Origin of the sequence: Bradyrhizobium sp. AT1 (genome assembly GCF_001590795.1) — a bacterium.
Taxonomy (GTDB): domain Bacteria; phylum Pseudomonadota; class Alphaproteobacteria; order Rhizobiales; family Xanthobacteraceae; genus Bradyrhizobium.
This window is the reverse complement of record NZ_JXDL01000001.1, coordinates 4,468,237-4,579,493: the sequence shown is the minus strand read 5'-3', so window position 1 is coordinate 4,579,493 and position 111,257 is coordinate 4,468,237. Positions and strand designations below refer to the sequence as shown.

General features: G+C 63.9%; 100 protein-coding genes, 1 tRNA gene and 2 pseudogenes. 51 read left to right on the top strand and 52 right to left on the bottom strand.

Annotated features, from left to right (window positions below; all coding sequences use genetic code 11):
* Window positions 1-30: 30 nt before the first annotated feature.
* From SE92_RS21300 to rpmB, 7 genes are all read right to left on the bottom strand, one after another.
* On the bottom strand, window positions 31-1,359 hold the full coding sequence (locus SE92_RS21300; protein ID WP_063198100.1) for a T6SS phospholipase effector Tle1-like catalytic domain-containing protein: 1,329 nt from the start codon (window positions 1,357-1,359) through the stop codon (window positions 31-33).
* Window positions 1,360-1,461: 102 nt separating this feature from the next.
* On the bottom strand, window positions 1,462-2,649 hold the full coding sequence (locus SE92_RS21295; RefSeq protein WP_198172732.1) for a DUF3644 domain-containing protein: 1,188 nt from the start codon (window positions 2,647-2,649) through the stop codon (window positions 1,462-1,464).
* Window positions 2,650-2,676: 27 nt separating this feature from the next.
* The gene (locus tag SE92_RS21290) at window positions 2,677-3,528 is read right to left on the bottom strand and encodes a hypothetical protein (RefSeq protein ID WP_063198098.1); all 852 of its coding nucleotides are present in this window, start codon (window positions 3,526-3,528) and stop codon (window positions 2,677-2,679) included.
* Window positions 3,525-4,181, bottom strand: coding sequence for an OmpA family protein (locus tag SE92_RS21285; protein WP_198172730.1), 657 nt, complete (start codon window positions 4,179-4,181; stop codon window positions 3,525-3,527). Before SE92_RS21285 ends, SE92_RS21290 begins: the two co-directional genes overlap by 4 nt.
* A gap of 86 nt (window positions 4,182-4,267) precedes the next feature.
* Window positions 4,268-5,737, bottom strand: coding sequence for an MlaD family protein (locus SE92_RS21280; protein ID WP_063198095.1), 1,470 nt, complete (start codon window positions 5,735-5,737; stop codon window positions 4,268-4,270).
* A gap of 64 nt (window positions 5,738-5,801) precedes the next feature.
* A complete protein-coding gene (locus SE92_RS35110; protein ID WP_283806785.1) occupies window positions 5,802-6,731 on the bottom strand; it encodes a lysozyme inhibitor LprI family protein in 930 nt (309 codons plus the stop codon).
* A gap of 226 nt (window positions 6,732-6,957) precedes the next feature.
* Window positions 6,958-7,269: a 50S ribosomal protein L28 gene (gene rpmB, locus SE92_RS21270; protein WP_063198091.1), complete on the bottom strand. Its 312-nt coding sequence runs from the start codon at window positions 7,267-7,269 to the stop codon at window positions 6,958-6,960.
* A 572-nt stretch (window positions 7,270-7,841) separates the two neighbouring features.
* Here rpmB and SE92_RS21265 point away from each other — a divergent pair.
* From SE92_RS21265 to SE92_RS21245, 5 genes and pseudogenes are all read left to right on the top strand, one after another.
* A complete protein-coding gene (locus SE92_RS21265; RefSeq protein ID WP_063203681.1) occupies window positions 7,842-8,651 on the top strand; it encodes a DUF3108 domain-containing protein in 810 nt (269 codons plus the stop codon).
* A gap of 600 nt (window positions 8,652-9,251) precedes the next feature.
* A complete protein-coding gene (locus SE92_RS21260) occupies window positions 9,252-12,656 on the top strand; it encodes a helicase-related protein (protein WP_063198089.1) in 3,405 nt (1,134 codons plus the stop codon).
* 10 nt (window positions 12,657-12,666) lie between these two features.
* A pseudogene (locus tag SE92_RS21255) lies at window positions 12,667-12,930 on the top strand (RNA-binding S4 domain-containing protein); the annotation flags it as partial.
* A gap of 132 nt (window positions 12,931-13,062) precedes the next feature.
* The gene (gene fdxA, locus SE92_RS21250) at window positions 13,063-13,401 is read left to right on the top strand and encodes a ferredoxin FdxA (protein WP_063198086.1); all 339 of its coding nucleotides are present in this window, start codon (window positions 13,063-13,065) and stop codon (window positions 13,399-13,401) included.
* A gap of 344 nt (window positions 13,402-13,745) precedes the next feature.
* Window positions 13,746-14,567 carry a CarD family transcriptional regulator gene (locus SE92_RS21245; RefSeq protein ID WP_084251865.1) on the top strand — a complete coding sequence of 274 codons (822 nt, stop codon included), beginning with the start codon at window positions 13,746-13,748 and terminating at the stop codon, window positions 14,565-14,567.
* Window positions 14,568-14,780: 213 nt separating this feature from the next.
* On the opposite strand, the gene SE92_RS21240 is transcribed toward SE92_RS21245, so the two are convergent.
* The 7 genes from SE92_RS21240 to cyoA are packed head-to-tail and all read right to left on the bottom strand — an operon-like array spanning window position 14,781 to window position 21,703.
* Window positions 14,781-15,314 (bottom strand): response regulator transcription factor, encoded by a 534-nt coding sequence (locus SE92_RS21240; protein WP_063198078.1) that lies wholly within the window; start codon window positions 15,312-15,314, stop codon window positions 14,781-14,783.
* The gene (locus tag SE92_RS21235) at window positions 15,304-16,707 is read right to left on the bottom strand and encodes an ATP-binding protein (RefSeq protein ID WP_063198076.1); all 1,404 of its coding nucleotides are present in this window, start codon (window positions 16,705-16,707) and stop codon (window positions 15,304-15,306) included. Before SE92_RS21235 ends, SE92_RS21240 begins: the two co-directional genes overlap by 11 nt.
* Window positions 16,679-17,530: an SURF1 family protein gene (locus SE92_RS21230; RefSeq protein WP_063198075.1), complete on the bottom strand. Its 852-nt coding sequence runs from the start codon at window positions 17,528-17,530 to the stop codon at window positions 16,679-16,681. The genes SE92_RS21235 and SE92_RS21230 overlap by 29 nt, the downstream gene beginning before the upstream one ends.
* Complete coding sequence (gene cyoD / locus SE92_RS21225) at window positions 17,527-17,907, bottom strand: cytochrome o ubiquinol oxidase subunit IV (RefSeq protein WP_063198073.1); 381 nt, start codon at window positions 17,905-17,907, stop codon at window positions 17,527-17,529. The genes SE92_RS21230 and cyoD overlap by 4 nt, the downstream gene beginning before the upstream one ends.
* A complete protein-coding gene (gene cyoC, locus SE92_RS21220; RefSeq protein WP_063198071.1) occupies window positions 17,904-18,533 on the bottom strand; it encodes a cytochrome o ubiquinol oxidase subunit III in 630 nt (209 codons plus the stop codon). Before cyoC ends, cyoD begins: the two co-directional genes overlap by 4 nt.
* On the bottom strand, window positions 18,534-20,531 hold the full coding sequence (gene cyoB / locus SE92_RS21215; RefSeq protein ID WP_063198070.1) for a cytochrome o ubiquinol oxidase subunit I: 1,998 nt from the start codon (window positions 20,529-20,531) through the stop codon (window positions 18,534-18,536).
* Window positions 20,532-20,542: 11 nt separating this feature from the next.
* Complete coding sequence (gene cyoA, locus SE92_RS21210) at window positions 20,543-21,703, bottom strand: ubiquinol oxidase subunit II (protein WP_063198068.1); 1,161 nt, start codon at window positions 21,701-21,703, stop codon at window positions 20,543-20,545.
* A gap of 181 nt (window positions 21,704-21,884) precedes the next feature.
* Between cyoA and SE92_RS21205 the strand changes: the two genes are divergently transcribed.
* On the top strand, window positions 21,885-23,213 hold the full coding sequence (locus tag SE92_RS21205) for an MFS transporter (RefSeq protein ID WP_063203679.1): 1,329 nt from the start codon (window positions 21,885-21,887) through the stop codon (window positions 23,211-23,213).
* Between the two features lie 120 nt (window positions 23,214-23,333).
* Here the strand turns inward: SE92_RS21205 and SE92_RS21200 are convergent, their stop codons facing one another.
* Entirely contained in the window at window positions 23,334-24,824 is a 1,491-nt protein-coding gene (locus tag SE92_RS21200) for a M48 family metalloprotease (protein ID WP_063198066.1), read from the bottom strand.
* Between the two features lie 36 nt (window positions 24,825-24,860).
* Window positions 24,861-25,631: a thermonuclease family protein gene (locus SE92_RS21195; RefSeq protein WP_084251864.1), complete on the bottom strand. Its 771-nt coding sequence runs from the start codon at window positions 25,629-25,631 to the stop codon at window positions 24,861-24,863.
* A 330-nt stretch (window positions 25,632-25,961) separates the two neighbouring features.
* On the opposite strand from SE92_RS21195, the gene SE92_RS21190 reads away from it, so the two are divergent.
* The 3 genes and pseudogenes from SE92_RS21190 to SE92_RS21180 all read left to right on the top strand — a co-directional run bounded on the left by SE92_RS21190 (window position 25,962) and on the right by SE92_RS21180 (window position 28,884).
* Window positions 25,962-27,170 (top strand): ABC transporter substrate-binding protein, encoded by a 1,209-nt coding sequence (locus SE92_RS21190; protein ID WP_063198065.1) that lies wholly within the window; start codon window positions 25,962-25,964, stop codon window positions 27,168-27,170.
* Window positions 27,171-27,342: 172 nt separating this feature from the next.
* Window positions 27,343-28,132 (top strand): annotated as a pseudogene (locus SE92_RS21185) (enoyl-CoA hydratase).
* Window positions 28,133-28,134: 2 nt separating this feature from the next.
* Window positions 28,135-28,884: a VOC family protein gene (locus tag SE92_RS21180; RefSeq protein WP_063203677.1), complete on the top strand. Its 750-nt coding sequence runs from the start codon at window positions 28,135-28,137 to the stop codon at window positions 28,882-28,884.
* Window positions 28,885-29,074: 190 nt separating this feature from the next.
* Here the strand turns inward: SE92_RS21180 and SE92_RS21175 are convergent, their stop codons facing one another.
* Genes SE92_RS21175 through SE92_RS21165 form a run of 3 tightly spaced genes read right to left on the bottom strand, consistent with a single transcriptional unit; the run spans window position 29,075 to window position 32,144 of the window.
* The gene (locus SE92_RS21175) at window positions 29,075-29,887 is read right to left on the bottom strand and encodes an enoyl-CoA hydratase/isomerase family protein (RefSeq protein WP_063198063.1); all 813 of its coding nucleotides are present in this window, start codon (window positions 29,885-29,887) and stop codon (window positions 29,075-29,077) included.
* 15 nt (window positions 29,888-29,902) lie between these two features.
* On the bottom strand, window positions 29,903-31,063 hold the full coding sequence (locus tag SE92_RS21170; RefSeq protein ID WP_063198062.1) for an acyl-CoA dehydrogenase family protein: 1,161 nt from the start codon (window positions 31,061-31,063) through the stop codon (window positions 29,903-29,905).
* A 16-nt stretch (window positions 31,064-31,079) separates the two neighbouring features.
* Window positions 31,080-32,144, bottom strand: a complete 1,065-nt coding sequence (locus SE92_RS21165) for an acyl-CoA dehydrogenase family protein (protein ID WP_063198060.1) — start codon at window positions 32,142-32,144, stop codon at window positions 31,080-31,082.
* A gap of 238 nt (window positions 32,145-32,382) precedes the next feature.
* Here SE92_RS21165 and SE92_RS21160 point away from each other — a divergent pair, with 238 nt between their 5' ends.
* Window positions 32,383-33,168 carry an SDR family NAD(P)-dependent oxidoreductase gene (locus SE92_RS21160; protein ID WP_063198058.1) on the top strand — a complete coding sequence of 262 codons (786 nt, stop codon included), beginning with the start codon at window positions 32,383-32,385 and terminating at the stop codon, window positions 33,166-33,168.
* A 151-nt stretch (window positions 33,169-33,319) separates the two neighbouring features.
* Here SE92_RS21160 and SE92_RS21155 read toward each other — a convergent pair whose 3' ends face one another.
* Both SE92_RS21155 and SE92_RS21150 read right to left on the bottom strand, forming a co-directional pair.
* A complete protein-coding gene (locus SE92_RS21155; protein WP_080670147.1) occupies window positions 33,320-33,592 on the bottom strand; it encodes a GlsB/YeaQ/YmgE family stress response membrane protein in 273 nt (90 codons plus the stop codon).
* 42 nt (window positions 33,593-33,634) lie between these two features.
* Window positions 33,635-34,207, bottom strand: a complete 573-nt coding sequence (locus tag SE92_RS21150) for a YidB family protein (RefSeq protein ID WP_063203676.1) — start codon at window positions 34,205-34,207, stop codon at window positions 33,635-33,637.
* Window positions 34,208-34,368: 161 nt separating this feature from the next.
* Here SE92_RS21150 and SE92_RS21145 point away from each other — a divergent pair, with 161 nt between their 5' ends.
* Both SE92_RS21145 and SE92_RS21140 read left to right on the top strand, forming a co-directional pair.
* Complete coding sequence (locus SE92_RS21145) at window positions 34,369-35,370, top strand: 2-dehydropantoate 2-reductase (RefSeq protein WP_063198057.1); 1,002 nt, start codon at window positions 34,369-34,371, stop codon at window positions 35,368-35,370.
* A gap of 24 nt (window positions 35,371-35,394) precedes the next feature.
* Window positions 35,395-35,598, top strand: coding sequence for a hypothetical protein (locus SE92_RS21140; RefSeq protein ID WP_063198056.1), 204 nt, complete (start codon window positions 35,395-35,397; stop codon window positions 35,596-35,598).
* 88 nt (window positions 35,599-35,686) lie between these two features.
* Here the strand turns inward: SE92_RS21140 and SE92_RS21135 are convergent, their stop codons facing one another.
* Window positions 35,687-36,307: a hypothetical protein gene (locus tag SE92_RS21135; RefSeq protein WP_063198055.1), complete on the bottom strand. Its 621-nt coding sequence runs from the start codon at window positions 36,305-36,307 to the stop codon at window positions 35,687-35,689.
* Window positions 36,308-36,726: 419 nt separating this feature from the next.
* On the opposite strand from SE92_RS21135, the gene SE92_RS21125 reads away from it, so the two are divergent.
* The 6 genes from SE92_RS21125 to SE92_RS21100 all read left to right on the top strand — a co-directional run bounded on the left by SE92_RS21125 (window position 36,727) and on the right by SE92_RS21100 (window position 43,591).
* On the top strand, window positions 36,727-37,365 hold the full coding sequence (locus SE92_RS21125; RefSeq protein WP_063198053.1) for an RraA family protein: 639 nt from the start codon (window positions 36,727-36,729) through the stop codon (window positions 37,363-37,365).
* Between the two features lie 136 nt (window positions 37,366-37,501).
* Complete coding sequence (locus tag SE92_RS36010; RefSeq protein WP_157095592.1) at window positions 37,502-38,386, top strand: hypothetical protein; 885 nt, start codon at window positions 37,502-37,504, stop codon at window positions 38,384-38,386.
* A gap of 19 nt (window positions 38,387-38,405) precedes the next feature.
* Complete coding sequence (locus SE92_RS21115; RefSeq protein ID WP_025032611.1) at window positions 38,406-38,777, top strand: dimethylsulfonioproprionate lyase family protein; 372 nt, start codon at window positions 38,406-38,408, stop codon at window positions 38,775-38,777.
* A gap of 46 nt (window positions 38,778-38,823) precedes the next feature.
* Window positions 38,824-39,780 carry a tripartite tricarboxylate transporter substrate-binding protein gene (locus tag SE92_RS21110; protein WP_063198050.1) on the top strand — a complete coding sequence of 319 codons (957 nt, stop codon included), beginning with the start codon at window positions 38,824-38,826 and terminating at the stop codon, window positions 39,778-39,780.
* Window positions 39,781-39,960: 180 nt separating this feature from the next.
* Window positions 39,961-43,251 carry a caspase family protein gene (locus SE92_RS21105; protein WP_063198048.1) on the top strand — a complete coding sequence of 1,097 codons (3,291 nt, stop codon included), beginning with the start codon at window positions 39,961-39,963 and terminating at the stop codon, window positions 43,249-43,251.
* Window positions 43,252-43,514: 263 nt separating this feature from the next.
* Window positions 43,515-43,591: transfer RNA gene (locus SE92_RS21100), tRNA-Arg, on the top strand.
* 102 nt (window positions 43,592-43,693) lie between these two features.
* On the opposite strand, the gene SE92_RS21095 is transcribed toward SE92_RS21100, so the two are convergent.
* Entirely contained in the window at window positions 43,694-45,085 is a 1,392-nt protein-coding gene (locus SE92_RS21095) for an NAD-dependent succinate-semialdehyde dehydrogenase (RefSeq protein WP_063198046.1), read from the bottom strand.
* Between the two features lie 191 nt (window positions 45,086-45,276).
* Here SE92_RS21095 and SE92_RS21090 point away from each other — a divergent pair, with 191 nt between their 5' ends.
* From SE92_RS21090 to SE92_RS21070, 5 genes are all read left to right on the top strand, one after another.
* The gene (locus SE92_RS21090; protein WP_063198044.1) at window positions 45,277-46,416 is read left to right on the top strand and encodes an amidohydrolase/deacetylase family metallohydrolase; all 1,140 of its coding nucleotides are present in this window, start codon (window positions 45,277-45,279) and stop codon (window positions 46,414-46,416) included.
* A 272-nt stretch (window positions 46,417-46,688) separates the two neighbouring features.
* A complete protein-coding gene (locus tag SE92_RS21085) occupies window positions 46,689-47,906 on the top strand; it encodes an ABC transporter substrate-binding protein (RefSeq protein WP_063198043.1) in 1,218 nt (405 codons plus the stop codon).
* Between the two features lie 109 nt (window positions 47,907-48,015).
* Window positions 48,016-48,630, top strand: a complete 615-nt coding sequence (locus SE92_RS21080) for a helix-turn-helix domain-containing protein (RefSeq protein ID WP_084251863.1) — start codon at window positions 48,016-48,018, stop codon at window positions 48,628-48,630.
* 132 nt (window positions 48,631-48,762) lie between these two features.
* Complete coding sequence (locus SE92_RS21075; RefSeq protein ID WP_084251973.1) at window positions 48,763-49,863, top strand: Ldh family oxidoreductase; 1,101 nt, start codon at window positions 48,763-48,765, stop codon at window positions 49,861-49,863.
* A gap of 10 nt (window positions 49,864-49,873) precedes the next feature.
* Window positions 49,874-50,530 (top strand): pyridoxamine 5'-phosphate oxidase family protein, encoded by a 657-nt coding sequence (locus tag SE92_RS21070; RefSeq protein WP_063198039.1) that lies wholly within the window; start codon window positions 49,874-49,876, stop codon window positions 50,528-50,530.
* Between the two features lie 20 nt (window positions 50,531-50,550).
* Here the strand turns inward: SE92_RS21070 and SE92_RS21065 are convergent, their stop codons facing one another.
* From SE92_RS21065 to SE92_RS21045, 5 genes are read right to left on the bottom strand one after another with little or no spacing between them, the layout of a single operon-like run.
* Window positions 50,551-51,696, bottom strand: a complete 1,146-nt coding sequence (locus SE92_RS21065; protein WP_063203675.1) for an acyl-CoA dehydrogenase family protein — start codon at window positions 51,694-51,696, stop codon at window positions 50,551-50,553.
* A gap of 13 nt (window positions 51,697-51,709) precedes the next feature.
* On the bottom strand, window positions 51,710-52,537 hold the full coding sequence (locus SE92_RS21060) for an SDR family NAD(P)-dependent oxidoreductase (protein ID WP_063198038.1): 828 nt from the start codon (window positions 52,535-52,537) through the stop codon (window positions 51,710-51,712).
* Window positions 52,538-52,557: 20 nt separating this feature from the next.
* On the bottom strand, window positions 52,558-52,968 hold the full coding sequence (locus tag SE92_RS21055; protein WP_063198036.1) for a MaoC family dehydratase: 411 nt from the start codon (window positions 52,966-52,968) through the stop codon (window positions 52,558-52,560).
* On the bottom strand, window positions 52,965-53,420 hold the full coding sequence (locus tag SE92_RS21050) for a MaoC family dehydratase N-terminal domain-containing protein (RefSeq protein WP_063198034.1): 456 nt from the start codon (window positions 53,418-53,420) through the stop codon (window positions 52,965-52,967). The genes SE92_RS21055 and SE92_RS21050 overlap by 4 nt, the downstream gene beginning before the upstream one ends.
* Window positions 53,421-53,425: 5 nt before the next feature.
* On the bottom strand, window positions 53,426-54,607 hold the full coding sequence (locus SE92_RS21045) for a lipid-transfer protein (protein WP_063198032.1): 1,182 nt from the start codon (window positions 54,605-54,607) through the stop codon (window positions 53,426-53,428).
* 88 nt (window positions 54,608-54,695) lie between these two features.
* Here SE92_RS21045 and SE92_RS21040 point away from each other — a divergent pair, with 88 nt between their 5' ends.
* The 3 genes from SE92_RS21040 to SE92_RS21030 all read left to right on the top strand — a co-directional run bounded on the left by SE92_RS21040 (window position 54,696) and on the right by SE92_RS21030 (window position 57,772).
* Window positions 54,696-55,433: a TetR/AcrR family transcriptional regulator gene (locus SE92_RS21040; protein WP_063198031.1), complete on the top strand. Its 738-nt coding sequence runs from the start codon at window positions 54,696-54,698 to the stop codon at window positions 55,431-55,433.
* Window positions 55,430-56,986 carry an acyl-CoA synthetase gene (locus SE92_RS21035; protein WP_063198029.1) on the top strand — a complete coding sequence of 519 codons (1,557 nt, stop codon included), beginning with the start codon at window positions 55,430-55,432 and terminating at the stop codon, window positions 56,984-56,986. The genes SE92_RS21040 and SE92_RS21035 overlap by 4 nt, the downstream gene beginning before the upstream one ends.
* Window positions 56,987-57,097: 111 nt before the next feature.
* Complete coding sequence (locus SE92_RS21030; RefSeq protein ID WP_063198027.1) at window positions 57,098-57,772, top strand: alpha/beta hydrolase family protein; 675 nt, start codon at window positions 57,098-57,100, stop codon at window positions 57,770-57,772.
* Window positions 57,773-57,775: 3 nt separating this feature from the next.
* On the opposite strand, the gene SE92_RS21025 is transcribed toward SE92_RS21030, so the two are convergent.
* Window positions 57,776-58,750 carry a ketopantoate reductase family protein gene (locus SE92_RS21025; RefSeq protein ID WP_063198025.1) on the bottom strand — a complete coding sequence of 325 codons (975 nt, stop codon included), beginning with the start codon at window positions 58,748-58,750 and terminating at the stop codon, window positions 57,776-57,778.
* Between the two features lie 154 nt (window positions 58,751-58,904).
* Between SE92_RS21025 and SE92_RS21020 the strand changes: the two genes are divergently transcribed.
* Entirely contained in the window at window positions 58,905-59,708 is an 804-nt protein-coding gene (locus SE92_RS21020; RefSeq protein ID WP_063203674.1) for an enoyl-CoA hydratase-related protein, read from the top strand.
* Between the two features lie 3 nt (window positions 59,709-59,711).
* Here SE92_RS21020 and SE92_RS21015 read toward each other — a convergent pair whose 3' ends face one another.
* The gene (locus SE92_RS21015) at window positions 59,712-59,984 is read right to left on the bottom strand and encodes a hypothetical protein (protein WP_084251862.1); all 273 of its coding nucleotides are present in this window, start codon (window positions 59,982-59,984) and stop codon (window positions 59,712-59,714) included.
* Between the two features lie 135 nt (window positions 59,985-60,119).
* Window positions 60,120-61,004, bottom strand: coding sequence for a LysR family transcriptional regulator (locus tag SE92_RS21010; protein ID WP_063198023.1), 885 nt, complete (start codon window positions 61,002-61,004; stop codon window positions 60,120-60,122).
* Window positions 61,005-61,115: 111 nt separating this feature from the next.
* On the opposite strand from SE92_RS21010, the gene SE92_RS21005 reads away from it, so the two are divergent.
* From SE92_RS21005 to SE92_RS20990, 4 genes are read left to right on the top strand one after another with little or no spacing between them, the layout of a single operon-like run.
* Window positions 61,116-62,483: an FAD-dependent oxidoreductase gene (locus SE92_RS21005; RefSeq protein WP_063198017.1), complete on the top strand. Its 1,368-nt coding sequence runs from the start codon at window positions 61,116-61,118 to the stop codon at window positions 62,481-62,483.
* 47 nt (window positions 62,484-62,530) lie between these two features.
* A complete protein-coding gene (locus SE92_RS21000) occupies window positions 62,531-63,535 on the top strand; it encodes an ABC transporter substrate-binding protein (RefSeq protein WP_063198015.1) in 1,005 nt (334 codons plus the stop codon).
* A 16-nt stretch (window positions 63,536-63,551) separates the two neighbouring features.
* A complete protein-coding gene (locus SE92_RS20995; protein WP_063198014.1) occupies window positions 63,552-64,325 on the top strand; it encodes an ABC transporter ATP-binding protein in 774 nt (257 codons plus the stop codon).
* Window positions 64,318-65,139 (top strand): ABC transporter permease, encoded by an 822-nt coding sequence (locus SE92_RS20990; protein ID WP_063198012.1) that lies wholly within the window; start codon window positions 64,318-64,320, stop codon window positions 65,137-65,139. The genes SE92_RS20995 and SE92_RS20990 overlap by 8 nt, the downstream gene beginning before the upstream one ends.
* 90 nt (window positions 65,140-65,229) lie before the next feature.
* On the opposite strand, the gene gtdA is transcribed toward SE92_RS20990, so the two are convergent.
* Complete coding sequence (gene gtdA / locus SE92_RS20985; protein ID WP_063198010.1) at window positions 65,230-66,270, bottom strand: gentisate 1,2-dioxygenase; 1,041 nt, start codon at window positions 66,268-66,270, stop codon at window positions 65,230-65,232.
* A gap of 113 nt (window positions 66,271-66,383) precedes the next feature.
* On the opposite strand from gtdA, the gene maiA reads away from it, so the two are divergent.
* Together maiA and SE92_RS20975 are read left to right on the top strand one after the other, a co-directional pair.
* Window positions 66,384-67,016, top strand: coding sequence for a maleylacetoacetate isomerase (maiA, locus tag SE92_RS20980; RefSeq protein WP_063198009.1), 633 nt, complete (start codon window positions 66,384-66,386; stop codon window positions 67,014-67,016).
* Window positions 67,006-67,518, top strand: coding sequence for a MarR family winged helix-turn-helix transcriptional regulator (locus SE92_RS20975; RefSeq protein WP_063198007.1), 513 nt, complete (start codon window positions 67,006-67,008; stop codon window positions 67,516-67,518). The genes maiA and SE92_RS20975 overlap by 11 nt, the downstream gene beginning before the upstream one ends.
* Before the next feature lie 210 nt (window positions 67,519-67,728).
* Here SE92_RS20975 and SE92_RS20970 read toward each other — a convergent pair whose 3' ends face one another.
* The 5 genes from SE92_RS20970 to SE92_RS20950 form a co-directional block, all read right to left on the bottom strand.
* Window positions 67,729-69,342 carry a benzoate-CoA ligase family protein gene (locus SE92_RS20970; protein ID WP_063198005.1) on the bottom strand — a complete coding sequence of 538 codons (1,614 nt, stop codon included), beginning with the start codon at window positions 69,340-69,342 and terminating at the stop codon, window positions 67,729-67,731.
* Window positions 69,339-70,478, bottom strand: a complete 1,140-nt coding sequence (locus SE92_RS20965) for an FAD-dependent monooxygenase (protein ID WP_063198003.1) — start codon at window positions 70,476-70,478, stop codon at window positions 69,339-69,341. The genes SE92_RS20970 and SE92_RS20965 overlap by 4 nt, the downstream gene beginning before the upstream one ends.
* Window positions 70,479-70,670: 192 nt before the next feature.
* Entirely contained in the window at window positions 70,671-70,886 is a 216-nt protein-coding gene (locus SE92_RS20960) for a hypothetical protein (protein ID WP_063198002.1), read from the bottom strand.
* Window positions 70,887-70,991: 105 nt separating this feature from the next.
* Complete coding sequence (locus SE92_RS20955; protein ID WP_063198000.1) at window positions 70,992-71,825, bottom strand: cysteine rich repeat-containing protein; 834 nt, start codon at window positions 71,823-71,825, stop codon at window positions 70,992-70,994.
* A 156-nt stretch (window positions 71,826-71,981) separates the two neighbouring features.
* Complete coding sequence (locus tag SE92_RS20950; RefSeq protein ID WP_063197999.1) at window positions 71,982-72,983, bottom strand: NADP-dependent oxidoreductase; 1,002 nt, start codon at window positions 72,981-72,983, stop codon at window positions 71,982-71,984.
* Between the two features lie 212 nt (window positions 72,984-73,195).
* Here SE92_RS20950 and SE92_RS20945 point away from each other — a divergent pair, with 212 nt between their 5' ends.
* Both SE92_RS20945 and SE92_RS20940 read left to right on the top strand, forming a co-directional pair.
* On the top strand, window positions 73,196-74,494 hold the full coding sequence (locus SE92_RS20945; protein ID WP_063197997.1) for a dicarboxylate/amino acid:cation symporter: 1,299 nt from the start codon (window positions 73,196-73,198) through the stop codon (window positions 74,492-74,494).
* Between the two features lie 9 nt (window positions 74,495-74,503).
* Complete coding sequence (locus tag SE92_RS20940) at window positions 74,504-75,430, top strand: amino acid ABC transporter substrate-binding protein (RefSeq protein WP_063197996.1); 927 nt, start codon at window positions 74,504-74,506, stop codon at window positions 75,428-75,430.
* A gap of 194 nt (window positions 75,431-75,624) precedes the next feature.
* Here SE92_RS20940 and SE92_RS20935 read toward each other — a convergent pair whose 3' ends face one another.
* Entirely contained in the window at window positions 75,625-76,425 is an 801-nt protein-coding gene (locus SE92_RS20935) for an ATP-grasp domain-containing protein (RefSeq protein ID WP_063197994.1), read from the bottom strand.
* A 373-nt stretch (window positions 76,426-76,798) separates the two neighbouring features.
* Between SE92_RS20935 and SE92_RS20930 the strand changes: the two genes are divergently transcribed.
* The 3 genes from SE92_RS20930 to SE92_RS20920 all read left to right on the top strand — a co-directional run bounded on the left by SE92_RS20930 (window position 76,799) and on the right by SE92_RS20920 (window position 80,007).
* On the top strand, window positions 76,799-77,572 hold the full coding sequence (locus SE92_RS20930; RefSeq protein WP_063197993.1) for a ferredoxin--NADP reductase: 774 nt from the start codon (window positions 76,799-76,801) through the stop codon (window positions 77,570-77,572).
* Between the two features lie 386 nt (window positions 77,573-77,958).
* Window positions 77,959-79,662, top strand: coding sequence for an FMN-binding glutamate synthase family protein (locus SE92_RS20925; RefSeq protein ID WP_198172728.1), 1,704 nt, complete (start codon window positions 77,959-77,961; stop codon window positions 79,660-79,662).
* A 105-nt stretch (window positions 79,663-79,767) separates the two neighbouring features.
* Window positions 79,768-80,007, top strand: coding sequence for a PilZ domain-containing protein (locus SE92_RS20920; RefSeq protein ID WP_063197991.1), 240 nt, complete (start codon window positions 79,768-79,770; stop codon window positions 80,005-80,007).
* Between the two features lie 105 nt (window positions 80,008-80,112).
* Here the strand turns inward: SE92_RS20920 and SE92_RS20915 are convergent, their stop codons facing one another.
* Entirely contained in the window at window positions 80,113-81,408 is a 1,296-nt protein-coding gene (locus tag SE92_RS20915; RefSeq protein WP_063197990.1) for a hemolysin family protein, read from the bottom strand.
* 242 nt (window positions 81,409-81,650) lie between these two features.
* Here SE92_RS20915 and SE92_RS20910 point away from each other — a divergent pair, with 242 nt between their 5' ends.
* The gene (locus tag SE92_RS20910) at window positions 81,651-83,726 is read left to right on the top strand and encodes a methyl-accepting chemotaxis protein (protein ID WP_063197988.1); all 2,076 of its coding nucleotides are present in this window, start codon (window positions 81,651-81,653) and stop codon (window positions 83,724-83,726) included.
* A gap of 87 nt (window positions 83,727-83,813) precedes the next feature.
* Here SE92_RS20910 and SE92_RS20905 read toward each other — a convergent pair whose 3' ends face one another.
* The 3 genes from SE92_RS20905 to SE92_RS20895 all read right to left on the bottom strand — a co-directional run bounded on the left by SE92_RS20905 (window position 83,814) and on the right by SE92_RS20895 (window position 87,395).
* Window positions 83,814-85,778, bottom strand: a complete 1,965-nt coding sequence (locus SE92_RS20905) for a carbohydrate porin (protein WP_084251861.1) — start codon at window positions 85,776-85,778, stop codon at window positions 83,814-83,816.
* 406 nt (window positions 85,779-86,184) lie between these two features.
* Complete coding sequence (locus SE92_RS20900) at window positions 86,185-86,448, bottom strand: hypothetical protein (protein ID WP_063197985.1); 264 nt, start codon at window positions 86,446-86,448, stop codon at window positions 86,185-86,187.
* Between the two features lie 140 nt (window positions 86,449-86,588).
* A complete protein-coding gene (locus tag SE92_RS20895; RefSeq protein WP_063197983.1) occupies window positions 86,589-87,395 on the bottom strand; it encodes a creatininase family protein in 807 nt (268 codons plus the stop codon).
* A gap of 152 nt (window positions 87,396-87,547) precedes the next feature.
* Here SE92_RS20895 and SE92_RS20890 point away from each other — a divergent pair, with 152 nt between their 5' ends.
* From SE92_RS20890 to SE92_RS20870, 5 genes are all read left to right on the top strand, one after another.
* On the top strand, window positions 87,548-88,570 hold the full coding sequence (locus SE92_RS20890; RefSeq protein ID WP_063197981.1) for an ABC transporter substrate-binding protein: 1,023 nt from the start codon (window positions 87,548-87,550) through the stop codon (window positions 88,568-88,570).
* A 104-nt stretch (window positions 88,571-88,674) separates the two neighbouring features.
* Window positions 88,675-89,490, top strand: coding sequence for an ABC transporter ATP-binding protein (locus SE92_RS20885; protein WP_063197979.1), 816 nt, complete (start codon window positions 88,675-88,677; stop codon window positions 89,488-89,490).
* A complete protein-coding gene (locus SE92_RS20880) occupies window positions 89,487-90,305 on the top strand; it encodes an ABC transporter permease (protein ID WP_063197978.1) in 819 nt (272 codons plus the stop codon). Before SE92_RS20885 ends, SE92_RS20880 begins: the two co-directional genes overlap by 4 nt.
* Complete coding sequence (locus SE92_RS20875; protein WP_063197976.1) at window positions 90,305-91,294, top strand: 2-hydroxyacid dehydrogenase; 990 nt, start codon at window positions 90,305-90,307, stop codon at window positions 91,292-91,294. The genes SE92_RS20880 and SE92_RS20875 overlap by 1 nt, the downstream gene beginning before the upstream one ends.
* Window positions 91,294-92,016: an AprI/Inh family metalloprotease inhibitor gene (locus tag SE92_RS20870; protein ID WP_063197974.1), complete on the top strand. Its 723-nt coding sequence runs from the start codon at window positions 91,294-91,296 to the stop codon at window positions 92,014-92,016. Before SE92_RS20875 ends, SE92_RS20870 begins: the two co-directional genes overlap by 1 nt.
* 207 nt (window positions 92,017-92,223) lie before the next feature.
* On the opposite strand, the gene SE92_RS20865 is transcribed toward SE92_RS20870, so the two are convergent.
* Complete coding sequence (locus tag SE92_RS20865; protein ID WP_063197972.1) at window positions 92,224-93,618, bottom strand: peptidoglycan-binding protein; 1,395 nt, start codon at window positions 93,616-93,618, stop codon at window positions 92,224-92,226.
* 273 nt (window positions 93,619-93,891) lie between these two features.
* Between SE92_RS20865 and SE92_RS20860 the strand changes: the two genes are divergently transcribed.
* From SE92_RS20860 to SE92_RS20845, 4 genes are all read left to right on the top strand, one after another.
* A complete protein-coding gene (locus SE92_RS20860) occupies window positions 93,892-94,266 on the top strand; it encodes a hypothetical protein (RefSeq protein WP_063197971.1) in 375 nt (124 codons plus the stop codon).
* A gap of 70 nt (window positions 94,267-94,336) precedes the next feature.
* Window positions 94,337-94,657 (top strand): YMGG-like glycine zipper-containing protein, encoded by a 321-nt coding sequence (locus tag SE92_RS20855; RefSeq protein ID WP_063197969.1) that lies wholly within the window; start codon window positions 94,337-94,339, stop codon window positions 94,655-94,657.
* A 440-nt stretch (window positions 94,658-95,097) separates the two neighbouring features.
* Window positions 95,098-96,273 carry a toll/interleukin-1 receptor domain-containing protein gene (locus SE92_RS20850; protein ID WP_063197968.1) on the top strand — a complete coding sequence of 392 codons (1,176 nt, stop codon included), beginning with the start codon at window positions 95,098-95,100 and terminating at the stop codon, window positions 96,271-96,273.
* A 41-nt stretch (window positions 96,274-96,314) separates the two neighbouring features.
* Complete coding sequence (locus SE92_RS20845) at window positions 96,315-97,451, top strand: pentapeptide repeat-containing protein (RefSeq protein WP_198172726.1); 1,137 nt, start codon at window positions 96,315-96,317, stop codon at window positions 97,449-97,451.
* On the opposite strand, the gene radC is transcribed toward SE92_RS20845, so the two are convergent.
* Both radC and SE92_RS20835 read right to left on the bottom strand, forming a co-directional pair.
* A complete protein-coding gene (gene radC / locus SE92_RS20840; RefSeq protein WP_063197963.1) occupies window positions 97,448-98,161 on the bottom strand; it encodes a RadC family protein in 714 nt (237 codons plus the stop codon). The genes SE92_RS20845 and radC overlap by 4 nt on opposite strands.
* 40 nt (window positions 98,162-98,201) lie before the next feature.
* Window positions 98,202-99,143 carry a DMT family transporter gene (locus tag SE92_RS20835; protein ID WP_063203671.1) on the bottom strand — a complete coding sequence of 314 codons (942 nt, stop codon included), beginning with the start codon at window positions 99,141-99,143 and terminating at the stop codon, window positions 98,202-98,204.
* Between the two features lie 128 nt (window positions 99,144-99,271).
* On the opposite strand from SE92_RS20835, the gene SE92_RS20830 reads away from it, so the two are divergent.
* Entirely contained in the window at window positions 99,272-99,874 is a 603-nt protein-coding gene (locus tag SE92_RS20830) for a bifunctional transcriptional activator/DNA repair enzyme AdaA (protein ID WP_063197961.1), read from the top strand.
* Window positions 99,875-99,896: 22 nt separating this feature from the next.
* Here SE92_RS20830 and map read toward each other — a convergent pair whose 3' ends face one another.
* Both map and SE92_RS20820 read right to left on the bottom strand, forming a co-directional pair.
* The gene (map, locus tag SE92_RS20825; protein ID WP_063197960.1) at window positions 99,897-100,715 is read right to left on the bottom strand and encodes a type I methionyl aminopeptidase; all 819 of its coding nucleotides are present in this window, start codon (window positions 100,713-100,715) and stop codon (window positions 99,897-99,899) included.
* 120 nt (window positions 100,716-100,835) lie between these two features.
* Window positions 100,836-102,152 (bottom strand): mechanosensitive ion channel family protein, encoded by a 1,317-nt coding sequence (locus tag SE92_RS20820; RefSeq protein WP_063197958.1) that lies wholly within the window; start codon window positions 102,150-102,152, stop codon window positions 100,836-100,838.
* Between the two features lie 207 nt (window positions 102,153-102,359).
* Between SE92_RS20820 and SE92_RS20815 the strand changes: the two genes are divergently transcribed.
* Window positions 102,360-104,153 (top strand): potassium/proton antiporter, encoded by a 1,794-nt coding sequence (locus tag SE92_RS20815; protein WP_063197956.1) that lies wholly within the window; start codon window positions 102,360-102,362, stop codon window positions 104,151-104,153.
* Window positions 104,154-104,275: 122 nt separating this feature from the next.
* Here SE92_RS20815 and modC read toward each other — a convergent pair whose 3' ends face one another.
* From modC to mepA, 5 genes are all read right to left on the bottom strand, one after another.
* Window positions 104,276-104,938, bottom strand: coding sequence for a molybdenum ABC transporter ATP-binding protein (gene modC, locus SE92_RS20810; protein ID WP_063197955.1), 663 nt, complete (start codon window positions 104,936-104,938; stop codon window positions 104,276-104,278).
* A 2-nt stretch (window positions 104,939-104,940) separates the two neighbouring features.
* Window positions 104,941-105,636, bottom strand: a complete 696-nt coding sequence (gene modB / locus SE92_RS20805; RefSeq protein ID WP_063197953.1) for a molybdate ABC transporter permease subunit — start codon at window positions 105,634-105,636, stop codon at window positions 104,941-104,943.
* A gap of 20 nt (window positions 105,637-105,656) precedes the next feature.
* Window positions 105,657-106,442 carry a molybdate ABC transporter substrate-binding protein gene (modA, locus tag SE92_RS20800; protein ID WP_063197951.1) on the bottom strand — a complete coding sequence of 262 codons (786 nt, stop codon included), beginning with the start codon at window positions 106,440-106,442 and terminating at the stop codon, window positions 105,657-105,659.
* Window positions 106,443-106,636: 194 nt separating this feature from the next.
* Entirely contained in the window at window positions 106,637-107,140 is a 504-nt protein-coding gene (locus tag SE92_RS20795) for a hypothetical protein (protein WP_063197950.1), read from the bottom strand.
* Between the two features lie 378 nt (window positions 107,141-107,518).
* Window positions 107,519-108,463 (bottom strand): penicillin-insensitive murein endopeptidase, encoded by a 945-nt coding sequence (mepA, locus tag SE92_RS20790; RefSeq protein ID WP_063197948.1) that lies wholly within the window; start codon window positions 108,461-108,463, stop codon window positions 107,519-107,521.
* A gap of 480 nt (window positions 108,464-108,943) precedes the next feature.
* Between mepA and SE92_RS20785 the strand changes: the two genes are divergently transcribed.
* On the top strand, window positions 108,944-111,106 hold the full coding sequence (locus SE92_RS20785) for a sensor domain-containing protein (protein ID WP_063197946.1): 2,163 nt from the start codon (window positions 108,944-108,946) through the stop codon (window positions 111,104-111,106).
* The last annotated feature ends 151 nt before the right edge of the window (window positions 111,107-111,257 follow it).

Below are 111,257 nucleotides of genomic sequence, written 5' to 3'. Positions count from 1 at the left end.
CCCTCCAGGGGAGGGTAAGAAAGTCCCCGATCACCCCGTCACGCTCTCCGCCGCCTCCACCCCCGGCGGCACCGGCATCGGCACCGTCACATACTCCTTCGGCATGTTCACTGGCCGGTACTCCGGCTCCACTTCCATCCGCTTCAGCACGCTCTCGTGCACATGCGCGCCTTCGGGAATCAGGCGCGGCTCGCAATCGGGGATGTAGAAGCCGAGAAACACCTTCCGCTCCGGCCATTCCTTGTACTTCGCGCTTTTGGGGATGTACTCCAGCAGCCGCCAGCCCGCCGTCATCGAATTGTGCAGCACGCCGGTCTTGCCAGTGTAGGCCGGGGCGACATATTGAAACGGCGAGTTCTTGCGCTGGATGCCCCAGGCGAGCTGCTTGATGGTCGCCGGGTTGAAGTTCAGCCCCGCCTTCTCCGCCTCCTCGATCATCCAGATCAGCGGATATTTCGAATCCCCGCTCTCGGCTTCCGGATAGCCGCCGCCGACGTCGCTGTGCACGCCGGCAAACCACACCTGCAGGATGTCCTGCGGCACCTTCTTCTCGTCGGGCACGTAGCGGTTGCTCCAGAACTCCTGCGGCTCGCGGTATTGCTTCAGGCGGAACATGCAGCGCTCTTCGTCGATCGCGATCGCCTGCCGGAAGGTCTTGACGCTGGGGTTGCGCAGCGTGAAGGCGAGCTCCTCCAGGCTGAACAGGAAGAAGAAGTTGTCGCGCCGCGGCACGATCACGCTCGCCACCGTGTCCCACACGCCGATGAAGTGGATGGTCGGCCAGCGCGTCGAGGTGATGCGCGCGAACTGCGCGGCGAGGTCGAACGCGTCCTTCGGCAGCGGCCCGCTCTCGTCGGTCGCGATATCCTTGAGATCCTCGATGTCGTTGCCGCGCCCGGTGCCGGAATATTGCTTGTAGGCGACGAGGCCCGAGCCGGCGAGGTTGGCCTGCTCCGGCGAGATCAGGCCGATCTTGTGGATCAGCCCCGCCAGCACGCGCACCGTGTAGGCGCCGCGCGAAAAGCCGAACAGGTAGATCTTGTCGCCGGGGGCGTAATGCTCGACCAGGAAGCAATAGGCCGAGAGCACGTTGTCATCGAGCCCGTAGCCGGTGGCGAGCCCCAGCACCAGGTTGACGTTGGCCTTGAGCCGATGCCACGTCGTCGGCTCCGTCACCGTGCCGACCCCGGGGTCGTAAAACACCATCTGCCGCGGATGCGTCTTGTCGGTCTTGCGCAGGCAGCGATACAGCTTCAGGACGTTGGAGATGTTCTCGCTGATCTCGTTGCCGGTGCCGTCACAGCAGATGACGAGGTTTTTCGGCTCGGGCTTGCGGTCGGGGGTGGCGGCGTGGTCCATGGGATGCGCCTCGGGGTGATGCTACCGGGGCGAGTATAGCGGAAAGATGCGACGCAGAACAGGACGGGCCGCTCTGGCCTCCAGCAAGGCTATCATCGTCAGCTACTGGGCGAGATCACCGGTTGCAATTGGGATACCTTTGCTTTCACCTTGTTCCCCGACCAACAGTTCAATCCATTTGTCGTTGTAAGTATAATCCTTGTGCGCAGGATGATAGATGCAGTAATCACGGTTGGTCTTGTCGGGGGCGCTGGCGCCGCTTGATGGACGTACTTTGTGCCTTTGCCATGCGTTCGAATGATCACTCATCGTGAACGGTTTTCGTGTTGCCTTTCTAACGATCTTCACTACGTCTCCCGGCTTGTAGCGATACAAGTCGTCTGCGATCTTGAATTTCTGAAGAACATTCTGAATGCTTTTGCCTTCGGCGGAGTCGGGGCTAAGAAAATGAATGTGTGCTTTTCCTTTAGAGGCACTATCGAATGTATAAACAACCCTGAATTGGTACTCCAAGTCATCTAAGTCGCCCTCCGACATGTCCTTTCTTAAAAGCGCGTCAAGAGCAGTGATGTTGGGAGGTACGTCATATGCTGTCAGCTGCCCAAGTTGCTCTATTTCAGGCTTGCTAAATTGGAGAGCCGCCGACAAATCTTGTTGAAGGCTGACTCTTGGCCCAAACCAACTTGCGAGCATTCTGTCGAAATTCAAGCAGCAGGCCTGAAATAGCCCTAGCCACTTTGCGTCACTTCTGCCGAGCATTTTGTGTTCGACATCATCGCGGATCGTCTTCAGCGACATCAGATTCTTCTTCACCCCTTTCGACAAGGGGCAGTCCGCGCGGGACAACATAAAACTAAGAGCAAAAGTTGTGCCGTCCGAATTCATTGGCGAGATGCCGGCGCGCTGATAATGCTCATGCAGCAAATAGGTCCAAGCGATGTTTGCCAAAACTGCAAAAACCTCTGTTTTGAACTTGAAGATACCGCTGTTGAAGATTGTTACGGCAAGCGCCATCGCTTCCCGAGCGCGAATTAGTCGTTCATCCCTGTAGAGATTCAACCCTGTAACTGGATCGAAGCTGCGCTTCCGTCTTTTAAAGAATGCCGTCTCTTCAGCAGACGCAGGAATGATGCTGGCGTCCTTCTTGATCCCGGCGATGCGCCCGAAGTTAATGGTCGCTTCTCGTTCATAATTGATTAGGGTGTGAATATCTTGATTTCGCATTCCCTCGGCGAGCATAGATTTGATTACTCGCTTTTCTTCATCAGTAAGAGCGGTTGGCTTCTTCATGGCTATGCAGAGAACTTTTCAGGCCAGTTAGGGGAATTTTTTACAAAAGATGGCGTAGTCAGGATTGTCTCTGAGGTGAGAGTGCTGAAATTCGCTAGCGTGACAACGAATGCAAAGTAGCTTGATGTTCGTTGGGTGATTGTCGGACTTATCCGCATTCAAATGGTGTGCATGAAGAAACCTCCTATTCGGGGGCGCGGATAGGTCGATCTTGCATCGGACTTGCTCGCAACGATATCCTCGCCGCTCCTTCAACGCCTTCGATATTCTATAGAAATTGGGGCTGTAAACGTTAGTGGGTCCGCTGATATCGTCGAATTTAGGATTGGCCCAGACACAACTCTTTCCAAATTCAGCGAAGAAGTCCTTGATGGAAAACGATTGTACCAGTGCTTGACGGCGCGTTCGCTCCATCTTCATCGCAAAAGATCTGTAGTTCAGTTCGTCGAGGCACTGTTGGCAAACATTCAAATGTTCCTCGCTCTTAATTGCGGTCTCGCCACGTATCCTCTGAATGCTAAACCTGCCGTCCTCTCGGGTCGCTACTACATAGCGTGTTCTAAATCTGCCCGCCTCCATCATCATGCTAAGCGTGCTGCACATTGCCAGGTGAAACTTTGGCATTGACAGCCTTCCGCCGTAGTCGGCGACATCGCGAATATAGACTATGACTCTCCTTCCTTTGTAGACGTGCGTGCCGTCGTTCAGGAGTTGCACCTCATCGAGCGGGATATCGATCCCTTCGCCAGCCAGTCGCTCAATCTCTTCGGTGGTCAGCGCATCTGAGGGCGGAGGCGGCGTGTAGTCGCGCGGGCTAGCTCTCATTGCGTGGCGCAAGGCGTTCAATTCACTGTTCTCATCGAAATTCGGAAGCTTCATCGGCCGAGCGCTCCGAGTATCCTGGACAATTGGTCCTCGGCGGCGGTTCTGACGCGAAACTCAACCCGCTGAGACCCCATCAGATCCTCTCCCCCATCTGGAGTGACAAGGCGCCTTGCCGAAGACAAGCCATTGGCCGTTACTCGGGCAAGAATCCAACGCAACGTCTCGTCATCGCGAATGGCTTGGATGCCGAAGACATGCATCAGGACGGAGCGAGCGCGTTCCTGTGATAGTCGCATATTCTCGTAGTAAGCAGGTTCGGGTGCGAGGTTCTTCCATAGCGAAGACGTATGGCCTTCAATGCGAACCTCTTCGATCGCATCCGCATATTTTGGTGATCTGAGAATTTTGATGTATCGGGGGAAAAAGCTGTTGAGGGTCGACTTAAATCCGTCCTTAACGATCGCCGCGCCCGTATCGAACTGAACGCTTGGTTCCTCGAACCGGATCGATAGATCTGGCTTAATCGACGCGCGCCATTTGGGTAAGTCATCCCTAAACTCTTCGGATAACTCTTTGTAGAGCTGCCCGCGAAGATCAGTATAGCGGGTAGCAATTTCTCGAATTCGGCTTTGCGCTTCTACGATTCTGGCCTCGTTCTTTTTTACTTGGAGCATGAAGACTATCGCGACAAGAAGAAAGATCATCATTAGACCCGTCATCAGGTCACTAAGAGGAACCCAGTGGTCCTCTTGTGGGCGAGCGCGCGAGCTTCTGGTTTCCAACTTCATGGCCTTTAACCTCGGCTCATCTGAAGAACTGTGCGCAGGCGATCCGTGAGCGGGGTGTAATCGTCAACAAACTGCTTGGAGAGCGCGGTCAGTTGTCGGCCTAGGGACGAGATTGACTTTGATAGCTCGGTTTCGAGTGCAGCGTCGAGCTTAGCGAACTGCTCGGTTGTTCTGTCGGATAGCGACCTGACATGATCGTTGATTTGAGTATTGGCGGCTTGCGTGGTTTCAAGCAACAAGTTGCGAATGTCGGCAATTGCTAACTGGAAGGCCGCTGCGGCGTCTCGCAGAGCTGCCGTCATCGAATCTTGGTTTTGCTTTACGCCAGAGGTGAGCTGCTCGTTGAGTTGGGAAATCTTCACCTCGACTGCATTTGTCACCGATCGAACGTGATCGCTCATATGCGAGCCGGCCGTCTGGGTTGTCTCAAGTAAAACTTTGCGGATGTCCGCTATCGACGACTCCAGCGTCGTGGTGGCATTACGCAAAGTGGCGGTCATTGCCTCTTGGTTTTGTTTGACGCCTTGCGTCATTTGTTCCGTTAACTGAATTATTTTGGTCTCGATCTGAGGCAAGCCCGCGGAGGCTGCTCCAAGAAGTTGTCCGAGTTGCGCGAGAGATTCGGTGATTTGGCCTCGTTGAGCCTCAAGCCCATTAAGCAAGCCATCAAGTGCCTTTGCGACGTTTGAAAAGTCTTCGGCGTTAGTGACAAGTGCCTCGTACCGAGTTGAGGCTGTGTTCATATTCTCCGCGGCGAGCGATTGTTGATGGATCATCTCGCCTATTTGTGCTCGGTATTGTTTTTGCCATTCGAGCATCGCTCCTACGGCTTCGTTGAGCTGTTTGAAATTGTCTCCGAATTGTTCTGTAATCTTTGAGTTGAAGTCGCGGATCACTTCCTGCAGCGCAATGATCAGGGCTTTCGAATTGCTTTCGGCAAGCCGCTGCATAAAGGCGGCCTGCGATTTTCCGAGAGCATCCAGTCGATCGTTCGTGTCTTGTCGACTAAGCTTCAGTTGAGAAATGACTGTTGCTTCTTCGTCGCCCACCAGCGAGCGCTGCAGACTAATGAGTTGCCCGTAGAGGTCGTCCACGGTGGCGCCTTCGACCCTCTCATCAGTGCTCGAGCGTTTTACGCCGAAGGTTGCAAACCGCAATTTCAGAGTAAGCGCCGCCCCGACCCCGACTACGGAGGCAATAAATGCGGTCTTCAGTCCATCGAGCAGCGTTGGAATGCTTGCATCGATTTTCTGCGGGTCAAAAGCGTAGAGACCTTCTGCAATACCGAGAAACGTAAAGAAGATTCCCGCTGTTGTAAAAATTGAGGGCCCTTCATGAACGGTGTGCTCGTTGTAGCGAAATCCGTGTGCGATGATGAGGCACACTAACAACATAGTGACGGCCCATTGGGTAATGGGCGGCAAGGCCAGAAATAGTTGCCACACGCTATTCAATAGTGCGACGAATCGATCCATCGGTGTCCCCCTCATGTATAAATATGGCGGCTGGATCGGTTGTCCGCTCAATGCGGTTGCAAGCCTAAATCTTCCAGCCGATTACAATGCCGTCCTCAAGATAGATGCGATTTTGAAATCGGTTCTTTCCAGTTTGGCCGTACTTCCACGTTTCCTTAGTGCGCGTGCGGATGATCTCTCGTCCGATGTCCGCAGGACGGCCTCGGGATTCGGTTAGTTGTTCTGCTGTCATCCCCTGCCAGACTTCCCGCGCCATGATCTGAGCGGCTTCCTGAGGGCCGTATTTTTTTGTCAGGTATCGGCGTCGCCAGATGTTGCGGACCAGCTTTAGGGCGACGAACGAGCAGACCAGAACAGCGAGTCCGGTGATCAATGGGAACCCGTCGTCGTCGGAGACGGCGGTCGACGTTTTCGAGCCGCGCGTACCGGAATTAATTGGGTTAGCTATTGGAGGTTCTAAACGTGTCTGAGTTGGTGGTGATGAAACAGGATTGGTGACTTGAGGCGTGGGACTTTGATCGGTGCTTGAGTTGGCGATCTTGTTTAGGAAAGTGACGCGGAGCTTCGTCGCGTCGAGTATGCATGACCAAGTCATGTTGCCAGCAACGGAGGAGCATGCTGTCTCGCGTTGCGTCAGCCAGCTTCGCTGGTTTTCGAATAGCGCTTGGCGATCCTTGTAAGTCCTTAGCGCTTGTTGATAAGTGCGTCCCATCAACGCATCCCACTGAGCTAAGGTGACATCAGTGCATATGGCGCGCTCCATCGATGATTTGGCCGCCCGACAATCGAAGCTTGGGCTGGGTTGAAGCGCTGGAGCCTGCTGTGGTGTGATGGTTGACTGCGCTTCCGGTAGGATGCCAGTCTCCAAGCAGTCGACGCGTGCGTTGACGTCTGTAATCGCTAGGCAGTGCCTTGCGATGGCGTTTCGACTTTGTGAAGTAGCCGCAGTGCAGAGCGCGGTGAGGAGTATGGCTCCTCCGATCGCTGAGCGCACAATTGCGTGGTCTCGCAGCCCGCCCGTAGCCAGCCCCCATCTAGCAACTATTGCTTGTAGTTTCCGCTAGCTTATCCAAAAGGATCGAACCTGAACTAGGCTACTTTCGTACCTCTGCCCAAAAACAAAAACGGCCGGATCTTCCGATCCGGCCGCAACGCAAACTCTACTTGGCTAAGCCTACGCCACGCGACGCAACCTAGCCCCCGCCCTAACGGTAAAACTCTTAGCTCGCCTTCTTCGCCGGCGCGGTCGACGGGCCGACCTTCTTCTGGATGGCGCGCTTCAGCTCGAGGGCGCGCGGGGAGAGGACGTCGGCGTTGGCCTTGAGCAGGAAGGCGTCGAGGCCGCCATTGTGGTCGACGCTCTTCACCGCGTTGGTGGAGACGCGCAGGCGCACGTTGCGCTCCAGGGCTTCCGACTGGAACGTCACATTGACGAGGTTCGGCAGGAAGCGGCGCTTGGTCTTGATGTTGGAGTGGCTGACCTTGTGGCCGACGAGGGGGCCCTTGGCCGTCAGTTCGCAGCGGCGAGACATGGTATCAATCCTTGAGTTCGAACCCCCAACGATGTGCGGCCGCCATTCTGGGCGCCACGGGGGCAAATTCTTTTGTCCTTGCAGGGAGCGGGCGGACGGTATAGGGGGGAAGGGGCGGGACGTCAAGGCGACGGGCCATTTTTGGCCCGTCGTCCCGGGGCGCGCGCGAGCGCGAACCCGGGATCTCAGGCGGCAAATCAGGTGTCATCGCCCGGCTTGACCGGGCGATCCAGTACGCCGAGGCAGCGCAGCTGACTAGAGGGGCCGCAGCGTACTGGATGCCCCGGTCAAGCCGGGGCATGACGGCGGAAGGCGGGAAGAGGTTTCGGAGCCCGCGGCACCTTCCCGATCACCAAAACGGCAATGTTTGTCGCGCCTTACCATCACATAAAGGGCGTATTCGCCGCTGAAGACTCCGGTGGAGTTCCCCGGCGGACATGCCGGGACACATTGTTTGCCGCGGTTTTTCGCTTAAGTAACGGCCATCGCGGCCCCGATTGGATTGCTTCGTGCCCACAACGCCCTCTCATGCGCGCAACTTGCGCTCCGCCAGCCCGCGTTTTGCCGGCTGGGTGGCGGCGTTTTGCGGGCTGGCGTTGGCTTGGGGCGCGGTGCCGGCGGCGGCGCAGGGCAAGCTCGAGGCGCAATATGAGGCCTCGCTGTCGGGCATTCCCGTCGGTAAGGGCGGCTGGAACATCGACATCCAGGACGATGTGTTCTCGGCGGCGGCCGCGGGCGGCACCTCGGGGCTTCTGAAGTCGTTCACCGGCGGGTCCGGCACCGGCGCCTCGCAGGGCCGCGTCGTCAATGGCGCGCTGGTCGCGACCGGCTACCAGGCCTCCACCACCACCCAGAAGAAGACCGAAGAAATCCGCATCACGCTCGACAAGGGCAATGTGAAGGATTTTGCGATCCTGCCCGAGCCGCCGGTCGATCCGGACCGTATCGTCGTCACCGACGCGCACCGCCGCGGCGTCTGGGACCCCATGACAGCCTCGCTGCTGCGCGTGCCCGGCACCGGCGATCCCGTCTCGCCGGAGGCCTGCCACAACTCGGCGCCCGTGTTCGACGGCCGCATGCGCTACGAGCTCAAGCTCGATTTCAAGCGCATGGAGACCGTGAAGGCAGAGAAGGGCTACAAGGGCCCGGTCGTGGTCTGCTCGCTGTATTTCGTGCCGGTCGCGGGCTACATCCCCGATCGCCCCGTGATCAAATACCTCGCCGCCCAGCGCAACATCGAGATCGCGTTTGCCCCGATCGCGGGCACCCGCATCCTGGTCCCGTTCTGGCTGAAAGTGCCGACGCCGCTCGGGCCTGCCATGCTGGAAGCCACCAGCTTCATCACCACCGCCCAGCCGCCGCGGGTCGCGAAGACGCAGTAGGACGGCGGCGGCGGTCGCGTTAACCCTCCCCTGGAGGGGGAGGGTAAGAAAGCAAGTAATTTCAATCACATCCCTACTGTGCATGGGGTTGTCTTCGCAAAAATGAGTTGGGCAGGGCGCCGCTCCGGGAATCCATTTGACTCCTCGGCGATTCTGATTCGACTCCGTGCCGTCCCCAACTTAAGGCTTTCCGCCCTCGAAACGTCACTTGTGCGGCAACCGAAAACTCCATCTAGTCGCACCCAACAAGACTCCCGCGACATGTTGCGTGAACGGAACGGGACTCAATCTGGAGTCAGCGATTCGGCCGCGATTCGTTCTAGAGTCGTTCCGAAGCTTAAAGCGAACGGGAAAAGCGTCGCAAAGTGAGACAGTTGCGGGAGGTTTGGGGAGTGGTTCCCACATCCACGGTGTCATCGCCCGGCTTGACCGGGCGATCCAGTACGCCGAGGCGGTTGTGGTGAAGCGGATGGGCCGCTGCGTACTGGATGCCCCGGTCAAGCCGGGGCATGACAGCGGTTAGCGCATTTGGCGCCGTGCATCCCCCCGCCCCAATCCGGCACTGACATTCGCCCAATTCGCCACTACCTAATCCCCCAGATGCCCTTTTCCTCCTCCCCCTTCGCTTCCGAGCGCGCAGCTTCTGATCGCGTGCCCGGCGCCGGCGTCACCGCGGTGCTCGGGCCGACCAACACCGGCAAGACCCATCTCGCCATCGAACGGATGCTCGCGCATCCCTCGGGCATGATCGGCCTGCCGCTGCGCCTGCTCGCGCGCGAGGTCTACAACAAGATCGCCGCAAGGGTCGGCAGCGAGGCGGTCGCGCTCGTCACCGGCGAGGAGAAGATCAAGCCGAAGAGCCCGCGCTATTGGGTCTCGACGGTCGAAGCGATGCCGCGCGACCTCGATGTCTCCTTCCTCGCCGTCGACGAGGTGCAGATCGCCAGCGATCTCGAACGCGGCCATGTCTTCACCGATCGCATCCTCAATCGCCGCGGCCGCGACGAGACGCTGCTGCTGGGCGCCGCCACGATGCGCCCGATCATCGAGCGGCTGCTGCCGGGCGTCTCCATGATCACGCGGCCGCGCCTGTCGCAGCTCGAATTCGCCGGCGACCGCAAGATCACGCGCCAGCCGCGCCGCACCGCCATCGTCGCGTTCTCGGCGGATGAAGTCTATGCCATCGCCGAGCTGATCCGCCGCCAGCATGGCGGCGCCGCCGTGGTGCTGGGCTCGCTCTCGCCCCGCACGCGCAACGCGCAGGTGGCGATGTTCCAGAACGGCGACGTCGATTATCTCGTCGCCACCGATGCCGTCGGCATGGGCCTCAATCTCGACGTCGACCACGTCGCCTTCGCCTCCGACCGCAAGTTCGACGGCTATCAGTTCCGCCGCCTGACGCCGTCCGAATTCGCGCAGATCGCCGGCCGCGCCGGCCGCGCCACGCGCAACGGCACTTTCGGCACCACGGGCCGCTGCGCGCCGTTCGAGCCCGAACTCGTCAACGCGCTGCAGAACCACACCTTCGATCCCGTGAAGATGCTGCAATGGCGCAACGCCAAGCTGGATTTCGCCTCGCTCGGCGCGCTGCAGGTCTCCCTGAACCTCGGCCCCGGCCACGAGGCGCTGACCCGCGCGCCCATCGCCGAGGACATGCGCGTGCTCGACCATGCCGCCCGCGACGCCGAGGTGCGCGATATCGCGCATGGCAAAGAGGCGGTGGAGCGGCTGTGGGAGGCCTGCCAGGTCCCGGACTACAGGAAATTGTCGCCGGCCGCCCATGCCGAACTGGTGACCACGCTTTACGGCTTCCTGATGCGCAAGGGATGCATTCCCGATGCCTGGTTCGAAGCCCAGATCACCCAGGCCGACCGCATCGACGGCGACATCGACACGCTGTCGGCCCGGATCGCGCAAATCCGCACCTGGACCTTCGTCGCCAACCGTCCGGACTGGCTGAAAGACCCCGAACGCTGGCAGGGAATCGCCCGCGAGGTCGAAAATAAATTATCGGATGCGCTCCATGAACGCTTGACTGAGCGTTTCGTTGATCGCCGGACCAGTGTATTGATGCGCCGCCTGCGGGAGAACACGAGCTTGAATACTGAAATCGGCAAGACCGGCGAAGTCATCGTCGAAGGCCATGTCATCGGCCGCCTCGACGGCTTCACCTTTGCACCGGACGCTGCGGAAGCGGGCTCCGATGCGAAAGCCTTGCAGGCTGCAGCGCAAGCGGTGCTCGCCGGCGAGATCAACACGCGCGCCGAACGATTGGGCAATGCGCCGGACGACCAGTTCGTGCTGACCTCGGAAGGCATCATCCGCTGGACCGGCGATGCCGTGGCGCGACTGTCTGCCGCAGAGGACGCGCTGCATCCGCGTATCCGCATCATCTCCGACGAGCGCCTGACCGGGGCGCCGCGTGATAAGGTGCAGGCCCGGCTCGAGCTCTGGCTCAAGACCCATATCGAAAAGCTGCTCGGGCCGATGTTCGAGCTCTCCAAGGCCGAGGATGTCACCGGCATTGCCCGCGGCATCGCCTATCAGCTGGTCGAGGCGCTCGGCGTGCTGGAACGGCCGAAGATCGCCAACGAGCTGAAGGATCTCGACCAGCCCTCGCGCGCGGTGTTGCGCAAATACGGCGTCCGTTTCGGCGCCTATCACATCTATTTCCCCGGCCTGCTCAAGCCCGCCGCGCGCGCGCTCGCCGCGCTGCTGTGGGCGCTGAAGCAGGACAATGTCGATCTGTCCTCGCTCTCGGGCGCGCAGCATCTGGCCTCGTCGGGGCGCACTTCGTTCCCGGTCGACAAGGCGCTGCCGCGCGATGCCTATCGCGTGCTCGGCTACAAGCAGGCCGGCGAGCGCGCCGTGCGCGTCGATATCCTGGAGCGCCTGGCCGATCTGATCCGCCCGGCGCTGGCCTGGCGCGAGAACGCGTCCGGCGAAAAGCCGGCCGGCGCCTTCGACGGCCGCAGCTTTGTCGTCACGCAGGCCATGACCTCGCTGACGGGATCTGCAGGCGAGGATTTTGCCTCGGTGCTGCGCGCGCTCGGCTATCGCATGGAGAAGCGTCCGCCGCTGCCGCAGAAGCCTGTCGTGACTGAGACGGTCGCGGCCGAGACGCCGCCGGCTGAAGGTAGCGCCGAGACCTCGACCGAGACCGCCGTGGAGGCCGTCGCCGGCCTGCCCGAGGAGACATCCACGGAGGCCGTTGTCGAAGCCGTCACCGTCGAAGACGCGCCCGGCATGGAGCAGCAGGACGAGGCCGCGCAAGCGGAGCCCGCGCTGGAAGCTGCGCCTGAAGCTCCGGTCACGCCCGAAGACGCCCCCGGCATCGCGCCGCCGGCCGAAGAGACCGCTGCCGCCCCGGAAGCTGCAGGCCTTGAAGCTGCTGCCGCCGAGCCGGCCGCGACCGAAGCTGCTGCATCGCCCGACGCTGCGCCTGAGGTTGCAGCCGCGCCCGCCGAGCCCGAGCTGGTCGAGGTCTGGCGTCCCGGCGGCCGTCACGAGGATCGCAAGCCGCGCCACGAGCGCCATCGCCATCAGCGTCACCATAACAACCAGCGTCCGCAGGCCGGCGCTGAGGCCGGCGCCGCGCCCGCCGAAGGCGAAGCTGCGCAAGCGGCCGATGGTGAGAAGCGGGGCGAGCGCCGTCATGGCGGTCATCGTCGCGACGGCGGCAGAGACTTCCGCAAGCCGCGCGAAGGTGGCGAGGGCGGCGCGCCGCGTCCCGAGGGGCGCGACGACAAGCGCCGCTTCGAGGGCAAGGACCGCGACAACAAGGGCCGCGATCGCGACAAGGGCAAGTTCGGCGGCGATCGCGACAAGGGCCGCGACAATCGTGGCCGCGACCGCGACAAGGGGCGTGACCGCCAGGGCGGTCCGTCGCTGCGCCCCTACGCTTCGAGCGCGAACCCGCGCGAGCGCGATCGTCCCGCCGATCCGAACTCGCCCTTCGCGAAACTTGCCGCGTTGAAAGAACAGCTGTCCGGCCGCAAGGAGTGATCCCACGACCGAGCGGCAGCGCCTCGACAAATGGCTGTGGCACGCGCGGGTGGTGAAGGCGCGCACCTCGGCCGCTGAACTCGTCGAAAAGGGCCACGTTCGCGTCAACGGTGAGCGCGAAAAGTCGCCTGGTCACGCGATCAAGCTCGGCGACGTCATCACCGTCGCGCTCGATCGCACCGTCCGCGTGTTGAGAGTGACAGGCTTTAGCGAACGCCGCGGCGATGCTGCTTCGGCCCGCGTGCTCTACGAGGAGCTCGGTGCGCGCAATTAATTGCGCATCGCATTCATTTCTTGGTCGATGAAACGCACACAAGTGTCATGATCGGGCCTTCCCGACCTTGCGGCGCCGGGCCATCCGCGCTACGCAAGCCGCGACTTTTAAAAGAGCTTTTCGGAGCGTTGGATGACTTACGTCGTCACTGAAAACTGCATCAAGTGCAAGTACACCGACTGCGTCGAGGTCTGCCCGGTCGACTGTTTCTACGAGGGTGACAACATGCTCGTCATCCACCCGGACGAGTGCATCGATTGCGGCGTGTGCGAGCCGGAATGCCCCGCCGACGCCATCAAGCCGGACACGGAACCGGGCCTCGAGAAGTGGCTGGAAGTGAACACCCAGTACGCCAAGAGCTGGCCGAACATCACCCAGAAGAAAGAATCACCTGCCGACGCCAAGGAATTCGACGGCATGGAAGGCAAGTTCGAGAAATATTTTTCTCCGAACCCCGGCTCCGGCGACTAAATCGGGCCCAAACTTAACCCTAATAGCGGCGCTGCCGCCGAAAACCAGCCCTGAAGACCCCTAAATCATTGATTTTTGCGGGAAATGTGCTATATTGGGCACATTAAGCCGAACCCCGTCAGCCCCGTTGGCCCCTCTGGGTTCCCGTGAAACCAAATGTCGAACAGGGGCGTGGCAGTTTCCGCGCGCAGGCTGTGTCACAGAAAACGCGTAAAAAGAGTACTTCAGCGAGGGCTTCCCATAAGGAGGCCAAAAAAGTCGCCGCGGCCAGCCGTAGCGCATCCAAGGGTCGGACCGCGACGAAGGCACCGGCTGCAAAGTCCTCGAAGAACAAAAGAAGCGCAATGCCTAACAAGACTGCCAAACCGGCCGCGAAAGCGACCGCTGCAAAGCCTGCTGCCAAGCCTGTGACTGCCAAGGCGCCCGCGTCCAAGGCCCCCGCTGCCAAGCCCGCCGCGCCGAAGGCTCCCGTTGCCGCTGCTCCTGCCAAGGCTCCCGTCGCCGCTGCCAAGCCGGCCGCGAAGCCCGTTGCTGCGCCGAAGGTCGAGGAAAAGAAGGTCGTGACCCAGCGCCAGGGCTTCAAGGCCAACGAATTCGTCGTCTATCCCGCTCACGGCGTCGGCCAGATCCTGGCCATCGAGGAGCAGGAGATCGCAGGTGCCAAGCTCGAGCTGTTCGTCATCAACTTCATCAAGGACAAGATGACGCTGCGCGTGCCGACCGCCAAGGTCGCCAATGTCGGCATGCGCAAGCTGTCCGAGCCCGTGCTGGTGAAGAAGGCGCTGGAGACCCTCAAGGGCCGCGCCCGCGTCAAGCGCACCATGTGGTCGCGCCGCGCCCAGGAATACGAAGCGAAGATCAATTCGGGCGACATCGTCGCGATCGCGGAAGTCGTGCGCGACCTCTATCGCTCGGAATCGCAGCCGGAGCAGTCCTACAGCGAACGCCAGCTCTATGAAGCGGCGCTCGATCGCCTGTCCCGCGAGATCGCGGTGGTGCAGCACTCGACCGAGACCGAAGCGGTCAAGGAGATCGAAGCCCAGCTCGCCAAGAGCCCGCGCCGTAACGCCAAGGCGGAAGCCGAAGGTGAAGCCGATGCGGATGCCGAGGGCGATACTGACGATACCGATGGCGGCGACACCTCCGTCGCCGACGAGGCCGCGTAAGCGCTTTCGTTCTGCGCAAGCAATCAAAAGCCCGGCCGTTCGGCCGGGCTTTTTGTTTGGGGTCGGAGGGGGCAGCCGTGTGACACCGCCGTCATTCCGGGGCGTGCGAAGCGAGAGCCCGGAATCCATTCGTCACCGTCTCTGTCGCCCGATGGATTCCGGGCTCGTGCTTCGCACGCCCCGGAATGACGGCGGTGAGAAGTTGCGGACGGCCTACTTCACCGGCCGCTTCTCGAGCTTCCTTGCCAGCGTGCGCCGGTGCATGCCCAATCGCCGCGCTGCTTCCGAGATGTTGAAATCGGTCTCGATCAGCGTCTGGTGGATGCGCTCCCATTCCAGCGTCTTGATCGAGGTCGGCCGCGCATCGAGCGCGACCTCGGTATTGCCCTCGGCCTTGGTGAAGGCGGCTTCGATATCGTCGGTGTTGGAGGGCTTTGCCAGATAATGGCAAGCGCCGAGCTTGATCGCCTCCACGGCGGTGGAGATGCTGGCAAAGCCTGTGAGCACCACGATCAGCATGTCGGGATCATGCGCGTGCAGCAGCTCGACGCAGGCAAGGCCGGAGGCGCCGCCGAGCTTGAGGTCGACCACGGCATGGCCGAAGGTTCGCTCCTCCAGGGCCTTGCGCACGTCCTCGATCGAGGCGGCCAGCACGACCTCGTAGTCGCGGCGCTCGAACGAGCGCTTTAGCGTGCGGGCGAAGCCGGCATCGTCCTCGACGACGATGAGCGAACGGTCAGGCGTCAAAATTCCCTCCGATCGCCAGCGTTGCGAGCGGCAGCGTCAGGCGCACGGTGGCGCCGCGTTTCCTGTGGTTCTCAGCCGTGACGCTGCCCCCCAGCTTGCGCACGACGTTGACCACCAGGAACAGCCCGAGCCCGCCGCCGGCGCGGCCCTTGCTCGACTGATAGGGCTTGCCGAGCTGCGCCAGCATCTCCGGCGCAAAGCCCGGGCCGCGGTCACTGATCGACAGCACGAGGTTGTCGCCCTCGCGCTCGGCCACGAGCTCGACCCAATCGCGCGAGACCTCATAGGCGTTGTCGAGCACGTTGAAGATGACCTGCTTCAAGGCGACGTCGGAGACGATCGCAACGTCCGCGCCGAACGTATTGACGAAGTAGAGCGTCCGCGCCGAGCGCGCGTCGCGCCATTCGTCGACCAAAGCGGTCACGAAGGCCGTCACCGTCGTCGGCGAGGAGCCTTCGCCCCGCGCTTCGCCGGCCGACACCAGGATGCCCGTGACGATCGACTTGCAGCGCTGCAGCGAGGTTTCCATCTCGGCGAGATCCTCGGCGAGCTCCTGATCGGCGGCGAGATCCGGCATGCGGCGCCAATCGCTGAGGATCACCGAGAGCGAGGCGAGCGGCGTGCCGAGCTCATGCGCCGCGCCGGAGGCAAGCAGGCCCATGCGTATGATGTGGTCCTGCTCGGCGGCATGTTGGCGGAACGCCGCCAGATGCGCGTCGCGCTCGCGCAGGTTTCGATTGATGCGGGTGACGAACACGACCAGCAGCACGGCGTTGAGCACGAAGCCGAGCAGCATGCCCAGCACGGTGAGAGAATAAGTCTCACTCAACGGGTTCGGCGGCAGGTCCAGCGGTCGGTACGCCAGCGTCAGCCAGACAAAACTCGCGCAGGTCAGCGCGACAAGCGACCAGGTCGAGCGCGCATCGAGCAGCACCGCGCCGAGCGTCACCTGGAGCAGGAACAGCGAGGTGAAGGGGTTGGTGGCGCCGCCGGAGAGGTAAAGTTGCGCGGTCAGCGCGGCGACGTCGAGCATCAGGGCGACCAGCAGCTCGTTATTGGTGATCGCGGCGCGATGGCGCACCCAGATCAGGCTGGAGACGTTGAGCAGCACCAGCGCGCCGATCACCGCGCCCATCCGCTCCAGGGGCAGGGGAATGCCGAGCCCAAAATGCACGCCGCCGATGGTCACGATCTGGCCGACTACCGCGGTCCAGCGCAGCTGGATCAGCAGCGCCATGTTCTTGCGATTGGTCTCGTCGTCAGTCGGCGCAGCACCGACCAGCTCGCTGCGCGCATCCGCCTGCGATTGCAGCGTGACGGCCACCCCGTCACGCGCAAATGTCTGGGAATGCGTCTTCCCGTCGTCAGGCCTGTTCGACGATCGTTCCAGCATCTGATCCCGTCCTGCGCGTGGCGGCATCCCGGCCGCCGGCCTTGTCGTGGACGAAGCGCTTGCGGCGGAACAGCCCGCCGCCGAATGTGACGAAGAGCCTGCCGGCCAGCATGAAGGCCAGGGCAAACCACGTCAGCGCGTAGATCAGGTGGTTATTGGGAAAGCGGATCACGGTCAATCCGCCGATCGGCCCGACGCCGGATTGTGATCCCGCATCGGCATCGACGAAGAAGGGCGCGACATCGTGGAGACCTCGGGCCATCGCGATCGCGGCGACATCGCGCGAATACCAGCGGTTGTGCTGAGGCACGTTGTTGCGGAGGAACCCGCCTTTGGGCTCGGTGATGCGGAGCAGGCCGGTGATCTCGACCTGGCCGTCCGGATTGCCGCTTTGGCGGCTCGATGCGTCGCGCCGCTCCGACGGCACGAAGCCGCGGTTGATCAGGACCTGCGTGCCGTCGCCGCGCTGAAGCGGCGTCAGCACCCAATAGCCCGGGCCTTCCTCGGTGACGGCCTGCACCAGCGTCTCGCGGTCATGCAGGAAGCGGCCGGTGACGTGGACATGCCTGTATTCGTCGTTGGTGGCGCTGACCGCGGGCCATGAGGCGGGCGAGGGGATCGGCGCCGCCGGGGCATGGACGCGCTGCTCGACGCGGTCGATCAGCGCCAGCTTCCAGGCCCGGCGCTCGATCTGCCAGACGCCGAGTGCGATCAGGATGACGAAGGCGATCAGCGAGAGGACCGTCAGCCACAGGGAGGGCGCGCGCGCAGCCTTGCCGCGCGACGCGCCTTCCTTGTCCGTCACGGTCCCGATCTCGTTCAATTCATCCCGCTCATCTGGTGCATCGGCATCATGTTGCTGTTGAGGTGGCTCATCACCCACAGCGAACCCGACAGCGCGATCACCACCATGACGATGGTGAAGATCAGCGCCATCATGCTCCAGCCGTTCTCGGACGTCGTGTTCATGTGCAGGAAGTAGATCATGTGCACGACGATCTGCACGACCGCGAAGGCCATGATGACGAGGGCGGTGATCTGCTTGTTCGGCAGCGCGCCGCTCATCACCAGCCAGAACGGGATCGCGGTCAGCACGACCGAGAGCACGAAGCCGAGCATGTAGCTCGAAAACGTGCCGTGGGAATGGCCGCCGTCGTGGTGATGGTCGTCCGCGTGGGCGGCGTGGGTATCGGTGCTCATCGCAGAACTCCCAGGAGATAGACGAAGGTGAAGACGCCGATCCAGACCACGTCGAGGAAGTGCCAGAACATCGACAGGCACATCAGACGGCGGCGGTTGGCCTCGATCAGGCCGAACTTGCCGACCTGCACCATCAAGGTCACCAGCCAGATCAGGCCGCAGGAGACGTGCAGGCCGTGGGTGCCGACCAGGGTGAAGAAGGCGGACAGGAAGGCGCTGCGCTGCGGCGTGGCACCCTCATGGATCATGTGGGCGAACTCGGTGAGCTCGATGCCGATGAAGGCGAGGCCGAACAGGCCGGTGATCGCCAGCCAGATTTGCGTCTGCGCGACCTTGTTCTGCTGCATCGTCAGCATGGCGAAGCCGTAGGTGATCGACGACAGCAGCAGCATCGAGGTGTTCACCGCGACCAGGTTCAGGTCGAACAGGTCTTTCGGCGCCGGTCCGGCGGCGTAATTGCCGCCGAGCACGCCGAAGGTGGCGAACAGGATCGCGAAGATGAGGCAATCGCTCATCAGGTAGATCCAGAAGCCGAGCGAGGTGCTCCAGCCTTCCGGATGCGGATGCTCCTCGGCGACGTAGAAGATCGGCTCGCCGGTTTGTGAGGGATTGACGGCAACAGTCATTTACTTGGCTCCGGCGAGCAGTTTGGTGCGCGCGTCCTCGGTCCGGATGACGTCGTCAGCCGGAATGTCGAAGTCGCGGTGATAGTTGAAGGTGTGACCGATCCCGACGGCGAGCATCGCGATGAAGCTCACGGCAGCCAGCCACCAGATGTACCAAATCAGGCCAAAACCCATCGCGGTGGCGAGGCCGGCGAGGATGATGCCGGTGCCCGTGCTGCTGGGCATGTGGATCGGCCGGAAGCCAGTGAGCGGACGCTGGTAGCCGCGGCGCTTCATGTCCCACCATGCGTCATTGTCGTGAACGACGGGGGTGAAGGCGAAGTTGTAGTCCGGCGGCGGCGAGGAGGTCGCCCATTCCAGCGTGCGCGCATCCCAGGGATCGCCGGTGACGTCCTTGAGCTGCTCGCGCCTGAGGAAGCTGACCGCGAACTGCACCAGCATGCACATGATGCCGAGGAGCACGAGGCCGGCGCCGATCGCGGCGATGACGAACCAGATCTGCAGGGACGGGTCGTCGAATACGCGCAGGCGGCGGGTCACGCCCATCAGGCCGAGCACATAGAGCGGCATGAAGGCGAGGTAGAAGCCGGTGACCCAGAACCAGAACGACAGCTTGCCCCAGAACGGATCGAGCTTGAAGCCGAACGCCTTCGGGAACCAGTAGGAGATGCCGGCGAAGGCGCCGAACACCACGCCGCCGATGATCACGTTGTGGAAATGCGCGATCAGGAACAGGCTGTTGTGCAGGACGAAGTCGGCCGGCGGCACCGCCAGCAGCACGCCGGTCATGCCGCCGATCACGAAGGTCAGCATGAAGGCGATCGTCCACATCATCGGCAGCTCGTAGCGGATGCGGCCGCGATACATCGTGAACAGCCAGTTGAACATCTTCGCGCCCGTCGGGATCGAGATGATCATCGTGGTGATGCCGAAGAACGAGTTGACGCTGGCGCCCGAGCCCATCGTGAAGAAGTGGTGCAGCCACACCAGGTACGACAGAATGGTGATGACCACCGTGGCGTAGACCATCGAGGTGTAGCCGAACAGCCGCTTGCCGGAGAACGTCGAGGTCACCTCGGAGAAGATGCCGAACGCCGGGAGAACCAGGATGTAGACCTCGGGGTGGCCCCAGATCCAGATCAGGTTCACGTACATCATCGGGCTGCCCCCGAAATCGTTCGTGAAGAAGTTGGTGCCGACATAGCGGTCGAGCGACAGCAGCGCGAGCACGACGGTCAGGACCGGGAAGGAGGCGACGATCAGGACGTTGGTGCAGAGCGAGGTCCAGGTGAACACCGGCATCTTCATCATGGTCATGCCGGGGCAGCGCAGCTTGACGATGGTGCAGATCAGGTTGATGCCGGACAAGGTCGTGCCGACGCCGGCGACCTGCAGCGCCCAGATGTAATAGTCGACGCCGACATCGGGACTGTAGCCGATGTTCGACAGCGGCGGATAAGCCAGCCAGCCGGTGCGGGCGAACTCACCGATGAACAGCGAAGCCATCACCAGAACCGCGCCGCCGACCGTCATCCAGAAGCTGAAATTGTTCAGGAACGGGAACGAGACGTCGCGCGCGCCGATCTGCAGCGGCACGACGTAGTTCATCAGGCCCGTGACAAGCGGCATCGCCACGAAGAAGATCATGATCACGCCGTGGGCTGTGAAGACCTGGTCGTAGTGATGGGCGTTGAGATAGCCTTCGGAGCCGCCAAAGGCCAGCATCTGCTGGCCGCGCATCATCAGCGCGTCGGCAAAGCCGCGCAGCAGCATCACGATGCCGAGGATCATGTACATGATGCCGATGCGCTTGTGGTCCACCGTGGTGAACCATTCGCGCCAGAGATAACCCCAGAGGCGGAAATAGGTGAGACCGCCGAGCAGCGCGGCGCCGCCGAGCGCGACCACCACGAAGGTGCCGACGACGATCGGCTCGTGCAGCGGCAGCGATTCGAAGCCGAGCCGGCCGAAGATGAGCTTGAGAAGATCAGGAGACATGTGAACTCTCTTTAGGAGTCTGACTTCGGACGCTGTCCGAGGAAGAAGGACGAGGACTTGAGCGGCGTGAAGCTTGGCCGCTTCAGGCCGGCGCCGGTGAGCGGCGCGGTGTCGACGGGGGCCGTGATCGACGCCGTGGTTCGACCCTGCGGCGCATCCGGCGTGCAGGTGCCGGCGACGAAGCTCGGCTCCGGTCCAAGCGCGGTGCCACGACGGGCGTATTTGTCGTAGGCCAGCGGCAGGGTGTTGTTCAGGGCCTGATGGCCGGCGCCGCCCTTGGCATCGATCGCCATCATCTCGCTCTGGCACATCTTGCCGGTCTCGACGCACATGTTGAGGATCAGGCGGTAGAGATCGGCATCGACGGTGCCCCAGCGGCGCACCGGCTCGTTCTGGCTCGGCTTTTCGAGCTGGAGATACTCGGCGCGGCCGAGCGAGCCGCCGGCGGACTTGGCCTGCGCGACCCAGGCGTCAAAGCCCTTGTCGTCGAGGCCCTGGAAGTTGAAGTGCATGCCGGAGAAGCCGGCGCCGCTGTAATTCGCCGAGAAACCCTTATAGGTGCCGGCGTGATTGACGACGGCGTGGAGCTTGGTCTCCATGCCCGGCATCGCATAGATCTGGCCGGCGAGCGCGGGGATGTAGAACGAGTTCATCACCGAGGACGCGGTGATGCGGAAGTTGATCGGTCGATCGACGGGAGCTGCGAGCTCGTTGACGGTGGCGATGCCGTAGTCGGGATAGATGAAGAGCCATTTCCAGTCGAGCGCGACGACGTCGACCTCGAGCGGGGCCTTGGACTGGTCCACGGCGCGGTCGGCATGGATGCGGCCGAGGGTGCGATAGGGGTCCAGCAGATGCGTGCCCATCCAGGTCAGCGCGCCCAGGCAAACGATGATCAAGAGCGGCGCCGACCAGATCACCAGCTCCAGCGCGGTCGAGTGATCCCATTCCGGCTCGTAGCGGGCCTCGGTATTGGACTGGCGGTAGCGCCAGGCGAACAGCACCGTCAGCGCCATCACGGGGACGACGATCAGGAGCATCAGGACGGTGGAGATGATGACGAGGTCGCGCTGCTGGGCAGCGATGTCGCCGGCTGGCGCCAGCACGACGTAGTCGCAGCCGCTGAGCGCGGCAGCCAGAGGTAGTAGCGCCAGGATCTTGAGACGAGACACGGGCCGAGCCTTTGAGAATGAGTTTCTTTTGCGGGGCCAACGGGTAGCTGCGGCGCAACAATCCGGACATTGGACAATTTGTCCAATGTTGCACTGCAAGATGTTGGGCCAGACAGGGCGGGATCGCCTGGCGCCCCGCCGGGTGGTCGGCTTTGGTTTTCAGGACGTTAAGGGCGCACGCATGGCGACGGCACAGACCCCCGCAATGGCAGACCTCCACTCGGGCGAGCATGGCCATGACCAGGCCAGTCCGGGCGAGATCGCCATCGGCGTCATCATCGGCCGCACCTCGGAATTCTTCGACTTCTTCGTCTTCGCGATCGCCTCGGTGATCGTGTTCCCGCGCCTGGTGTTCCCGTTCGCGAGCGAGCTGACCGGCACGCTCTATTCCTTCATGATCTTCGCGCTGGCCTTCATGGCCCGTCCGATCGGCACCGTCATTTTCATGACGGTCGACCGTGCCTACGGCAAGACGGCCAAGCTGATCTCGGCGCTGTTTTTGCTCGGCACTGCCACAGTCGCGCTGGCGTTCCTGCCCGGCTACAGCGAGATCGGTGTCGCCGCGATCTGGTTGCTGGCATTGGCCCGCATCGCGCAGGGTCTGGCCTGGGGCGGCGCCTGGGACGGCATGGCTTCGCTGCTGGCGCTGAACGCGCCGCCCTCCAAGCGCGGCTGGTACGCGATGGTGCCGCAGCTCGGAGCGCCGCTCGGGCTGATCGTGGCGAGCGCGTTGTTCGCCTATTTCGCCGGCAATCTTTCGGCCGACGATTTCTTCGACTGGGGCTGGCGCTATCCGTTCTTCGTCGCATTCGCCATCAACGTCGTGGCGCTGTTCGCGCGCCTGCGCATGGTAACGACGGAGGAATATTCGTCGCTGTTCGAAACCCGCGAATTGCAGCCGGCGCGCATCTCCGAGACGGTCGCGCGCGAAGGCCAGAACATCATGCTGGGCGCGTTCGCGCCGCTGGCGAGCTTTGCGCTGTTCCACATGGTCACGGTGTTTCCGTTGTCCTGGGTGTTCCTGTTCACGCGCGAAAGCCCGGTGCGCTTCCTGATCATCGAGATCGTCGCCGCCGTGTTCGGCGTCGGCGCGATCGTGGTCTCCGGCATCATCGCCGACCGCGTCGGCCGCAAGTCGCTGCTGATGGGTTCGGCGATCGCGATTGCGATCTATAGCGGCTTTGCCCCCCAGTTGCTCGACGCCGGCGCGTTCGGCGAGACCATCTACATGGTGATCGGCTTCATTCTGCTCGGCCTGTCCTTCGGCCAGTCCTCCGGCGCGATTGCCTCGAACTTCAAGCAGACGTACCGCTACACGGCATCTGCGCTGACCTCGGACATGGCCTGGCTGTTCGGCGCCGGCTTCGCGCCGCTGGTCGCGCTGCTGCTCGCCACTAATCTCGGCGTCATCGCTTCGGGCGCGTATCTGTTGTCCGGCGCGTTCTGGACCTTGCTCGCGCTCTGGCTCAGCGGCCAGCGCGAGAAGGGCGACATGGACGCGGGCGGTTAGGCAAGCCAACACGTCGTCTGTAGCCCGGATGGAGCGTAGCGTAATCCGGGACAGCGTTGCAGCGCGCACGAATCCCGGATTGCGCTGCGCTCCATCCGGGCTACGCAGAAATCTGCAGCCTCAATCCGCCACGATCTTCACGCGATCGCGCACCTTCACCTGCGCGGTGCGGTCGAGACCGTTCAGCACGCGGAAACGCTCGGCGGGATGATCGACGCCGGCCATGCGGTGGGACAGCGACTCCACGGTGTCGCCGGGCTGCACGGTGATAACCTTGATGCGCAGCGGGCGGGCGGCCTGGATCTCCTCCAACGTCAGTCTGCGGAACGAATTGACGGTCTCGCGCGCGTTGCGCTCGCTCTCGGTCGATTTCTGCCTGGTCGCGAAGATGAAGCGATAGACGTCGCTGCCGAAGCGCAGCGCATAGACCTTGAACTGCCACTGGTCGCCCTTGGCGGTGGCGGACGCGGCCGGGAAGCCGTTGATGGTGAGGTCTTCGGTGGACGCCTTCTCGACGCCCTCCATCCAGCCGGAATTCAGGTAGTCGCCGAGCGACTGCTCGGCCGGCACGCGCACCACGTCGAAGCGCATCGCCTGTGCGCCGCCTTCGCGCACGCCGATCACGGCCTGGGCGGTGTTGTCGAGCGTGAAATTGTCCGGCGCCTGGAAGGTGAAGCCGAGCTTGGGATGCAGGAATCTGCGTCCGCGCACGAAACCTTCGCTGGGGTCTTCGCCGTAGACGAGGTTGTCGATCGCCGCGAGATAGCTCTCGCGGTCGCGCTCGGCACCTTCAGGCGCCGTATATTGCCGCGCGATGGTCTGCGCGTTCTGGACGCGCTCCGGGGTCGCCGGGTGCGAGGAGGTGAAATCCTGCGCGCGCGGGTCGAGCGAAGACTTGCCGGCCTTCAGCTCGGCATTGCGCTCCATCGCCGAGAGGAAGCGCGCCGCACCATAGGGGTCGAAATGCGCCTTGGCGGAGATACCGACACCGATGCCGTCGGCCTCGAATTCCTGCTTGCGCGAAAAGCTCGCCATTGTGAGCTTGGTCTTGGCCAGCGCGAGCGCGGTGAGATCAGGATCGTTGCTCATGTCGGTGACGACGCGGGTGACGATCGCGGCCTGGCGCGCCTGGTCCTCGCGCATCGCGGCGTGCTTGGACAGCACATGCGCCATTTCATGGCTGAGCACGGAGGACAATTCCGAGGTGTCGCTGGCGAGCGCAAGCAGGCCGCGCGTGACATAGAGCTGGCCGTTCGGCAGCGCGAAGGCGTTCACCGCGCCGGAATTGAGGATGGTGACCTTGTAGCCCTGGTCGGGCCGATCGGAGGCCGCGACGAGCCGGTCGACGGTCTTGCTGACGAGCGATTCGAGCCGGGGATCGTCATAGGCGCCGCCATAGCTCGCCAGGATGCGCTCGTGCTCCTTCTCGGTGGCGGGGGTCTGGGCGACGGCCGGCTTCGGCTTCGGCATGGCGACGGTCGCAGGAACAGCGGCGGTCTGGAACCGGCCCATGTCGCCGCAGCCCGCCAGCGCCGTGCCCAGCACGAGGCAAAGCGCGGCCGGCGCCGCCCGCAGGCAGCGGCCTTCGTTCCGTACGTGCCGTTCTAGCACCCCATTCACGTCGCTTAACCCGTGCCTGGCCCCTCGTTAGGGCCTTTCCCCTGTCGGCTCGTTTGCGCCCAGCAACTCGACTTGCCCTATGAGCCGCACATCGATCCGCGGCCCCGTATTCCCCTCGACCCAGCCCCGGACTCGAATACGTCTATTTTCCAAGGACTTAAGGGATATGCCGGCGCTTTCAAACGCCGGCAGCGTGCGCTTTGAAATAGTCGCGGTAAAGCCACGTGTCCAGCTTCGTCCGAAGTTGAGGTAGGTCATTGCCCCAGCTTGCCGGACCGACAGGACTTTGCCCTCGACCACCATAAAACGCCCGATCCCCGCCAAAATATCGTCCGGACTTTCCGCGTTTTTTATGGCCGACGGGTCAGCCCAGCTGCCCTTTTTTTGGCGCCGTGCCGCTGCTTCCGACGCCATCAGGGCGGCGGCGCAGTCCTTGTCCGTGATCTCGGCGGAGACCATGGCGTCGCCCTGAGCGAGCAGCATGGCCTGCACGGACGTGTCGCTCTCGCCGATGAAGACCAGCGCGCCTTGCCGGCCGTAGCGGTCGGGCGAGTCGTCGGCGCTGCGGAGCGTGACGTCGCGGCCGGTGAGCAATGATGTCAGCGTCTGCTTCGTCGTCGGGGTCGGTTCTATGCCGGCGAGGCGGATCTCGCGTCGGTCATCGAGACGGACGCTGCGCGCGTCGACGATGGTGGCGATGCGACCTTCGCCTTGGGATTCGAATTGGCACGGTGCCGCGCACGCGGCATCGGCCGCGGCAATGAGGAAGACGACGATGATATGAAACAGTCGCGTCACGTGACCCGGAGAGGTTGCGTTACGCTCTAGCTTTACCTCAAGTGTAGCGCTTCGCGAAGACGCTTTCCTCGCGCTCCGTCATTACGAAGACCGGAGCGACGAAGCAGCCCGGAGTCCATCCGCGGAAGACTCTGGATTGCTTCGCTGCGCTCGCAGTGACGCGGAAACATTTTGCGTCTTCTCGCCATTCCGCTTTGCGGAAAGCGCGCAATGATCATTCATCTTCATCGCACCTCGTGCTTGCTGCGCTGTTGCGCATGCGGCATGATTGCGGCAACACCAATAACGAAGCCGCCATTCAGAGACAGGCGATAACGGGAGGTCTTTTCCATGAAGCACATTATGTCGGGCATCTTTGCCGCTGCGTTTGCATTGAGTGCGAGCGCCGCCGCGCAGGCCCAGGACAAGCCACCGCTCAAGATCGGCGGCATCCTGGACATGTCGAGCCTCTATGCCGACATCACCGGCCCCGGCAGCGAGACTGCGGCCAAGATGGCTGTTGAGGATTTTGGCGGCGAGGTGCTCGGACGCAAGATCCAGGTGCTCGCGGCCGACCATCAAAACAAGGCCGACCTCTCCGCCAACATCGCCCGCGACATGCTCGACAACCAGGGCGTCGAGATGATCTACGACGTCGCGGCCTCCGCGACCGCGCTGGCGGCCGGCGAGATCGCCAAGGCGCGCAACAAGATCATCATGTTCAACGGTCCGGGCTCGATCCGTCTCACCAACGAAGCCTGCGGCCCCTACACCATCCACTACGTGTTCGACACCTATGGCCAGGCCAACGTGACCGGCCTCGCGGCCGTGAAGACCGGCCTCGACACCTGGTTCTTCCTCACCGCCGATTACGCCTTCGGCCAGGATCTGGAAAAGGACACCAGTGCCGTCGTCACCAAGACCGGCGGCAAGGTGCTGGGCAGCGTGCGCCATCCGCTCAATACCTCGGACTTCTCCTCCTTCCTGCTGCAGGCGCAGGCGTCCAAGGCCAAGGTGATCGGGCTCGCCAACGCCGGCGGCGACACCGTCAATGCCATCAAGCAGGCGGCCGAGTTCGGCATTACCAAGGGCGGCCAGAAGGTCTCGCCGCTGCTCGCCTTCGTCACCGACATCGACTCGATCGGGCTGGAGACCGCGCAGGGGCTGTTGCTGGCGGAAGCGTTCTACTGGGATATGAATGACGAGACGCGCGCCTTCTCCAAGCGCTTTCAGGAGCGCGTGAAGCGGCCGCCGACTTCGGCCCAGGCCGGCGTCTACTCCTCCATTACGCATTACCTGAAAGCCGTGAAGGCGGCCGGCACGACCGACGCGGCCGCCGTGATCAAGGTGATGAAGGAAACGCCGATCAACGACTTCTTCGCCAAGAACGGCAAGATCCGCGAGGACGGCCGCATGATCCACGACATGTATCTGTTCGAGGTGAAGAAGCCCTCGGAATCCAAGGGCCGCTGGGACGATTACAAGCTGCTCGCCACCGTGCCCGGCAGCGAAGCCTTCCAGCCGCTCGAGCAGTCGCGCTGCCCGCTGGTGAAGAAGTGACGGCGTGAGTCGTTGTGACGACAAGCGCGCCCAACAATAGGTCGTCATCCCGGGGCTCGCGAAGCGAGAGCCCGGGATCCATCGGGCGCCAGTGACGGTCGAGAAATGGATTCCGGGTTCGCGCCAAGGCGCGCCCCGGAATGACGGAGCAAAACAACAAGGAGACGCCCCCATGAACGACATGGTCCTGCAAGAGCTCGAAGGCGGGCTGCTCACCATCACGATGAACCAGCCCGGAGCGGAAGAACGCGCTCAATCCCGAAATGGTCGCAGGATTGGTCGAAGCGGCGCGCCGCGCCGCCGACGATCCCGAGGTGCGCGCCGTGCTGTTCAAGGGTGCCGGCGGCTCGTTCTGCGTCGGCGGCGACGTCAAATCGATGGCGGCCGGCCGCGCGCCGCTGCCGTTCGAAGTGAAGATGGCGAACCTGCGCCGCGGCATGGAGGTCTCGCGCATCCTGCACCAGATGCCGAAGCCCGTGGTGGCGCAGCTCGACGGTGCGGCGGCTGGTGCGGGCCTGTCGATGGCGCTGTCCTGCGACCTGCGCATCGCATCCGAATCCTGCAAGATCACCACGGCCTTCGCCAAGGTCGGCTTCTCCGGCGATTACGGCGGCACCTATTTCCTCACCCAGCTGCTCGGCAGCGCGCGGGCGCGCGAGCTCTATCTGATGTCGCCGGTGCTGACCGCGAAGGAGGCGCACGCGATCGGCATGGTGACCAAGGTCGTGCCCGACGCCGAGATCGACGCCGCCGCGCACGAGCTCGCGCTGTCGCTGGCTCAGGGGCCGTCGATCGCGCTCGGCTTCATCAAGCGCAACATCAACAATGCCGAGCATCTGGCGCTGGAGGATTGCTTCGACGGCGAGGCGATCCATCACACCCGCTGCGGCGACACCGAGGACCACAAGGAGGCCGCAAAAGCCTTCGTGGAGAAGCGCAAGCCGACGTTCAAGGGCGCATGACCGTGGCGCCTTATATGCGCTTGCGGCAGATCTGCCTGGTCGCGCCGCAGCTCGCGCCTGTGATCTCCGACATCGCGGAGATCATGGGTCTCGCCGTCTGCTACCGGGACGGCAATGTCGCGAAATACGGCCTGGAGAATGCGCTGCTGCCCGTCGACACGATCATGCTGGAGGTGGTCGCACCCTTCCAGGACGGTACCACGGCCGGCCGCTTCATCGAGAAGACCGGCGGTCGCGGCGGCTATATGGCGATCTTCTGCTGCAATGATCCCGACGAGCGCGGCCGCAACGCCAATGCGCTTGGCGTGCGCACCGCCAACGTCATCGACCACGCGCCCTATCACGGCGTGCAGCTCCACCCCCGCGACTGCCGCGCCGCCTTCATCGAGTTCAACCACACCGAAGGCAGCGACGACATTCTGGGCGCGTATCCGCCCGCGGGGCCGGATTGGCAGAAGTTCATCCGGAAGGACGTGACGCACGCGCTTGTCGCGGTGGAGATGCAAAGCCCGGATCCGCACGGCTTGGCGGCGCATTGGGGCAAGATCATCGGAATTGCGGCTGATGGTTCCGAGTTGAAGCTGCCCAACGCGACCTTCCGTTTCGTCAAGGGCGCCAGCGAAATCATGAGCGCGCTGGAGTTTCGGGTGACTGACGTCGCGCGCGTGCTGCATGCGGCGCGAGCGAAGGGGCACGCGGTGGCGGGCAACGAGTTTCTGCTGGGCGGGGTGACGTTTCGGCTTGTGGCTTGAGCGGTTGCCTCACCTACCGCTGTCGTCCCGGACAAGCGAAGCGCAGATCCGGGACCCATAGCCTCAGGGAGTAGTTTGGCGAAGACTCGTAGTGACCAGCTTTACGCGACAACCTCTTCCTGTGGTTATGGGTCCCTGCGTTCGCAGGGACGACAGGGGAGAATGTAGCGGCGCCAGTGCAATGCGCTGACTACCGTCCCTTGAAGTTCGCCGCGCGCCGTTCTTCCGTGGCCTTCACGCCTTCCTTGAAATCTTCCGTGGCGCGCAACCTGGTCTGCTCTTCGAGCTCGTGATTGGTCGCGGCCATGACGCGGTCGGCGAGCCCGTTGCGCATGGTGGCGCGGGTGGAGAGCAGGCCGAGCGGGGAGCATTCTGCGATCTCGCCGGCGAGCTTCATCGCGGCTGCCTTGACCTGGTCCTGCGGCACCAGCTCGTTGGCGAGGCCCCATTTGTACGCCTCTTCGCCGGTGACGCGGCGGCTGGTGTAGAACATCAGCTCGGCGTTGTTCTTGCCGATCAGCTCCGGCAGCGTCGTCGTCAGGCCGAAGCCGGGATGGAAGCCGAGCTTGGTGAAATTCGCGGAGAAGCGCGCTTCGGGGCAGGTGACGCGGAAATCCGCCGACACCGCGAGGCCCAATCCGCCGCCGATCGCGGCGCCCTGCACGGCGGCAACGATCGGCTTCTTGGCGCGGAAGATGCGCACGGCCTGGATGTAGAGATGGTTGATCGGGCCGAGATTGTCGGCGGGATCGCCTTTCTTGTCAGCCTCGCGCGCTTCCTGCGCCTGCCGCGCCGGGTCCTGGAAGTTGGCGCCGGCGCAGAACGCCTTGCCTTGCGCCGAGAGAACGGAGGCGCGGATCTCGATGTCGCGATCGAACTCGTCGAGCGCGTCCGCGATCTGGTTGATCAGCGAGATGTCGAAGAAGTTCAGCGGCGGGCGGCGGATCTCGATGGTGCCGACGTGTCCGACTTTCTCGACGCCGATGTCTTTATAGGTGCTCATGATGTCCTCGAAGGTTTAGCGCAAGCCCAAGCCGCGCGCGATGATGCCGCGCAGCACTTCGGTGGTGCCGCCCTGGATGGTGAGTTTCGGCGCGGTCTTGATCGCGAAGTCGAGCTGCCGCTCCAGGGTCTCGCGGTTGGTCGCGGTCTCCTCGACGAAGGCGGCGAGGTCGCGGACGCGGTGCGGAAGCTGCTGCTCCCAGACCGTACCGATGTCCTTGACGATGGAGGCCTCGACCACGGGCTCCTTGCCGGCCTCGAGCATGCCGGCCACCGAGACCGACATGCGCCGCATGGTGTGCAGCTGCGCGACGAGGCGGCCGATGCCTTCGGCGCTGCGCGTGTCCGGATTGGGGCCGACCGCACGGACCAGCTCGGTCAGCACGTAATAAGTTTCGAGGAAGCGCTCGGGGCCCGAGCGCTCATAGGCAAGCTCGCTCGTTGCCTGCTTCCAGGCGCCGTCGACCTCGCCGAGCACGTGATCATCGGGCACGAAGAAGTCGGTGAAGACGACCTCGTTGAACTCGTACTGGCCGGTGATCTGGCCGATCGGGTTCACCTGGATGCCCGGCTGCTTCATCTTGACCAAAAACTGCGTCAGGCCGTGACGGCGGTTTTCCTTGGTCGGCTGCGAGGTCCGGAAGATCGCGATCATGTAGTCGGCGATGTGTGCCGACGAGGTCCAGATCTTGGTGCCGTTGATGAGATATCCGCCGTCGGTCTTGGTCGCGCGCGTCTTCGCGGCGAACAGGTCGGAGCCGGAGTTCGGCTCGCTCATGCCGATGGCAAAGCAGATCTCGCCGCGGCAGATCCGCGGCAAGATCTCCATCTTGATGTGTTCGGGCGCGTACTTGATCAGCACCGGGCCGCTCTGGCGGTCGGCGACGAAGAAGCGCCGCGTCGGCGCGTTGGCAACGCGCATCTCCTCGGTCACCACGTAACGTTCGAGGAAGGAGCGCTCCTGGCCGCCATATTTCTTGGGCCAGGTCATGCCGAGCCAGCCCTTGGCGCCGACCCGGCGGGAGAATTCCGGCGCGTCGGTGTCTTCGCGATTGGGCTTGTGCGGATCGAAGGTACCGGCGGCGATCTCCTCGGCGAGGAAGGCGCGCACTTCCTTGCGGAGTTGCTCGCACTTCTCGGGCAGGCGGATCGGATCGAAACGAAGCGCAGCGGTCATGTGTTTCTCTCCCTGATCAGCGCGATGCCACGAGCGGCCACAATTCGTCGGCGCCGCGGTCTGCAACCAGCTTGCCGAGCTCGACGGCCCAATGGCTTTCCGAGCCGAAATCGTCGCGCCAGGCCAGCGCCCGCAGCGAATAGCGGTGCAGGATGTGCTCCAAGGTGAAGCCGATCGCGCCGTGCACCTGGTGCGCGATGGCGCCGCCCTTTTCGGCTGCCTCTGCGCAGCGGATCTTGGCCGAGGCGGCTTCGAGATAAACCGCGTCGTCGAACGCGGTGGCGTTGGCGATGGCGTCGGCCGCCGAGGTTGCGGCGGCAAGCGCTGCGGCGGATTCGCCGGCGAGTCGGGCGAGATTGTGCTGCACCGCCTGGAATTTCGAGATCTTCTTCTCGAAGGCGACGCGCTCGTTGGAATAGCGCACGGAGATGTCGAGCATCGATTCCAGGGCGCCCGCGATCTGCAGGCTGCGCGCGACGCCGCCCATCAGCATCAGATTGGTCTGGTCAAAGCCCTTCGGCGCGGGCTTGAGCGTGATCGGCTGGGCCTTATCGAGCGTCACGGTGTCGCTGTGGTCGTAGCCGACATTGAGCCCGGATTCGATCCGGCCCTTGGCCGCGTCGACCAGCGCGATCACGGCGCCGTCCTTGCCGTGCGCCAGCACCGCAAAATGCCTGGCCGCCTTGGCAAACGGCACGCCGCGGGCGCGGCCGGAGAGTGAGCCGTCGGCGTCCACAGCGATGCGATCCTTCGGCGAGGCCGGCAGCACCGTCATCTCGCCCTCGGGCGATGCGATCTTCGCCTGCGCCAGCAGCCAGCCCGCGAGCATGGTCTCGGCCAGCGGAACCGCGACGGCGAAACGGCCGGCAGCGTTCAGCAGCGCAAAACCATCGGCCAGGCTCGCGCCGGAGCCGCCGAGATCGTCGGGCACCCAGGACAATGGCAGGCCGGCTTCGCTAAGCGCCTGCCACAGCGGCGCCTGCCATGCGCCCTTCTTGTCGTTGTTGATGGTCTGCGGATCGGCGAGATCGGCGAAGATTTTCTCCGCGGTCTCGACGACGATATTGTCACTCTCCGCCACAGCGTTCCCCGTATTTTGCCATTGGCGCGTCCCGCCTGGTGAGCGTGCCGCGCAGGTCTTCTTGCGCCCGATGATCCGAAAAAGCCATGGCCCTGACAAGCGTTGATCGCAGGTCAACCTGCGGCGCGGGCATGGGCGCCAAGCTAATTCCGCTTAGCGGAGTTTGCTCGATTTGCAGGGCGCCGCAAACTCGCTAAACAGGACGCGAAAGATCAGAGCCACGGGGAAGGACATCAAGATGGCCAAGGACAATCTGTGCGCAATCGTGACGGGATCGGCCTCTGGCCTTGGCGCGGCAACCGCGGAAATTCTTGCGCGCAGCGGGGCGCGGCTCGTCATCAACTATTCGTCGAGCAAGACCGAGGCCGAGGCCACGGCTGAGCTCTGCCGCAAGGCCGGCGCGGCGGAGGTGCTGGTCGCGCAGGGTGACGTTTCCAAGGACGAGGATTGCCGCAAGATCGTCGCGGCCGCCAGCGGCTGGGGCCGGCTCGATATTCTCGTCAACAATGCCGGCACCACCAAGCATGTGGCTCACGCCGATCTCGACGGCTTGTCGGCGGAAGATTTCCAGCGCCTCTACGGCGTCAACACCATCGGTCCGTTCCAGATGGTGCGCGCCGCGCGCAGCCTGCTCGAGGCCGGCGCGAAGGCGTCGGGCCGACCCTCCGCGGTGGTCAACGTGTCCTCGGTCGCCGGCATCAGCGGTGTCGGCTCGTCGATCGCCTATGCCGCCAGCAAGGGCGCGCTCAACACCATGACGCTGTCGCTGTCGCGCGCGCTGGCGCCGCTGATCCGCGTCAACACGGTGTGTCCCGGCTATATCGACACGCCCTGGTTCACCAAGGGACGCGGCGAGGCGGGCGCCAAGCAGGTGCGCGACAGCGTTGTGGCGAAAGTGCCGTTGAAGGTCGCCTCGTCAGCCGAGGACATCGCACAGCTCGTCTGCTTCCTGGCGATGCCAGCCTCCAGCAACATGACCGGCGAGGTCGTGCGCATGGATGCGGGGATGCATTTGATTACGTGATGGCGGGATTGGCGCTGCGCTCGCTCCACGTCATGGCCGGGCTTGACCCGGCCATCCACGCCTCACCGCGCAGATCAAAAGACGTGGATGCCCGGGTCAAGCCCGAGCATGACGGTGTAGAGGCGGTGTGCCCCTTCGCTGATTTGAAGCGTCACCCCTTGATCACGCCGCTCGCCACCAGGCGGTGCCAGATGAACAGCACCACCACTGCGCCGAGCGTGGCCATGATGAAGCCGGCGCCCTGGTCGGGGCTGTAATGGCCGATCGCCTGGCCGATGAAGGTGGCGAGAAACGCGCCGGCGATACCGAGTATGGTGGTGAGGATGAAGCCGCTCGGGTTGTTCGGTCCCGGCGCCAGCCAGCGCGCGATGAGGCCGGCGATGAAGCCGACGACGATGATCCACAACAGGCCGCCCATGCTCATGAGTGTGTTTTCCTTTCCGAAAACGGCTCGACCAAGGTCCGATTAAAGTTTGCCCGAGAGCTCTTGCTCGGTCGGCAGCCGTCCGTCCGGCGTCAGATGATCGATCACTTGCGGCAGATACTGGCTGAGGCCGTTGAGCAATTCCTCGCGCGACAGGCCGCTCTGAGCGGACAGGCTCTCGATCTGGTCGGCGCCGAGTGCGCTGGCGAGATCGCCCGGCGCGATCGGCTTGTTCTGACCTTTGCCGACCCAGGAATTCGCGGCTTCGCCGTGGCCGCCCTGCTGGAGCTGGTTGAGGAGATCGCCGAGGCCGCCGCTGAGCACGGTTCCGGCCGCGCCGCCGGCGAGCAAGCCGCCCAGCCCGCCCTTGAGCAGGCCTCCGAGACCGCCAAGACCGCCGCTATCCGCGTTCACCGGCGGCGGGGCCGGCGTCGGCGACGGCTGCGGCGCCGTGCCGGACTGGTTCGCGGTCATGTGCTTGAACGCCTTCCAGGCAAGAAGGCCGAGCAGCGCCATGGTCATCGGCGACATGCCGCCGGAGGATTTCTCGGAGCTCGGCGTCGAGGGACCGCGCGGGCCGTTCTGCATACCGTTGAGGACGTCGAGTAGACCCATGGTGCTCTCCTTTGGCGTCTCGTCCGGCGAGCGCTCGCCGCTGACTGCCCCCGGGGCGAAAACATATGGGGCCGTCATGACCGTTACAAGTCGGATGCGACGCGATTGGTTGCCGGCCTCGCCTCTGCTATCGAAGGCTGGGCGTTCAGGGAGCAAGCTCAGTGGTTACGGATCGACCGATCGTGGTGGCCGGCGCGGGTGCCATCGGCTGCTTCGTCGGCGGCATGCTGGCGGCGTCGGGCCGCCGCGTTGCGCTGCTGGTGCGGCCGCGTGTGAAGACCGAAATCGAGCGGTTCGGCCTGCGGCTGACTGATTTCGACGGTTCCGAGACGAAGCTCGGCGCAGGCCAGCTCGCGCTGTCGGAGGATCCTGCGATCTTCCACAGTGCAGGCATCGTGCTGGTCACGGTGAAGAGCGCCGACACCGCCGATGTCGCGGATCAGATCGCGCAGCACGCGCCTGAGGATGCCGTCATCGTCTCGCTTCAGAACGGCATCGGCAATGTCGCGGTGCTGCGCGAGCGTCTTGCCGGCCGCCGCGTTCTCGCCGGCATGGTGCCGTTCAACGTGATCGCGATGGGCGAAGGGCGCTTCCATCGCTCGACCTCCGGCGACATCCATATCGGGGCTGACGCCGAGAACACGGCGGCGGCGCTCTCGGTGCCCGGCCTTGCCATGCGCGCAAGCGGTGACATCACCGGCGTGCAATGGGGCAAGCTGATCATCAATCTGAACAATGCGCTGAGCGCGTTGTCCGACATGCCGCTCGCCGCGCAACTGGCCAACCGCGACTGGCGCAGGCTGTTCGCGGACCAGATGGCCGAGGGGCTTGCCGCGCTGAAGGCCGCCGGCATCGCACCGGTCTCGGCGACGCCGATCCCGATGAACTGGTCCCCGACATTGCTCAGATTGCCCGATATGATCTTCAACGCAATCCTGGGGCGGACCATGAAGATCGATCCCGAGGCGCGCTCCTCGATGTGGCAGGACCTGAAGCAGGGCCGCAAGACCGAGATCGACTATCTGCAAGGAGCCGTCATCGCGCTCGCCGAACAAAACCATGTCGAGGTGCCGCTGATGCGCCGCATTGTTGCGCTGGTGAAGGAGGCTGAAGTTGCCGGCAAGGGCCCTCCCGGGCTGACGCCGCAGCAGATCCGCGGCTAGCGCTTGTGTGCAAGGAGACATGCGATGAGGCATCGTTTGAAGATCGGGTTCGCACTCGTCGCGCTGTGCGGCGCCTCGACGCTTGCCCACGCGAGGCCCCCGACGGTCGTGACCTCGCCCGGCTATGACAGGCGGCTGCAGGAGAGCAGGTCGCAGTTGGGTAGTACGCCGACGTTAACAGCGCCGGTGGTCAAGCCGAAGCGCAGCAAGAAGAAGCACGCAAACTGACGCCCCACCCTCCGTCCCGGATCTGCGCTGACGCTTGTCCGGGACGACAGTCGAGTTTGTGGCGACAGCGCGAACGAAACAGCGCAACTCAGCCCTTCTTCGCCGGCTTGCTCGGGGTCGGGCTGAACAGCTTCTTCAGATCGTTCAGGCTTTCCGATAGCCGGGGCCATTCGCAGGAGAACGAGCCCTTGGTGCAGGCCGCGCCCTTTCGCTGGCCCACCGTCTGCTGCACCTTCGGTCGCTCGACCGGCACCGGCACACGCTCGACCTCGGTTCGCAATGCGACCTGCTGGAGTTGCCGCGCCTGTTGCTCCTGCTGCTCGCGCTGTTGGCGCGCGGTCGCCTGGGCGGCTTCGTTGTTGCGACGCTCCTTGGCGAGATAGGCCGTGTAGGCTTCGTCGATCTTCTTCTGCTCCTCCGGCGTCGGGTTGGGCCCGGCGATGTCGAAGGTGCGATCCTGCAGGAAGTCGTAGTAGGAATAGCCGCCGCCCGGCTTGCGACGGCCGGCAAACTTGGCGTTGCAATCGGCAAGAGCGGATGTCTTCTCGGCCTTGGTCGCGGCCTTCTCGGCGGCGTCGGCGCACGCTTCGAAATCGACCGGCGCGCGCTTCCACCATTGCGCCTGGGCATGCGGCAGCGTCAGCAGAAGAGAGCCTGCCGCGGCAACGGGAAACAGCGCCGCACGACGCAATGCAATCAGGGACGACATTCTAAGAGAGCATTCCTTGCATAGCTCAACCCGAACTGAGTCGAGCCGGATTTTTGCCTCTTTATCGCCGGCTTGTCACCCATGGAACCCGGGAATTTCGTGGCTGCAATGCTGACATTTTGTGCTTGACGTGGCGTAGGAGTCACAGCGGCCGCCCGGCGCTGCCACACTTGGCCCCGCGAGCGCCTCATTCGAGGGGAGCCCAGAAAACGAACTGGCAATGCTCTCGGCCGCGGGCGTCAAGCCCGGCGATTTTGCGATGCTGCGAGATCGTCAGCGCCCCGCCGCGCGATGATTTCGGCAAAGTCCGCCGCACGCTGTTGCGCGACGAACGTGCAGCGTGGTTGAAAGAAGGACGCGCCTTCCGGATTTGGCCGGCGAGGGCGCACGCCGAGTAAGGCAAACCCGGAAGGACCGACATGACGATCACCATCGCAGCGAACAGCGTGCCGAAGCCGCCGGCCGAGATCATCGAGGGCTTTCGGAATGCGCCGACCTCGGTCATTTCAGACAATCTCGCCCGGCTGCCGGGCGCGGTCGGGCTCAAACCCTATCATCGCGGGGCTAAGCTGGTGGGCACGGCCTTCACCGTGCGCACCCGGCCCGGCGACAATCTCGCCATCCACCGCGCGCTCGAGCTGGTTGGTCCCGGCGACGTCATCGTGGTCGATGGCGGCGGCGACGAGACGCGCGCGCTGGTCGGCGAGATCATGAAGAACATCGCGCAATGGCGCAAAGCCGAAGGCTATGTGATCGACGGCGCGATCCGCGACGTCGCCGCCTTCGCAGCCGACGACTTTCCCTGCTACGCCCGCGCCGTGATCCATCGCGGCCCCTACAAGAACGGCCCCGGCGAGATCAACGTGCCCGTGTCGATCGGCGGCAGCGTGATCGCGCCCGGCGACATCGTCGTCGGCGACGAGGATGGCGTGGTGTCGTTTCCCGCCGCGGGTGCCGCCGCGCTGCTCGAGGCCGTGCGCATCCAGGTCGCGCGCGAGGAGGAGACACTGAAGGCAATCCGCGAGGGGCGCTATCAGGGTTCTTACGGAAAGTCTTGACCAGGCGGGCTGATGTCAAGGCCATGGCTGAACTTGAGCGCAAGTCGAAGTCGGCCCGGCCATTTCCCAAAGTGATTTCACGACCTTTGTTTCGGCCAAAGTTCTCTCATGCTGCTTGATGCTGGGGTTACTTTAGATGATGAGAAACTACGCATTCGTCCTGCCTGTTCTCCTTTTATTGGTATCTGGAAACAACGAGGTTGGTCCTCGGGACGTGCGCGAGGCCAGCGGCAATTCTGCCCGGTCGCTGTTCGTCACTGTCTCTTCGACGGATTCAGTGCGGCGAATGACGGAAGAGGCGTACGCAAAGGCCAACGGTCTCTCTCCGAGTGAGATAGGAGAGCGCTTTGCGGCGAGTGGCGCCCTGCGGTGCCCAGGGGGAGTTAGCAGCGCTCAAGTCACCGGAGCGCGCGACGTGATCACGACGGCGGCTCACTCTTTTCGGGATCTTTGCAAGCCACATACGTTACCTGAGAGGTGCATCTTTGAGTACTATCGGGGTACGGAGAGGCGATTCATTCCTTTGTCGGCAACCTTATGGATGGGCTCCTGCGCCGATGCTGCCCCAAGAGCGGCCGTCAACGATTGGGCTATCGCAAAACTCGCGTTTCCCGCGGAAGTGACGCCTTACCAGATTTACGAACGGACGGAAGTTCTGGCCGAGCTGGAGCATGTTCTGGCGGTTGTCGGTTACGATATCGAAGCCACGGGAAAGAAGGACAAGTACGGGCAGTTCAACAAGACGATGCAGGAGTGTCAGGTGCGCGCGGCTATGGACTGGGCGACATTCCAAACGAACTGCGAGTTTGAATTTGGGGCGTCCGGCAGCGCCCTGTTTCGCATGCGCGACAATCGAATGACGCTGTTTGGCGTTCTGAGTGGCGACCATCACGATAAGGATTACTGTCCGAAAGGCGGCTGCGAGTTCAAGGCTGGGCGTTGGTCCAGCGTGTACGTGACCCTGAAGGGCGAGTTCAAAGATCGGCTACTGACTGTCGTGAGCCAGTCTGCCGCAAGATAAACGTAGAGGGGAGAATGACGTGAGCCAGAAGGACGAGTTTCACAATATCGATAATCCCGACGATGGCCTGTTTCGCGAGCTCGCGGCCGGCGTGACCACGCGCATCTTCTCCGGCGAGCAGGCGATGCTGTCAGTGGTGACGCTGGCACCGCATGCGCAAGGCACGCTGCATCATCATCCCGAGGAGCAATGGGGCGTCCTGCTCGACGGCTCCGCCATCCGCGTCCAGGGCGACGAGGAAATCGCCGTGAAGAAGGGCGATTTCTGGCGCACCCCGGGCAATGTGCCGCACACCATGCGCGCCGGCCCCGACGGTGCCCGCGTGCTGGACATTTTCAGTCCGCCTCGTCCAGAATACAGAAAAGCCGGGTCGGGCTTCGGCACGACCTAAGCGCCAAAGAGCAAAAAGCCGGGCGCAGTATCAAAGGGAGGGGACCATGACGATCACACGACGGGCGCTGCTCGCTGCGCCGGCCATTCTCGCAATCACGCCGGCCATGGCGCAGGCCGGCAAGATCACCCTGGTGGTGCCGTTTCCGCCGGGCGGCTCGACCGATGCGATGGCGCGGCTGCTGCAGGCCAGCCTGCAAACAAAGCTCAATCGCATCGTCGTGGTCGAGAACAAGTCCGGCGCCGCCGGCGCGCTCGGTGCGGCGCAGGTCGCCAAGAGCCCGGCGGACGGCACCTCGTTCCTGGTCACCTTCGATTCCCATGCGGTGATCCCGTCGATCCTCGACAAGCCGCCGGTCGACGTCGAGCGCGAACTGATGCCGGTGCTGCTCATCGGCACCGCGCCTTATGTGATCGCGGCCGGCGCCGGCCGGCCCTACAAGAGCTTCGCGGACGTGGTGGCTGCCTGCAAGGCGACCCCTGGCGCGGTGAAATATGCCTCCGTCGGCATCGGCACGCTCGGCCATCTCGCCATGACCGTGCTCGGCAGCAAGGCCGGCGTCGAGATCATGCACGTGCCCTATCGCGGCGGCGGGCCGGCGATGAACGACGTGCTCGGCGGCCATGTCGATCTCATCGCGGGGTCGGCCGCGCTGGTCGCCGCCCAGCTCGGCACCAACATGCTGCATCCTGTCCTGCAGCTCGGCCGCGAGCGGCTGCCGGCGCTGCCGGACACGCAGACCGCGATCGAGGCGGGCTTTCCCGATTTCGAGACGCTGGCCTGGTGGGGCATCTTCGCGCCCGCAGGCACGCCGCCGGACATCGTCGCAGCCTTCGCGGCAGCGTCCAAGGAGATCCTGAGCGAGCCAGCGACCGCCACCCAGCTCAAGGAGACGCAGCACATGACGCTGCTGCTGCAGGATGGCGCCGCCTTCAAGACCTTCTTCGACAGGCAGGTCGCCTATTGGGGCAAGGTCGTGAAGGACAATAATATCAGGGCGTAGGGGGGCGGTAGATCGCGGGCCATCCGCCACCAGCTGGCGCCTCACGTTGGCTTCGTCACGTCTGCATTAAAGGACACGCAGATGGAAATGCAAACTTGTGGGTCAGTGATTTAGGTCACGTCTTTCGGAGGATTCGATTGTAGTCTCATTCCATCCATGAGTTGATAAATTTGAGGGCGTATGTTGTCCTACAAGGCCGTGGTCGGGGTGGCTGCGCTGTTAATCGCAACGCTCTGGTCGAACGTCAGTTCGGCAGCGCCCGATTGTGCTCAGGAACTCCTTGAGAGCAGGCAAGCCGCGGGCGCGGTGACTGTTGCCCTCAAGACGCCGGGTCCGGTGAAGGTTGGGGAAAGCATCGCCCTCGAGTGGCAATTTTCGCAAACGCTTTCGCTGAAGGCGCCTATCTACCTCGTGATGGCCACGGAGGAAGCAACCCGTTTCCGCGGTGGCGGATTTATGGCACTTACACCGGGAGCCGCAGCGCCCTGGGACATTGCCTACAAAGCCGATCATTCGCGGATTCTCATTCCGCTGCACTGGAAAATGTCCGCGGGTACGAAGCGCGAAATTCAAATCCGACCGCAGATCGCAAAGCGACATGAGATTCACGCGGCGATTATCTACGCGGGTAGTTGTGGCGAGCAGGCGCTGTTCGAGCATGAATTCACGGTAGATGTTCTTGCGGGAGTGGCTCGCCTGACCGTCCAGGACCGCTATTCGGCAGGTGCTCCGCAAAAGGTCATACGCTCGCTCAACGGGCGCTACGATTTGCACGTGTTTTCTGCTCGTTACGAAGTCTACGACGCTGTGTCGGGAGATCTGCTGCTCTCCAGGGCGGGCGTGGACCCCAACTTCTCACCGACTGGCCGTTTTCTCGCCTCGCGGCGTGAGGTCGATACGTCGTTCGAGATCACAGATCTGCTCGGGGACCGTGAGCCCCTGCCGTTCATCGACCCCATATACAACGAGGTCCTGATCTGGGGCCTCAACGATAGTTACGTCGTCGGTCTGGGAAGCCGGTGGGGAATGCTCGGCCTGTACAACATCACAGTTGACTCGGGCGAAGGTCTATTCCGCGGTGGAGATGCCTGCAATGCCTGCAGCGCCTGGGAGTCCCTTCGCCTGGTTCTTGACGTCGATAGAGGGTTCGCGGCTTCGCTTTCGTCAAAATATGATGACGGAGTGGTGCGTATTGCGGACCTCTTTCAGCGTGAACCAATTGAAGAAATTGAACAGAGGAATCTGGTAGCGCACATTCGCTCAAGATACGATTCAGCCTTCGTCGGCATTCCATCCGGGTGGAACCTTGGTGGTCCGATCCAGCTGTCGCACAATTTCGTCTCTCAGATCGCGCGCTTTGATGCCAAAGGAAAGCCGGACCGTGCCGATACTATCGCCCGAACAAAGGCATTCTCGGAGCGCGTGGCTCTGGTTGTGAGCCATACCCCGCGACCAGTGGCTGCGGGGACGTTGGCCACCGTATCGAATCAGCTCATCGGAACATTTCGGTCGGGACGACCTGACCGCAGGGACGGCTTGAGAACCGCAAGCAACGTGCGCGCACCGCAGGCTCAGCCAAGGGTTGATGCGATCATCGAGAGGTCGGCGGATCTGGGTATGCGCGTCCTTAGTCCTCTTCCGATTACCTTGCAATACGAAGAAACTGAAGGGGCGAACCAAGGCTCTGGCGGATCAGCAAGACTCGAGAAATTGCTGTCCCCGGTTTGGGAGGACATCAAGAGCGGCAAGACAAAGATCAAGCTATCCGACGGGACGGAACGCTCACCGAGCTATTTCCTTGATTCTGTCGATCGAGTTTATTTCTGGGAGCAAAGGGGCGTCTCCTATTGGCTTATCAGCAAGACATATAAGGGCGGAGGGTCGGGGGTGGGGAGCACCACCGGGGAGGTCTTCCTGATCAGCCGAGCGGCCAGGTCCATCGAAATCAGTGCAATTGAGAGCTCTTTCGGAGAGTCCGGTATGACGGGTTGGCTTACCGATGTGGGCCGCGCTCGTGTTCAAAGACTGACGGAGAAGTTCGTCAGCATCGCGGTTCCACTATCGGAGACGATAACGATCGTCGACCTGACGAAGCCGAAAGCCAAGCCGGTGCAAATACCGATGTTGGACGCGCCGATTTTCGCCGCCACTCGGATCTCGGCAGATGAGCAGCACGTCATTCAATACAACGGGGACGATCGGTTTTTCGTGAGCCGGCTGTCGGATGGAAAGCGCATGCTGACAGGTTCGTATATCGATGACGAGGTTCTGCTGGCAACACAGGATGGCTTTTACGATTCCACCTTCGAAGGCGCTCAACTCGCCAATGTTCGTTTCGACGGCATGCCGGGTCTGCATCACTTCAGCCAATTCGAGGCGATATTGCATCGGCCCGGTCTTGCGCGTTTGGTCATGGCCGGTCAATCGGCCTCGCTGGAAAAGCCGCTTGCGGCACCACCGCTCGCTACTCTGGCGGTTGAGCAGAAGCCGGGGCGCGAGGGTCAAAGAAAAGGCAATGTCCGGGTTCAATCGGATTCCTCGGTCGCCCGTGTCAGGATATTTTCCGACGGTCGCCAGTTGTCGAGCGTCGACGTCAACTCCAAACGAGCTGAAATCCCTTTCACGATACCTGATCCAGGCTCCGGTCACTGGATTTCAGCCGTGGCTGTGTCCGACACAGGGCTGGTTAGCCTCCCGAGTGCCGTGAAGATACCTGGCAAGGTCGCCGCGCAAGGGAAGTTGAACGCGGTGCTTGTCGGGATAGATACTTACGCGGACAAGAATATTTCCCCGCTCAAGCAGGCGAAATATGATGCGCAACATCTGGCCGGAGCTCTGTCGACGCTCAAGGGTCGAACGTTTTCCGACGTCGATCCAATTCTGATCCTTGATGCTCAGGCGACAAGAGAGGGCATCCTCGACCAGGTGCGCGCGGCCGCTGAAAACACGGGTGTCAACGATCGGCTGGTGCTGTTCTTCGCCGGGCATGGCGTCGATGGCAAAGAGTTTGGCGATCCCGACTCCGGCTTGTATCTGGTGGGTACCGATACAGCCCTGCAGAATGTGAGAGAAACCGCGATCTCGTGGAAGGAGATCTCAAAAGCCCTCGCCGGTGCCAAGGGAACGACAATCATCATGCTTGATGCCTGCCACGCCGGTTTCGCGGGCAAGAAGCAGGCGCTTTCGAATGATGACGCGGCGGCGGCGATGTTAACGGAGGCCGGCGGCCCGATGATCATCCTTGCCGCTTCAAAGGGACGCCAGCTCAGCGAGGAAGCCGACAGCAAAGGCGGTCGCTTCACCAATGCGGTCGTTTCGGCGCTCTTGTCGGCCAAACAAGGAAGCTCGGAAGCGCTCGATTTGGGAGAGTTTTACGGCCGCGTAAAGAGCTCGGTGATGAAGGAAACCGATAACCGGCAAACGCCGTGGCTCGTTCGAAACGGTCTGGTGGGCGAGATGACCTTGTTTTGAGTATCGCGATCTCAAAGCCAAGGCGAGAAGCTGATTTGCCAGGGCACAGTGGCTCCGGCCGTCCTTACGTGAGTTTTGCCGGCGTTGCGGCGGCCTGCAAGGCGCCCCGGCCCGCGGTGAAATATGCCTCCGTCGACATCGGTACGCTCGGACATCAGGCTTAGGGTGCGGGAGATCTTCCTCATTCGGCGAGGCGAGGGCTTCCGATCCCGCCGTCGCTTTGATATGTACACCCACAGGCAACCCACTGACGTGGGTTCCGCGGTCCCGTAGCTCAGCCGGATAGAGCGACGGTTTCCTAAACCGTAGGTCGGAAGTTCGAGTCTTCCCGGGATCGCCAGCCTGCCATGAGCCAGCGGCTCTGCTCGACGAGCTTTCAAGCGCAGCAGTAGATGCAGGCGCGGGCTCGCCTCGGCCCGCGCCCCTGATCCGGAGCGACGGATCAGAAACGGGCGTCGATATCGACGACGTCGATCAGCTTGTGGTTGACGAACTCCTTGAGCCCGAGCCCGAGCAGCTCGCGGCCATAGCCCGATCGCTTGATGCCACCGAACGGCAGGTCCGCTTCGACCTTGGTCGGATGATTGACGAACACCATGCCGGTCGAAATCTTGCGCGCGACTTCCGCCCCGTGTTTCGGATTGGACGTGAACACCGAGCCACCGAGGCCGAAGGGGGAATCGTTTGCGATGCGCACTGCGTCGGCCTCATCCTTGGCGCGGAACAGCATGGAGACCGGGCCGAAGAATTCCCAATAGCGGGCCGGATTGTCCTCGTTCACTTCGGTGAGGATCGTGGGCTGCACGAACGCGCCCTGGTTGGGCACCGACGGACCGACCTCCTCGGCTTTCGCGCCCTGCTTCACGGCCTGCTGAATCCGCTCCCGGATCTCGTCGGCCGCGTGCTGTGACGAGAGCGGCGCCAGCGTGGTCTCGGCATCGAAGGGGTCGCCTGCCTTCAGGGCGGCGACACCCTTGCGATAGCGCGCCAGGAATTCATCGTACACCTCGTCCACGATGATCATGCGCTTGGAGGAGACGCAGACCTGACCGCCATTCCAGTGCCGGCCGAACACGGCCCATTTGACGGTCTTGTCCAGATCGGCATCGGCCAGGACGACGAACGCGTCGGCGCCGCCAAGCTCCATCGTCGATTTCTTCAGCGCCTTGCCGGCCTGGGCGGCGACGATCGCGCCGGCGTCCTCGGAGCCGGTGAGCGCGACACCATGGACCCTGGGATCGTTGATGATCATCTCGACTTGCGAGCGGGTGGCGTAGAGCTTGGTGAAGCATCCCTCGGGCAGGCCGGCCTCACGCATGATGCGCTCGAACGCTGCTGCGCTCTGGGGCACGTTCGAGGCATGCTTGAGCAGGATGGTGTTGCCGGCCGACAGTTGCGGCGCGATGATGCGGGCGATCTGGTAATAGGGAAAATTCCACGGCTCGATGGCGAGGATGACGCCAAGCGGATCGTGCACGATCATCGCCTCGCCTTCCGCGGGGTCTGCCACGGGCAGCTTCTCCGGCCGCAACAACTGCTCGGCGTTGTTGACGTAATATTCGAAGATGCGCGCGCAGAGCTCGACTTCCGCCTTGGCCTCGGCAAAGAGCTTGCCCATTTCGAGCGTCAGAAGCTTCGCATAGGCATCGCGATCCCGTCGCAGAATGTCTGCCGCTTTTTGCAGCACTGCGGTCCGTGCCGAGATCGGGACCTCGCGCCAGGCGTGGAAGGCTGCGTCCGCCCGATCGATGGCGGCACTGACCTCCTGGTCGCTCGCGCTGGGAAAAGTCTTCAGAGTCTCGCCGGTATAGGGATTGATGGTGGCGTAGCTCATATCCGTCGTCCTTGGTGGGGGGAGATTGGCGGAAGCCAGACCGTTGTCGACTTGCCGCTCGATCGGATCATAGGATTGCACCCGGCTCCGACATTGACATGAATCATGTCGTGTTTATCGATGTGCAGAGGGATACCTCCTGTCTGGCCAACTGATCCCGCCTGCATTGGCCGCCACCTCCGGAGACCGTGATGCCTTTCGATTTGATCCTGCGCGGCGGCCGCGTGATTGACCCCTCGCAGAAGCTCGATGCCGTGACCGATGTCGCCTTTGCCGGCGGCAAGGTGGCGGCGGTGGGCAGCGCGCTGAAGGCGGATCCGGGCACCGAGGTGCGCGACGTTTCGAAATACATCGTCACGCCGGGGCTGATCGATCTGCATACCCATGTCTATTGGGGCGGCACCTCGCTCGGCATTGATGCGGAAGAGTTCTGCCGGCTTTCGGGCGTGACCACGGCGGTCGATACCGGCAGCGCCGGGCCGGGCAATTTCGCCGGCTTCCGCAAGCATGTGATCGAGCCGAGCCAGGTCCGCATCCTCGCTCATCTGCACGTCTCGCATGCCGGCATCTTCGGCTTCTCGCACCGGATCATGGTCGGCGAGAGCGAGGAGCTGCGATTGATGAATCCGATCGAGGCGGCGAAAGTGGCCGATGCCAACCGCGACCTCATCGTCGGCATCAAGGTGCGCGTCGGCCTGCATTCTTCGGGGACGTCGGGTGCCGTGCCGCTCGACATCGCGCTCGAGGTTGCCGACGAGGTCGGCATGCCCTTGATGGCGCATATCGACCATCCGCCGCCGAGCTATGAGGAGGTGCTGGCACGTCTGCGTCCCGGCGACGTGCTGACCCATGCGTTCCGCCCGTTCCCCAACACGCCGGCGACCGCGCAGGGCACGGTGAAGAAGGCGGTGCTGGATGCGCGCGAGCGCGGCGTGCTGTTCGACATCGGCCACGGCAAGGGCTCGTTCGCGTTCAAGACCGCGCGCGCCATGCTCGCCAACGGCTTCTATCCGGACACGATTTCGTCGGACATCCACCAGCTCTGCATCGACGGCCCCGCCTTCGACCAGGTGACGACCCTGTCGAAATTCCTGTGCATGGGCATGGAACTGCCGGATGTGATTGCGGCCTCGACGGTGAATGCCGCGATGGCGCTGCGGCGCCCCGAGCTCGGCAGCCTCAAGCCCGGCAGCGCCGGCGACGCCACGCTGATCAGCATCAAGCAGGGCCAGTTCGACTACGAGGACGTCGTCGGCGAGCATCTGATCGGCGATCGGAAGATCGTGTCCGAAGGCGTCGTCATCGGCGGCCGCTGGTGGCATCCGAATTGAGCGTGGCGCCCGCGCCGGATCCATTTTTCTGCCGTTGAGGGCTCGGTCGGGCGCGAGCCGCATCTGCTCAAGATTCGAACTCTGTGCCGCTTCATGTCCGCGTGTGCGGGAGGCGACTGAGCCTGCGCATGCGGTGAACGCATTGCGTCCGGTCCGCTATTACCGCCGCTAATTCTTTGAACAAGCCGCCTAAAAATTATCCTTTGTGCAATAGTGCATGTTATGCAAATTTGCGTATCGTGCCTATTGTCATTCGAAGGAAGGTTCGATCCATGTTCAGAACGAATGCCACTCTTGGCGGGGCCCTCGCAGGGCTGGCGCTGATCCTATTGGCCCTCCCGGCATCCGCCGGACCGGCAATCTCTGACGACGCGGTCAAGATCGGCATTTTGAACGACCAGTCAGGGCCTTACGCCGATCTTTCCGGGCAGGGGTCGGTCGTGGCCGCGCAGATGGCCATCGACGAGTTCGGCGGAACCGTGCTTGGCAAGAAGATCGAGCTGCTCTCTGCCGATCATCAGAACAAAGCGGACATAGGGCTTGCCAAGGCGCGCGAGTGGTTCGATCTGGCCGGTGTCGACGTGGTCGCCGACTTTTCCAATTCGTCCGTAGGGTTTGCGGTCCAGTCGCTCGCCAAGGACCGCGGCAAGGTGACCCTGATTGCGGCAGCTTCGTCAGATTTCACCGGCAAAGCCTGTTCGGCGACCTCCGCCCAGTGGGTCTACACCAGCTATTCGAACGGATACGGGCTGGCGAAGGCGCTCGTCAAATCGGGTTACAGCAGCTGGTTTCTGGTGACCGTGGATTATGCCTTCGGGCAGGCATTCGCCGCCGATATCCGCAAGGCAGTCTCGGAGGGGAACGGCCAGGTTCTTGGCGAAGTGCGACACCCGCTCAACACATCCGATATGAGCTCTTACCTGCTCCAGGCGCAATCATCGAAGGCAAAAGTCGTCGCTTTGGCGAGCGCGGGCGCGGACATGGCAACCGGTATCAAGCAGGCAGCCGAGTTCGGCATCTCCGACCAATCGCTCGTTGCGCCGATCGTCTTCATTACCGACGTCCATTCGCTCGGCCTGGCGGCGGCCAAGGGCCTGAAGTTCGTGACGGCGTTCTACTGGGATCGGGACGAGGAGACGAGGGTCTGGTCCAGGAAGTTCTTCGCGAAGCGGAATGCCATGCCAACCATGACTCAAGCCGGGGTCTATTCGGCTGTGCGGCATTATTTGCGAGCGGTGGAGGCCGCGCAGACAGACGCTGGGCAGGCTGTGATGAACAAGATGAAAGAGCTCCCCGTCAGCGACATTTTCTCGCGCAATGGGAAGGTCAGGGAAGATGGTCTGATGCTGCACGACATGTATCTCGTCGAGGTCAAGCAGCCCTCGGAATCCAAGGCGCCATGGGATTATTACAAGGTTCTGGCGACCATTCCCGCCGACCAGGCGTTCCCGAGTCTGGAGCAGAGCGATTGCCCGTTGATCCGGAAATAGTGCACGGCCCTGTGGCCGGCGGTCGGTAAACGCCTCTCCAATCTTGCATGCCGCGCAAATTGCCTCTAGAGCCAACCTCTAAACGTTCCAAGAGGTCGGGGAGCGCGTTTTGGATCAGGCGCGATTTGTCGCGCGCCAGCTGGGACTTCGTATCCGGGCGGCGCGCCAACTTCGTAAACTCACGTTACAGCAATTGGGGGCCGACACCAATTTGTCGGCCGCCTATCTCTCTCGAATCGAACGGGGAGAGACGGCGACGTCGATCGCCAATCTCATCTCGATCGCGACCCGCCTGAACGTCCCCCTGCGGGATCTCTTTGAAGACACCAACGAGGCCTACGTTCCGAAGCATTATTCGGTGTCTCGGAAGAAGGATCGCACTGATTCCGAGCAGATGTCGGCCAATGGCTACGACTACCACTGGCTGTCGGGTGATCTGACCGAGCCCAGACTCAATGCGTTTCTGCTCGAGTTTCCCGTCGTGTCGGAGATCGACGTCAAGCTGCTCTCCCATGAAGGCGAGGAGGTGCTCTATATCCTCGAGGGCCGCATCGAATTCCAGATCGGAGCCGATCGCCTGACGCTCGACGCCGGCGATTGCGTGCACCTGCTCGGCGACAAGCCCCATATGGGCAGGAACGTCGGCAACAAGCCGGCCAAGATGCTGATGGTAGTGACGCCCTCCGGGGCAGTCGATCTCGCTCCGACCAAGTCGTCCTCTTGATAAATCGCTGAAGCCCTGACGGCAAACCTGGGCAAGCATTGCGACGAGATTGAATTTGCATATCATGCAAATTTGTGGATATTGAATTTTGTCGCTGGATCGCTCTCCGGCCACCACAAAGGAGCAGGCTTCATGCAGGATTTCGTTCAACTGTCGCTGAGCGACGTGCACCGTTCGGCCAAGGCCGCCTTGCTGTCGCAGGGCTTCAACGAGACGCACGCGCAGGCGATCGCGAACACCATCACCGCGGCGGAGCGCGACGAGTGCCGCCACCACGGCCTGTTCAGGCTGCCGTTCTACATGAACGGTCTGCTGTCGGGGCAGGCCTCCGGAGACGCCGAGCCTGCACTTGTCGAACTGATGCCGAGCGTGATCAAAGTCGATGCGAAATATGGCTTCTCTCCGCTGGCTCTCGAGCGTGGCGACGAGCCGTTGGCTGACAGGGCGAAGAAGCACGGTATAGCGGCGCTCGCGGTCACGAACGCACTCAACGTTGCTGCACTCTGGCCGGAAGTCGAGCGCCTTGCTGAGCGCGGTCTCGTTGGCTTTGCATTCGTCGCAGCCAGTCCCTACGTGGCGCCCGCGGGTGGGACGAAACCGCTCTTCGGAACCAATCCGATGGCATTCGCATGGCCACGGCACGACAAGCCACCGGTGGTTTTCGACCAGGCGTCGAGTGCCTCTGCGCGTGGCGAGATCCAGCTTCGCCTACGCGATGGCAAGACTCTGCCGGACGGATGGGCGATCGGCCCTGACGGTAAGCCTACGACCGATCCGGCCAAGGCCCTTGCGGGAGCCCAGCTGCCCTTTGGCGGCTTCAAGGGCTCGAACATCGCGATGATGGTTGAACTGTTGGCCGGTCCTCTTGTCGGCGATGTACTCAGCTTTGAAGCCGGCGAACGTGACAAGGCGAATACCGGCGCGCCCTGCGGCGGCGAATTGATCATCGCCATCGATCCGCTCCGATGTGTCGAAAACGGTGATCGTGTCGCACAGCTCAAGCATGCGGAGATGCTGTTCTCGCGCATGCTTGAGCAGGACGGAGCCAGGCTTCCTTCGGATCGACGGTACGAAGCGCGCGAGCGAACCGCACGGGAGGGCGTCAAGGTACCGGCGTCCCTGCACGAACGAATCAGGGCCTATATCGCTGGAAAGCGCGTCGACGAGCGGAACGACTACGAAGGGGATCACCTCACGCACAGCAAATCCACAATGGCCCATCAGCCCGCGTAGGAGGTTCGTCGTGACAATCATTACTCCGACCGAGAAGACCCGCGTGCGACGACGTCCCGAGCGCGCAGCTTATGACTTGCAAACCATTCACGACATCCTCGATGAAGCGCTAGTGTGCCACATTGGGGTAGCCACGGAGAGTGGGCCGCGCGTCATTCCAACCGCGATCATTCGCATTGGCGAACATGTGTATGTTCACGGCAGCCCGAACAATCAGCTCTTGACGGCCTTGGCGGATGGAGCCCCCGCCTGCATCACGGTCACGCTAGTCGATTCCGTCGTGGCCGGCCGCTCCGGCTTCGGCATGAGTATGGACTATCGTTCCGTCATGATTTTCGGAACGGCCGAGAAGATCGAGGATATCGACGAAAAAGAGCGACTGGTCGCGGCCTTCGTCGAGGATATCGTACCGGGCCATATCGTTCGTCCGCCAAAGAAAAAGGAGCTGGCCGCAACGGTCTTCCTCCGTTTCCCGATTTCGGAGGCCTCAGCGAAGATCAGAAATCACGGCGTGGTCGACCCGGAGGAAGACCACGCCCTTGACGTCTGGGCCGGTGTCGTACCGCTCAAGCTGGTGGCCGGCGAGCCCAGGAATTGCGCGGATCTCAAGCCGGGTATTCCCACGCCAGACTATGTGATGCGCTACCGAAGGCCGTCAGCGAAATAGCCGCGCTACAGTGACGCGACTCACAGCGACCGCGCGATCAACAGCTTCATGATCTCGTTGGTGCCGCCATAGATCTTCTGGATGCGTGAATCGATGAAGATGCGGGAGATCGGATACTCCTGCATGTAGCCGTAGCCGCCGAACAGCTGGAGGCATTCGTCGGCGGTCTGCACCTGTTTGTCCGAGCACCAATATTTCGCCATCGACGCGGTGACCGTGTCGAGATCCCCGGCGACGAGGCGCTCAATGCACCAGTCCACGAAGACGCGTGCGATCATCGCCTCGGTCTTGCGCTCGGCGAGCGTGAAGGCGGTGTTCTGGAAATCCATCAACGGCTTGCCGAACGCCTTGCGCTCCCTCGTGTAGTCGACGGTGAGTTTGACCGCGCGCTCCATCGCGGCGACGGCGCCGACCGCGAGCGCGAGGCGCTCCTGCGGCAATTGCTGCATCAGCTGGACAAAGCCCTGGCCTTCCTCCTTGCCGAGCAGGTTCTCCGGCGGCACCGTGACATTGTCGAAGAACAGCTCCGACGTGTCGGAGGCGTGCAGGCCGATCTTGTCGAGGTTGCGGCCGCGCTTGTAGCCGTCCGCGCCCGCGGTCTCGACCACGATCAGCGAGATGCCTTTTGCGCCGGCCTCGCCGGTGCGCGCGACCACGATGACGAGATCGGCGGCCTGGCCGTTTGTGATGAAGGTCTTCTGGCCGTTGATGACGTAGGAATTGCCCTGCTTCTTCGCGGTGGTCTTGACGGCCTGCAGATCCGAGCCGGTGCCGGGCTCGGTCATGGCGATGGCGCCGACCATCTCGCCGGAGGCCATCTTCGGCAGCCAGCGCTTCTTCTGCTCCTCCGAGCCGTAATTGAGGATGTAGTGCGCGACGATGGCGCTGTGCACGGAGACGCCGGTGGTCAATTCCGGCACGGTGCTTTCGAGATCGTCCAGCACCGCCGCGTCATAGGCGAAGGTGGCGCCCAGCCCGCCATATTCCTCCGGCACGCTGGCGAGCAGCGCGCCCATCTCGCCGAGCCCGCGCCAGGCAAAGCGGTCGACCATTTTCTGCTCGCGCCATTTCTCGGCATGCGGCGCCAGATCCTTGGCGAGGTATTTCCGGAACTGGTCGCGGAACGTGTCCAGTTCTTCGGTCATCCACGATGATCGGTAATGCATCAGCGCCTCGCTCTCAGACAATCAGGCCGCCACCGGCGACGACCACTTGCCCGCTGATATAATTGGATTCCGGACTGCAGAACAGATAGACGGCGTCGGCCGCCTCTTCCGGCGTGCCGCCGCGGCCGAGCGGGATCATGCGCGACATCGCCTCCAGCATCTGCGGCTGCACGCCCACCTTGATGTCGCGGCCGGCGACGTCGATAGTCTTCTGCTGGGCCTCGATCGGCTGGGTCAGGCGGGTGTTGATGAGGCCGAAGGCGACGCAATTCACGTTGACCTTGTAGCGGCCCCACTCCTTGCACATGGTACGGGTCAGCCCGACCAGCGAGGCCTTGGCCGAGGAATAGCTGGCCTGCCCGGCATTGCCGTAGAGGCCTGCGATGGAGGAGATGTTGACGACCTTGCGGAACACCTCGCGGCCCTCCTCGGCTTCCTTCCTGGCGAAGACGCGGATCGGCTCGGCGGCCGCACGCAGGAGGCGGAAGGGGGCAACGAGATGAACGTCGAGCATGGCCTGGAACTGCTCGTCCGTCATCTTCTGGATGGTGGAGTCCCAGGTGTAGCCCGCATTGTTGACGATGATGTCGAGCCCGCCGAACTTGTCCAGCGCGGCGCCGACGAAGCGGTCGGCGAAACCCGGCTCTGCGACGCTACCGTTCACGGCGACGGCGTCGCCGCCGAGCGCCTTGATCTCCGCCACCACGGCGTTGCCGGGTTCGGCATCGAGATCGTTGACCACGACCCTGGCGCCTTCGCGCGCAAGCTTGAGTGCGATCGCGCGCCCGATGCCGCGGCCCGAGCCGGTGACGAGCGCGACTTTTCCTTGCAGTTTTGCCATTTGCATGTGTCCTGTTGCTGTCACAGCGCGACGATGGCGCTGCCCTCGAGCTTGATCTCGCCGCGATCGTCCCTGGTGGTGAGCGCGAGCCTTGCGCGCCGTTCGCCGGCTTCCGCAAAGAGCTCGGTCACGGTGCCTTCGCAGGTCAGTTTGGCGCCGAGCTGCGTGATGGCGACGAAACGGGTCGAAAAATGGCGCAGCCTCGACGGTGGCACAGCATCCGTGAGGGCCTGCCCGAGATAGGCCATCACCAGCATGCCGTGCGCGAACACATCCGGGAATCCGGCCGCCTTGGCAAAGTCGATATCGACGTGGATCGGATTATGATCGCCCGATGCGCCGCAATAGAGCGCGAGCGTGTGGCGGGTGATCGGCGGGAAGACCTTGTGGACGAGACGGTCACCGGCCTTGATGTCTCCGGATGCCGTCATGCCGCCACCCCGTTACGGATCACGATCGTGCGCGCGGTATCGGCGACGTGCACGCCGTCCTGGTTGGTCACCTCGCATCGGATGCCGATCAGCGTCATCGCGCCGCCCTTCTTCTCCGTCACGTGGGTCACGCGCGGCCGGAACGTCAGGGTGTCGCCGACCAGGACCGGCGCGTGATAGGCGAAGCTCTGCTCGCCATGCAGCACGCGGGCGAGGTCGATGCCGAGCGCGCTGAACATTTCGAAGGGGTCGTCGACGTCCATCATCTCCAGGCAGAACAAATAGGTCGGCGGCACCGGCATGCCGGTGAATCCGGCCGCCCGCGCAGCATCTGCGTCGCGGTAGACCGGGTTCTCTTCACCCAGCGTGTTGAGGAAGTAGCGGAGGCGGCCCGGCTCCACATGCGCGGTGACGGGCGTGAAGCTGCGCCCCACGGCGGACTGATCGACCATGGACGTCAGTGCCGCTTGTAGAGGGTGACGACGCAGGCGCCGCCGAGGCCCAGATTGTGCTGGAGTGCGACCTTCGCGCCCTCGACCTGCGTGGCACCTGCCGTGCCGCGCAACTGCCGCGTCAGCTCGTAGCACTGCGCAAGCCCGGTGGCGCCAAGCGGATGTCCCTTCGACAGCAATCCGCCGGACGGATTGGTCACGATCCGTCCGCCATAAGTGTTGTCGCCGTCATTGATGAACTTGCCGGCCTCGCCCTCGCCGCAGAGGCCGAGCGCCTCGTAGGTGATGAGCTCGTTGTGGGCGAAACAGTCGTGCAGCTCGACCACGTCGAGATCGTCAGGCCCGATGCCGGCGCTCTCGTACACCCGGCTTGCCGCCTCCTTTGCCATGTCATAGCCGACCAGCTGCATCATGTCGCCGGCCTTGAAGGTCGAGGGCGTGTCGGTGGTCATGGCCTGCGCCGTGATGCGGACCTGCTTGCCGATGCCATGCTTGTCCGCGAACCGCTCGGACACCAACACTGCCGCGGCGCCGCCGCAGGTCGGCGGGCACGCCATCAGGCGCGTCATCACGCCCGGCCAGATCACCTGGTCGTTCATGACATCATCCGCGGTGACTTCCTTGCGGAAGAGTGCGAGCGGATTGTTCTTGGCATGGCGGCTCGCCTTGGCGCGCACCTTGGCGAAGGCGTCGAGCGGGGTGCCGTATTTCTTCATGTGGCTGAGCCCGGCCCCGCCGAAATAACGCAGCGCCAGCGGAATGCCGGGCGCGTCGATCAGCTCGTCCGCGGCCGCGTCGAACTCCTCGAATGCGCTCGGGCGGTCGGTATAGACGCTGCCGAGCGCGCCGGGCTTCATCTGCTCGAAGCCGACCGCCAGCACGCAATCCAGCGCGCCGCTCGCGATCATCTGCCGCGCCATGAACAGCGCGGTCGAGCCGGTCGAGCAATTGTTGTTGACGTTGACGATAGGGATGCCGGTCATCCCGACAGGGTAGAGCGCGCGCTGCCCGCAGGTGGAATCACCGTAGACGTAGCCGACATAGGCCTGCTCGACCTCGTCGTAACCAAGACCGGCATCCGCGAGCGCCAGCTTGACGGCCTCCGTTCCCATCTCGTGGTAGGGCGCGCTGGCACCCGGCTTGGCGAAGGGGATCATGCCGACCCCTGCGACGATGACGTCAGACATCGCTTCCTCCAAATAAATTACCCATTGGACTTTTTCTTACCCATGGGTAACATATCGGTCGATGTCCTCCAGAGTCAACCGATCCCACATGGATTCAGCGCCGCCCGCTCCTTCCTCGTCGCCGTCTTCGCCCTGGCTGCCGTTCGAGAGCCGCCGCCGCGCTCGCGACGAAAAGCGCGAGGCGGTGCTGCGCGCCGCCGTCCAGCTGTTCCTGGAGCAGGGTTATCATCGCGTGACGCTGAACGAGGTCGCCGAGCGGCTGAACATCACCAAGCCCGCGCTGTACAATTACTTCCGGGGCAAGGACGAGATCCTGTTCGAATGCTGGTCGATGGGCGCCGAGCTCGTCGACAGCGTGATCACGGAGATCAACGCCGGCGGCGGCTCCGGCCTCGCCAAGCTGCGTAAGCTGGTGCACGCCTATGCCGCGCTGATGGCGACCGATTTCGGGGCGAGCCTCGTGCGGTTCGATCTGCGAGACCTGACCGAGCGCAACGCCGCTGTCGCGCGCACCGCCAAGAAGCGGATCGACGCCACCTTCCGGCGATACATTGCCGCAGGCACGGCGGACGGCTCGATCAGGCCCTGCGATCCCAAGCTCGCAGCCTTCGCCATCGCGGGCGCGCTCAATTGGATCGGCCATTGGTATCGCCGCGACGGTGAGCTGTCGCCGACCGAAATCGCCGACGAGTTCACGGTTCGCCTGACGGAAGGTCTGGCGAGCGAGAGCCGGCAGCAGATAACAAACAAGACGCCGAGGGCGCCGCAACGGCGCAACTCAGGACGCGCAACATCAGGGAAGAAGCGTACAGGAGGACCGCGATGAACATCACGCATGGACTGCGGCGCGCGCTGCAGATCAACCCGAACGGGCTCGCCACCGTCTACGGGCAGCGGCGGCGCAGCTGGGCGGAAATCGGCGAGCGCGTCGCGAGATTGGCCGGTGGCCTGCGGACGCTCGGCGTCCAGGACGGCGATCGTGTCGCGATCCTGTCGTTCAACTCGGATCGCTATCTAGAGCTCTATCTGGCGACCGGCTGGGCGGGCGGCGTGATCGTGCCGCTCAACATCCGCTGGAGCGCGCTGGAAAACGAGGACGCGCTGCGCGACTGCCGTGCCTCGGTTCTGCTCGTCGACAAGGCCTTTGCGCAGGTTGGCACGCAACTCGCCGGCGCCATTCCGGGGCTCAAGCTGATCTACGCCGACGACGGCGAGGTGCCGGCCGGAATGGAGAGCTACGAGGATCTGGTCGCGGGCAGCGCTCCGGTCGCCGATGCCATGCGCAAGGGCGATGATCTCGCCGGCATTTTCTACACCGGCGGGACCACCGGACGTTCGAAGGGCGTGATGCTCAGCCACCAGAATCTGATGGCCAACGCGCTCAACGCTCTCGGCGAAGGGCTGTTTCCGGGGAGTGCGATCTATCTGCACGCTGCGCCGATGTTTCATCTCGCCAACGGGGCGGCGATGTATTCCCTGCTGCTCTCAGGCGGCTCCAACGTGATCGTTCAGGGCTTCACGCCCGAAGGCGTGATGGCCGCGATGCAGAACGAGCGCGTCACCGACGTGCTGCTGGTGCCCACGATGATCCAGATGTTCGTCGATCACCCGGCGATTGGAAACTACGATTTGTCGCCGCTCAAGAACATCATCTACGGGGCCTCGCCGATCAGCGAGGCGGTGCTCGACCGTGCCGCGCGCGCATTGCCGCATGTGCGCTTCACGCAGGCTTACGGCATGACCGAATTGTCGCCGATCGCGACGCTGCTGCACGCCGACGAGCATGTCGGGGAAGGGCGCAGGAAGGGCCGCCATCGCGGTGCCGGCCGCGCCACGCTCGGCTGCGAGGTGCGGATCGTCGACGAGAATGACCAGCCCGTGCCGGCGGGTGCGGTCGGCGAGATCGTGGTGCGCGGCGACACCGTGATGATGGGCTATTGGGAGCGGCCGGAGGAGACCGCGCGGGCCGTGGTCGACGGCTGGATGCATACCGGTGATGGCGGCTACATGGACGAGGACGGCTTCATCTACGTCGTCGACCGCGTCAAGGACATGATCATCTCGGGCGGCGAGAATGTGTACTCGGTCGAGGTCGAGAACGCGCTGGCGCAGCACCCCTCGGTGCTGCAATGCGCGGTCATCGGAGTTCCCAACGAGCAATGGGGAGAGCAGGTTCATGCCGTCGTGGTCAAGCGCGGCGGGGTGGAGGTCTCGTCCGGCGAGCTGATCGAGTTCACGAAGACGCTGATCGCCGGCTACAAGTGCCCCCGCAGCATCGAGATCACCGAGACCCCGCTGCCGCTGTCGGGCGCCGGCAAGGTGCTGAAGCGCGAGCTGCGCCGGCCGTTCTGGGAAGGGCGGGAACGGCGGGTCAGCTAGGGCCGGCGTTCGCGCAGGCCGCGCGCATGCCGGGGACAAGCGCGAGGTCTCCTGTTTTCAGATCGCGGTCCCGCAGGTAGCATTGCGGGGGCTCATCGGGAACATTCAGTCTTGACCCAGGCGCGCGAACTCAAGCTCGACATCGAGCGCATCGGGACGGTCTCGGCCATCCTGACGCAGCCGGGCAAGGCGCGTGCCTGCTACGTTCTGGCGCATGGTGCCGGCGCCGACATGCGGCATGCCTTCATGGAGAAGACTGCAATCGGTCTCGCGGGCCGCGGCATCGCGACGTTCCGCTTCAATTTCCCCTACATGGAACAGAAGAAGGGGCGTCCCGACCAGCCGGCGGTGGCGCACGCGGCCGTCCGCGCTGCCGTCTCGGAGGCGGCGCGGCTATGTCCCGGCGCGACGCTCGTCGCGGGCGGCAAATCCTTCGGCGGGCGCATGACCTCGCAGGCGCAGTCGAAGGCGCCGCTTCCAGGTGTGAAGGGCCTCGCCTTCCTCGGCTTCCCCTTGCATGCCGCCAAGAAGCCTTCGTCCGAGCGGGCCGAGCACCTCGCCGGTATCACCATCCCCATGCTGTTCCTGCAGGGCACGCGCGACGAGCTCGCCGATCTCGGGCATCTCAAGCCTGTCATCGCCTCGCTTGGTGCGCAGGCGACGCTGCATGAAGTCGAAGGCGGCGATCACTCCTTCGCCGTGCTGAAGAAGTCCGGCCGCAGCAACGAGGAGGCGCTCACGGAAGTGCTCGATACGCTCGCGGCCTGGATCGACCAACTCGCCTGACGTTCAGGCCGAATAGAGCCCCTTGTCGCGCGCCTTCTGGATCGCGAGTGCGGCGATCAAGTCAAGTGTTGGCGTCGACAGGCCGGCGGTGCGGGCGAAGGCGGCGGGCGCTTTCACCAGCACGTCGATCTCCATGGCGCGGCCGAGCTCGTAATCCTGCAGCAGCGACGGTTTGTGGTTGGGGGCAGGGCCGCTGCGCGTCACGCGCTTGACCTCGGGGATGAAATGCTGGGCGATGTCGTTGGCCTCGTTCAGCATGCGCGGGATGACCTCGGCGAAAGCAGGGTCGTCGCGCACGCCGCGCGCGGTCTGGCCGGTCAGCAGGCACAGCACCGAGAGCGACATGTTGGTCAGCAGCTTTGACCAGATCGCCTCGCGGATCTCGGCCACCGGCGGGGATTCCAGCCGTGCGTCGTTGAAGACGTTGCGGAGCTTGGTGATCCGCTCGCAATTGCGATCGTCGCACTCGCCGATCAGCAGGCGGTTGCGATCCGGGGTCAGGTTCTGCACCACGCCGGGGGCGGTCACCTCGTTGGAGGAGAACACGACGCCGCCGATGATCCGCTCCTTCGGGATGCAGGCGCGCAGGCGTCCGCCGGGGTCGAGAAAGGAGATGTCCGGCGGCGTCGGGTGCCGCGGCGGCAGGCCGATCCCGTACCACCAGGGAATGCCGTTCTGCGCGAACACGATCGCGGTGTCGTCCTGCAGCAGCGGTTTGATGCTGGAAACCAGTCCCGGCAGCGCCGTCGCCTTGAGTGTGGAGATCACGACGTCCTGCGGGCCGAGCTGGGCCGGATCGCCCGATGCGTTCACCTTGGCGCTGACCTCGGAATCGCCGACGCGCAGCCTGAGGCCGGCCGCGCGCGCCGCCTCCAGATGCGCCCCCCGCATCACGCATGAAACGTCATGGCCGGCCCGCGCCAGCCGGACCGCAATATGGCTGCCGACGGCGCCCGCGCCGAAAATGCAGATGCGCATATATTTCCTGTCCCTGATCCCGTGGTGCCGCCCGGCGTCACCATGACACAAGCCGCCATGCGATGGACGCGACCGCCCCACGCTGGAAAGATATGGATCGGGATGTGCCGCCTCGGCCATAGTGCAAGCCAACAACGAAGCGGAGGGATCGCCGATGACTGCCAGCCCCGTCCTGTGGAGCCTCGATGAGCGTGGGGTTGCAACCGTCACATTGAACCGGCCGGAGGTCAACAACGCCTATGACGGCGCGCTGATCGCGGGCGTGCTCGCGGCCATGGACGAGCTGGGGAAGAAGCCCCACCTGCGCGTTGTCGTGCTCCGCGGCAACGGCAAGCACTTCCAGGCGGGGGCGGACCTCAAATGGATCAACGGCGTACGGCCGCAATCGGCAGAGGCCAACGAGGCGGCATCCCGTGCTACCTTCGAAGCCGTGCAGCGGCTCAACACGCTGCCGATCCCGACCGTGGCCTTGGTACAGGGCGGCTGCTTCGGCGGCGGCACCGGCGTGATTGCGGCCTGCGATGTCGTCATCGCCGCGGACAACGCGCTGTTCTCCATCACCGAGGTGCGCTGGGGCCTGACGGCCGCGATCATCATCCCGCAGCTCTGCGATGCCATCGGCGTGCGCCAGGTCCGCCGCTATGCGCTTACGGGCGAACGTTTTGGTGCCGAAGATGCCCGCCGCATCGGCCTCGTCCACGAGGTGGTGCCGCTCGCCGGTCTCGAATCCGCAGGCGCCAAGGTGGTCGAGCAACTGCTCGCCAACGGGCCGGAGGCGATGGCCGAGACCAAAAAGCTTGCGCTGGAGAGCTCGTTCGGCGGCATGGCGGTGGACGACGCGGCGTATACGCGGCTCGTGCAGCTGCATTCGCTGAAGCGGCAGAGCGCGGAAGCCGCGGAGGGACTGGCCTCGTTCGCCGAGAAGCGGGCAGGTAGGTGGGGCGGTGCGAAGGGCTGAACGTCAGCAGCCGCGGCAGATGTTGTTGATGCTGCGATAGACGGCATCGTCGTCCTGCCGCATCTGGCGCAGCGTCTCGAGTGTGTTGTTCTCGGCCGCGGCAGGTGCCGGCTTGTGTTTCGCTGCCAGCTCGTCCTCCTGACGCTTGTAGCAGGCCTCGCGCTCCGGCTTGGCCTGGATGAAGCGGCAGTTTTGCTCAACGGCCGCGGCCGGAGCGGTTGAGATCGCGAGAGCGGCGAGGGCAGGCAGGGCGAATTTCACGACGATCGAATCCATGGCGGCCCTTCTCTCAGGTTCGCCATTCCCAAGCAACCATCTTGCGCCAGGCCTGTAGCCCGGATGGAGCGAAGCGCAATCCGGGACCAGGTCCCCGCATTCCGCTGCGCTGCATGCGGGCTACGGCACCGCCATCTACAGCGACGGCGCCAGCGACGTTCTCAGCAGTGTCAGCAGCGCCTGCACTGCAGCCGCATTGCGCCGCCGTTCGGGGATCGCGGCTTTTACCCATAGCTCCGGAATCGGAAAGTCGCGCAGCACCGGCTTCAGCATGCCGTCGCGCAGCGCATCCGCCACGAGGTAATGCGAGATCAGCGCGATGCCGTTGCCGGCGATGGCGCTGCGCGCCAGCACGTGGCCTTCGTTGGAGGAGAGCAGCGGGCTGACCTGGATGCTGATGCGGCCGCGCGGTCCGTCGAAGACCCACTCGGGTCCGGTCGGCAGGAAGCTGAGGCAGCGATGCTCGACCAGATCGCGCGGATGCTTTGGCGTACCGTGTTTCTTCAAATAGGCCGGCGAGGCGCAGAGCAACCGCTTCAGCGCGCACAGCGGCTCATCGACCACGCCGCCGAACGAATGCGGAAAAGCGCCGATGGCGATGTCAAAGCCTTCGGTCACCGGATCGACCGGCCGATCGATCAGCACGATATCGAGCTTGAGCTTCGGGTTCTGGGTCTGGAACGCGCTGAAGGCATCGGCGAGGCGTGCCACCGTCAGCGAGGTCGGGGCCTTGATGCGGAGGTGATCGACGAGATCGTGGCCCTTCTCGCCCATGCGCGAGAGCAGATCGGTGGCGTCAGTCACCACGCCGCGTGCGCGATGCACATAGCGCTGTCCGGCTTCGGTCAGCCGCAATTGCCGGGTCGAGCGGTGAAACAGCTGCGTGCCGATCCGCGCCTCCAGCTGCGTGACGCGCTTGGCGACCACCGAGGTCGAGACGTCAAGCTTTCGCGCCGCGGCGGAGAAGCCGGCCGCATCCGCGGTGGCGAGGAAGGCCTGCAGGTTCACCAGGATGTCCATCTCGACCTTTCTCGATTCGCGTAAGCTGATCGCGTATTTTGGTGGATTGTAGCTCGCGGCGCGTTAATTCATAGTCGCCCCAAGCAAAGGAAATCCGGGAAGGGACGCGCCATGCGGGCCACGACGATCGAAGAACCGGCACGCCAGGTGCCGCTCTACGGCGAATATGAAGTCGTCGTGCTCGGCGGCGGTCCCGCCGGCATCGTCGCGGCGGCCTCAGCTGCGCGGGCCGGACGGAAGACGCTGCTGATCGAGCGCTATGGCTTTCTCGGCGGCATGGGAACGGCGGCCGGCGTCACCAATTTCTGCGGGCTGCATGGCAATGTCCATGGCGAGCACCGGCGGCTCGTACAGGGCATGGCGTCCGAGCTGCTGGCGCGGATCGATCGGCTGGGTGGCCTCAACACGCCGCATCTGATCCTCGGCAAGGTGTTCGCCCAGGCCTACGACACCGCCGCCTACAAGATCGCGGCCGACGAGCTGCTCGCCAGCCACAGGGTTCACATCCTCTTTCACGCGCTCGGCGCCGGCGTCGTGATGGGCGACAACAGCCGTATCGACGTGCTGCTCGTCGAGACCAAGGCCGGCCGCCAAGCGGTGCGATCGGAGATCTTCATCGACTGCTCCGGCGACGGCGACCTCGCGGTGTGGGCCGGCGCGCCGTTCGAGATCGGCGACGAACACGGCCATCCGCTCTATCCCTCCATGATGCTGCGTCTCAACGGCATCGATCCCGCCAAGGCGGGTGACGCCTGGCGTACCATCCCGCAATTGATGGAGAAGGCGACCGCGGCCGGCACCCACAAATTTCCTCGGAAAAGCGCGATCGTGCGGCCGCAGAAATCCGGCATCGAATGGCGGGTCAACTTCACCCAAGTCGCGCGCGAGGACGGCTACGCCATCAACGGCGTCGAGCCCGACGATCTCACCCGCGGCGAGATCGAGGGCCGCAAGCAGGCGCTCGCCGCCTACGAGTTTTTGCGCAGCACGGTGCCGGGCTTTGAAAAGTCCTACATCGTCGATTTGCCGCCGCAGCTCGGCATCCGCGAGACCCGCCGCATCACGGGCGGCTACCAGCTCAGCGGCGAGGACGTGCTCGGCTGTGCCTCGTTTACGGATTCCATCGGCGTCAATGGCTGGCCAATCGAGGCCCATGTTCCCGGCGATGTCGTCTTCACCTTCCCGCCGATCCCGGAATCGCGTGGCTATAACGAGTTGCCCTACCGGATGCTGGTGCCTGATGGGGTCGACAATCTGCTGGTCGCCGGCCGCTGCGCCTCCATGACCCATGAGGGCCAGTCGGCGGCGCGGGTCTCCGGTGCCTGTTTTGCGATGGGGGAGGCTGCCGGTTCCGCCGCCGCGCTGGCGCTCTCCGGAAACCGGATCCCGCGCGAAATCCCCATTGAAAAGTTGCAGGAAACGTTGAAACAACAGGGCGCCTTCATCGGCCGGGACCAGGCGGTGCCTGAAGGTTTGTGACGGGCTTGCAACAGAACGACCGAGACAACGACGGCGGAGGAAACGGGATGATCGGGATGGTGCGGCTCGCGCTTGCGGGCCTTCTGGCGATCACGGCGATGGGCACGGCGCGGGCCGAGGATGCGCTGAAGGCCAGGATCGGCGTGCTGCGCCTGTCGTCCTCCGCGCCTGTTTTCATCGCGCAGGACAAGGGTTATTTCCGCGAGGCCGGCCTCGATGTCGAGCTGAAGTTCTTCGACGCGGCGCAGCCGATTGCGGTCGCGACCACCTCGGGCGACGTCGACTTCGGCATCACCGCTTTCACCGCCGGTCTCTACAACCTCGCCGGCAAGGGGACGCTGAAGGTGATCGGCGGCATGAGCCGCGAGAAAGCCGGCTACCCCCTGATCGGCTATTTCGCCAGCAACAACGCCTACGCGGCCGGATTGAAGACGCCGAAGGACCTCGCGGGAAAACGCGTGGCGATGACGCAGGTCGGATCGAGCTTTCACTATTCGCTCGGCCTGCTCGCCGACAAATACGGCTTCAAGCTCGGGGACGTGAAGATCGTGCCGCTGCAATCGCTGTCGAATGCGGCCGCCGCGCTGAAGGGCGAGACCGTCGATGCGGCGCTGCTTCCTATTTCCACCGCGCGAAAGCTGATGGACGAGGGCGGCGCGAAGTTCCTGGGCTGGGTCGGCGACGAGACGCCCTGGCAATTGGGCGCGGTGTTCGCCTCGCCGAAGACGCTGACCAACAAGGCGTTGGTGACAAAGCTGCTCGGCGCGCTCGCTAAGGCCGACCGCGAATATCACGACGTCATCCTCGCCGCGATGAAGGACGGCGTCGCGCCCATCAACGACAAGACGAAACCGCTCCTGGAGATCATCGCGAAATACACCAACCTGCCGGTGGAGCAGGTGGTCGGCAATTGCGCCTATATCGATCCCGACGGCAAGCTCGACGTGAAGAATGTCGACAACCAGATCAAATGGCTGCAGGAGCAGGGCTTTGCCGACAAAGGCTTTGACGCGGAAGCGATCATCGCCAAGGACTACGTGAAGGCGGATTGAGAGCAGAAACCAGTTCATGGACCTGATCGCCAGCCACATCACCCACCGCTTCGGCGATCTCGCCGTGCTCGACGATGTCTCCTTCACCGTCGGCGCCGGCGAGGTGGTGGCGATCGTGGGGCCTTCCGGCTGCGGCAAGAGCACGCTGCTGTCGATCCTCGGCGGACTGTTGCAGCCGACCTCCGGCGCGCCCGAGCTCCGGGGCTCGCCGCCGGCGGACAGCCTCAATCCGCTGACCTTCGTGTTCCAGGACTTTGCGCTGCTGCCCTGGGCGACGGTGGAGGAGAATGTCGAATTCCCGCTGCTGCACACCCAGCTTTCGGCCGTGCAGCGACGCGCGCTGGTCGAGGACGCCCTGCGCCGCACGACGTTGACTGATTTCCGCAAAGCCTATCCGAAACAGCTTTCCGGCGGCATGCGGCAGCGCGTCGGCATTTCGCGCGCGCTCGCGGTCAAGCCCGCCATCCTGCTGATGGACGAGCCGCTGTCGGCGCTGGATTCGCAGACCCGCGAGCTCTTGATGGAAGACTTCGTCCGCCTGCTCGCCGATGGCGGTATGGGCGCGGTTTACGTCACCCACAATCTCGAAGAGGCGGCGCGGCTCGCCGACCGCATCGTGGTGCTGTCGCGCAGGCCCGGCCGCATCCGCGAGGTCGTGACCGTGCCGATGACGCGCGCGGCGCGCGGGGAGGCTGAAGCGCGCGAAAAACTGCTAGCGCTGCAGAACCAGATCTGGTCGCTGATCCGCAACGAGGCGATCGATGCCGAGCGCGAGGTCCAGCATGCTTGATCGCGCGCCGGCCGAAATTGCGAAAGACGCTGCCACCCGGCGCGTCCGCTTCCGCGGCGCCGGCTTCGTGCCGGCCTCGAGCCGCTACGGCGGCTGGATCGCGCTCGCCATCGTCATCGCGATCTGGCAGGCCGCGGGCAGTGCCGGCCTCGTCAATGCGCTGTTTCTGCCGACACCCGCCGCAATTGTCCGTGCGATCTATCAGCTCGCGATCTCCGGGGCGCTCTGGCAGCATCTGTCGGCCTCGCTGCTGCGTATCGGCGTAGGCTGGCTGCTCGGCACGGCGGCGGGCGTCGCTGTGGGCTTTGCCATCGGCCTGTCCAGGCTGGCGCGCAGCGTCGGCATCACCTTCATCTCGGCGCTGTTCCCGATCCCGAAGATCGCGCTGCTGCCGCTACTCATTCTCTGGCTCGGCATCGGCGAAGAGCCGAAGATCGCGACGATTGCGCTTGGCGTCTTCTTCTCGACCGCGATCTCGGTCTATAGCGGTGTCGATGCGGTGCCGCGAAACCTCATCCGCATGGCGCAGAGCTTCAACGTCCCCTTCGCGACCATCGTGCGCAAAGTGATCTGGCCGGGCGCACTGCCCGCGATCCTCGCCGGCTTCCGCATCACGGCCTCTGTCGCGCTGCTCCTCGTCGTCAGCGCCGAGATGATCGGCGCCCAATACGGCATCGGCGCCTTCGTGCTGCAGGCCGGCAATCTCATGCAGACCGATCAGCTGCTCGCGGGCGTCGTGATCCTGTCGGTGTTCGGCCTCGCGGTCGGCAAGCTGATCGGCTGGCTGGAGGTGCGGTTGCTGCACTGGCGGTAGCGGCAATCCGCGCTGCCACCTCTTCTGTTTCCGCGTGTGCCGAACGAAGATGGTGGATTACGCCTTCGGCTAATCCACCCTACGAGAGTCTCACGCGTTGCCGCGATCTTCCCTGAACAGATCCAGCTTCTGCTGCACCGGCCGGTCCGAGAAGCTGAACAGCACCGCATCCTCATCCGCCTCATGCGTGACCCAGTGCCAGCTCGGCACCACGAACAGATCGCGAGGGCCCCATTCGAACACGGCGTCGCCGATACGGCTGCGGCCACGGCCCTCGATCGGGCAGAACACGGTCGCGTCGGTTGCGCGATAGCGCGCGGTCTTGAAACCCTTCGGCAGCAGCTGGATGAAGGTGCCGATGGTCGGCATCGCGAAATCGCCGGTCTCGGGGTTGCTGAATTTCAACTTCAGCCCGTGGCAGGCGTCCCACTCCTGGCTCGTTCGAGCCTTCTCCAGTGCCTCACGCGTGTAGGCATAGGGATAGCTGAAGATCGGCGAGGTCTTCGAGCTCCGCTTTACATCGACCGGCAGCAGATTGTGGCCGTAGCGCGCAAAGCTGTCGCCCGCGGGTTTTGTGATCTTCTGCTGGTCCTCTTTCGATCCTTCCGCGAAGGAGCAGTCGAAGAACTGCACCAGCGGAATATCGAGCCCGTCGAGCCAGAACATCGGCTCGTTGGTTTCGTTGGAATGATCGTGCCAGGTCATCGATGGCGTGATGATGAAATCGCCAGGCTCCATCGCGGTGCGCTCGCCGTCGACCGCGGTGTGGGCGCCCCTGCCTTCGAGCACGAAGCGCAGCGCCGACTGGCTGTGCCGGTGCGCCGGTGCGACGTCGCCGGGCACCACCATCTGCACGCCGGCATAGAGCGAGGTCGTGATCTTGGACTGGCCGCGCAGGCCGGGATTCTCCAGCACCAGCACGCGGCGCTCGGCCTCCTTGGCGGTGATCAGCTTGCCGGCCTCCGTCATGTAATCGCGGATGACGTCGAACTTCCAGAGGTGCGGGCGGCAGGCGCTCTTCGGTTCCGGCGTGATCAGATCGCTCATCACCGTCCACAGCGCGGTGAGGTTTTCGCCGTCGATCTTCTTGTAGAAGGCCTCGCGTTCCGGCGTCTTGGTCACGGCTTCCATGGCGGCGCTCCCGTTCGTTTTGTTGATTGACAGTATACTGACGATCTAGGTAGCGTCAATGCGAGGGACGGCGTACAAGGCCCCAAATGACCGAGGATAGAGGGAGGGTCCCAATGAAGCTGCACGGCTATTTCCGCTCCGGCGCCGCCTATCGGGTGCGGATCGCGCTGAACCTCAAGGGCCTCAAGGCCGCGCATCTGCCGCATCATTTGCGCAAGGGCGAGCAATGCGCGCCCGCCTATCTCGCCATCAATCCGCAAGGCCTGGTGCCGGCGCTGGAAAACGATGGCGGTGCGGTGCTGACCCAATCGGTCGCTATCATCGAATGGCTTAATGAGACGCACCCCAATCCGCCGCTGCTGCCAAAGGATCCACTGCAGCGCGCCAAGGTGCGGGCGTTTGCGCTGGCGATCGCCTGCGACACCCATCCGGTGCAGAACCTGAAGGTGTTGGCGCGGCTGCGCGAGCTCGGCCTGCCCGAGGAGAAGGTTCAGGACTGGGCCGCCTGGGTCAATCGCGAAGGGCTGTCGGCCTGCGAGACGCTGATCAAGGACGAGCCCGGCCCGTTCTGCTTCGGCAATGCCCCGACGCTGGCCGATCTCTGCCTGGTGCCGCAGCTCGCCAACGCGCGCCGCTTCGGCGTCGATGTCTCGGCCTATCCGCGCCTGCTCAAGGCCGAGGCCGCCGCGAAGGCGCTGCCGGCGTTTGCCGATGCCGCGCCGGAGAAGCAGCCCGATGCCGAGTAAGCCATCCGCTCCGATCACGATCGACGCCGTCTATGCCGCGCCGGGCTATCTGTTCCGGCGCATGCAGCAGATCGCGGTTTCGATCTTCATGGAGGAGTGCAAGGCGTTCGACCTGACCCCGGTGCAATATGCGGCGCTGATCGCGATCCACACCCATCCCGGCATCGACGCGACGCGGCTGTCGGCGGTGATCGCGTTCGACCGCTCCACGCTCGGCAGCGTGATCGAGCGGCTGCAGGCCAAGGATTTCGTCGAGCGCAAGCCGGCTCCGGAAGACAAGCGGATCAAGCTGCTCTACCTGACCAAGTCAGGCGCCGCGATCCTGCGCGAGATCATCCCCGCCGTCGAGCGCGCCCAGGCGCGGATGCTGGAGCCGCTGAAGCCCGCCGACCGCAAGACGCTGATGGGGCTGATGTCGCAGCTCGTCGATCTCAACAACGAAGCCTCGCGCGTGCCACTGCGGGCCGAGGACGCGCTGGAGCATCTGGGCAAGGCTGGGTGAGGGGCGAGACGAAACAGCCGCGCAGAACTCAACAGTCGTCCCGGACAAGCGTCAGCGCAGATCCGGGACTCATACGCCGCAGCAGGAGCTTGGCGAGGACTCGGAGTTACCAGTTAGCGCCACAACCACTCTCTGTGGTTATGGATCCCCGCGTTCGCGGGGATGACACCGAGATGTTGGCGACTGTGTGCGTGCCTTACGGTTCTCGCCTCACATCCTCAGCAACGCCTGCCGATCGATCTTCCCCGTGCCGGTCTTCGGCAGCTCGTCGGTGAAGATCACTTCGCGCGGATATTTGTAGGGCAGCAGCTTGCCCTTCACATAGTCCTGCAGCCGCCGCGTCGCGTCGCCCTGGTTGACCGTGCGGTTGTTCATCACCACCACGGCCTTCAGCGTCATGCGGCGGTCCGGCAGCTCGGCGGCGAACACCGCGCATTCGCGGATCTCGGGGTGGTCGGCGAGACAGAGCTCGACCTCGAGCGGATAGACCCATTGGCCGGAGATCTTGATGAGATCGTCGGCGCGACCGCGGAAGAAGTGGAAGCCGTCGGCATCCCTGACGAAACGATCGCCGGTGTAGATCCAGCCGCCCTCGCGGATGGTCTCGGCGGATTTGTCCGGCCGGTTCCAGTACAGCGGCGTGTTGGAATCGCCGCGCACCCACAAAATGCCTTCCTCGTTGTCGGCGACGTCGCGGCCGTCCTTGTCGCGCAGCGCGACCTCGTAGCCGGGCACGCGCAGGCCTGCGGCACCGAGCTTCTTCTGCTCGGGCGTGTTGGAGAGATAGATGTGCAGCACTTCGGTCGAGCCGAGGCCTTCGACGATCTCGAGGCCGGTGAGCGTCTTCCAGCCGTTGAAGACCTCCGCCGAGAGCACCTCGGCGGCGGAGAGCGCCATGCGCAATGACGAGAAGTTCGTCTTGTCTGCGCCTTCGGCCTTGGTCAGCGACGTGTAGAGCGTCGGCAGGCCGAAGAAGACCGTCGGCTTGTACTGCTCGATCGCGGCGAAGATCGACGCGGGCTTCGGCTGGCCCGGCAGCAGCAGCGTCGCAGCTCCCGCCGAGAACGGGAAGGTGACGGAATTACCGAAGCCATAGGCGAAGAAGATCTTCGGCACCGAGAAGCAGATGTCGTCAGGAGTCAGCTTCAGCACGCTCCGCGCAAAGGCGGCCTCGCTATAGGCCATGTCGTGCTGGAGATGCACGATGCCCTTGGGCCGGCCGGTCGAGCCGGACGAGTACATCCAGAACGCCATCTCGTTGCGATGCGTGGGGGCTTCGGCCAACTCGGCCGGGAATTGTGCGAGCCAGTCTGCTGCCGCAAGCGCCTTCGGCGCCGCGTGGTCGCGCGCCTCGCCATTGACGATGATCAGCGTATCCAGCTTCGTGTCCTTGCAAGCCTCCGCATTGAAGCGCGAGCAGAACTCCGACTCCGCCACCGCAACTTCAGCCCCGGAATCGGCGAGATAGAATTGCAGCAGGTCCGGCGGCGTCAGCGTGTTGATCAGGAGCGGCACGAAGCCGGCGCGCACCGCGCCGAAGAACGCGGCCGGATAGGCGGGTGTATCGTCGAGGAACAGCAGCACGCGGTCGCCGCGCTTCAGGCCAAGCGATGCAAAGCCGTTGCCCCAGCGGCAAGCCTCATCGCAGAGCTCGGCATAGGTCCGCGTGCCCGCGGGACCGATCAGTACGAGCTTGTCGCCCCGGCCTTTGCCGAGATTGTCGAACAGCACGCGGCTGGCGTTGTAGGTTTCCGGAACGGCAAAGCCGATCTCGCGTGCCCCCGCGCTGTCGGCGGGCACCTGGTCGCTGATTTCGTTGCTCATGCCTCGTCTCCGCCGTTCTTGGCCGCCTCGTAGCGGGCCATGAAGGCCGGCGACATCGCGCGCAGCCGGGAATCGTCGATGCGGCCGGAGCGAGTGATGTAGCTGTAGGCGAAGTCCATCAGGTCGAGCTGCATGTGCTGGGCGAAATGCTCGTACCAGAACGCCGAGGTGCGCGCGGCATTGACGAGCTTTTGCACCACCGGTTTTCGCGCGGCCTGGTAGCGATGCAGCGCGGTGGCAAGATGCGCATCCGATTCCAGCGCCTTGACCAGCGCAATGGCGTCCTCGATCGCAAGCCGCGTGCCCGAGCCGATCGAGAAATGCGCGGAATGCAGGGCATCGCCGAGCAGCACCATGTTCTTGAACGACCAATGCTCGTTCCAGACCCAGGGAAAGTTGCGCCAGACCGATTTGTTGGAGACCAGGCAATGGCCGCCGAGCGTGTCGGCGAACACCTCTTCGCAGACGCCCTTGGACTGCTCGACGTCCTTGTAGGCAAAGCCGTAGGCCTGCCAGGTCGCGTGGTCGCATTCGACCAGGAAGGTGCTCATCGCCGGCGAGTAGCGGTAGTGATGGGCGTTGAAGGCGCCGCGGTCGGTCTTCACGAAGGTCTGCGACAGCGTCTCGAACCGCTTCGAGGTGCCGTACCAGACGAACTTGTTGGAGGAGTAGGACAGCGAGGTGCCGAAATCGCCCTCATAGGCGCGGCGCACCAGCGAATTCAGCCCGTCCGCGGCGACGATCAGATCGTGCCCATTGAGCTGGTCGATGGCGTGGATCGGCGTATCGAAGCGCGGCGTGACGCCGACGTCGAGCGCGCGCTGCTGCAGGAAGCGCAGCAGCTCGAGCCGCCCGATCGAGGAGAAGCCGACGCCGTCGATGGCGACGCTGTCGCCGCCGAGGTTCAGCGTGATGTTCTCCCAGCTCTCCATGTGCGGCGCGATCGCGTCGACCGTCTCGGGGTCGTCGGCGCGCAGGAATTCCAGCGCCTGGTCGGAGAACACGACGCCAAAGCCCCAGGTCGCGTCGGCCGGGTTCTGTTCGAACAGGTCGACCTGATCCTCGGGGTGACGCTTCTTCCAGAGATAGGCGAAGTAGAGCCCACCGGGCCCCCCGCCAATCACGGCGATCCGCAACGTCTGCCTCCCTAATTGACAGTATACTTACTATCTAGGGGTAGACTAATGTGCTCCGGCGTCCCGCGCCAGCGGAATTATCGGTCAGGCGCGGGCGTGTCGAAGCTCACCTTCGGGCACGCGTTTTACGCGCGTCCGAAACCGTCAGGTTCGAATCATAGCCAAACCGCGCCGGCTTGGCCATCCGCCCGTTCAGACGCAGCGCTTCACGTAGACGCCGTTGACCAGCACCCGGGTGCAGCGGACGACCGGAACCGGCTTGCGGACCACGACGGCCGCGTTCGGCCCGGCGCAACCGGCGCGATAGACGCCACGGGCGCACACCACCGCATTGGCGCCGGTGGACTCGAGGATCATGGTCGCTCCGAAGGCGAGGAGCGCAGAAGCAACGAGCAGCAATGAACGCATGTTGTCCTCCCGTCTTGTCGTGATCGAAATCGGATATCTGCAAAGGTTTGTCGTTTCAGGCGTGCGAAATTCATTCTTCGCACGCCGTCCATCATGGCGCGCGCCTTAGCGAACGGCGAAGGGCGCCAGCACGTCCCTGCACGCCGGCGACAGCGATGCAGCATTGTTGGCGAGGCATTGCATGATGCGGCCGGCCCCGACCTCGACGCCGGCACAGATCGTGCGGATGTCCGCGCCGCAGGCTGATCGCGCCACGAAAAGCTCCTCGCGCGGCCGCATCGGGCGCAGCACGAGCACGGTGGGCGCTGCGGCAGGCGCTGCTGCCGCTCCCGCCGCCGGCGGGGTGGTCGTTGCCGCGCCGCCGGATGCCGCGCCCAGCGCACTCTGGCAGGACGGTGAGACCTTGGCCTTGTTCTTCTCCAGGCATTCGAGCGCGGGGGCGCCGCCCGGTGGCACGCTGGCGCAGACTTTGGGATAATCCGAGCGGCAGGCGCTCTTGATCGCGGCGACCTGCGCGCTGCTCGGTTGCTTGGCGGCAGCGGCCTTCGGCGCTGGTGCGGGGGCCGGCTTTGTAGCGGGAGCCGATTCAGCCTTGGGCGCGGCAGGAGCCGGCGTCGGCTCCGCTTTGGGGGCCGCTTCGGTCTTCGGCGCGGCGGGAGCAGCTTCGGGCTTCGCAGCCGCGGGCGGCGCAATCGCGCGAACCGCGGTCTGGCATCCGCCCGAGAGGCTCGACATGTTCTTCTGCAGACATTGAAACGCTTCGGTGCCGCCGGGCGTCACGCTCGAGCAGTGCGCCATGAAGTCGGAGCGGCACGCGGAGCGGATGGCGCTCTTCTGCGCCTCGGTGGGCGCTTGCGCGAATGCGCCTGCTGCAGTTGCGAAAAGTGCCGCCGCCAGCAACGCCGTGCGCGTTGAGACATGTTTCAACGTGTTGAACATTGGGATGAATTCCTGCCCTGTCGATATTGTTCGACGCTCAATCAAAGTCGCGCAATCGCAATCGTCGCGAGTGATGCCTCGCGAGCGATATCATTGGCCGCTTCGGTCGCTACCGCAAGTAGATTATGCCGGCGCGAATGCGGTGTGCCGACGACGTCAGAGTCTGATCATGCGCTTGCCGCGGTTCTCGCCCGCAAGCAATCCGATCAGCGCCATCGGCGTGTTCTGCAATCCGTCGATGATGTCTTCCTGCACCTTCAGCTTGCCGGATTTGACCCAGGCCTGGAGATCGGCGAGCGCGCGCGGGCTCTCCTTCATGTAATCCATCACGATGAAGCCCTGCATGACGAGCCGCTTCACCACGATCAGGCCAGGCACACCGCGTGGACCATGCGCCGATGGTGCGCCGTCATATTGCGAGATCGCGCCGCAGCAGGCGATGCGGCCGTAATTGTTCATCTGCGGCAGGCAGGCCTCGAGAATGTCGCCGCCGACATTGTCGAAATAGACGTCGATGCCCTTCGGAGCTGCCGCGCGCAACGCCTTGAACACCGCGCCGTCCTTGTAGTCGACGGCGGCATCGAAGCCGAGCTCGGAGGTGAGCCAGTTGCACTTGTCCGCGCCGCCGGCGATGCCGATGACACGGCACCCTTTGATCTTGGCGATCTGTCCGACGATCGAGCCGACCGAGCCCGCCGCCGCGGAAACCACCACCGTCTCGCCCTCCCTCGGCTTGCCGATCTCCAGCAGGCCGAAATAGGCGGTGAGGCCGGCGATGCCGAACACGCTGAGCAGATGCGTCATCGGCTCGAGCTTCGGCATCTTGGTGAGATGCTTCGCCGGCACCGCCGCATATTCCTGCCAGCCGGTGTCGCCGAACACGATGTCGCCCGCAGCCAGGCCCTCGGCCTTCGAGCTGACGACCTCGGCAATGGCGCCGCCAGCCATCACGCTGTTGGCTTCGACCGCTGAACGATAGGTGGCGCCGTGCATCCAGGCGCGGTTGGCGGCGTCGAGCGAGATGTAACGTACACGCAGCAAGGCCTCGCCGTCTTTCGGTTCCGGCACCGCGCCGTCCACCATCTTGAAATGCTCCGGGCCGAGCTTGCCGCTGGGCTTTTCGACCAGCAGGATTTGGCGATTGACGTTGCCGCTCATGGCGTTTCCCTCTCTGATTGTCTTGACGATTATTGATGCAGCCGCCGCAAACAAAAGGTGCAGGCCGCATGCGTTGTGCGCTGCGTGAAGGCTAGAGCGCGGCGTTCCATTTCACAACGGGAACATCCTGAAAACGCGATCACACGCAAAGCGTGTTGCGTCGCTGTCGTATCTGCGACATCATGAAGCGCCGGTGTACGTGGGGGTAAGCGATGTCGAACAGGTTTACGCAATACATCTTGGCCGCGATGGTGCTGGGCATCGTCATGGGCACGGCGATCTACAATTTCCTGCCCGACACGCGCGCCGAATGGGCCTCCGCCATCAACCTGATCGCCATGATGTTCCTGCGCCTGATCAAGATGATCATCGCGCCGCTGGTGTTCGCGACCCTGGTCGGCGGCATTGCGCATATGGGCTCGGGCTCCAAGCTCGGCCGCATCTTCGCCAAGACCATGGGCTGGTTCATCAGCGCCTCCTTCGTCTCGCTGCTGCTCGGCCTCGTGATGGTGAACCTGCTGCAGCCCGGCGCGAACTTCCCGGGCACGCTGCCCCAGGCCGGGCAATCGACCGGCCTGCCGGTGTCGGCCTTCTCGATCGAGAAATTCCTCACCCATCTGATCCCGACCTCGATCGCGGACGCGATGGCGCAGAACGAGATCCTGCAGATCGTGATCTTCGCGGTGTTCTTCTCGGTGGCGATGGGCTCCATGCCCGAACGTTCGAAGCCGATCCTCGCGATGATCGACGACGTCGGCCATATCATGCTCAAGGTCACGAGCTATGTGATGCTGTTCGCGCCGCTCGCGGTGTGGGCCGCCATCACCGCGACGGTCGCCAAGAACGGCCTTGCCGTGCTCTGGAAGCTCGTCGTGTTCATGGGCGGCTTCTATCTCTCGCTGATGATCCTGTGGGCCATCCTGGTCGTGGTCGGCTTCATCGTGATCGGGCCACGCTACAGCCATCTGCTGAAGCTGGTGCGCGAGCCGCTGATGATCGCATTCTCGACCGCGAGCTCGGAAGCGGCCTATCCGAAGACGCTCGAAGCGCTCAACCGCTTCGGCGCCTCGTCGCGGATCTCGAGCTTCGTGCTGCCGCTGGGCTATTCCTTCAATCTCGACGGCACGATGATGTACTGCACCTTCGCGGCCGTCTTCATCGCGCAGAGCTATCACATCGACATGTCGCTCGGCACCCAGCTCGCGATGCTGGCGACGCTGATGATCACCTCGAAGGGCGTCGCCGGCGTGCCGCGCGCCTCGCTCGTCGTGATCGCCTCGACCTTGGCGCAGTTCAACATTCCCGAGGCGGGGCTCTTGATGATCATGGGCATCGACACTTTCCTCGACATGGGCCGCAGCGCCACCAACGTGATCGGCAACACGCTGGCGACCTCGGTCGTGGCCAAATGGGAAGGCGAGCTCGGGCCTGAACATGCGATGGGACCCGGCGATGCCGTGCCTGACGACATGATTCCCGGCGAGGTGCCCGCGATGGCAGGCCATGGGTAGGAGCGAACCATGGGCCAGATCTTGGCGAGGTCGCTGACCTCAGGCTGCTTGTTGCTTGCGATGTCCTTGTTCGGGACGTCGGCGTTCGCCCAGACCGCCGGCGAAGGGCTCAGCCCGACGCTGGCGGCCGTCAAGAAGGCGCACACCGTGCGGCTCGGCTATCGCGAGAGCTCGCCGCCGTTCTCCTTCCTCGACCAGTCGGGCCGCCCGATCGGCTACAGCCTCGAGCTCTGCGAGGCCATCGTCGAGGAGATCGGCGTCGAGGTCGACGATCCCAATCTCAGGATCGACTACGTCAAGGTCACCTCGGACGACCGCATCGACGCCGTGCTCCAGAACAAGATCGACCTGGAATGCGGCTCGACCACCGCCAATGCCGAACGCGGCAAGCGCGTCGCCTTCTCGCCGCTGATGTTCGTCGCCGGCACCAAGCTGATGGTGCCGAAGGCATCCGGCGTCCAGTCGCTGACCGATCTGAAGGGCAAGACCATCGTGGTGACGAAAGGCACCACCAACGAACAGGCGATCCAGGCGGCAGACAAGAAATTCTCGCTGGGCCTCAACATCGTCAGCTCGCCCGACCACGAGCAATCCTACCAGATGCTCGCCGAGGGCAAGGCCGATGCGTTCGCGACCGACGACATCCTGCTCTCCGGCCTGATCGCGCGCCACAAGGCGCAGGATAAATTCCGCGTCACCGGCGATTATCTGTCCTACGATCCCTACGGCATCATGTTCCGCAAGGGCGAGCCGCAGCTCGCGGCCGTGGTCGAGCGCGCCTTCCGCAAGCTCGGCTCCAACCGCGATCTCGTCCCGCTCTACAACAAATGGTTCACCGCACGCCTCCCCACCGGCGAACGCCTGAACGTGCCGATCTCGCTGCAGCTGGAAGAAGCGTTCAAGGCGATGGACGATTCGGCGGGGGCGAATAATTAGTCCACGCTCGCGCCGCGAACTCGCTGCCTTCCCTTCTCCCCTTGTGGGAGAAGGTGGCGCGAAGCGCCGGATGAGGGGTATCTTTCCGCTCATTCGGATGAGAGTTGGACTCGCGGAGAGAACCCCTCACCCGTCTCACCGCTTCGCGGTGAGCCACCTTCTCCCACAAGGGGAGAGGGGCAGCCAGTGCTCCGCTAATTTTCCCCAAACACCCGGTCCAGCGCCGCGTCATACGTCGCCTGTACCAGCTCCGGATGCAGCTTCGCCAGCGCCTCCATCATCACGCCCGAGTTGATCTCGAGCACCCGCCACGCCCCATCGACGCGCGCCAGGTCGATTGACGCAAAGACAATGCCGATGGCGTTCGCGGCCTCGATCGCGAGGTTCGCGCAGGCCGCGCGAACCTCGCCGCCCTCCAGCAACACCGGCTGTGCGCCGGCATCGAGATTGTGCCGCCAATCCGCACCACGCTGCTTGCTGTAGACGACGAGCGGCACATCGCCGAGCAGCACCACGCGGACCTCCTCCTCGATCGCGACATAGGGTGAGAACACGAGCCCCGTGCTCATCGAGAACACTTCGGCGACCGCGCGGTCGAGTTCTGCCTCCGTCGTGACCCTGAACACCGAACGCCCCGACGTTCCCTCGTTCGGCTTCACCACCACGCCTTGCGGATTCTTCGCGAGCAGGTCCAGCATGGCTTCTCGCCACCCAGCGCCGACGACGTTGCTGCCGAGCTTCGGATTGAGGAAGAGGTCATGGGGGACACAGGGTACGCCCTGGAGCGCCAGCACCTCCGCTGCCGCCGATTTGTCGTTGGCGAGACGGTGCGCGATGGCGCTGTTGAGCCCGATGTCGTAGCCGAAGGCAAAGCGGCGCTGATCGCCCCTGTGCATCGCGATCAGCCAGCCGCCGGCGCGGACATCGACGGCGACGCCGTGGTCCGCGCAATAGCGCCTGATGGATTGGACGAAGATCCGCTCGCCGTCTGCCATGTGATTCAATCGTCCCTGTCGCCAAAAGCCGCAAAAATGCGGGAATTGGCGCCAAGCCGGGGTGATTATCAGAGCTATTCTTAATGAAATTCTCGCGAGCGCGACGGAAATTAAGTGCTGCAATCGAGCCCTCGAGGGAAAAGAAATTGCCCTCCTGGCGTGCGGGGCAGCACATTCATTAATGATGCGGCTATTTCCGCTGCAAATGCCGGTTTGATCGGCATCAATTGCACCCGAAACGAGGTTGATTATTGGTCTCAATGGCGTAGATCACACACGCGAAATCCTCCGCCATGGCAATGGTGTCCGCCCCGTTTCAGGGCCGGGCAACGCTTTTGCCCTAAAACCGCAATTATTCGGAATATCGAAAATCATGAGCGCGTTTTACCGAGAGAAGGTTCTGTCCGTTCAGCACTGGACCGACACGTTGTTCAGCTTCCGCGCCACGCGCGACACCGGCTTCCGCTTCCAGAACGGCCAGTTCGCCATGATCGGCCTCGAGATCGACGGCCGTCCGCTGCTGCGCGCCTACAGCATGGCGAGCGCCAACCACGAGGAAGAGCTCGAGTTCTTCTCGATCAAGGTGCAGGACGGCCCGCTGACCTCGCGCCTGCAGAAGATCAAGGAAGGCGACACCATCCTGGTCGGCCGCAAGGCGACCGGCACGCTGATCACCGACAACCTTCTTCCGGGCAAGCGGCTCATGCTGCTCTCGACCGGCACGGGCCTTGCGCCCTTCGCGAGCCTGATCAAGGACCCCGAAGTCTACGACCAGTTCGAATCCATCGTGCTGGTGCACGGCTGCCGCCAGGTCTCCGAGCTCGCCTATGGCGAGAAGCTGGTTGCTTCCTTGCGCGAAGACGAGCTGTTCGGCGAGCTGCTCGCGGACAAGCTGATCTACTACCCGACCGTGACCCGCGAGCCTTTCAAGAACCGCGGCCGCATCACCGACCTCATCAACTCCGAGCAGATCTTCAACGACATCGGCCAGGGCCCGCTCGACATCGCCACCGACCGCGTGATGATGTGCGGCAGCCCGGCGATGCTGGAAGAGCTGAAGGTGATGTTCGAAGGCCGCGACTTCATCGAAGGCAGCGGCAACAAGCCCGGCCATTTCGTGATCGAGAAGGCCTTCGTCGAGCGCTGAGCTCGGTTGAAGACGTGGCGTACTTGCACGCCACACTCAGCTCGTCGTCCCGGACAAGCGCGCCTCAGCGCGCGCCGATCCGGGACCCATAGCCACAGGCCGTGGTTATGCGACGACTCGGAGTGCCAGCTTTCCCAACCTCAAACTCCTGTGGTTATGGGTCCCGGGTCTGCGCTGGCGCTTGCCCGGGACGACAGCTCGGCTTTTTGCGTCGACTGTTGCTTACGCCCGCCCCTCTCCATTTCTTGCTGCACCGCAAAACCCGGCCATCCGGCTGATTGATTTGTCTTGGCCGAATTCGCTAGCCTGAAACAAGGGCCGCGTCATATCCGTATGACAGGCGAGGGCGTATCGTACCGCCTCATGCTGGCGAGAGGATCGGAATCGTGGCCGACGACACCAAGACGCAGGACGCCTCCCAACACGCATCCCCCAAACGGCTGCCGCTGGCCGAAGAGGGGATCATGGAAACCCTGCTGCTGCCATTCTCGCCGCGCTTCATCGTACTGACGATCTGCGCGGTCGTCACTGCGCTGTTGATCGGCATCGGCATCGTCGACCGCAAGATCTTCGACATCCTGCTGGTCCCGATCCTGATTTTCGGCGCGCTGACGCTGCTCGGCGTCCGCGATCTCCTGCAGAAGAGCCACGCGGTGCTGCGCAACTATCCGATTTCGGCGCATATCCGCTTCCTGCTCGAAGAGATCCGCCCCGAGATGCGGCAATATTTCTTCGAGAGCGAGAAGGACGGCATGCCGTTCTCGCGCGACACCCGCGCGGTGGTCTATCAGCGCGCCAAGATGGAGCTCGACAAGCGCCCGTTCGGCACCCAGGAGGACGTCTATCGCGAGGGCTATGAGTGGATGCATCACTCGGTCTCGCCGAAGACGCATGCCACGGAAAAATTCCGCATCGTCATCGGCGGCCCCGACTGCCCGAAGCCCTATTCGGCCTCGGTATTCAATATCTCCGCAATGAGCTTCGGCGCGCTCAGCCCCAATGCGGTGCGGGCCCTCAATGCCGGCGCGAAGAAAGGCGGTTTCGCGCACGACACTGGCGAGGGTGGCGTCAGCCCCTATCACCGCGAGATGGGCGGCGACATCATCTGGGAGATCGGCTCCGGCTATTTCGGCTGCCGTCATCTCGACGGCACGTTCGATCCCGAAGCCTTCGCGCGCGTGGCCTGCGACGACCAGATCAAGATGGTCGAGCTCAAGGTCAGCCAGGGCGCCAAGCCCGGCCATGGCGGCGTGCTGCCGGCGGCCAAGGTCTCGGAGGAGATCTCGAAGATCCGCGGCGTCGCGATGGGCGAGGATTGCATCTCGCCGGCCTCGCACCGTGCCTTCTCGACGCCCGTTGGCATGATGCAATTCATCGCCGAGATGCGGCGCCTGTCCGGCGGCAAGCCAGCCGGCTTCAAGCTGTGCATCGGCCATCCCTGGGAATTCCTGGCGATCTGCAAGGCGATGCTACAGACCGGCATCTATCCTGATTTCATCGTCGTCGACGGCAATGAGGGCGGCACCGGCGCGGCGCCGCTGGAGTTCATGGACCATCTGGGCATGCCGATGCGCGAGGGCGTCAATTTCGTCCATAACGCGCTGATCGGCATCGATGCGCGCGATCGCATCAGGATCGGTGCGTCCGGCAAGATCGCCACCGCCTTCGACATGGCGCGGGCGATGGCGATCGGCGCGGACTATTGCAACTCGGCGCGCGGCTTCATGTTCTCGCTCGGCTGCATCCAGTCGCTGAGCTGCCACACCGACCGCTGTCCGACCGGGGTTGCGACGCAAGACCCGACGCGGGCACGCGCGCTCTACGTGCCGCTCAAGATCGACCGCGTGCACAATTATCATCACGCGACGCTGCATTCGTTGACCGAGCTGATCGCCGCGGCCGGCCTCGAACATCCGCAGCAGCTGCGCCCGATCCATTTCAGCCAACGGACGTCGACGACCCAGGTGCAGTCCTTCGCCCAGCTCTATCCGGCGCTGCGCCCGGGCGAGCTGCTCGAGGGCACGGAAGACCCGCGCTTTCGCGACGCCTGGCGGATGGCGCAGGCCGACACATTCCAGCCCGCGCTGTAGGGGGCGTCCACCGCATGATACCGCCGCACCTTGCAGCGGCATAAAATCGTCGCCAATGCACCGTGCCTTTAATGTACGTGTCAGCTTCGGGTGTAGATTGTCCCTATGGACGAGCGACGCGACAAAGCCAGACACCGTGTGCTGAAGGCCGGAACGATCGAGTTCGGCGGCGGCGCGATCGACTGCACCGTTCGCAACCTGTCCGACGCCGGCGCAGCGCTCGACGTCACCAGTCCCGTCGGCATCCCCGAGCATTTCACCCTGTTCGTCCCGGCCGACGGCAAGCATCTGCCCTGCACCGTGGTCTGGCGCAAGGAAAAGCGGATCGGGGTGAGGTTCGGGTGAGGGGGGAGTTGTCACGCGCGCGTGCTGCAAGCTCAACTGTCGTGACGGATCTGCGCGCGCTTTATCCGGGACGACAGCTCACTTTGTGGTTTGCGATCGTTCAACTCACCCGGTCTCAACCTCGCTCAACCGGCTCGCCAGGATCTTGTCGATCCTTCGTCCGTCGAGATCGATCACTTCGATATGCCAGCCGCCGAAGTCAAAGGCGTCACCGGCGTCAGGCAGCGCGTTGAACTGTTGCAGCACCAGGCCCGCCACCGTGTTGTAGCGGTGAGGCGGCAATTCAACGCCGAGCAACTCGCCGAATTCGTCGACCGGCATCCAGCCGGAGATCAGCAGTGAATCGTCCGCGCGCTTGACGTAGGCCGGTTCCGGCGGGCCCTCTTCGGAATGGAACGCGCCGACGATCGATTCGAGGATGTCGGCCGTCGTCACGATGCCTTCGAAGCCGCCATATTCGTCATAGACGAGGCCGACATGCACCGGTGCAGCCTTCAGGATCGCCAGCACGTCGCGGGCATCCGCCGACGCAGGAATGCCGGGCGCCTCGCGCACCAGTGCGCGCAAATCCGGCGTACGCTCGTTCATGTAGGCGACCAGCAGGTCCTTGGCCTGGAGCACCCCGATCGGCTTGTCGCGGTCGCCGTCGGAGACCGGAAAGCGCGAATGCGGACTCTTCGCGATGATCGCCTGGATGCTCTCTGGTGCATCGTTCAGGTCGAGCTCGTTGACCTCTGTGCGCGGCGTCATAATCGCTCCGACCGGCCGGTCGCCGAGCCGCATCACGCCGGCGATCATTTCCTTTTCGCCCGACTCCAGCACGCCCGCGCTCTCGGCTTCGCTGACGAGATGATGGATCTCGTCCTCCGACACCTTCTCCTCGGCCTTGCCGCCGCGGCCGAGCAAGGTGAGGATCAGCTTGCCGGAGAGGTCGAGCAGGAACACCAGCGGCAGCGAGACCTTCGCAAGCACGTGCATGGCCGGCGCGACCCTCACCGCGATGCTTTCGGGGTCGCGTAGCGCCACCTGCTTCGGCACCAGCTCGCCGACGATCAGCGTGGCGTAGGTGATGAGCGTGACGACGATGCCGACGCCGACGATGTCGGCGACGCCGGGGGACAGGCCGAGCTCGAGCAGCCATTGCGTCAGCCGCTGTCCGAGCGTCGCGCCCGAGAACGCGCCGGAGAGCACCCCGACCAGCGTGATGCCGATCTGCACCGTCGAGAGGAACTTGCCGGGATCGGCCGCCAGTGTCAGCGCCCGCTCGGCGCCGCGCACGCCCTTGGCGGCGAGCAGCGACAGCCGGGCCGGGCGGGACGAGACCACGGCCAGCTCAGACATGGACAACAGGCCGTTGATGACGATCAGGACGACGACGATGACGAGTTCGACCGAGAGCATTGACGTTCCGAGGTAAGGGAGTGTGGCCGGACGGACGGCACATGCCTTGATATAGGTATTCTGCGAGGAAATGCCGTCAATTTTGCCGCATCTGGCGCCCGCTGGAACTGCGCCGCCGAAACGTCTGCTCCGACAAGCTCGCGCCTGGGCCCGTGGAACTACGGGACTGCCGTTGTTTAACGGGCTCTTAGTGGCCGGTGGCTAGTTTTCGACATTGCAGAAATGAATTCGGGGGACCCAGGATGCGCATCGGAAAACTTTTCGTGCTGTCGATGCTGACGGTGACGGTGTTCGCAGTCATCCTCGGTGCCGAGGTGCTGATACCGCAGACGCGCATCTTCACCAACCGCTCCGACGCGATCAAGACCGTCGATGCCTTTGGTGCGATGCTGACGGTCAGCCAGCACGTCGCTGGACTTCGTGCGCCCTACATCTCGCCGATTTTCCAGGAAGGCGTCGCGACGCAGGCCCAGAGCGAAGCGGCCGGGAAGGCTGCGAAAGCGGCCGATGCCGGCTTCGAGGCGGCAAGGCGCGTCCTCATGGTGCTCGACGACAACGCAGCGATGGTTGAAAGCCTGGATCGCGCCGCGCGACGGCTCAAGGACATCACCACGGCGGCGGATCGCGCGATGAGCGTTCCCCTGGCGGCGCGCGACAGCGCTGTCGTCAAGGGCTTCCTGCCGGCCGTCGCCGAGGTCATCACCAATATCGAGCCCATCATGAACCGGCTCGAAGGACAGGTCGTCAACGCCGATTCCTCGCTCGCCTCGCTCTTGAGCCTGGCACGGACGGCGCAGGATCTGCGCGTCTCGGCCGGCAGCCGCGCCGCCACGCTGTCGCCGGCGCTGTCCGCGCGTCGTCCGCTCGTGGCGGCCGAATTCGCGCTGATGGATCGCATGCAGGGCCGGGTGGAAGCCGACCGCGAACGCATCGAAGCCGGCATGGAGCAGCTCGGCAATCCGCCCCGCATCGCCAATGCGCTGAAGGCGGCGACGGAATTCTATTTTGGCAAAGCCGCGCCGATCGTGGACAAGGAGATGCCTGCGGCTCGGAGCGACGGCAAGTACGGCACCAACGCCGAGGAACTGGCGACCGTCATCGTCCCCGCCATCCAGATGTTCTACGGCGTGCGCGACGCCGCGCTGGCCGAAGCGGCCGAGCGCGCCTCCGCTGCGCGCAGCGGCGCATTGGCGATGCTCGCGGTGGCGGGCGTGGCGGTGCTCGCCCTGCTCGGCACGCTCGGTGCCGTGACCATGATGCTGCGCAGGCGCGTGGTGACACCGCTCGGCCGGATCGCGGACGTGATCGGCAAGCTCGCCAGCGGACAGCACGAGGTCGAGATCCCCGCGACGGGCCGCGATGACGAGATCGGCCAGGTGGCGGGCTCGCTGCAGCACTTCAAGGATTCACTGCTCGCCAAGAAGCAAGCCGAGGAGGCTGCCGCGGTCGAGGCCGATGCGAAGCTCCGGCGCAGCCAGCGCATGGACCAGATCGCGCGCGAATTCGAGGCCATGATCGGCGACGTGATCAACACGGTGTCGTCGGCGTCCTCGGAGCTCGAAGTGTCCGCGGGAACGCTGACAAGCACGGCCGATCAATCGGAGAAGGTCACCGCAACCGTTGCGGCCGCCTCCGAACAGGCTTCCACCAATGTGCAGACCGTCGCCGCGGCGGCCGAGGAGATGGCCTCGTCGGTCGACGAGATCAGCCGGCAGGTGCAGGATTCCGCGCGCATTGCCGGCGAGGCGGTGCAGCAGGCGGGGCGGACCAACGACCATGTCGGTGAGCTCGCAAGGGCTGCGGGGCGGATCGGCGACGTCGTCGAGCTCATCAGCCAGATCGCGGGCCAGACCAATCTTCTCGCCCTCAACGCCACTATCGAGGCGGCGCGTGCCGGCGAGGCAGGGCGCGGCTTCGCGGTCGTCGCCTCCGAGGTCAAGGCGCTCGCCGAGCAGACCGCCAAGGCCACCGGCGAGATCAGCCAGCAGATCGCAGGGATTCAGGCCGCGACGGACGAATCCGTCGGCGCCATCAAGGCGATCGGCGACACCATCACCCGGATGTCCGAGATCGCCTCCGCCATCGCCTCGGCGGTCGAGGAGCAGGGCGCGGCGACGCGGGAGATTTCCCGCAACGTGCAGCAGGCCGCGCGCGGCACCCAGCAGGTCTCCGCCAGCATCGTCGACGTGCAGCGCGGCGCGAGCCAAACCGGTTCGGCATCGTCCAACGTGCTGGCGTCGGCAAGGTCATTGTCGGGCGAGAGCAGCCGTCTCAAGACCGAGGTCTCCAAATTCCTGGACGCGATCCGGGCGGCCTAGGGCTTCGAGAACTATCCCCGCTGCGATGGCGACATCGCGGCGGTCCATTCTTTGAGGCGCGCGCTCAGGTCGCGCCTGAGCCGCGCTCTAGAACTCGCCGTGCAGCCGTCCTGAAAACACCGACACCGGGCCACGATCCGCGTTGTAGGCGGGATTGACGATGAGCTGGTAGTCGGCGGTGAAGGTCAGCGCCTTGTTCAGCGCATAGGCGTAATAGGTCTCCAGCACGCGTTCCCTGCGGTAGTTGAGCTGGCCGTCGCCGATCAAGGGGCCGAGGCCGCCGGCGGCGATGAAGTCGCGATGATCCTGTGACAGCGCGTTGACGGCGCCTGCGACGGCGACGACGTCGTCGGGCCGGCCCCATCTCGTTCCCTTCACCGAGACGCCGCCGGACAGGCTGCGGTCGATGTCGGTGAAGGCCATGATTTCGTTGCGGCCGTCGTTCCAGCTCCAGCGGCCGAACACGCCGACGTCGTCGGTAATGGCCTGCTCGACGTTGAAGGCGTAGCCGTATTTGATACGGCCGCGACGGGTCTGGGTGATGTCGACGCCGAACGCCGGATTATCCAGCGTCTCGCGATAGCTGCCGGAGAACGCGCTGTTGACGAAGCCGAGCGTGCGCAGCTTGCCGGGCATGCCGAACAGCGAGTATCGCGTCTCGAGCTCCATCACATATTCGCCGCGGCGGCCGATAGTCATGTCGAAATTGTTGGAATTGGAAACCGCGCCCACCAGGAAGTATCCGGCGCGCAGCGCCCACTGCTTCTGGTTCAATTCGGCGGTGGCGCCATAGCCGAGGCCGAGCTTGTCGGCGGCATAGTCGAAGGCGCCCGACGCCCAGATCGACCAGTTCATGAAGTCCTTGCGCGGATCATGCGCATAGGAATTGCCGTCGAACACGTCGACCACGGAGAATTTGCCGACCTGCAAGGTCAGGCGCGAGACGTCGACCTTGCTCGCGAGCTGAAGCTGGCCGCTGGCAAGCTCCTCCTGTTCGCCGCCGAAGCCGAAGGTGTGGCGCACGAACAGCCGCGAGGCATTGAAATGCGGATAGGGGAAGCCGGACTTCTGGGCTTCGCCGTTGGTGAAGCCCGCAGCGCCCGTCGTGTTGTTGAAACCAAAACCCTGCAGCAGCTCGGGATTGAAATAGACCTCGCCGCCATCCCATAGCCGCGCATTGAGATAGAGCGAGTTGCTCCAGGTCTGCTGGAAATCAGCCGACGGAAGCAGGCTGTTCGGTCCGGTATAGGGCGCGCGGAACGCCGGATAGCCCTGTCCCAGCACGGTCGACTGGCCGTGGATCTCCCAGCGGTTCGATTCGGTGTCGATGACGTCCGACTTTGGGTTGTAGGTCGGCACGCCCGGCCAGTCGATCTTGCGATTGAGGCCGAGCCGCAGGCTGTGAAAATCCATCGACGAGGCATATTGCCCGCCGGAGGGGAAGGTGACGTTGGCGTTCTCGAACTTGCTGTAGAGATATTCGAGCCTCGCGGTCCAATGCGGCGCGAAGGCGTACTCGGCGCCGCCGCCCGCGATCCAACCGAGCCGCGTGTGCAGCACCTTTTCTTCGATGCCGCCGTTCGGCGTCGAGAGGAAGCGCTCGCCGGTGAAGGCCGCGCCGCCGGTGGCGTAGAACAACCAGTTGCCGCTGGCGTAGCCGAGCCGCGCGCGCAGGCTCGCGACATAGTCCCAGCGTTCCTCCGCGCTAGACAGCGCGGTCGCCGCCGACGACACCACGTGGTTGGAGGGCAGATAGTTTGGAAACGAGATGTCACCTTCGACGCCAAGCAGCAGGCCCGAATTGAGGCGCCAATTGTAACCGGCCTGGACGCCGCCGGTCGCTCCGGTGAAGACGTGGTTATCGGTTGCGAAGGTGGGGTCGGTCAGCGTCGCCGATGAGGTGCCGCGGGTGACGCCGACATGCGCGCCGATATAGAGGCCGGTCCAGTCATAGACCGCTTTCAGCGCCGGCGCCTTGAGCGGCAGATCGGCGGCACGGCCGGCGGCGGGAACAGCCAGCACGCCCGAGGCGATCGCCGCGGCTGTCCGCAAGTACCTGAAACGATGGCCCCTCAACGTCACAACGCCGCCCCCACACGCGAATGGTCCCTATTCGCCGCAGCCGACATCCCTGCCGATTCGCGACGATCCTGTCATCATGTCCTTGGCCTGTTCACGCGATCTGTCGAGATGATCTCGATTCCACGCGGTTTCTTCCAAGGTTCCAGATCCTACCATGAACTCTATTGCGATTAATTCGCAATAGCAACTGGCGTAGATTGTCGCATGGAGTGGTTCGCACCGCTGTGTGACGGGACTGCAACAAATTCGAAGGGGCGCCCAAAATGAATGACCCCGCCCGGGGGGACAGCCGGGCGGGGTCGGGGCACGACACGGGGTGGATGAGGCGCCCGTGTCGGACGCAGGATCCACGTGAGATCGGCCTCAGGTATTCAATTTAGTAGCAGGTGCGAACGCGACCGACGTACTGACCGAAGGCGTTGTACTGGGCGACCCAGCCGCAGCGGTGATAGCCGTAGTAATAGGGGTCGTTGTTGGCGGCGATCGCGGAGCCGACGACGGCTGCAGTGGCGATGCCGGCACCGACACCCCAGACCCAACCGGGCTGCTTGGCTTCGGCCGAAGAGGTGGTGGACACGATGCTGCCGGTGACGGCGAGGGCAGCGAGTGCGACGGCGGCAATCTTGGTCTTGATCGACATGTGAAACTCCATCCGGGGTTGAGGCGGTCCGTTGTGGCCCGCGTGCCCAGTTTGACGGAGGCTCCCAGCGTCCGGTTCGAATGCGGCTAATCCGCTTCCGGAACGAAGCTTTTTCCTGAACAATTCCAGATGGATATGGCCTAGCCGAGAGGCCCCTTGGCGAGCCTGTTCACGTCGAAGTTATCGACCTCGCTCAGCAGCTCGCAAAAAGCACGGGCACCTTGATCGATGAGCTGCTCGCCCTTCTCGGCCACGGCCAATGTCGCGTTGCCGACCGCGCCGCTGGGGTTGAGATCCTGCGCCTGCCAGGCGAACGGGGCGGGCCGCTGCGTCGACAACCAGCGATACTGCTTTTCCAGTGCGATGCTGCTCGCGGGAAAATCCGCGACGGCATCTTTACGCACCTGATCCGGATAGCGCGCCAGCATGATCGAGGTCTCGACGGCGCCGCCATGAATGCCGTGTCGCACTTCGTCGGCCGGGAATAATTTGTCAGCACCCGACAGCCGCGACCAGGACGTCGTCACCACGAACAGTTTTTGATGCGCGCGCAGATCCTGCGCGATCAGCATCATGGCCGCGCTGTTGCCGCCATGGCTGGTGATGATGACGAGCTTCTTTATGCCGCGCCGCGCGACATCCTCGCCTAATCCGGTCCATCGCTTCAGCGCGACCTCGGTCGCCAGCGTCTGCGTGCCGGGATAATCGATATGCTCGGTGGAAATCCCGACGGGTTCAACGGGCAGGAACGTCACTGGAACGCTTTCCGGCAACAGCTCGCGCACGCGCGCCAGATAGGCGTTGGCGATCAGCACGTCGGTCGTCACAGGCAGATGCGGGCCGTGCTGCTCGGTCGCCGCCAGCGGTAGCACCGCGATCCAGCGCGACATCTGCGCGAGCGGCGCATCGGCCCAGCGGATCTCGGTCCAGTCGCGGGACGGCGTCATCGAGGTTTCTTTGCCCGAATTTGTCACGTAATTTGGGTTATCAGGGGATGCGGACCCAGCCGGCTCGCGTCCCCTGATGTCATGCGGTTCTATCGCGTTGTGTTCATATGAGCCAGACGCGTTTGGCCAAAAGCGATCGACGGAGTGCCATTATGACCCCCTTTCATCTGCGGCGAGCGTTCACGGCGGGCCTCTTCGCCGCTTTCGTCTGCGGCGTCCCGGCGTGCGCCGAAACGCTAGACAAGGTCACCTTCGGCACCAACTGGGTCGCCGAGGCCGAGCATGGCGGCTTCTTCCAGGCTGTCGCCGACGGCACCTACAAGAAATACGGCCTCGACGTCACCATCGTCCCCGGAGGGCCCAACGAGAACAACCGGATGCTCCTGATCGCCGGCAAGATCGATTTCTTCATGGCCGCGAACACGCTGATGTCGTTCGACGCGGTCGCCAACAACGTCCCCGTCATCACCATCGCCGCGATCTTCCAGAAGGATCCGCAGGTGATGCTGACGCAGCCGGATGCCAAGGTTGCGAAGCTCGAGGACCTCAAGCCGCTGACGCTATTCGTCTCCAAGGAGGGCATGGGCAGCTATTTCCAGTGGCTGAAGTCCGAATACGGTTTCAGCGAGAAGAACGTCCGTCCCTATAATTTCAATCCGCAGCCTTTCATCGCCAACCCCAAGAGCGCCATGCAGGGCTATGTCACGTCGGAGCCCTTCGCGGTGGAGAAGGCCGCCGGCTTCAAGCCCAATGTGATGCTGCTTGCCGATTACGGCTTCAGCACCTATTCGACCCTGATCGAGACCCGCCGCGACGTGGTCGAGAAGAAGCCCGACCTCGTGCAACGTTTCGTCGATGCCTCCATGATCGGCTGGTACAATTACATTTACCGCGACAATTCTGCCGGCAACGCCATGATCAAGAAGCTCAATCCGGAGATGACCGACGATCTGCTCGCCTATTCCGTCGCCAAGATGAAGGAGTACGGCATCGTCGATTCCGGCGACAGCGTGAAGAACGGCATCGGTGCAATGAGCGATGAGCGTTACACTTCCTTCTTCAACAAGATGGTCAAGGCCGGCGTCGTGAAGGCCGATCTCGACTTCCGCAAATCCTACACGCTGCGCTTCGTCAACAAGGGCGTCGGCGTCGAGCTGCGCCCGAACAAGCCGTAGCGCATGCTGGAATTGGGCACACCGGTGCGGCTGGGGCTCACCTCGCCCCGTTGGGGAGAGGTGAGGGGCGCCGCTCGACCGATTCTCATCAGAACCGGCGCGCAATGGTAGAGCGCTCAACGCCATCAGCCGTCGAGGCCAGCCTGACGGCACTCGCCGTCAGCCTGCGCGGCGTGACCAAGACCTATGACAGCGGCGTCATGGCGCTCGGCCCGTTCGATCTTGCCGTGCGCAAGGGCGAGTTCGTCTCGCTGCTGGGCCCGTCCGGTTGCGGCAAGTCGACCGCGCTGCGGATCATCGCCGGGCTCAGCGCGCCGTCGTCGGGCACCGTGCGGGTGGCGCGTCACGAGGGCGAGGTGCAGCCGGGACACGGCATCGGTTTCGTGTTCCAGGAGCCGACCTTGATGCCCTGGACCAGTGCGCGCGAGAATGTGCGGCTGCCGCTGAAGCTCGGCGGCGTTCCGAAGGCGGAAGGGCGTGCGCGTGCCGACGCTGCCCTGGCCAGCGTCGGGCTCGCCGATTTCGCGGATAGCTTTCCGCGCGAGCTCTCCGGCGGCATGAAGATGCGGGTGTCGCTGGCGCGTGCACTCGTCACCGATCCGGATATCCTTTTGATGGATGAGCCGTTCGCCGCGCTCGACGAGATCACGCGCTTCCGTCTCAACAACGATCTGCTCGCGCTGTGGCGCAGCCTCGGCAAGACCGTCATCTTCGTCACCCATTCGGTGTTCGAATCCGTCTATCTGTCGCAGCGCGTGGTGGTGATGACGGCGCGGCCGGGCCGCGTCCAGGCCGATATCCGCATCGAGACGGTCGAGCCGCGCGGCGAGGCGTTTCGCACGTCGACCGCTTACGGCGACTACTGCCGTAAGGTCTCGGGCGCGCTGGCGCCGTCCTATTCGGGGCAGTCGCTGCTATGAGCGCGCCAGTCCCGATCACGTCCAGGCCGCGCGGCGCGCAACGTGCGCGGCGCCTGGTGCTGCCCGTGATCGTATTCGCGGCCGGCCTCATCGCCTGGGAAGGGGTGGTCCGCCTCAAGGACATCCCGCCTTACGTGCTGCCCGCCCCGTCCGTCATCATCCTGACGCTGATCAAGGACTGGGCGGTGCTGTCACAATCGCTCGCGACCACGCTGTTGACCACGCTCGAAGGCTTCGTCGCGGCCAGCATCGGCGGCATCGCGCTGGCGCTGCTGTTCAACCAGTCGAAATGGGTGGAGTATTCACTATTCCCTTATGCCATCGTCCTGCAGGTGACGCCCGTCATCGCGATCGCGCCGCTGCTTCTGATCTATCTGGAACAGCAGACCGCGGTGGTGGTCTGTGCCTCCATCGTTGCCTTTTTCCCGGTGCTGTCCAACACCACGCTCGGCCTCAATTCGGTCGATCGCAACCTCGCCGGCCTGTTCCAGCTCTATGGCGCCTCGCCACAGCAGGCGCTGCGTTTCCTCAAGCTGCCCGCGGCGCTGCCCTACATTCTGGCCGGCCTGCGCATCGCCGGCGGCCTGTCGCTGATCGGCGCGGTCGTCGCCGAGATCGCGGCGGGAACGGCGGGCGCCGGCTCTGGGCTTGCCTACAGGATCGCGGAATCAGGCTACCGATTGAACATACCCCGCATGTTCGCAAGCCTGCTGCTGTTGTCGCTCGCCGGGATTGTCATCTATGGGGTGCTGGCGGTAGTTTCCCACCTCGTTTTACGGCGCTGGCATGAAAGCGCGCTTGGAAAGGAAAACTGATGGCTGCCGGTTCGATTTCGTCCGAAAAGATCGACCTTCTGATCTATGGGCCGGTGCGGCCGATCCTCGAGAACGGGTTTTCCGACCATTTCGTCGTGCACAAGGCCGAGACGCGCGGCGACCTCGAGCGGTTGACGCCGGCGATCCGGGACAAGATCCGCGGCGTCGCGGTGACCTATCACACCGTCCGCGCCGACAAGGAGTCGCTGTCGCAGCTGCCCAAGATCGAGATGGTGGCGAGCTTCGGCGTCGGCTACGACCACATCGACGCCAAATACGCCGCCGAGCACAACATCATCGTCACCAACACGCCCGACGTGCTGACCGAGGAGGTCGCCGACGTCGCGATGGGTCTGCTGATCTCGACGCTGCGCGAGTTCATCAAGGCCGACCGCTACGTGCGCTCCGGGCTGTGGCAGACCCAGAACTATCCGCTCAGCGTCGGTTCGCTGCGCGACCGCAAGGTCGGCATCGTCGGCATGGGCCGGATCGGCCAGGCCATCGCGCGCCGGCTCGATGCCTCGCTGGTGCCGGTGGTCTATCACTCGCGCAATCCGTCCAAGGACGTCTCCTACAAGCACTATCCTGATCTGATCGAGATGGCGAAAGCCGTCGACACGCTGATGGTGATCGTGCCCGGCGGCGCGGCGACGAACAAGATGATCAATGCCGAGGTGCTGAAGGCGCTCGGCCCGCGCGGCGTGCTGATCAACGTGGCGCGCGGCTCCGTAGTCGACGAGCCGGCTTTGGTGCAGGCGCTGAAATCGGGCACCATCCTCGCCGCCGGCCTCGACGTGTTCGCGGCCGAGCCGACCGTGCCGGACGAGTTCAAGACCATGCAGAACGTCGTGCTGCTGCCGCATATCGGCTCGGCCTCGGTGGTGACGCGCAACGCGATGGACCAGCTCGTGGTCGACAACCTCAAGTCATGGTTCTCAGGCAAGGCGCCGCTGACGCCGGTCGCCGAAACGCCGTTCAAGGGGCGCTGATGACAGCTCTTCGGGTCGTTGCATTCGCCGTCGCGGCCTTTTTGGCCGCGATCGGCGCCGTCGCGACCCACTTGGCTGCGATCGGCATCGCGCACGCGCAGGATGCCACGACCCTGAAGAAATCGATGCCCGGGCAATGGGAGCTCTCGACCACCGAACGCAGCAAGACCTGCGTCGTCACCCTGAAGGCCGACGCCGCGGGCCAGGGCTTCAAGCTGGAGCTCGAACCCGCCTGCAAGACCGCGCTGCCTTTCACCAAGGACATCGTCGCCTGGAACGTCAGGGGGCTCGATATCGTTCGCTTGCAGGATGCGACCGGTGAATCCGTGATCGATTTCACCGAGGTCGAGGCCGGCATCTTCGAGGGCCTGCGCCAGGGCGAGGGCGTCTACATCCTGCAGGATCTCGCCGCCGCGCGCTCGATGGCCAAGTCGATGGACCAGATGATCGGCGACTGGTCGATGGTGCGCGGCAACGGCCAGCCGATCTGCGGGCTGACGCTGACCAACACCGAGGCGAGCCCGGACAATTTCCAGGTCTTCCTCAAGCCGAAATGCGACGCGGCCATCGCGCAGTTCAACCCGACGCAATGGCGGCTCGAGCGCGGCCAGATCATCCTGATGTCGAAATCAGGCGATGTCTGGCAGTTCGAGGCCGACGACAACGCGCAATGGCGGCGCGTCCCCGACACCGCCGATCCCCTGATCATGCTGCGGCAGTAGGCGTGGACGACGTGAGTTGAACTGAGGGAGCAGCAAGCTCGCTGCGACCTCCCCGCTTGCGGGAGAGGTCGGCGCGAAGCGCCGGGTGGGGGTTTTCTCCTCTTGGGGATTGCCCCGTTGTGGAGACACCCTCTCCCCAACCCTCCCCAGCAAGCGGGGGAGGGCGCACCTGTTCCGTGGCGAGCATCGAACTACGATCTCATCGCTCTACGTCGTCGGCTTCGGCGGCGGTGCGGTGCCTTGCGCCCATTTCTCCATCTTGCCGAGCACGCCCCAGGCCGCGAGCGCCAGCGAGATCGGCATCGCGAACTGGCCGAGGCCCGGCACCGCCGACACGACGGTCCCGAGCAGCCCGGCAAGTCCTCCCGCATTGGGGCTTGCCGTCACCGACGACAGCAGCGCGGTGAGCACCGAACCGCCGATGCCGAGCGCGGTCTTCTTGCCGTCGAGCAGCTTGCCGATGGTTTCGCCGAGCGCCCCGTTGACCTGGCCGAGCACGGGCTTGCCGTCCTTGTTGAGCAGCGTGCTGAGCAGGTCGACGACCTGTTTCAGCTGGTCGACGGGGGCGGGGTTGGCCGCTGTGACTGGTCCTGGCATCGGGGCCGCCTTGTTGACGAGAGAGAACAGCCGTTCGAACAGGCTGATCGGATCGTTGGTCGTGGTTGGCAATGCGCTGCCCGGGATCGTCGCAGGCAGCGTCGTGCCGCCGGCAGGCGGCCGCAGCACTTTCGCGAGATCTTCCAGCCGGCTCAGGACGTGGGAGAGATCGGCGGTCTGCCCGGCTGTGCCCGTCTGCTGCGTCGCGCGCGTGATGGCGGCGACCGTGGCGGCGTCGAGAAGCCCGGTGTCCCTCAAGCCGTTTTGTTGCTGGAATTGCGAGACGGCAGCCCTGGTCCTCTTTCCGCTGATCCCGTCCTCGGCGAGCGGCGGATTGGCGCCGAGCTTGTTGAGCGCCTGCTGCATGAGAATGACCGTCGAGGCCGCATCGTCCTCCGGCTCGGTGCGGCCGGCGAATTGCGGGCTGCCGTCGAGCGCAATCGAGGAATCCAGCGCCATCATCGCATGCAGGATCACCGCCGTGCCGAGCTGGGAATCGACGTGATTGGTGTCGAACACATGGTCGCGCACGAACTTTCCGGCCTTTGCCTCGGGTGGCCCGTACAATGTCGAGCCGCCATAGAGATAGGGCGAATTGACGCCCTTGGCGTGATAGCCGAAGCCGTTGAACGCTTCGAGCCGGAACAGCATCCGCGCGATGCCCCAATCCTGGGCGCCGATGAAGTTCTCGACCCTGAACGCGTCCACGGCGCCGTCCACGAAGGTGGCAAACGGTCCGCGCCCTTTCGGCACGATGGTGGTCGCGCGATGCAGTGTTTCGCCGTTGCCGAGATAGGTGTCGAAATCGAAATTGGATTCGCGGTAGTGGCAGAGCGCAGTGAAGTGCCAGGGCACGCCGGTCAATCGCTCGATCTGCTGATAGGTCGCCTTGCCGTTGAGGGCCTTTCGGGCAACCGCATTCGCTTCGGTGAGGCGTCCGGGCCGGATGTCGAGACTGGCCCAATTCCGCTCATATTCGGCTTTCAAACTCTCGAATGAAATCATTGTCCGCTCCCGCAAATGGATGATCGAATCTCGTGCACGCCAAGTGAATCGCCAAGTGAACTGCCAAGTGAACCACCAAGTGAATCGGCTGGCGCGATCGGGGCGTGACGCCAGCGTGATCTCCCGTAAATCTGGCAGGTCGCCGGTCCGTCGCATGTGAAATGGCTTACAGCCTGGATGGGAAATCGGCAGCGTCGGGAAGCGACGGCCTGCCCGGGAACCGGCGCGCTCGTCCGTCCGTTAGCGAGACGACGGTCCGGCAAGGAGTCCCGCATGGCCAAGCGCATCCTCGCGATCGGCATCGAACCCGGCAGTGCCGACTACAGTGCATTCCCGCAGCTCACGCCGGAGCTCGTGCGCAACTACATCGAGGCGCAGCTGCTGCGCCTGCGCGATCTCGGCTTCGAGGTCACCAGCTGCCTGATCGATCTCGACGAGACCGCCGAGGCCGCCGTGACGGCGGCGCTGCGCGACGAGCGCTTCGACTGCATCGTGATCGGTGCCGGCCTGCGCGAACCGAAGCCGCGCCTCGTGCTGTTCGAGAAGGTGCTCAACCTCGTCCACCGCCTCGCCCCTGAGGCCGCGATCTGCTTCAACACCACGCCCGCGGATACTGCAGAGGCCGTGCTGCGCTGGGTCGAGCCGTGAGAGGAGGCAATTTGTCTGGTTCGAACCCGCCTCCGGCGCTATGATCGGTTCCCACCACAGGGGGGCGAGCATGCTTCGAGGTCTTCACATTGCAAGTTTTGGAATCGCCGCATGTCTGACGGTTGCGATGGCGATGCCGGCGTATGAGGCCGCGGCCCAGGACGCCATCGGTGGTGCGATCATCGGCGGTGTCGGCGGGGCGATCCTCGGCGGCGCGCTCGGTGGAGGCCGCGGAGCCGCAATCGGTGCCGTCGTCGGTGCCGGCACGGGCGCCGCGATCGCCTCCGAAGGCGAGCGCCGCCGCTCCGGCTACTATGCCTATCAGCACGGCTGCTACATGCAGCGGCTGGACGGCCGCTACGTCCCGGTCGATCCCAGGTATTGCTATTAAGGCCTGAAGGGGCGGGCGGGCTCTAACTTCCCGCTGTCTCCGCCATGATCTGGAGCAGCGACTCCGGCTGGATCGAGATTTGGCCCGCGAACGGCCGATCATGAGCGGTGACTGGCAGGGCGAAGGTGGCGACGCCCGTCGCAAACAGGCCCATCGCAATCGCCGATCACAAGCAATTGTCGCAGTGAACGAGACCGAGCACGAGGAGCTCTGTCGCGACCAGCGCGGTGCCTGCGAAGATAGCCTCGGCAAGCAGATAGGTGAATCCGAAGATCACCAGCGTTATCGACAGCAGCGGCACGGCGCACCTGGCCGACCGTGAACCCCGAAGGTTCTTGCGGTCCTCGAGTGCTGCCCTAATTGACAACAACGACGCCATTTGAAGGTATGAGGATGGAGCCTCGCCGTGCTACCATAACGAAGGTAGGGGCTTGGGTTGGATGGACGAAAACAAGAGCTTCAACGGCTTTCTCTCATATTGCCGGCACGATGCCGAGACTGACCCGGGAGTAGTTGAGGCCTTCGCTACGGATCTAGAACGTCGCATAAATGCGAAGCTCCTAAACACGCGGTTCGATATCTGGCGCGATATCAACAACATCCGCGTCGGCGAAAAGTGGAATCAGCAGATCGAGTCCGCGCTTTCGTGCGCGGACGTCTTTATCGTTCTAGTGTCGCCTCGCTGGATCGAGTCGACGTTCTGTCGACGGGAGTACCAATTCTTTGAAGAAAGAGTGGAATCCAAAATCGAAGTCGGTGAATACGTCGCCCCGATCTTGATCAGGTCCATCGAACGACAGAAAGATTTTTTGACAGCCGAGCAATTGGAAGTCTACGACGGTCTATTTGAGCGTCAATTCTTTAAAGCTGATGCGGTTGCTTTTATGCAGTTGAGCCCTGCTGAACGAGCCGCAAAAATAGATCTGCTCGCGGACGATATTGTTGGAATGTTGCAGCGGCTGCGTGACCCGTCGGTTACAGCCGGTCATTCAGCTACTTCGGCGCGTCGTAAGCGTCGAAGTGAGTTCGAGGGGCGATCTGAGTCTTATGCTGAGGTTGATTTCCTCCGCTCGTACGAGGTCCTTATCGATCCTGCTCGTGGTGATGCCGCGCGCGGAGTTTATGCGCAGGTCGACTTCGTCGAACGCTTGTACGTCAAAGGGCGGAAGGCCCTTATCGAATTTGGAGTAGGTCATGCGCATTTGAGCCTGAGTGGCGACGCCGCCGCAGATCTCCTCAAGTTCGACGGGTTCCGAGTAATCGATCCCGGTCGTGCCGCCTACGTTTCTCTTCGTGAGGAGCCGAAGGCATTGAGCATCGCGATAAATGCAAAGCCTGGGACTGGATTGTCCCATCTCGCGTTGCCGCCTACAGAGGGAAATTATTGGTCTCGCATTGCGACGGCTCCGCCCCATCTCGAACCTAGCAAGATCACGGCGGTGCTGAGCGTGTCGTTTTCCCCATATGGCCTTTATCTTGGCGAGAAGTCGCCTCTTTCGCAGGCTTCGAAGCGAAAAATTGAAGCGATTCTTGCCGTCGCACTCGAGAAGAACGAAAGGTTAGATCCGAGCGGTCGGATTCAGCGCTCTATCCCCATGGTTGAAAGAAAGCCGTAGTGGACAAGCAGCAACCCAGAGGCCCGCGGGCGATAGCAGAGGTGCTGGACAAGCTAATAGTCTTGGCCGAAAGCGACGCTATGGCATCATTTGTGACCTTGGCGCGTGCTGCGGGCCTCGACCCCGCTCGCGATTTTGTTGGTGCCTCCCTTCGGGATATGGATTTTCGAGGCGAGGATCTTCGCGGCTGCAATTTCTCTCGTGCTGACCTTACGGGCTCAGATTTCCGTCGCGCAAATCTGACTGGAGTTCGTTTCGACGACGCAGTTCTCACGGGCGCTATTGGCTTATCTATCCCGCCGGCCAGTTCGGAGAGCCAGGCAAGTCGTCGCTTTGGTAGTTTGGTTGCGGAAGCTGACAAAACGGAGATCGTATTGCCTCTTCTGCATTTTACCTCGACTTACGAGTTTAGGGAGATTGTCGATACCGAGGTGTTGGCTCCCGCGAGATCCGCCGACTATCCGGGTGAGGAGCTTCTCTATTTGTTTTATGGTCGACCGTCGTACCGTATGAAAGAAGAACGCACGTCTCTAACGTGGAAGATGCCAGTCTGCCTCGTGATTCGGCCTGAGGCTTTAGGCATCCCGAAGCGGATCTTCCCTTTCGATAGTGGAGCCTTCAAGAGAGGTCTTGCTCGCGATGTGTTGCATCCTGCAATGGCTATAGATGATTTTGCATTGTCACCAAGTATCGAGACGGCCGGGAAGTTTGTGAACCTTTTCTATGGATCAAACAGGAACTATTTCGAAGGAAGAATCCGAGATACGAAAATTGGAGCTCAGGGTGACTTCGAAGCGGATGCCTATCAGCAGATACGCAATTCGAGGAATCCGGACGATCGTATGTTAGCTATCGAAGTTCAACTTGCCCATGCCGTGCGAATACCAGACGCCGTTATGGCTGTCATTGTGCCGTCAGAACTTCTTGAAGCTCCCAGTGTCGCGGAGAAGTTAAAAAAATGGGATATCGATATATTGACGTACGATGGCGCGCCCGATCTGTCGCATGACAGCCAAGCTATCAATCACATCCTTGGCGACTATTTTGCCAAGAAGGGTTTTTTTCGAGCAGCGTCTTTCGGAGGGTGGTTTTCGTTCATCATCTTGAATGGTATCTCTCGTCGCCGTTTTGCTTCGTACCCGAGGTCGCGACTAATGGGATTCAGTGAAGCGCCTTAGATCAACCGCATCCCGCGCAAGCTCGCATGTCCGCCCTTGCCCACGATGATGTGGTCGTGCACGGCGATGCCGAGCGGCTTGGCGATGTCGATGATCGCTTTCGTCATCTGGATGTCGGCCTGTGACGGTGAGGGATCGCCCGAGGGGTGGTTGTGCACGAGGATCAAGGCGGTCGCCGATAATTCCAGCGCGCGCTTGATCACCTCGCGCGGATAGACCGGGGTGTGGTCGACCGTGCCGGTCTGCTGCACCTCGTCGGCGATCAGCTGGTTGCGCTTGTCGAGGAACAGCAGGCGAAACTGCTCCTTGTCGGCGAACGCCATGCTGGTGCGGCAATAGGCGATCACCTCGTTCCAGGACGACAGAGCGTTGCGGCTGTTGACCTCGCCCTTGGCGACGCGGTGCGCCGCCGCGGCAATCAGCTTGAGCTGGTGGATCGCGGACTCGCCGATGCCATCAACCTCGCGCAAGCGCGCCACCGGCGCGTGCACGACCTCGGCGAACGAGCCGAAAATCTTGATCAGCGTCTTTGCCAGCGGTTTGGTGTCGCGCCGCGGCAGCGCCGGAAACAGCGCCATCTCCAGCAGCTCGTAGTCGCTCAGTGCATCCGCCCCCGCGCTGTAGAAGCGCTCGCGCAGTCGCTCACGATGGCCGAGATAGTGCGGCGCGTCCTCAGGCTTGCTCTTGTCGCGATCGGATTTGGTGGACATCGGCCGTCAGCATCGCCGGGGCTCAGCGCTTTTGCAACCGTCAATTGCGGGGCTGCGCGCCGGTCGGCGTCGGTGCGAGCGCGGGCACCGTGATCGCCACCACCCCGGCGAGAATGAGCGCCATTCCGGCAAGACTGGACCAGGTCAAGTGCTCGCCGAGAATGGCGGTGCCGAGTGCCACGGCGAATCCTGCGCGCAGATAGCTGCCGCTGGTCGTGCCGAGCGGGCCGAGCGTGTGGATCAGGCGGAAATAGATCACCATCGCCAGGGCGGTGCAGACCACCCCGAGCGCGATCACCGCTGCGATCGCCTGCGCGGGCGGCTGCGCCAGCCGCCACGGCTGCTCGATAGCCGCGGCGGTCGGCAGCATCAGCGCCGCGGCGCAGCTCATCGCCCCTGCTGCGGTGACGATCGCGGGCAGACCCGAAAACCGCTGTCCCCAGATCGGTGCGAGCGCGTAGCAGAAGCTCGCGCCGAGCACCGCGATCTGGGCCAGTGGTGCCGCCGTGCCGATCCCGGACAGCGCATCGATGCCGAGGGTCAGGGCCACGCCCGCAAGGCCGAGAGCAACGCCGACGATCTTCCGTCCGCCGATCGCCTGCCGTCCGCGCCCGGTCATGACAGCGATGGCCAGCACGAACATCGGTGGGGTCGCATTGAGCACGCCGGCAAGCCCGCTCGCGATATGCAGCTCGCCCCAGCTGATCAAGGTGAAGGGCAGCGCGCTCTGCAAGAGGCCCTGCACGAAGAAGGCGGTCCAGACCGATTTCTCTCGAGGAGGGGAATGCCCCTGCGCGGTCGCAATGAGGATCAGGAGCATCGCGGCGATGATCACGCGGGTGGCGACCATCGTGAACGGCGGTACCGTTGCGACAACAAGCTTGATGAGTGTGAACGAGCTGCCCCAGATCAGCGAGAGCAACAGCAGGAGCCCGACTTCGATTGTGAGATTGGTCGTCGTGTGTCGTGCCTGTGTGCTCATGCGATCTGCTCCTGGGATCGGCACCATGATCCGGAGCCGCGGTGCGGGCTGGCGGAATTCGGACCTCATCGCCCGGTGATGTCCGATTTCGGCTACTCGGTGCGCTGCGTCGTAACTATGATTTGGTGATGGTGAAGACTTCAGCCGAGCGGCAGACGCTGCCGCCGCATCTCGACTGGGAGACCTGTGATCGGGCACGGCTGGCGCGTGCCCGCGCGTTCGACGGGCTGTTCTTCTCCGGGGTTCGCTCGACGCGCATTTATTGCCGGCCGGTCTGTCCCGTTCGCCCCGCGCGCTCGGAGAACGTCACCTTCTACGCGACCGCGGCTGCTGCCGAGCGGGCCGGCTTTCGCCCGTGCCTGCGCTGCCGGCCGGAAACCGCGCCGGGCTCGCCGGCCTGGATGGGGACGGCCACCACCGTCGCACGCGGCATGCGGCTGATCCATGACGGTTTTCTGGACCGGGCGTCGATGGCCGAGCTTGCGGAAGCCCTCGGTGTCGGGCCGCGTCACCTGCTGCGCCTGTTCATGCGCCATGCCGGCGCGAGCCCGAGCGAGATCGCGGCAACGCGGCGCGTGCAGGAAGCCAAGCGCCTGATCGACCAGACCGACATGAATTTGGCGGAGATTGCCTTTGCGGCCGGTTTCGGCAGCGTCCGCAGATTCAACGATGCTTTTGCCGCGACCTACAAGAGGGCGCCGTCGTCATTCCGCCGTCGCGGCGGGAGGTAGCGGGAAGATTGCGGCGAGAGAATCACCCGATCTGCTTCTCGCCATGCCGCTCCGACAGCGTGAAGATCTCGACTCCCGTGGCGGTGACGCCAACCGAATGCTCGAACTGTGCCGACAGCGAGCGGTCGCGGGTCACGGCGGTCCAGCCGTCGGAGAGGATCTTCACATGCGGCTTGCCGAGATTGATCATCGGCTCGATGGTGAAGAACATGCCGGGCTTGAGCTGAACGCCTTCGCCGGGCCGGCCGATATGGATGATGTTCGGCTCGTCGTGGAACATGCGGCCGAGGCCATGGCCGCAGAAATCGCGCACCACGCTCATGCCCTGCGGCTCGACGAAGCTCTGGATGGCGTGGCCGATGTCGCCGGTGGTGGCGCCGGGCTTCACCGCGGCGATGCCGCGCATCATCGCTTCATACGTCACCTCGATCAGCCGCTCGGCCTTGCGGGCGATCGGGCCGACCGCATACATCCGGCTGGAATCGCCGTACCAGCCGTCGACGATGAAGGTGACGTCGATATTGACGACGTCGCCCTCCTTTAGCGGACGGTCGCCGGGCATGCCGTGGCAGACCACGTGGTTGAGCGAGGTGCAGGTCGAATAGCGATAGCCGCGATACATCAGCGTCGCCGGATAGGCATTGTTGCTGAAGGCGAAGTCGCGGACGAATTCGTCGATGCGCGAAGTCGGCACGCCCGGTCCGACGATGTCGGTGAGCTCGTCGAGGCATTTCGCCACCAGCGCGCCGGCCTTGCGCATGCCGGCAAAGGCGGCCGGTCCATGCAGCTTGATCTGTCCGGTCTTGCGCAGCGAGGTATCGGTGGCTTCGACGTAGCTCATGCTTGTGCGGTCTTTTCGGGCTGATCTCGATTTCGGCGGAAAGGCTTGATTTCAGGCCCTAATTTAATGATTGCCGGCCTTCATGCAAGCCGAGCCTACTCCCTGGTGCCCGAAAGCGGCCTAATTCGGGACTTCTACGGTGGTTTCCACCGGCAGCGCGCCGCCGCGGATGCGGATTTCGCGGACGGGATAGGGAACCCGGATGCCCTCGTGCTTGAAGGCGTCCCACAGCCCCAGCATCACGTCGCTCCTGACCTTGTCCATGCCATCGGGGTCGGCGATCCAGAAGGTCAGCGAGAATTTCATCCCGGCTTCGGCGAACTCGGTCAGGATGCAGGTCGGCGGCTTGCCCTTCTGCGCGCGCGGATGGGCGGCGGCGGTCTCCGCGGCGAGCGTGCAGACGAGGCGGGGATCGGCGTCGTAATTGGTGCCGAAGGCGATCTTCACCAGCGTGTTCTTGTCGGTATAGGTCCAGTTGACGACTTTTTGCGTCACCAGATCCTCGTTCGGCACCAGGAACTCGCGGCCGTCGCCGGCGGCGACGGAAATATAACGCGTCTTCATCGCACTGATGCGGCCGGTATTGTCGCCGATGGTGACGAGGTCGCCCGGCTTCACCGACTTGTCGGCGAGCAGGATGATGCCCGAGATGAAATTGGCGACGATCTTCTGCAGGCCGATACCGATGCCGACGCCGACGGCGCCGGAGAACACCGCGAGCGCCGAAAGATCGATGCCGACCGCGCCGAGCGCGATCACGATCGCGACGGCAAGCAGCCCGATGCGGATGATCTTGACCAGCAGCACCTGCACCGATGGCGTCAGATCGGTGGTCGCGTTGATCCGGCTCTCGGCGAAGTTGCTCGCGATGTTGGTGGCCCACAGCGCGATGAGGAGGAGCGCGCCTGCCTTGAGTACCAGCAGTGGGGTCAGCCTGAGGCCGCCGAGCACGATCGCATAGGAATCGAGCAGGTCGACCGTCGTGTCGAGCTGGCCGAGGATCGAGAGCGCGGCGAGAAACCACGCCGTGATCGACACCAGCTTGACGATGAAGGCATTGCGCAGCACCGAGGTCACGAGCCGGATCGCGAGCCAGGCCAGCCCGAGCTTGGCGGCGACCATCAGCAGATAGGAGCGGCTCGGCCAGGTCGCGTGGTACATCACGAAGCGGGAGAGGATCACGAGCAGCGTGAACACCGCCGTCGAGGCGCTGGAGACCATCACCCGGGCGAAGTGCCGGAGCGGCAGCGGCCAGCGGATCGCCAGCGAGGTCATGTCGATGCGGCTGCGGACGGCGGTCTCGGCGGCATAGGCAATGCCGGCCGCGGCCAGAATCAGGCCGAATTGCAGGTAGAACCAGGGCGAGGAGATTTCCGCCCCGACGCTGCGCGCGGTGGTCTGCACGAACTCCATGAAGTCCTTGAGGTCCATGTCCATCGGTCTCGTCGGCAAGCGGGGGAGGAATTGATTCGAGGGCGCCGCAGAATCCCACAAAGGGCGCGGCCGGGCCATCGATACACCGGCATGTGATGGACGTTAAGGCCGTATAATACGGGCAGATTGCCGCGAGAGGCGAAAATGGGTTGGCGCAGGAGTCCCCCGACGATAAGGATGCCATTCCCGCTCCTTTAACCCGGAAGGTGGATGGCCTCTCTCGACTCCGTCAGCCTCGCCATATTGCTCGGCGCCGTCCTCGTCATGGCCGGCATCCTGTCGAGCCTGCTTGCGCTCCGCTTCGGCGCGCCCTTGCTGCTGGTCTTCCTCGCGGTCGGCATGCTCGCCGGCGATTCCGGCCCCGGCCAGCTCCAGTTCGACGACGTCCGCACCACCTATCTGGTCGGCTCGGTGGCGCTGGCCCTGATCCTGTTCGACGGCGGTCTCAGGACGCGCTTCGCCAGCATCCGCACCGTGCTGGCGCCATCCGTGGTGCTGGCGACGGTCGGCGTGCTCCTGACCGCGCTGATCACGGCGCCGTTCGCCAAATTCGCGCTCGATCTCAACTGGACGGAATCGCTGCTGGTCGGCGCCGTCGTGGCCTCCACCGACGCGGCGGCCGTGTTCCTCTTGGTGCACACCCAGGGCCTGCGCCTGCGCCCGCGCGTCGGCGCGACGCTGGAGGCGGAATCCGGTACCAACGACCCCTTCGCGATCTTCCTCACCTTGATGCTGGTCGAATACATCTCGCTGGGATCGAGCTCGGCCAGCCACGTCGTGATGGAGTTCGTCCAGGAGGCGATCCTCGGCGCCATCGTCGGCGTCATCGGCGGACGCCTCGTCGTCATCGCCCTCAACAAGGTGGCGCTGCCGCAGGGCCTGCATGCGCCGTTCGTGACCACGGCCGCGCTGGTGATCTTCGGCGGCTCGCAGATGATGCACGCCTCCGGCTTCCTCGCCGTCTATCTCGCCGGCATCATCATCGGCAACCGGCCGACCCGCGCGCATAACCAGGTGGTGGCCTTCCTCGATGCCGCGACCTGGCTGGCGCAGATCGTGATGTTCGTGCTGCTCGGCCTGCTGGTCTCGCCGAGCCGGCTCGGCACCAGCGTGCTGCCGGCCGTTGGTGTCGCATTCGTGCTGATGCTGGTGGCACGGCCGATCGCCGTCTTCGTGTGCCTGGCGCCGTTCCGCTTCAACTGGCGCGAAAAGATCTTCATCGCCTGGACTGGCCTGCGCGGCGCGGTCGCGATCTTCCTGGCCTCGATCCCCATGCTGGTCGGCCTGTCCAAGGCCTATCTCTATTTCGACGTCGCCTTCGTCGTCGTCATCATCTCGCTGCTGCTGCAGGGCTGGACCCTGGCGCCGGCGGCGCGCAAGCTGCATGTCGCGCTGCCGCGCGCCGAGCGCGGCCCGCGCCGCGTCGAGCTGGATCTGCCCGGCCAGCTCGAGCAGCAGCTGGTCGGTTATCCCGTCCGGCCCAAGAGCCTGTATTTCCGCCGCGGCCTGATCCCGTCCTGGTCAAAGCCGACGCTGGTGATCCGCAACGAGAACATCCTGACGCCTGCGGAAGCCGATCCGGTCGCGCCCGGCGATTACATCTATCTGCTGGCACCGCCGGAAAAGGCCGAGTCGCTCGATCGCTTTTTCGTCGACATGCAGCCGAGCTCGGCGCCGGATCCGCATCTGCTCGGCGACTTCATGGTCTCGGCCGAGCACACGCTGGCCGAGCTCGCCGAGATCTACGGCGTGAAGGTCGGCGAGGACGAAGGCAAGCTCACGCTCGCGGATTATTTCGACGTCCATCTCGACCGCGCGCCGAAGGAGGGCGCCGAGCTTGCCCTCGACGAGATCGTGCTGGTCGCGCGCAGCATCTCCGGCGGCCGCGTCAACGTCGTTGGCCTCCGCCTGCCGGAAGAAGACGAGACGCCGCCGCCGCTGACGCGCACGCAGGCGCTGCGGAGGAAGCTCGCGGATGTCTGGACGTCGGTGGCGGGGGTTTAGGGAAGCGTTCGCCTGGACGACAATGCGTAGCCCGGATGGAGCGAAGCGCAATCCGGGGCTGCTGTATCGGCGCGATAGAATCCCGGATTGCGCTTCGCTCCATCCTGGCTACAAAACCCCTTTCACGCCAGCACCTTCACCCCACCGAAACTCGTCACGCGGCCCTGCTTCAGCATCACGATCTGCGTGGCGAGCTGGCGCAGCTCGGCGGCGTCGTGGCTGACATAGACCATCGGTACGTTGGCCTCGTCGCGCAGCCGCGCCAGATAGGGCAGGATCTCGAGCTTGCGGCCCTCGTCGAGCGCGCCGAGCGGCTCGTCGAGCAGCAACAGGCGCGGCTTCGACAGCAGCGCGCGACCGAGCGCGACGCGCTGGCGCTCGCCGCCGGAAAGTTTCCCGGGGCGCCGGCCCTGCAGCGCGCCGATGTCGAGCAGGTCGATGATGCGCTGATGATGGGCAGGATCGGGCGCGAGGCCGCTCATGCGCCGGCCGTAGTCGAGATTCTGCGCGACGTTGAGATGCGGGAACAGCCGCGCGTCCTGAAACACATAGCCGATGCGGCGGCGATACGTGGGAACATGGATGCCTGCGGCGGTATCGTCGACGGTCTCGCCGTCGATCACGATGCTGCCGCGGTCGGGCCGCAGCAGCCCGGCGATCATGTTGACCAGCGACGTCTTGCCGGCGCCGGAGGCGCCGAACAGGCCGATGACGCGGCCTTCGCCGGTGAAGCTTGCGGACAGCGAGAACTCGCCGAGCCGTTTTTCGATGTCGACCCGCAGCATGGTCAATTCCCGTGCAAGCGCGCGGTGGCGCGGCGGGCGAACCACTCCGCGGCGATCAGTGCGCCCAGCGCCAGCACGATCGAGACGATGACCAGCCGGCCCGCGGCGGCATCGCCGTCCGGTGTCTGGATCAGCGAGTAGATCGCCGAGGAAATCGTCTGGGTCTCGCCGGGAATGTTGGAGACGAAGGTGATGGTCGCGCCGAACTCGCCGATCGCCTTGGCGAAGCCGAGCACCATGCCGGCGAGCACGCCTGGCAGCGCCAGCGGCAGCGTCACCGTGAAGAACACCTTCCACGGCGCCGCACCGAGCGTCTCGGCAGCCTGCTCGAGCCGGCGGTCGATCGCCTCGATCGACAGCCGCATCGGCCGCACCAGCAGCGGAAACGACATCACGCCGCAGGCCAGTGCCGCGCCGGTCCAGCGGAACGAGAACACGATGCCGAGATAGTCGGCGAGGAAGCCGCCGACGAGGCCGCGCCGGCCGAAGCTGAGCAGCAGCAGATAGCCGGTGACGACCGGCGGCAGCACCAGCGGCAGGTGCACGACGGCATCGAGCACCGACTTGCCCCAGAAATCACGCCGCGCCAGCAGCCACGCCAGCGCGATGCCGAATGGCGTTGCCACCAGCGTTGCGATGACCGCGACCCTGAGCGAGAGCAGGATCGCGGTCCATTCGGCGGGAGAGATGTCGAACACGAAGGATCAGGTCGCGCGCATCAGGTCGAGGGACTGAGCAGGAATTTGAAGCCGTATTTTTCGAAAATGGTTTTCGCCGCGGTCGAGCGCAGGAAGGCGAGATAGTCGTTGGTCTCGCCCTTGGCCGTCGTGGTCGCGGCGACGGGATAGATGATCGCGGGATGAGACTCCGCCGGGAATGTGCCGACGATCTTGACGCCGGGCTCGACCTTGGCGTCGGTGGCATAGACGATGCCGAGATTGGCCTCGCCGCGGGCCACCAGCGTCAGCGCGGCGCGCACGCTCTCGGCCATCGCGAATTTCGGCTCGGCGGCCTGCCAGGCTCCGAGCTTCTCGAGCGCCGCCTTGGCATATTTGCCCACCGGCACCGATTTGACGTCGCCGGTCGCGATCCTGCCGTCGCCGGCGAGCTTTGCGAGGTCGAAGCCTTGCGCGATGGTGACGTTGTCGACCTTGGAATCCTTCGGCGCGATCAGCACGATGCTGTTGCCGAGCAGGTTCGCTCTCGAAGGCTCGTTGATGGTCTTCTTGGCGATCGCGTAGTCCATCCAGTCGATGTCGGCGGACACGAACGCATCGGCCGGCGCGCCCTGCTCGATCTGCTTGGCCAGCACCGAGCTTGCGGCGTAGCTGACGCTGAACTTGACGCCGGTCTTGGCGGTGTAGGCGGCATCGACCTCGTCGAGCGCGTTCTTCATCGAGGCCGCGGCGAATATGGTGATGGTCTTGTCCTCGGCGGCGGCCGGCGACAGGCTCGCACCCGCGAGGATCACGAAAGCGGCGAAAAGTCCTGAAATACGTAGCATGGGGAGCGCTCCGTGCGAATCCGCGCACGCAAAAAGCACGCGCTGGACTGGCGTTGGTGGGGTGTCGCGACGGGTGGAAGCGCTGCTCCACGAGGCCCGGCTCCGGCTTACGGCCGGCAGGGATATCGCAATGGAGAGGATAGCAGGGGCTGCGGCCTCAGGTCAAAGGGTGGTTGTTTGCCTGGCAAGCAGCGTCATGGCACGGGGAGGATCGCGATCGCGACGGAATTGTCCCTGGCGCCGCTGACCTGCAGGACGAAAGGCTGCGCCGACAGCTCGTATTTCACGGTCTTGCGGATACCGCTGCAATCAGTCGCACCGCTGAAGGCGACGGGCTTGAGGACGTGCCCGTCCTGGACCAGGTCGATCCAGCCGCCGACGGACAGGCTGATCGTGTAGAGCCCGGCCTTGGCGGACTTGATGCGCATGAAGCCGGCAAAGGTGCCGTCCTTTGGTGCGCGCTCCGGCGGCGTCGGCAGTTTGGCCTCGCTTGGGGCGACGAGCCCGAGCGAGATGGCCGAGGACGGCAAGGCCGCCTGCTCGCTGCCCGATGCGAGCTTCGCAAGGTCCGGCGCGGTGAGCGCGGCGCGCTCCCGCTCGATCGGCCATTTGAACTTGTCGCAGCCGCTGGGCTCCTCAGCGGCAAGAGCCAAGGTCGCGCCGAATGCAAGCGCGGCGAGGAGGGTGAGGACGCGCATGAGAACTTCCATCGTTGGCCACGCGAAGGGGGCGGGGCTTGCGGTCAGGCTTGTTGGGAGGCGCGTCCCGGGAATGCCGCGCGCTTACGGCAGGGCGGCGAGGGCGATCTTAGCGCATCATTGTGACGTGAACCAACCAACGAGTTCGTCATCCCCACAAGCGCGCCGCATCACCGTCGTCGTCCCGGACAAGCGCAGTGCCGGGCAACGCGCAGCGTTGTCCTGAGCGGAGCGCCGATCCGGGACCCATAGCCACAGGCAGCTGTGGTTACGGGGATTCGGAGTTACCAGCTCGTGTCACAACCACACCCTGTGGTCATGGATCCCCGCGTTCGCGGGGATGACACCGATCGGGCGGCGACAGCACCCATGCGCAGCCTACGGCTTCGCGTCGCCTGCGTGCAGCACCGCCTTGCAGGCGGCCGGCATCTGCGCCAGCGTCATCGGCGGTTTCGGCTTCGGCGGCTCCGGCGGCGGCTTGGGGTGCAGGACGGCGTCGGAGAACCAATAGGCGAGGTCGGCGGGCTTGCAGCCCTCGTCCTCGGATTGCGACGGCTGACCCTCGCATTCGCCGGCACCGGCGGGGCAGCGCATGCGGATGTGGAAATGGTAGTCGTGGCCCCACCAGGGGCGGATCTTCGACAGCCAGGCGCGGTCGCCCTTGGCCTCGCGGCACAGCGCCTTCTTGATCGCGGCATTGACGAAGATGCGCTGCACCGCCGGCTCCCGCGCCGCATCGCGCAGCACCAGCACATGGCTCGGGGTGAAGACTTTCGGGTCGATGTCGAGCCGGTCGGGGCGCACCATCATCACCGCCGACATGTCCTCGCGCTCCTCGCGCGAGAGCCGGCGATCCGGCATCGGCGTCAGCCAGATGTCGGCATCGAGACCGATCTGGTGGCTGGCATGGCCCGACAGCGCCGGGCCGCCGCGCGGCTGGGCGATGTCGCCGACCAGGATGCCCGGCCATCCCGCGTCCTTGTACGCCTTGGTCGCGAGCCGCTTGATCAGCGCGATCATGTCGGGGTGGCCGTAGCTGCGGTTGCGCGACAGCCGCATCACCTGCCAATGATCGCCGTTGACCGGCATCTGATCCGCGCCGCCGATGCAGCCCCTGGTGTAGGAGCCGATGACATGGGCCGGTCCCTTCGACGGCAGCAGTTTTCGCGCGAACAGTTCCTTCGCGGCGAGGTCGGGGTCGTTGGGATTGGCCAGCGGCGGCAGCGGCTTCGGATTCACGCTGCCCTTGTCCTGGGCCAGCGCGCCGCCGGCGGCCAGGAGCGTCATGACGAGCAGGAGAGGGGCGATGTGGCGGGGACTCATGCGCAGCCCTTATAGCCTAACCCCGCCTCGGGGTTAAGAATCCGGCGGGCGACCTCAGGAGAAGCCAACGAGGTTGTTCGAAAGTCGTAGTGTTTTCGCAGCGGCAGCCCGATTCTTAACGGTGCAATAACCGTATCCTGCATTGACCAAAATTCGAGCGAAGAACCGGCATTGTCTCCCTCCGGTATGCAATCGCGTCCGGCTTCGGAATTGATTCATGGAGAGCGCGCGTTTTTGTGCCACCTGTCTCGTCGATTGCGACGAAGCCGCGGGTTTGGCGCGCCACTTGGCCCGCTTGCGCCTCGCAAACAGGCACCAGAGCCGGGCTCGACGTGCTTGCAAGGCGGCGCCTCGGCCGGCGCGGCCACCCAAGATTACTTTTCTTTCAGACACTTGCCCCAAAACTTGCGCCGTTGGGCGCGACTGGGACGAGTGAAGTTGGGTTTGGGGTCTCGAAAACCAAGAAAACGAAAGCCAAGCGTGCTTGCCCGGGCCGGCCAATCCCCGCGCAAGCCGCGCTTCGCGCGCGCCTCGCGCGTCCTGTCCGAGCGCGACGAGGTCCTGCGCAGCCGCGCCGAGGCGGAAGCCGCGATCGCGGAAGCGCGCAAATCCCACGAGCGCCTGCGCCAGGCCGTCGATATCCTGCCACAGGGCATCGTGTTTCTCGATGCCGACGGCCGCTACGTGCTCTGGAACAAGAAATACGCCGAGATCTACAGCAAGACCGCCGATCTGTTCGAAGAGGGCGCGCGTCTCGAGGATACGCTCCGCATCGGCGTCGCCCGTGGTGATTATCCCGAAGCCATCGGCCACGAGGACGAGTGGATCGCCGAACGCCTGCGAAGGCTGTATCAGCCCGGCGCGCGCCACGAGCAGAAGCTGTCGGACGGCCGCGTCATCCTGATCGACGAGCGCCTGACCGACGACGGCGGCGTGGTCGGCCTGCGCGTCGACATCACCGAATTGAAGCAGCGCGAGGCCTCGTTCCGCCTGCTGTTCGACGGCAATCCCGTGCCCATGATCGTCTGCGCGCTGGACGACGAGTGCATCCTCGGCGTCAACGACGCCGCGGTCGCGCATTACGGCTACAGCCGCGCCGAGTTCGAGCGCCTGACGATCCGCTCCCTGCAGGCCTTCGACAGCGAGCCGCCCTGGACCGCCGATCCCACCGGCGAGGAGCACGCCGGGCGCACCTGGAAGCACGTCAAGGCCGACGGCGCGCTGATCGACCTTGCGATCTATTCCCGCGAACTGACTTATGCCGAGCGGCCCGCGGTGCTGCTCGCGCTGATGGACATCACCGAGCGCAAGCGCGCCGAGGCGCGGCTCGCCTTCATGGCCCAGCATGACGGGTTGACCGGCCTGCCCAACCGCAATCTGCTGCGCCAGCAGGTGGACGAGATGCTGCTGCACACGCGGCGCAGCACCGACAAGGTCGCGCTGCTCATCCTCGGGCTCGACAGTTTCAAGTCGGTCAACGACACGCTGGGACATGCGATCGGCGACAAGCTGCTGCGCGGCGTCGCCAAGCGGCTGCGCTCCACCTTGCGTGAGGAAGACGCGCTGGCGCGGCTCAATTCCGACGAGTTCGCCATCGTGCAGAGCGGTCTGGCGCGGCCCGAAGACGCGGTTGTGCTGGCCAAGCGCCTGCTCGAGGCCATCGCCGATCCCTATCTGCTCGACGGCCATTCCGTGGTGATCGGCGCCTCGATCGGCATCGCGATGGCGCCGGGCGACGGCGACGAGTCCGAAAAGCTGCTCAAGAGCGCCGACATGGCGCTGTCACGCGCCAAGGCCGATTCGCGCGGCACCTTCGCCTTCTTCGAGGCCGCGCTCGATGCGAAGGCGCAGAGCCGCCGCAAGATCGAGGTCGAGCTGCGCGACGCGATCCAGAACGACGTGCTCCGCCCCTATTACCAGCCGCTGATCGACCTCCAGAGCGGCCGTATCACCGGCTTCGAGGCGCTGGTGCGCTGGCCGCATGCCGAGCGCGGCATGGTCTCGCCGGCCGAGTTCATTCCGGTCGCCGAGGACACCGGCCTGATCAATCCGCTCGGCGGGTTGATGCTGCGGCGGGCCTGCCTGGACGCGGCGGCCTGGCCGGACGACGTCCGCGTCGCCGTGAATTTGTCGCCGCTGCAGTTCCGCAGCGGCAATCTGCTCTCGATCGTCACCGACGCCTTGAAGCATTCCGGCCTGCCGCCGCGGCGGCTCGAGCTCGAGATCACCGAAACGCTGCTGCTGGAGAAGAGCGCGCAGGTGCTGGCGACGCTGCATGCCTTGCGCGCGCTCGGGGTGCGCATCTCCATGGACGATTTCGGCACCGGCTATTCCAGCCTCAGCTATTTGCGCAGCTTCCCCTTCGACAAGATCAAGATCGACCAGTCCTTCGTGCGCGATCTCGGCGCTAATCGCGAGGCGCAGGCGATCATCCGCTCCATCGTCAGCCTGGGGAAGGGCCTCGGCGTCACCATCACCGCCGAGGGCGTCGAGACCGAAGCCGAACTGAGCTGTCTGCGCACCGAGGGCTGCGACGAAGGCCAGGGCTTTCTGTTCAGCAAGGCGCGGCCCCATGCCGAGATCGTAAGCCTGCTCGCCGCGCAGCGCGGCATCGACGGCGATGAAGATGCGCTGGTGGCGTGAGGCGCTGCCGCAGGGCAATCGAACCTGCCTCGTCCTGCCGACGTCTCATGAGTGGATCGATCGAACGGATGCGGCTCCATGACCTCTGATGCGCCTCCGCTGCCCGGACCGCACTACGCCCGCTTCTCCAGGCGGTTCAAGGCCGTTGTGG

Excerpts from the sequence above, each read along its gene's own strand:
- SE92_RS21300 (WP_063198100.1), bottom strand. The coding sequence starts at position 1,359 with ATGGACCACGCCGCCACCCCCGACCGCAAGCCCGAGCCGAAAAACCTC.
- SE92_RS21295 (WP_198172732.1), bottom strand. The coding sequence starts at position 2,649 with ATGAAGAAGCCAACCGCTCTTACTGATGAAGAAAAGCGAGTAATCAAA.
- SE92_RS21290 (WP_063198098.1), bottom strand. The coding sequence starts at position 3,528 with ATGAAGCTTCCGAATTTCGATGAGAACAGTGAATTGAACGCCTTGCGC.
- SE92_RS21285 (WP_198172730.1), bottom strand. The coding sequence starts at position 4,181 with ATGATGATCTTTCTTCTTGTCGCGATAGTCTTCATGCTCCAAGTAAAA.
- SE92_RS21280 (WP_063198095.1), bottom strand. The coding sequence starts at position 5,737 with ATGGATCGATTCGTCGCACTATTGAATAGCGTGTGGCAACTATTTCTG.
- rpmB (WP_063198091.1), bottom strand. The coding sequence starts at position 7,269 with ATGTCTCGCCGCTGCGAACTGACGGCCAAGGGCCCCCTCGTCGGCCAC.
- SE92_RS21260 (WP_063198089.1), top strand. The coding sequence starts at position 9,252 with ATGCCCTTTTCCTCCTCCCCCTTCGCTTCCGAGCGCGCAGCTTCTGAT.
- fdxA (WP_063198086.1), top strand. The coding sequence starts at position 13,063 with ATGACTTACGTCGTCACTGAAAACTGCATCAAGTGCAAGTACACCGAC.
- SE92_RS21245 (WP_084251865.1), top strand. The coding sequence starts at position 13,746 with ATGCCTAACAAGACTGCCAAACCGGCCGCGAAAGCGACCGCTGCAAAG.
- SE92_RS21235 (WP_063198076.1), bottom strand. The coding sequence starts at position 16,707 with ATGCTGGAACGATCGTCGAACAGGCCTGACGACGGGAAGACGCATTCC.
- cyoD (WP_063198073.1), bottom strand. The coding sequence starts at position 17,907 with ATGAGCACCGATACCCACGCCGCCCACGCGGACGACCATCACCACGAC.
- cyoC (WP_063198071.1), bottom strand. The coding sequence starts at position 18,533 with ATGACTGTTGCCGTCAATCCCTCACAAACCGGCGAGCCGATCTTCTAC.
- cyoB (WP_063198070.1), bottom strand. The coding sequence starts at position 20,531 with ATGTCTCCTGATCTTCTCAAGCTCATCTTCGGCCGGCTCGGCTTCGAA.
- SE92_RS21205 (WP_063203679.1), top strand. The coding sequence starts at position 21,885 with ATGGCGACGGCACAGACCCCCGCAATGGCAGACCTCCACTCGGGCGAG.
- SE92_RS21190 (WP_063198065.1), top strand. The coding sequence starts at position 25,962 with ATGAAGCACATTATGTCGGGCATCTTTGCCGCTGCGTTTGCATTGAGT.
- SE92_RS21175 (WP_063198063.1), bottom strand. The coding sequence starts at position 29,887 with ATGAGCACCTATAAAGACATCGGCGTCGAGAAAGTCGGACACGTCGGC.
- SE92_RS21170 (WP_063198062.1), bottom strand. The coding sequence starts at position 31,063 with ATGACCGCTGCGCTTCGTTTCGATCCGATCCGCCTGCCCGAGAAGTGC.
- SE92_RS21160 (WP_063198058.1), top strand. The coding sequence starts at position 32,383 with ATGGCCAAGGACAATCTGTGCGCAATCGTGACGGGATCGGCCTCTGGC.
- SE92_RS21155 (WP_080670147.1), bottom strand. The coding sequence starts at position 33,592 with ATGAGCATGGGCGGCCTGTTGTGGATCATCGTCGTCGGCTTCATCGCC.
- SE92_RS21150 (WP_063203676.1), bottom strand. The coding sequence starts at position 34,207 with ATGGGTCTACTCGACGTCCTCAACGGTATGCAGAACGGCCCGCGCGGT.
- SE92_RS21140 (WP_063198056.1), top strand. The coding sequence starts at position 35,395 with ATGAGGCATCGTTTGAAGATCGGGTTCGCACTCGTCGCGCTGTGCGGC.
- SE92_RS21135 (WP_063198055.1), bottom strand. The coding sequence starts at position 36,307 with ATGTCGTCCCTGATTGCATTGCGTCGTGCGGCGCTGTTTCCCGTTGCC.
- SE92_RS21125 (WP_063198053.1), top strand. The coding sequence starts at position 36,727 with ATGACGATCACCATCGCAGCGAACAGCGTGCCGAAGCCGCCGGCCGAG.
- SE92_RS36010 (WP_157095592.1), top strand. The coding sequence starts at position 37,502 with ATGATGAGAAACTACGCATTCGTCCTGCCTGTTCTCCTTTTATTGGTA.
- SE92_RS21110 (WP_063198050.1), top strand. The coding sequence starts at position 38,824 with ATGACGATCACACGACGGGCGCTGCTCGCTGCGCCGGCCATTCTCGCA.
- SE92_RS21105 (WP_063198048.1), top strand. The coding sequence starts at position 39,961 with ATGTTGTCCTACAAGGCCGTGGTCGGGGTGGCTGCGCTGTTAATCGCA.
- SE92_RS21095 (WP_063198046.1), bottom strand. The coding sequence starts at position 45,085 with ATGAGCTACGCCACCATCAATCCCTATACCGGCGAGACTCTGAAGACT.
- SE92_RS21090 (WP_063198044.1), top strand. The coding sequence starts at position 45,277 with ATGCCTTTCGATTTGATCCTGCGCGGCGGCCGCGTGATTGACCCCTCG.
- SE92_RS21085 (WP_063198043.1), top strand. The coding sequence starts at position 46,689 with ATGTTCAGAACGAATGCCACTCTTGGCGGGGCCCTCGCAGGGCTGGCG.
- SE92_RS21075 (WP_084251973.1), top strand. The coding sequence starts at position 48,763 with ATGCAGGATTTCGTTCAACTGTCGCTGAGCGACGTGCACCGTTCGGCC.
- SE92_RS21065 (WP_063203675.1), bottom strand. The coding sequence starts at position 51,696 with ATGCATTACCGATCATCGTGGATGACCGAAGAACTGGACACGTTCCGC.
- SE92_RS21060 (WP_063198038.1), bottom strand. The coding sequence starts at position 52,537 with ATGGCAAAACTGCAAGGAAAAGTCGCGCTCGTCACCGGCTCGGGCCGC.
- SE92_RS21055 (WP_063198036.1), bottom strand. The coding sequence starts at position 52,968 with ATGACGGCATCCGGAGACATCAAGGCCGGTGACCGTCTCGTCCACAAG.
- SE92_RS21050 (WP_063198034.1), bottom strand. The coding sequence starts at position 53,420 with ATGGTCGATCAGTCCGCCGTGGGGCGCAGCTTCACGCCCGTCACCGCG.
- SE92_RS21045 (WP_063198032.1), bottom strand. The coding sequence starts at position 54,607 with ATGTCTGACGTCATCGTCGCAGGGGTCGGCATGATCCCCTTCGCCAAG.
- SE92_RS21040 (WP_063198031.1), top strand. The coding sequence starts at position 54,696 with ATGGATTCAGCGCCGCCCGCTCCTTCCTCGTCGCCGTCTTCGCCCTGG.
- SE92_RS21035 (WP_063198029.1), top strand. The coding sequence starts at position 55,430 with ATGAACATCACGCATGGACTGCGGCGCGCGCTGCAGATCAACCCGAAC.
- SE92_RS21025 (WP_063198025.1), bottom strand. The coding sequence starts at position 58,750 with ATGCGCATCTGCATTTTCGGCGCGGGCGCCGTCGGCAGCCATATTGCG.
- SE92_RS21020 (WP_063203674.1), top strand. The coding sequence starts at position 58,905 with ATGACTGCCAGCCCCGTCCTGTGGAGCCTCGATGAGCGTGGGGTTGCA.
- SE92_RS21015 (WP_084251862.1), bottom strand. The coding sequence starts at position 59,984 with ATGGATTCGATCGTCGTGAAATTCGCCCTGCCTGCCCTCGCCGCTCTC.
- SE92_RS21010 (WP_063198023.1), bottom strand. The coding sequence starts at position 61,004 with ATGGACATCCTGGTGAACCTGCAGGCCTTCCTCGCCACCGCGGATGCG.
- SE92_RS21005 (WP_063198017.1), top strand. The coding sequence starts at position 61,116 with ATGCGGGCCACGACGATCGAAGAACCGGCACGCCAGGTGCCGCTCTAC.
- SE92_RS21000 (WP_063198015.1), top strand. The coding sequence starts at position 62,531 with ATGATCGGGATGGTGCGGCTCGCGCTTGCGGGCCTTCTGGCGATCACG.
- SE92_RS20995 (WP_063198014.1), top strand. The coding sequence starts at position 63,552 with ATGGACCTGATCGCCAGCCACATCACCCACCGCTTCGGCGATCTCGCC.
- SE92_RS20990 (WP_063198012.1), top strand. The coding sequence starts at position 64,318 with ATGCTTGATCGCGCGCCGGCCGAAATTGCGAAAGACGCTGCCACCCGG.
- gtdA (WP_063198010.1), bottom strand. The coding sequence starts at position 66,270 with ATGGAAGCCGTGACCAAGACGCCGGAACGCGAGGCCTTCTACAAGAAG.
- maiA (WP_063198009.1), top strand. The coding sequence starts at position 66,384 with ATGAAGCTGCACGGCTATTTCCGCTCCGGCGCCGCCTATCGGGTGCGG.
- SE92_RS20975 (WP_063198007.1), top strand. The coding sequence starts at position 67,006 with ATGCCGAGTAAGCCATCCGCTCCGATCACGATCGACGCCGTCTATGCC.
- SE92_RS20970 (WP_063198005.1), bottom strand. The coding sequence starts at position 69,342 with ATGAGCAACGAAATCAGCGACCAGGTGCCCGCCGACAGCGCGGGGGCA.
- SE92_RS20960 (WP_063198002.1), bottom strand. The coding sequence starts at position 70,886 with ATGCGTTCATTGCTGCTCGTTGCTTCTGCGCTCCTCGCCTTCGGAGCG.
- SE92_RS20955 (WP_063198000.1), bottom strand. The coding sequence starts at position 71,825 with ATGTTCAACACGTTGAAACATGTCTCAACGCGCACGGCGTTGCTGGCG.
- SE92_RS20950 (WP_063197999.1), bottom strand. The coding sequence starts at position 72,983 with ATGAGCGGCAACGTCAATCGCCAAATCCTGCTGGTCGAAAAGCCCAGC.
- SE92_RS20945 (WP_063197997.1), top strand. The coding sequence starts at position 73,196 with ATGTCGAACAGGTTTACGCAATACATCTTGGCCGCGATGGTGCTGGGC.
- SE92_RS20940 (WP_063197996.1), top strand. The coding sequence starts at position 74,504 with ATGGGCCAGATCTTGGCGAGGTCGCTGACCTCAGGCTGCTTGTTGCTT.
- SE92_RS20935 (WP_063197994.1), bottom strand. The coding sequence starts at position 76,425 with ATGGCAGACGGCGAGCGGATCTTCGTCCAATCCATCAGGCGCTATTGC.
- SE92_RS20930 (WP_063197993.1), top strand. The coding sequence starts at position 76,799 with ATGAGCGCGTTTTACCGAGAGAAGGTTCTGTCCGTTCAGCACTGGACC.
- SE92_RS20920 (WP_063197991.1), top strand. The coding sequence starts at position 79,768 with ATGGACGAGCGACGCGACAAAGCCAGACACCGTGTGCTGAAGGCCGGA.
- SE92_RS20915 (WP_063197990.1), bottom strand. The coding sequence starts at position 81,408 with ATGCTCTCGGTCGAACTCGTCATCGTCGTCGTCCTGATCGTCATCAAC.
- SE92_RS20910 (WP_063197988.1), top strand. The coding sequence starts at position 81,651 with ATGCGCATCGGAAAACTTTTCGTGCTGTCGATGCTGACGGTGACGGTG.
- SE92_RS20900 (WP_063197985.1), bottom strand. The coding sequence starts at position 86,448 with ATGTCGATCAAGACCAAGATTGCCGCCGTCGCACTCGCTGCCCTCGCC.
- SE92_RS20895 (WP_063197983.1), bottom strand. The coding sequence starts at position 87,395 with ATGACGCCGTCCCGCGACTGGACCGAGATCCGCTGGGCCGATGCGCCG.
- SE92_RS20890 (WP_063197981.1), top strand. The coding sequence starts at position 87,548 with ATGACCCCCTTTCATCTGCGGCGAGCGTTCACGGCGGGCCTCTTCGCC.
- SE92_RS20885 (WP_063197979.1), top strand. The coding sequence starts at position 88,675 with ATGGTAGAGCGCTCAACGCCATCAGCCGTCGAGGCCAGCCTGACGGCA.
- SE92_RS20880 (WP_063197978.1), top strand. The coding sequence starts at position 89,487 with ATGAGCGCGCCAGTCCCGATCACGTCCAGGCCGCGCGGCGCGCAACGT.
- SE92_RS20875 (WP_063197976.1), top strand. The coding sequence starts at position 90,305 with ATGGCTGCCGGTTCGATTTCGTCCGAAAAGATCGACCTTCTGATCTAT.
- SE92_RS20870 (WP_063197974.1), top strand. The coding sequence starts at position 91,294 with ATGACAGCTCTTCGGGTCGTTGCATTCGCCGTCGCGGCCTTTTTGGCC.
- SE92_RS20865 (WP_063197972.1), bottom strand. The coding sequence starts at position 93,618 with ATGATTTCATTCGAGAGTTTGAAAGCCGAATATGAGCGGAATTGGGCC.
- SE92_RS20860 (WP_063197971.1), top strand. The coding sequence starts at position 93,892 with ATGGCCAAGCGCATCCTCGCGATCGGCATCGAACCCGGCAGTGCCGAC.
- SE92_RS20855 (WP_063197969.1), top strand. The coding sequence starts at position 94,337 with ATGCTTCGAGGTCTTCACATTGCAAGTTTTGGAATCGCCGCATGTCTG.
- SE92_RS20850 (WP_063197968.1), top strand. The coding sequence starts at position 95,098 with ATGGACGAAAACAAGAGCTTCAACGGCTTTCTCTCATATTGCCGGCAC.
- radC (WP_063197963.1), bottom strand. The coding sequence starts at position 98,161 with ATGTCCACCAAATCCGATCGCGACAAGAGCAAGCCTGAGGACGCGCCG.
- SE92_RS20835 (WP_063203671.1), bottom strand. The coding sequence starts at position 99,143 with ATGAGCACACAGGCACGACACACGACGACCAATCTCACAATCGAAGTC.
- SE92_RS20830 (WP_063197961.1), top strand. The coding sequence starts at position 99,272 with ATGGTGAAGACTTCAGCCGAGCGGCAGACGCTGCCGCCGCATCTCGAC.
- map (WP_063197960.1), bottom strand. The coding sequence starts at position 100,715 with ATGAGCTACGTCGAAGCCACCGATACCTCGCTGCGCAAGACCGGACAG.
- SE92_RS20820 (WP_063197958.1), bottom strand. The coding sequence starts at position 102,152 with ATGGACATGGACCTCAAGGACTTCATGGAGTTCGTGCAGACCACCGCG.
- SE92_RS20815 (WP_063197956.1), top strand. The coding sequence starts at position 102,360 with ATGGCCTCTCTCGACTCCGTCAGCCTCGCCATATTGCTCGGCGCCGTC.
- modC (WP_063197955.1), bottom strand. The coding sequence starts at position 104,938 with ATGCTGCGGGTCGACATCGAAAAACGGCTCGGCGAGTTCTCGCTGTCC.
- modA (WP_063197951.1), bottom strand. The coding sequence starts at position 106,442 with ATGCTACGTATTTCAGGACTTTTCGCCGCTTTCGTGATCCTCGCGGGT.
- SE92_RS20795 (WP_063197950.1), bottom strand. The coding sequence starts at position 107,140 with ATGCGCGTCCTCACCCTCCTCGCCGCGCTTGCATTCGGCGCGACCTTG.
- mepA (WP_063197948.1), bottom strand. The coding sequence starts at position 108,463 with ATGAGTCCCCGCCACATCGCCCCTCTCCTGCTCGTCATGACGCTCCTG.